This is a genomic window from Streptomyces sp. NPDC020845 (assembly GCF_044334165.1).
Lineage (GTDB): Bacteria > Actinomycetota > Actinomycetes > Streptomycetales > Streptomycetaceae > Streptomyces.
The window spans coordinates 1-113092 of record NZ_JBIRSJ010000005.1; the positions used below are offsets into that span (position 1 = coordinate 1).

Annotated in this window: 107 protein-coding genes, 1 tRNA gene and 1 pseudogene; 52 read left to right on the forward strand and 57 right to left on the reverse strand. The window is 71.5% G+C overall.

The annotated features are described in order from the left end of the window. Positions 1-139, forward strand: a pseudogene (locus ACH4U7_RS12895) (IS5/IS1182 family transposase); the annotation flags it as partial. Continuing rightward, the gene (locus tag ACH4U7_RS12900; protein WP_398528005.1) at positions 136-534 is read left to right on the forward strand and encodes a hypothetical protein; all 399 of its coding nucleotides are present in this window, start codon (positions 136-138) and stop codon (positions 532-534) included. The pseudogene ACH4U7_RS12895 and the gene ACH4U7_RS12900, both read left to right, overlap by 4 nt. Before the next feature lie 92 nt (positions 535-626). Here ACH4U7_RS12900 and ACH4U7_RS12905 read toward each other — a convergent pair whose 3' ends face one another. Continuing rightward, the gene (locus ACH4U7_RS12905; RefSeq protein WP_398528006.1) at positions 627-1163 is read right to left on the reverse strand and encodes a DUF2231 domain-containing protein; all 537 of its coding nucleotides are present in this window, start codon (positions 1161-1163) and stop codon (positions 627-629) included. Between the two features lie 207 nt (positions 1164-1370). On the opposite strand from ACH4U7_RS12905, the gene ACH4U7_RS12910 reads away from it, so the two are divergent. Together ACH4U7_RS12910 and ACH4U7_RS12915 are read left to right on the forward strand one after the other, a co-directional pair. Beyond that, positions 1371-1901, forward strand: coding sequence for a hypothetical protein (locus ACH4U7_RS12910; protein WP_398528007.1), 531 nt, complete (start codon positions 1371-1373; stop codon positions 1899-1901). 84 nt (positions 1902-1985) lie between these two features. After that, on the forward strand, positions 1986-2450 hold the full coding sequence (locus tag ACH4U7_RS12915; RefSeq protein ID WP_398528008.1) for a DNA-binding protein: 465 nt from the start codon (positions 1986-1988) through the stop codon (positions 2448-2450). On the opposite strand, the gene ACH4U7_RS12920 is transcribed toward ACH4U7_RS12915, so the two are convergent. The 5 genes from ACH4U7_RS12920 to ACH4U7_RS12940 form a co-directional block, all read right to left on the reverse strand. After that, complete coding sequence (locus tag ACH4U7_RS12920) at positions 2447-3208, reverse strand: class I SAM-dependent methyltransferase (protein ID WP_398528009.1); 762 nt, start codon at positions 3206-3208, stop codon at positions 2447-2449. The genes ACH4U7_RS12915 and ACH4U7_RS12920 overlap by 4 nt on opposite strands. Before the next feature lie 62 nt (positions 3209-3270). Then, positions 3271-3900, reverse strand: a complete 630-nt coding sequence (locus tag ACH4U7_RS12925) for an ATP/GTP-binding protein (RefSeq protein WP_358645091.1) — start codon at positions 3898-3900, stop codon at positions 3271-3273. Next, entirely contained in the window at positions 3848-4318 is a 471-nt protein-coding gene (locus tag ACH4U7_RS12930) for a DUF742 domain-containing protein (RefSeq protein ID WP_398528010.1), read from the reverse strand. Before ACH4U7_RS12930 ends, ACH4U7_RS12925 begins: the two co-directional genes overlap by 53 nt. A 55-nt stretch (positions 4319-4373) precedes the next feature. Then, positions 4374-4853: a roadblock/LC7 domain-containing protein gene (locus ACH4U7_RS12935; protein ID WP_385626724.1), complete on the reverse strand. Its 480-nt coding sequence runs from the start codon at positions 4851-4853 to the stop codon at positions 4374-4376. Next, positions 4834-7230, reverse strand: a complete 2397-nt coding sequence (locus ACH4U7_RS12940) for an ATP-binding protein (RefSeq protein ID WP_398528011.1) — start codon at positions 7228-7230, stop codon at positions 4834-4836. The genes ACH4U7_RS12935 and ACH4U7_RS12940 overlap by 20 nt, the downstream gene beginning before the upstream one ends. 603 nt (positions 7231-7833) lie before the next feature. Between ACH4U7_RS12940 and ACH4U7_RS12945 the strand changes: the two genes are divergently transcribed. After that, positions 7834-8973 carry a substrate-binding domain-containing protein gene (locus tag ACH4U7_RS12945; RefSeq protein WP_398528012.1) on the forward strand — a complete coding sequence of 380 codons (1140 nt, stop codon included), beginning with the start codon at positions 7834-7836 and terminating at the stop codon, positions 8971-8973. Between the two features lie 65 nt (positions 8974-9038). Here ACH4U7_RS12945 and ACH4U7_RS12950 read toward each other — a convergent pair whose 3' ends face one another. The 6 genes from ACH4U7_RS12950 to ACH4U7_RS12975 form a co-directional block, all read right to left on the reverse strand. Further along, positions 9039-10028: an aldo/keto reductase gene (locus tag ACH4U7_RS12950; protein ID WP_398528013.1), complete on the reverse strand. Its 990-nt coding sequence runs from the start codon at positions 10026-10028 to the stop codon at positions 9039-9041. A 104-nt stretch (positions 10029-10132) separates the two neighbouring features. Further along, the gene (locus ACH4U7_RS12955; protein WP_398528014.1) at positions 10133-11905 is read right to left on the reverse strand and encodes a S8 family serine peptidase; all 1773 of its coding nucleotides are present in this window, start codon (positions 11903-11905) and stop codon (positions 10133-10135) included. 143 nt (positions 11906-12048) lie between these two features. After that, entirely contained in the window at positions 12049-12534 is a 486-nt protein-coding gene (locus ACH4U7_RS12960) for a hypothetical protein (protein WP_398528015.1), read from the reverse strand. A gap of 119 nt (positions 12535-12653) precedes the next feature. Continuing rightward, the gene (locus ACH4U7_RS12965; RefSeq protein ID WP_398528506.1) at positions 12654-13571 is read right to left on the reverse strand and encodes an LLM class flavin-dependent oxidoreductase; all 918 of its coding nucleotides are present in this window, start codon (positions 13569-13571) and stop codon (positions 12654-12656) included. Positions 13572-13637: 66 nt separating this feature from the next. Beyond that, positions 13638-14432: an RNA-guided endonuclease InsQ/TnpB family protein gene (locus ACH4U7_RS12970; RefSeq protein ID WP_398528507.1), complete on the reverse strand. Its 795-nt coding sequence runs from the start codon at positions 14430-14432 to the stop codon at positions 13638-13640. A gap of 52 nt (positions 14433-14484) precedes the next feature. Beyond that, positions 14485-14997: a hypothetical protein gene (locus ACH4U7_RS12975; RefSeq protein ID WP_398528016.1), complete on the reverse strand. Its 513-nt coding sequence runs from the start codon at positions 14995-14997 to the stop codon at positions 14485-14487. 72 nt (positions 14998-15069) lie between these two features. Between ACH4U7_RS12975 and ACH4U7_RS12980 the strand changes: the two genes are divergently transcribed. From ACH4U7_RS12980 to ACH4U7_RS12995, 4 genes are all read left to right on the forward strand, one after another. Beyond that, positions 15070-16620 carry a helix-turn-helix domain-containing protein gene (locus tag ACH4U7_RS12980; RefSeq protein ID WP_398528017.1) on the forward strand — a complete coding sequence of 517 codons (1551 nt, stop codon included), beginning with the start codon at positions 15070-15072 and terminating at the stop codon, positions 16618-16620. Between the two features lie 259 nt (positions 16621-16879). Next, the gene (locus ACH4U7_RS12985) at positions 16880-17905 is read left to right on the forward strand and encodes a DUF4331 family protein (RefSeq protein WP_398528018.1); all 1026 of its coding nucleotides are present in this window, start codon (positions 16880-16882) and stop codon (positions 17903-17905) included. A 96-nt stretch (positions 17906-18001) separates the two neighbouring features. Further along, positions 18002-18661 carry a hypothetical protein gene (locus ACH4U7_RS12990; RefSeq protein WP_398528019.1) on the forward strand — a complete coding sequence of 220 codons (660 nt, stop codon included), beginning with the start codon at positions 18002-18004 and terminating at the stop codon, positions 18659-18661. Then, a complete protein-coding gene (locus ACH4U7_RS12995) occupies positions 18658-20049 on the forward strand; it encodes a nucleotidyl transferase AbiEii/AbiGii toxin family protein (RefSeq protein ID WP_398528020.1) in 1392 nt (463 codons plus the stop codon). The genes ACH4U7_RS12990 and ACH4U7_RS12995 overlap by 4 nt, the downstream gene beginning before the upstream one ends. An 84-nt stretch (positions 20050-20133) precedes the next feature. Here the strand turns inward: ACH4U7_RS12995 and mfd are convergent, their stop codons facing one another. Further along, on the reverse strand, positions 20134-23667 hold the full coding sequence (gene mfd / locus ACH4U7_RS13000) for a transcription-repair coupling factor (protein ID WP_398528021.1): 3534 nt from the start codon (positions 23665-23667) through the stop codon (positions 20134-20136). Positions 23668-23866: 199 nt separating this feature from the next. Between mfd and ACH4U7_RS13005 the strand changes: the two genes are divergently transcribed. Together ACH4U7_RS13005 and ACH4U7_RS13010 are read left to right on the forward strand one after the other, a co-directional pair. Continuing rightward, complete coding sequence (locus ACH4U7_RS13005) at positions 23867-24346, forward strand: hypothetical protein (RefSeq protein ID WP_398528022.1); 480 nt, start codon at positions 23867-23869, stop codon at positions 24344-24346. Then, positions 24343-24498: a hypothetical protein gene (locus tag ACH4U7_RS13010; RefSeq protein WP_398528023.1), complete on the forward strand. Its 156-nt coding sequence runs from the start codon at positions 24343-24345 to the stop codon at positions 24496-24498. Before ACH4U7_RS13005 ends, ACH4U7_RS13010 begins: the two co-directional genes overlap by 4 nt. 129 nt (positions 24499-24627) lie before the next feature. On the opposite strand, the gene ACH4U7_RS13015 is transcribed toward ACH4U7_RS13010, so the two are convergent. The 5 genes from ACH4U7_RS13015 to ACH4U7_RS13035 form a co-directional block, all read right to left on the reverse strand. Beyond that, on the reverse strand, positions 24628-25461 hold the full coding sequence (locus ACH4U7_RS13015) for a hypothetical protein (RefSeq protein WP_398528024.1): 834 nt from the start codon (positions 25459-25461) through the stop codon (positions 24628-24630). A gap of 120 nt (positions 25462-25581) precedes the next feature. After that, positions 25582-26016, reverse strand: coding sequence for a hypothetical protein (locus ACH4U7_RS13020; RefSeq protein WP_398528025.1), 435 nt, complete (start codon positions 26014-26016; stop codon positions 25582-25584). Between the two features lie 6 nt (positions 26017-26022). Then, positions 26023-27225 carry an MFS transporter gene (locus ACH4U7_RS13025; protein WP_398528026.1) on the reverse strand — a complete coding sequence of 401 codons (1203 nt, stop codon included), beginning with the start codon at positions 27223-27225 and terminating at the stop codon, positions 26023-26025. A 284-nt stretch (positions 27226-27509) separates the two neighbouring features. After that, a complete protein-coding gene (locus ACH4U7_RS13030; RefSeq protein WP_398528027.1) occupies positions 27510-27869 on the reverse strand; it encodes a hypothetical protein in 360 nt (119 codons plus the stop codon). A gap of 110 nt (positions 27870-27979) precedes the next feature. Further along, positions 27980-28246 (reverse strand): hypothetical protein, encoded by a 267-nt coding sequence (locus ACH4U7_RS13035; protein ID WP_398528028.1) that lies wholly within the window; start codon positions 28244-28246, stop codon positions 27980-27982. Between ACH4U7_RS13035 and ACH4U7_RS13040 the strand changes: the two genes are divergently transcribed. Continuing rightward, positions 28224-28613, forward strand: a complete 390-nt coding sequence (locus ACH4U7_RS13040) for a DUF5753 domain-containing protein (RefSeq protein ID WP_398528029.1) — start codon at positions 28224-28226, stop codon at positions 28611-28613. The genes ACH4U7_RS13035 and ACH4U7_RS13040 overlap by 23 nt on opposite strands. A gap of 13 nt (positions 28614-28626) precedes the next feature. Next, positions 28627-28875 carry a DUF397 domain-containing protein gene (locus ACH4U7_RS13045; RefSeq protein ID WP_398528030.1) on the forward strand — a complete coding sequence of 83 codons (249 nt, stop codon included), beginning with the start codon at positions 28627-28629 and terminating at the stop codon, positions 28873-28875. 252 nt (positions 28876-29127) lie between these two features. Here the strand turns inward: ACH4U7_RS13045 and ACH4U7_RS13050 are convergent, their stop codons facing one another. From ACH4U7_RS13050 to ACH4U7_RS13075, 6 genes are read right to left on the reverse strand one after another with little or no spacing between them, the layout of a single operon-like run. After that, positions 29128-30003: a phosphogluconate dehydrogenase C-terminal domain-containing protein gene (locus ACH4U7_RS13050; RefSeq protein ID WP_398528031.1), complete on the reverse strand. Its 876-nt coding sequence runs from the start codon at positions 30001-30003 to the stop codon at positions 29128-29130. Beyond that, a complete protein-coding gene (locus tag ACH4U7_RS13055; protein ID WP_398528032.1) occupies positions 30000-30827 on the reverse strand; it encodes a sugar phosphate isomerase/epimerase family protein in 828 nt (275 codons plus the stop codon). The genes ACH4U7_RS13050 and ACH4U7_RS13055 overlap by 4 nt, the downstream gene beginning before the upstream one ends. Position 30828: 1 nt before the next feature. After that, entirely contained in the window at positions 30829-31626 is a 798-nt protein-coding gene (locus ACH4U7_RS13060) for a triose-phosphate isomerase family protein (RefSeq protein WP_398528033.1), read from the reverse strand. After that, complete coding sequence (locus ACH4U7_RS13065) at positions 31626-32174, reverse strand: ribose-5-phosphate isomerase (protein ID WP_398528508.1); 549 nt, start codon at positions 32172-32174, stop codon at positions 31626-31628. The genes ACH4U7_RS13060 and ACH4U7_RS13065 overlap by 1 nt, the downstream gene beginning before the upstream one ends. Positions 32175-32211: 37 nt before the next feature. After that, positions 32212-33954, reverse strand: coding sequence for a dihydroxyacetone kinase family protein (locus ACH4U7_RS13070; RefSeq protein ID WP_398528034.1), 1743 nt, complete (start codon positions 33952-33954; stop codon positions 32212-32214). Between the two features lie 54 nt (positions 33955-34008). Continuing rightward, positions 34009-35394: an MFS transporter gene (locus ACH4U7_RS13075; RefSeq protein ID WP_398528035.1), complete on the reverse strand. Its 1386-nt coding sequence runs from the start codon at positions 35392-35394 to the stop codon at positions 34009-34011. Between the two features lie 230 nt (positions 35395-35624). On the opposite strand from ACH4U7_RS13075, the gene ACH4U7_RS13080 reads away from it, so the two are divergent. The 9 genes from ACH4U7_RS13080 to ACH4U7_RS13120 all read left to right on the forward strand — a co-directional run bounded on the left by ACH4U7_RS13080 (position 35625) and on the right by ACH4U7_RS13120 (position 40185). After that, complete coding sequence (locus ACH4U7_RS13080) at positions 35625-36410, forward strand: FadR/GntR family transcriptional regulator (RefSeq protein WP_398528036.1); 786 nt, start codon at positions 35625-35627, stop codon at positions 36408-36410. A 149-nt stretch (positions 36411-36559) separates the two neighbouring features. Further along, on the forward strand, positions 36560-36871 hold the full coding sequence (gene gvpO / locus ACH4U7_RS13085; protein ID WP_398528037.1) for a gas vesicle protein GvpO: 312 nt from the start codon (positions 36560-36562) through the stop codon (positions 36869-36871). Positions 36872-36939: 68 nt separating this feature from the next. Further along, positions 36940-37437: a gas vesicle protein GvpJ gene (gvpJ, locus tag ACH4U7_RS13090; RefSeq protein ID WP_398528038.1), complete on the forward strand. Its 498-nt coding sequence runs from the start codon at positions 36940-36942 to the stop codon at positions 37435-37437. A gap of 4 nt (positions 37438-37441) precedes the next feature. Next, a complete protein-coding gene (locus ACH4U7_RS13095; RefSeq protein ID WP_398528039.1) occupies positions 37442-38203 on the forward strand; it encodes a GvpL/GvpF family gas vesicle protein in 762 nt (253 codons plus the stop codon). A 1-nt stretch (position 38204) separates the two neighbouring features. Continuing rightward, entirely contained in the window at positions 38205-38456 is a 252-nt protein-coding gene (locus ACH4U7_RS13100; protein WP_398528040.1) for a gas vesicle protein GvpG, read from the forward strand. 7 nt (positions 38457-38463) lie between these two features. After that, positions 38464-38826: a gas vesicle protein gene (locus tag ACH4U7_RS13105; RefSeq protein ID WP_398528041.1), complete on the forward strand. Its 363-nt coding sequence runs from the start codon at positions 38464-38466 to the stop codon at positions 38824-38826. Continuing rightward, entirely contained in the window at positions 38823-39686 is an 864-nt protein-coding gene (locus ACH4U7_RS13110) for a GvpL/GvpF family gas vesicle protein (protein ID WP_398528042.1), read from the forward strand. Before ACH4U7_RS13105 ends, ACH4U7_RS13110 begins: the two co-directional genes overlap by 4 nt. Continuing rightward, positions 39683-39907 carry a gas vesicle protein gene (locus ACH4U7_RS13115; RefSeq protein WP_398528043.1) on the forward strand — a complete coding sequence of 75 codons (225 nt, stop codon included), beginning with the start codon at positions 39683-39685 and terminating at the stop codon, positions 39905-39907. Before ACH4U7_RS13110 ends, ACH4U7_RS13115 begins: the two co-directional genes overlap by 4 nt. Then, the gene (locus tag ACH4U7_RS13120; protein WP_398528044.1) at positions 39904-40185 is read left to right on the forward strand and encodes a gas vesicle protein K; all 282 of its coding nucleotides are present in this window, start codon (positions 39904-39906) and stop codon (positions 40183-40185) included. The genes ACH4U7_RS13115 and ACH4U7_RS13120 overlap by 4 nt, the downstream gene beginning before the upstream one ends. Before the next feature lie 35 nt (positions 40186-40220). On the opposite strand, the gene ACH4U7_RS13125 is transcribed toward ACH4U7_RS13120, so the two are convergent. Next, positions 40221-40610: a VOC family protein gene (locus ACH4U7_RS13125; protein ID WP_385619141.1), complete on the reverse strand. Its 390-nt coding sequence runs from the start codon at positions 40608-40610 to the stop codon at positions 40221-40223. A 119-nt stretch (positions 40611-40729) separates the two neighbouring features. Between ACH4U7_RS13125 and ACH4U7_RS13130 the strand changes: the two genes are divergently transcribed. Genes ACH4U7_RS13130 through argJ form a run of 3 tightly spaced genes read left to right on the forward strand, consistent with a single transcriptional unit; the run spans position 40730 to position 43569 of the window. Further along, a complete protein-coding gene (locus ACH4U7_RS13130; RefSeq protein ID WP_398528045.1) occupies positions 40730-41857 on the forward strand; it encodes a MerR family transcriptional regulator in 1128 nt (375 codons plus the stop codon). Positions 41858-41867: 10 nt separating this feature from the next. Further along, positions 41868-42305 (forward strand): hypothetical protein, encoded by a 438-nt coding sequence (locus tag ACH4U7_RS13135; RefSeq protein WP_398528046.1) that lies wholly within the window; start codon positions 41868-41870, stop codon positions 42303-42305. A gap of 55 nt (positions 42306-42360) precedes the next feature. Further along, positions 42361-43569, forward strand: a complete 1209-nt coding sequence (argJ, locus tag ACH4U7_RS13140) for a bifunctional glutamate N-acetyltransferase/amino-acid acetyltransferase ArgJ (RefSeq protein WP_398528047.1) — start codon at positions 42361-42363, stop codon at positions 43567-43569. Between the two features lie 137 nt (positions 43570-43706). On the opposite strand, the gene ACH4U7_RS13145 is transcribed toward argJ, so the two are convergent. Then, positions 43707-46286 carry an ABC transporter permease gene (locus ACH4U7_RS13145; RefSeq protein WP_398528048.1) on the reverse strand — a complete coding sequence of 860 codons (2580 nt, stop codon included), beginning with the start codon at positions 46284-46286 and terminating at the stop codon, positions 43707-43709. Continuing rightward, positions 46283-47071, reverse strand: coding sequence for an ABC transporter ATP-binding protein (locus ACH4U7_RS13150; protein WP_398528049.1), 789 nt, complete (start codon positions 47069-47071; stop codon positions 46283-46285). The genes ACH4U7_RS13145 and ACH4U7_RS13150 overlap by 4 nt, the downstream gene beginning before the upstream one ends. A 443-nt stretch (positions 47072-47514) precedes the next feature. On the opposite strand from ACH4U7_RS13150, the gene ACH4U7_RS13155 reads away from it, so the two are divergent. After that, complete coding sequence (locus ACH4U7_RS13155) at positions 47515-49170, forward strand: MFS transporter (RefSeq protein ID WP_398528050.1); 1656 nt, start codon at positions 47515-47517, stop codon at positions 49168-49170. 63 nt (positions 49171-49233) lie between these two features. Here the strand turns inward: ACH4U7_RS13155 and ACH4U7_RS13160 are convergent, their stop codons facing one another. The 3 genes from ACH4U7_RS13160 to ACH4U7_RS13170 all read right to left on the reverse strand — a co-directional run bounded on the left by ACH4U7_RS13160 (position 49234) and on the right by ACH4U7_RS13170 (position 54720). Next, positions 49234-50151 (reverse strand): cellulose-binding protein, encoded by a 918-nt coding sequence (locus ACH4U7_RS13160; RefSeq protein ID WP_398528051.1) that lies wholly within the window; start codon positions 50149-50151, stop codon positions 49234-49236. 241 nt (positions 50152-50392) lie between these two features. Continuing rightward, complete coding sequence (locus ACH4U7_RS13165; protein ID WP_398528509.1) at positions 50393-53044, reverse strand: SUKH-4 family immunity protein; 2652 nt, start codon at positions 53042-53044, stop codon at positions 50393-50395. Between the two features lie 698 nt (positions 53045-53742). Then, entirely contained in the window at positions 53743-54720 is a 978-nt protein-coding gene (locus tag ACH4U7_RS13170; RefSeq protein WP_398528052.1) for an SMI1/KNR4 family protein, read from the reverse strand. Positions 54721-54975: 255 nt separating this feature from the next. Between ACH4U7_RS13170 and ACH4U7_RS13175 the strand changes: the two genes are divergently transcribed. Continuing rightward, positions 54976-55554, forward strand: coding sequence for a YwqJ-related putative deaminase (locus ACH4U7_RS13175; RefSeq protein WP_398528053.1), 579 nt, complete (start codon positions 54976-54978; stop codon positions 55552-55554). A gap of 29 nt (positions 55555-55583) precedes the next feature. Then, positions 55584-56063, forward strand: a complete 480-nt coding sequence (locus tag ACH4U7_RS13180; protein WP_398528510.1) for an SUKH-3 domain-containing protein — start codon at positions 55584-55586, stop codon at positions 56061-56063. A 96-nt stretch (positions 56064-56159) separates the two neighbouring features. On the opposite strand, the gene ACH4U7_RS13185 is transcribed toward ACH4U7_RS13180, so the two are convergent. Beyond that, positions 56160-57731, reverse strand: a complete 1572-nt coding sequence (locus ACH4U7_RS13185; protein ID WP_398528054.1) for a sensor histidine kinase — start codon at positions 57729-57731, stop codon at positions 56160-56162. A gap of 230 nt (positions 57732-57961) precedes the next feature. Between ACH4U7_RS13185 and ACH4U7_RS13190 the strand changes: the two genes are divergently transcribed. From ACH4U7_RS13190 to ACH4U7_RS13215, 6 genes are all read left to right on the forward strand, one after another. Next, positions 57962-58033: transfer RNA gene (locus ACH4U7_RS13190), tRNA-Gln, on the forward strand. A 111-nt stretch (positions 58034-58144) separates the two neighbouring features. Further along, on the forward strand, positions 58145-59620 hold the full coding sequence (gene glmU, locus ACH4U7_RS13195) for a bifunctional UDP-N-acetylglucosamine diphosphorylase/glucosamine-1-phosphate N-acetyltransferase GlmU (protein ID WP_398528055.1): 1476 nt from the start codon (positions 58145-58147) through the stop codon (positions 59618-59620). 71 nt (positions 59621-59691) lie between these two features. Next, entirely contained in the window at positions 59692-60666 is a 975-nt protein-coding gene (locus tag ACH4U7_RS13200) for a ribose-phosphate diphosphokinase (RefSeq protein ID WP_398528056.1), read from the forward strand. Positions 60667-60947: 281 nt separating this feature from the next. Then, complete coding sequence (locus ACH4U7_RS13205; protein ID WP_398528057.1) at positions 60948-61532, forward strand: 50S ribosomal protein L25/general stress protein Ctc; 585 nt, start codon at positions 60948-60950, stop codon at positions 61530-61532. Between the two features lie 193 nt (positions 61533-61725). Beyond that, complete coding sequence (gene pth, locus ACH4U7_RS13210; RefSeq protein ID WP_398528058.1) at positions 61726-62319, forward strand: aminoacyl-tRNA hydrolase; 594 nt, start codon at positions 61726-61728, stop codon at positions 62317-62319. Positions 62320-62385: 66 nt separating this feature from the next. Further along, complete coding sequence (locus ACH4U7_RS13215; protein ID WP_398528059.1) at positions 62386-62904, forward strand: hypothetical protein; 519 nt, start codon at positions 62386-62388, stop codon at positions 62902-62904. Between the two features lie 158 nt (positions 62905-63062). Here the strand turns inward: ACH4U7_RS13215 and ppc are convergent, their stop codons facing one another. Further along, positions 63063-65783, reverse strand: a complete 2721-nt coding sequence (gene ppc / locus ACH4U7_RS13220; RefSeq protein ID WP_398528060.1) for a phosphoenolpyruvate carboxylase — start codon at positions 65781-65783, stop codon at positions 63063-63065. Between the two features lie 257 nt (positions 65784-66040). Between ppc and ACH4U7_RS13225 the strand changes: the two genes are divergently transcribed. From ACH4U7_RS13225 to ACH4U7_RS13235, 3 genes are all read left to right on the forward strand, one after another. Next, positions 66041-67033, forward strand: a complete 993-nt coding sequence (locus tag ACH4U7_RS13225) for an acyl-CoA desaturase (RefSeq protein ID WP_398528061.1) — start codon at positions 66041-66043, stop codon at positions 67031-67033. Next, complete coding sequence (locus ACH4U7_RS13230) at positions 67030-67731, forward strand: TetR family transcriptional regulator (protein WP_398528062.1); 702 nt, start codon at positions 67030-67032, stop codon at positions 67729-67731. The genes ACH4U7_RS13225 and ACH4U7_RS13230 overlap by 4 nt, the downstream gene beginning before the upstream one ends. A gap of 66 nt (positions 67732-67797) precedes the next feature. Next, a complete protein-coding gene (locus tag ACH4U7_RS13235) occupies positions 67798-68271 on the forward strand; it encodes a hypothetical protein (RefSeq protein WP_398528063.1) in 474 nt (157 codons plus the stop codon). A gap of 11 nt (positions 68272-68282) precedes the next feature. On the opposite strand, the gene ACH4U7_RS13240 is transcribed toward ACH4U7_RS13235, so the two are convergent. The 3 genes from ACH4U7_RS13240 to ACH4U7_RS13250 form a co-directional block, all read right to left on the reverse strand. After that, on the reverse strand, positions 68283-69155 hold the full coding sequence (locus ACH4U7_RS13240; RefSeq protein ID WP_398528064.1) for a hypothetical protein: 873 nt from the start codon (positions 69153-69155) through the stop codon (positions 68283-68285). Between the two features lie 148 nt (positions 69156-69303). Continuing rightward, complete coding sequence (locus ACH4U7_RS13245) at positions 69304-69666, reverse strand: VOC family protein (RefSeq protein ID WP_398528511.1); 363 nt, start codon at positions 69664-69666, stop codon at positions 69304-69306. Beyond that, entirely contained in the window at positions 69666-70484 is an 819-nt protein-coding gene (locus ACH4U7_RS13250) for a trans-aconitate 2-methyltransferase (RefSeq protein ID WP_398528065.1), read from the reverse strand. The genes ACH4U7_RS13245 and ACH4U7_RS13250 overlap by 1 nt, the downstream gene beginning before the upstream one ends. Positions 70485-70607: 123 nt before the next feature. Between ACH4U7_RS13250 and ACH4U7_RS13255 the strand changes: the two genes are divergently transcribed. Further along, the gene (locus ACH4U7_RS13255) at positions 70608-71105 is read left to right on the forward strand and encodes a MarR family winged helix-turn-helix transcriptional regulator (RefSeq protein WP_089505207.1); all 498 of its coding nucleotides are present in this window, start codon (positions 70608-70610) and stop codon (positions 71103-71105) included. Here the strand turns inward: ACH4U7_RS13255 and ACH4U7_RS13260 are convergent. The 4 genes from ACH4U7_RS13260 to galT all read right to left on the reverse strand — a co-directional run bounded on the left by ACH4U7_RS13260 (position 71064) and on the right by galT (position 75641). Next, positions 71064-72026 carry a LuxR C-terminal-related transcriptional regulator gene (locus ACH4U7_RS13260; RefSeq protein ID WP_398528066.1) on the reverse strand — a complete coding sequence of 321 codons (963 nt, stop codon included), beginning with the start codon at positions 72024-72026 and terminating at the stop codon, positions 71064-71066. The two genes, ACH4U7_RS13255 and ACH4U7_RS13260, sit on opposite strands and share 42 nt — an antisense overlap. Before the next feature lie 340 nt (positions 72027-72366). Then, the gene (gene galK, locus ACH4U7_RS13265) at positions 72367-73575 is read right to left on the reverse strand and encodes a galactokinase (RefSeq protein ID WP_398528067.1); all 1209 of its coding nucleotides are present in this window, start codon (positions 73573-73575) and stop codon (positions 72367-72369) included. Positions 73576-73602: 27 nt separating this feature from the next. Continuing rightward, complete coding sequence (galE, locus tag ACH4U7_RS13270; RefSeq protein ID WP_398528068.1) at positions 73603-74577, reverse strand: UDP-glucose 4-epimerase GalE; 975 nt, start codon at positions 74575-74577, stop codon at positions 73603-73605. Next, positions 74574-75641, reverse strand: coding sequence for a galactose-1-phosphate uridylyltransferase (gene galT, locus ACH4U7_RS13275; protein WP_398528069.1), 1068 nt, complete (start codon positions 75639-75641; stop codon positions 74574-74576). The genes galE and galT overlap by 4 nt, the downstream gene beginning before the upstream one ends. Before the next feature lie 181 nt (positions 75642-75822). On the opposite strand from galT, the gene ACH4U7_RS13280 reads away from it, so the two are divergent. Beyond that, positions 75823-77493 carry a sodium:solute symporter family protein gene (locus tag ACH4U7_RS13280; protein WP_398528070.1) on the forward strand — a complete coding sequence of 557 codons (1671 nt, stop codon included), beginning with the start codon at positions 75823-75825 and terminating at the stop codon, positions 77491-77493. A gap of 54 nt (positions 77494-77547) precedes the next feature. Beyond that, positions 77548-77874, forward strand: a complete 327-nt coding sequence (locus tag ACH4U7_RS13285) for a hypothetical protein (protein WP_398528071.1) — start codon at positions 77548-77550, stop codon at positions 77872-77874. Between the two features lie 27 nt (positions 77875-77901). Here ACH4U7_RS13285 and ACH4U7_RS13290 read toward each other — a convergent pair whose 3' ends face one another. The 3 genes from ACH4U7_RS13290 to ACH4U7_RS13300 form a co-directional block, all read right to left on the reverse strand. Then, on the reverse strand, positions 77902-78597 hold the full coding sequence (locus ACH4U7_RS13290) for a LuxR C-terminal-related transcriptional regulator (protein ID WP_398528072.1): 696 nt from the start codon (positions 78595-78597) through the stop codon (positions 77902-77904). 382 nt (positions 78598-78979) lie between these two features. Next, positions 78980-80887: a hypothetical protein gene (locus tag ACH4U7_RS13295; protein ID WP_398528073.1), complete on the reverse strand. Its 1908-nt coding sequence runs from the start codon at positions 80885-80887 to the stop codon at positions 78980-78982. A 213-nt stretch (positions 80888-81100) separates the two neighbouring features. Further along, positions 81101-82924, reverse strand: coding sequence for an ABC-F family ATP-binding cassette domain-containing protein (locus tag ACH4U7_RS13300; protein WP_398528074.1), 1824 nt, complete (start codon positions 82922-82924; stop codon positions 81101-81103). Between the two features lie 196 nt (positions 82925-83120). Between ACH4U7_RS13300 and ACH4U7_RS13305 the strand changes: the two genes are divergently transcribed. Then, a complete protein-coding gene (locus ACH4U7_RS13305; RefSeq protein ID WP_398528075.1) occupies positions 83121-83561 on the forward strand; it encodes a hypothetical protein in 441 nt (146 codons plus the stop codon). A gap of 45 nt (positions 83562-83606) precedes the next feature. On the opposite strand, the gene ACH4U7_RS13310 is transcribed toward ACH4U7_RS13305, so the two are convergent. The 6 genes from ACH4U7_RS13310 to rsmI all read right to left on the reverse strand — a co-directional run bounded on the left by ACH4U7_RS13310 (position 83607) and on the right by rsmI (position 89464). Continuing rightward, positions 83607-84533 carry a 4-(cytidine 5'-diphospho)-2-C-methyl-D-erythritol kinase gene (locus tag ACH4U7_RS13310; protein WP_398528076.1) on the reverse strand — a complete coding sequence of 309 codons (927 nt, stop codon included), beginning with the start codon at positions 84531-84533 and terminating at the stop codon, positions 83607-83609. After that, positions 84530-85438 carry a 16S rRNA (adenine(1518)-N(6)/adenine(1519)-N(6))-dimethyltransferase RsmA gene (gene rsmA, locus ACH4U7_RS13315; RefSeq protein ID WP_398528077.1) on the reverse strand — a complete coding sequence of 303 codons (909 nt, stop codon included), beginning with the start codon at positions 85436-85438 and terminating at the stop codon, positions 84530-84532. Before rsmA ends, ACH4U7_RS13310 begins: the two co-directional genes overlap by 4 nt. Positions 85439-85547: 109 nt before the next feature. Beyond that, complete coding sequence (locus ACH4U7_RS13320; protein WP_398528078.1) at positions 85548-86750, reverse strand: ubiquitin-like domain-containing protein; 1203 nt, start codon at positions 86748-86750, stop codon at positions 85548-85550. 93 nt (positions 86751-86843) lie between these two features. After that, positions 86844-87776, reverse strand: a complete 933-nt coding sequence (locus tag ACH4U7_RS13325; RefSeq protein WP_398528079.1) for a TatD family hydrolase — start codon at positions 87774-87776, stop codon at positions 86844-86846. A 195-nt stretch (positions 87777-87971) separates the two neighbouring features. Continuing rightward, a complete protein-coding gene (locus ACH4U7_RS13330) occupies positions 87972-88424 on the reverse strand; it encodes a hypothetical protein (RefSeq protein ID WP_398528080.1) in 453 nt (150 codons plus the stop codon). 161 nt (positions 88425-88585) lie between these two features. Continuing rightward, a complete protein-coding gene (gene rsmI / locus ACH4U7_RS13335; protein ID WP_398528081.1) occupies positions 88586-89464 on the reverse strand; it encodes a 16S rRNA (cytidine(1402)-2'-O)-methyltransferase in 879 nt (292 codons plus the stop codon). 151 nt (positions 89465-89615) lie between these two features. Between rsmI and ACH4U7_RS13340 the strand changes: the two genes are divergently transcribed. The 5 genes from ACH4U7_RS13340 (at position 89616) to ACH4U7_RS13360 (ending at position 99137) form a co-directional block, all read left to right on the forward strand. Continuing rightward, on the forward strand, positions 89616-91394 hold the full coding sequence (locus tag ACH4U7_RS13340; protein ID WP_398528082.1) for a dolichyl-phosphate-mannose--protein mannosyltransferase: 1779 nt from the start codon (positions 89616-89618) through the stop codon (positions 91392-91394). Between the two features lie 105 nt (positions 91395-91499). Then, on the forward strand, positions 91500-93140 hold the full coding sequence (locus ACH4U7_RS13345; protein WP_398528083.1) for a penicillin-binding transpeptidase domain-containing protein: 1641 nt from the start codon (positions 91500-91502) through the stop codon (positions 93138-93140). A 418-nt stretch (positions 93141-93558) separates the two neighbouring features. Further along, positions 93559-94752 (forward strand): FAD-dependent monooxygenase, encoded by a 1194-nt coding sequence (locus ACH4U7_RS13350; protein ID WP_398528084.1) that lies wholly within the window; start codon positions 93559-93561, stop codon positions 94750-94752. A 193-nt stretch (positions 94753-94945) separates the two neighbouring features. After that, positions 94946-97657: an ABC transporter substrate-binding protein gene (locus tag ACH4U7_RS13355; protein ID WP_398528085.1), complete on the forward strand. Its 2712-nt coding sequence runs from the start codon at positions 94946-94948 to the stop codon at positions 97655-97657. Then, positions 97644-99137 carry a PE-PGRS family protein gene (locus tag ACH4U7_RS13360; protein WP_398528086.1) on the forward strand — a complete coding sequence of 498 codons (1494 nt, stop codon included), beginning with the start codon at positions 97644-97646 and terminating at the stop codon, positions 99135-99137. Before ACH4U7_RS13355 ends, ACH4U7_RS13360 begins: the two co-directional genes overlap by 14 nt. Before the next feature lie 17 nt (positions 99138-99154). On the opposite strand, the gene ACH4U7_RS13365 is transcribed toward ACH4U7_RS13360, so the two are convergent. The 8 genes from ACH4U7_RS13365 to ACH4U7_RS13400 form a co-directional block, all read right to left on the reverse strand. Beyond that, complete coding sequence (locus tag ACH4U7_RS13365; RefSeq protein WP_398528087.1) at positions 99155-99937, reverse strand: SDR family NAD(P)-dependent oxidoreductase; 783 nt, start codon at positions 99935-99937, stop codon at positions 99155-99157. A gap of 70 nt (positions 99938-100007) precedes the next feature. Continuing rightward, complete coding sequence (locus ACH4U7_RS13370; RefSeq protein WP_398528088.1) at positions 100008-101186, reverse strand: ATP-binding protein; 1179 nt, start codon at positions 101184-101186, stop codon at positions 100008-100010. A gap of 73 nt (positions 101187-101259) precedes the next feature. Further along, positions 101260-101580: a hypothetical protein gene (locus ACH4U7_RS13375; protein WP_014176973.1), complete on the reverse strand. Its 321-nt coding sequence runs from the start codon at positions 101578-101580 to the stop codon at positions 101260-101262. Further along, the gene (locus ACH4U7_RS13380) at positions 101577-102059 is read right to left on the reverse strand and encodes a hypothetical protein (protein ID WP_398528089.1); all 483 of its coding nucleotides are present in this window, start codon (positions 102057-102059) and stop codon (positions 101577-101579) included. The genes ACH4U7_RS13375 and ACH4U7_RS13380 overlap by 4 nt, the downstream gene beginning before the upstream one ends. Before the next feature lie 182 nt (positions 102060-102241). Continuing rightward, the gene (locus ACH4U7_RS13385; protein WP_398528090.1) at positions 102242-103192 is read right to left on the reverse strand and encodes a DNA-binding response regulator; all 951 of its coding nucleotides are present in this window, start codon (positions 103190-103192) and stop codon (positions 102242-102244) included. Positions 103193-103227: 35 nt separating this feature from the next. After that, positions 103228-104619, reverse strand: coding sequence for a hypothetical protein (locus tag ACH4U7_RS13390; RefSeq protein ID WP_398528091.1), 1392 nt, complete (start codon positions 104617-104619; stop codon positions 103228-103230). A 286-nt stretch (positions 104620-104905) separates the two neighbouring features. After that, positions 104906-105742, reverse strand: a complete 837-nt coding sequence (locus ACH4U7_RS13395; RefSeq protein WP_398528092.1) for an ABC transporter permease — start codon at positions 105740-105742, stop codon at positions 104906-104908. After that, positions 105739-106647: an ABC transporter ATP-binding protein gene (locus tag ACH4U7_RS13400; RefSeq protein WP_398528093.1), complete on the reverse strand. Its 909-nt coding sequence runs from the start codon at positions 106645-106647 to the stop codon at positions 105739-105741. The genes ACH4U7_RS13395 and ACH4U7_RS13400 overlap by 4 nt, the downstream gene beginning before the upstream one ends. Positions 106648-106781: 134 nt before the next feature. Between ACH4U7_RS13400 and ACH4U7_RS13405 the strand changes: the two genes are divergently transcribed. The 6 genes from ACH4U7_RS13405 (at position 106782) to ACH4U7_RS13430 (ending at position 112488) form a co-directional block, all read left to right on the forward strand. Continuing rightward, on the forward strand, positions 106782-108077 hold the full coding sequence (locus ACH4U7_RS13405; protein WP_398528094.1) for a sensor histidine kinase: 1296 nt from the start codon (positions 106782-106784) through the stop codon (positions 108075-108077). Beyond that, positions 108074-108736: a response regulator gene (locus ACH4U7_RS13410; RefSeq protein WP_398528095.1), complete on the forward strand. Its 663-nt coding sequence runs from the start codon at positions 108074-108076 to the stop codon at positions 108734-108736. Before ACH4U7_RS13405 ends, ACH4U7_RS13410 begins: the two co-directional genes overlap by 4 nt. 98 nt (positions 108737-108834) lie before the next feature. After that, positions 108835-109035 (forward strand): hypothetical protein, encoded by a 201-nt coding sequence (locus ACH4U7_RS13415; protein ID WP_398528096.1) that lies wholly within the window; start codon positions 108835-108837, stop codon positions 109033-109035. A gap of 137 nt (positions 109036-109172) precedes the next feature. Then, positions 109173-109442 carry a hypothetical protein gene (locus ACH4U7_RS13420; RefSeq protein ID WP_398528097.1) on the forward strand — a complete coding sequence of 90 codons (270 nt, stop codon included), beginning with the start codon at positions 109173-109175 and terminating at the stop codon, positions 109440-109442. Further along, positions 109435-110058 (forward strand): DUF6879 family protein, encoded by a 624-nt coding sequence (locus ACH4U7_RS13425; RefSeq protein WP_398528098.1) that lies wholly within the window; start codon positions 109435-109437, stop codon positions 110056-110058. Before ACH4U7_RS13420 ends, ACH4U7_RS13425 begins: the two co-directional genes overlap by 8 nt. 228 nt (positions 110059-110286) lie before the next feature. Further along, on the forward strand, positions 110287-112488 hold the full coding sequence (locus tag ACH4U7_RS13430; protein ID WP_398528099.1) for an ATP-binding protein: 2202 nt from the start codon (positions 110287-110289) through the stop codon (positions 112486-112488). 16 nt (positions 112489-112504) lie between these two features. Here ACH4U7_RS13430 and ACH4U7_RS13435 read toward each other — a convergent pair whose 3' ends face one another. Beyond that, positions 112505-112744 carry a hypothetical protein gene (locus ACH4U7_RS13435; RefSeq protein ID WP_398528100.1) on the reverse strand — a complete coding sequence of 80 codons (240 nt, stop codon included), beginning with the start codon at positions 112742-112744 and terminating at the stop codon, positions 112505-112507. Positions 112745-113092 lie beyond the last annotated feature (348 nt).

The following is a 113092-nucleotide window of genomic DNA, read 5'->3' on the forward strand; positions in this document are numbered from 1 at the left end:
GCGACTGGTCCGCGACTACGAGCACCGCCCCTCCTCCTCCGCCTCCCGCGTCTACTGGGCGATGACCCACGTCATGACCCGACGCCTCACCGGCGAGAACGCCCCCACCTGGCGCGCGCCGCAGGCGGCGGCAGCATGAATCTCCGGCCCCTGCTCGATGCCCTGGACCTCCAGGAAGACGCTGCCCGGGCCCTGGCTGACGACCTCCGCGCACAGATCGACGACCTGCAGACCCGGTTACGCCAGGCCGAGACACACCTGGAGCACCTCGCCATCACCCGCAAGACCGTCACCGGCCTCGCCGACCGGCTCCCGGCCGCCGCGCCGGACCTGCCCGAGCACCCGGACTACCCTCGCATCCTCGACGCCTTCAACCACGCGACCGGGCTGCTACGGGCCAAGGACGTCTGCGAAGCCCTCGGCCACGAACTGCTGCCGAAGAACGTCGAAGGCACCCGCGCCAAGCTGAAACGCCTGGTCAAACTCGGGATCCTTACCGAGGCCGACACCGGCAACTTCACCCGGAAGCAATAGCCGACGGAACCTCCACCAGCGACCTTGCGCCCACCCCCAGCCGGAAACGGACATAGCCTTACGAACCGCCCACTAAAAGCCGGCCGAGGGGGTCAGCGGTTGTCGCCGCGTTCGCCGTCGGCGGTCCTGGAGAAGCCGTCGTGCCAGGCGGCCTTCGCTCCGGAGTCGCCGATCCGGTACACGTCCACGACGGCGCCCGCGGCCACCCCGACGGAGAGCACCACCGCCGCGACACGGACGACCAGCGCGGACCGGGGCGCGGCCGCCCGGTTCTGCTCCCCGGGGGCCGCCTCCACCGACGTCGACCTGCGGGTCGTCCACCAGACCACCGTCGCCAGCACGAACAGGCCCGCGGCCCAAGGAAGCAACCCGTCGCCGAGTTCGGCGTGCCTGCGCACCAGGGCGTTGCTGTCGACGTGCTCCTCCAGCCACTCACCGGCCTGCGTGGCCACGGGCACGCTCACCAGGGTCACGAGGGCCAGCAGCGGAAGCACAACCCCCATCCGCCGGGCGGCACTCGGCCATATCGCGCCGACCACGACCGCCAGGGCACTCAGGGGAACGAGCACGATGACGAAGTGCACGAACAGGACGTGTGCGGGCAGGCCGTTGACGACGGTGAGGCTCATCAGGTTTTCCTCCAGAGGTGACCATGAGAAGTCGGCGCACGCACGGGCGCCGGGTGTGCCGGTCCGTGAGGCGCGCCAGACTCTCACAGGAACTTCTGAGCTTCCTCTGAACCCGGCCCCCGCACCCGCACGGTCGAGTTGCACCGCGTCCCTTCCCACGGAACACAGAGGACTGCCACAATCCGTCCATAACGGACGGGGGGGTCCATGGTGTACGAGGTGCGCTACGGATGGAATCGCAAGAACGTATTCATCATCATCTTTCTCGCGATCGGCGCGGTGGGCGCGGTGACGCTCCCGGACAAACCGCTGTACGCGCGGATCCTGGTGCTGCCGTTCTGCGTCGTCGGAGGGCTGTTCACGGCGTATTCCGCCATGAACGGCAAGGTGGCGCTGCGCGTCGACGAGACGGGTGTGCTGTTCGGCGGGAATCCTGCCCTTCGCCGGTCGGGCGCGGTCCACGTGCCCTGGCAGGACATCACGGCCGTCGTTCTCTGGCGACAGCATTCAGCCGCCTCGATCCCGTACATCGGATTGGCCAGGCGCGAAGGCGCGCCGGCGGTGCCCGGAAGCATCCGGGGGCCGGTCGGCCGCACCGCGATGCGGGCCCTGGCGCCGCACCTTCCCGCCGACGTCGACATCTCCCGGCCGGAGAGCGGCTGGGGCCTCGACAGGGAGCGGTTGAGCGCCGCGGTCAGCCTCTTCGCTCCTGGGGTTCCGGTGGTGGACGTCGGATAGTCGGTCACACACCATCGCACTCTTTGAACGATCTGTTTAAAACGATCAGTTGACATCAGATCGTGCGTCACCCACCCTGATCCCATGTCGTCAACTCCCGATCAGCACCCCGATCCCTTCACACCCCCGTCACCGGACCAGGCACGAGCCCACCGCGTCTACGCGTCGTTGATGCGCATCGCCGAGCGGCATGCCGCCACCGACGAGCAGCGTCGGCGGCAGGCGCATGCTTCGCTCATCGGGCCGCACGAGGCCGTCAGGCTGGTGTCGTTCCTGCTCAGTGGGGCCGCGCAGCCGGTTGATGGGGAGGCGGAGGTGGATCAGGCCGATATCACCGCCGCGTTGAGCCTCGTACCGCTGGTGCGCGGGGAGATGGACGAGCTGGAGGTCGGGCTGCTCCAGATGGCGCGGGGGCGCGGTATGACGTGGCAGGAGGTGGCCTTCGGGCTCGGGCTCGGGACTCCGCAGGCCGCCCGTCAGCGTTACGAGCGGCTGGCCAGTCGTGCCGCGGCCGACACAGACACGGGCGCGGGCGTTCGGCAGGGTTAGGGCCGGGTCGCCACCAGGAGGTCTACTACGTACGTCTCCTCCACCATCCCCTCAGGGAAGATCGCGCCCAGGCGGCCGCGCTCCTCGGTGAGGAAGGCGCGGGCGCCGGCCTCGCCGAGGACGAGGAACGCCGAGTGGCTGCCGATGTTCGCCAGATGGGTGTCCAGAGGGACGGCGCGGCTCCAGCGCAGCTTGCGGCGCGTGACGCTCAGCCCCGCCAGGCCCGCGAGTTGGATGGCGCGGTCGTCGTCGGGGCGCTCCTTGGAAGGGGACTTCACTCCGCAGTGGTGGGCGATGCGCTCGTCCTGCGCGGCGATCCACGGCACATCGAGGGCGCTGGTGTTCCACCAGAGCGCGAGCGCGCCGCCCGGGCGCAGGACGCGCAGCGCCTCGGGGACGGAGCGGGTGGTGTCGGTCCAGTGCCAGGACTGGGCGTAGGTGATGAGGTCGTGGGACGCGTCGGCGAGGGGCAGGGCGTTGCCGTCGCCGCGGACGATCGGCGTGTCGGGCAGCGTACGGCGGAACTGGGCCGTCATGCCGTCGCCGGGCTCTACGGCGGTCACGTCGGCGCCGCGTTCGCGCAGCAGGGCCGTGGCGATTCCGGTGCCCGCGCCGACGTCGGCAACGCGGGCACCGGCTAGGGGACGGTCCATGAGCTCATCGATGGTGTCCAGGAGGGCGGGCGGGTAGGAGGGGCGGTTCGCGGCGTACTGGGCGGCGGCCGCGTTGAACGAATGGGCGCGCGAGGTGGTGGTCATCCCGCCATCCTCCTCCCCCGCTCCTCCACTCCTCGCTCGTTTTTGCCTCCTCAGCTCACGCCTCAGCTCACCGCCGCGCTCTGCGCTCGGGTCAGGGCGACGTCGAGTACGACCAGCAGCGCGTCCCGGACCGAGCCCGTCTCGCGGGCGTCGAAGACGACCAGCGGTACGTGTTCGGAGATGTCCAGCGCCCACCGCACCTCGTCGAGGTCGTGCTGCACCTCCCCGTCGAAGGCGTTGACGGCGACGGCGAAGGGGACGTCCTTGTGCTCGAAGTAGTCCACCGCCGCGTAACAGTCGTCCAGCCGGCGGGTGTCCACGATCACCAGGCCGCCGAGGGCGCCCTCGACCACGTCGTCCCACATGAAGCCGAACCGGTCCTGGCCCGGCGTGCCGAACAGATACAGCTTGAGCGTCGGGTCGATGGTGATACAGCCGAAGTCCATCGCGACCGTGGTGGTGGTCTTGCCGGGGGTGTGGGTGAGATCGTCCACACCCGCCGCGACCTCCGTGATCGCGGCCTCGGTGGTCAGCGGGCGGATCTCGGAGATCGCGCCCACCGCCGTGGTCTTGCCGACCCCGAAGCCGCCGGCGATGACCAGCTTGACCGGCAGCGGCGGCTGGCCGGCCGACGGCTGTTCAGCTGCTGTCGCGGAGTGTGCCCCGGGAGTCGGGGACGGCACGGAGACCATCGATAACCCTTCGCAGTACGGAGATGTCCTGGGTCGCCTTGGCGTTGGGCACATGGACCGCCAGATGTCCGGCGGTGCACAGGTCCCCCGCCAGCACCCGGACCACGTTGAGGTGCAGTCGCAGCTGGGCGGCGAGCTCCGCCACCGACTGCGGGCGTCGGCAGGCGGCGACGAGGTCGTGGTGTTCGAAGGCGAGCGAGTCCAGGGCGGAGAGCCCGGTCGGGGTCGCCACGACCTGGGACTCGACCGGGAGCGACGGCGCGGCGCCGCTCCCCGACACCCGGCCGGCGGTCAGCAGGAACGGCCGGACCGCGGAGGCGCGGCCGGTCGGCTCCGGCGCATCCCAGGCGCTGCCCGCGCTGCCTGCCCCGCCCGCACTGCCCGCTGCCTCGTGCGGTACTGGTTCACCGGCGGCCATCACGATCCTCTCCTGAATGCCTGTGCCCTGTGCCCCTGTGTGGTGGTGGGACGGGTCAGCCGGCCGGGGTGGAACCGGCGCTCTTCTTCAGCTCCAGCACCAGCTGGGGAGTGAGCGCGGCTCCGGCCCGGTTGGCGAACAGGGCCATCTCATAGGCGATATTGCCCAGCTTGGCCTCCTTCGAGGCCACTACGCCCAGAACGGCCCCGCTGCCGATGGCCGACACCAGCACATGGCCGCCCTCCAGGTCGATGATGACCTTGTTGAGGCCACCGAGGCCGTAGTTGCCGGAGGCGCCCGCGGCGAGGCTGGTGATGCCGGACACGATCGCGGCAAGCCGCTCCGAGTCGGCCTGCTCGCGCAGTTGGGAGACGGCGATCAGCAGGCCGTCGGAGGACACCGCGATGGCGTCCACCACTCCGGCGGTCTCGCTCGCGAACCGGTCCAGCAGCCAGGTGAAGTCGGCCGCGGCGGCGCGCAGATCGGTGGGTTCCGCCCGCTCCTCGGAACTGCCGTTATCTGTCGGCGTTGTCACTGCCCGACTCCTTCCGGGATCTCTGTGATGGGGACGGTGCCGGCTCCGTCGGGGTGGCGGCGCTGTCCTGGTGGGCCCTGCGTACGGCGGCCTCGAACTCGTCGAGTTCGGTACGGACCGCCTCGGCGTCGACGGGCCGGCGCACGGCCGGGATGCCCCGGTCGGCGGGCGCCGTGGTCGTGGCGAGGGTCGCTCCCCGTACCCGCCTGCGCAGCGGGCGGGAGGGCGGTGAGTCGATGGTGGATGTCCTGGTGGCCGCGTCGGCGGCCGGCCCGTCCGAACCCTTGCGGTTCGGGATGCGCCGGGGCAGCCCGCCCGGCTGCGCCGGCGCGGTGGTGGGGGTCCGTACGGGCAGCGGCGTGGGCGCGGCGGAATCCCGCTCGGCGGATTCCCGCTCGGGCTGCGTCAGGGGGTCCGGCCTCGCCGGGAGTTCCCATACGGTCCCGCCCTTGGCCGCGTCCGCCGCCGTAGCCGCATCCGTCGCCGCGTCCGTGGCCGGCGTCAGGTCCAGCGGGCTCACGGTCAGCATCAGCGCGGCCGGGATCCAGACGGAGCCGGTGACCCCGCCCCCGGGCGTACGGCTCAGGGAGACCCGGATGCCCCAGCGCCGGGCGAGGCTGCCGACCACGAAGAGGCCGAGCACCTTGCTCGGTACGAGGTCCAGCCGCTCGCGGCGGACGAGTCGGGCGTTCTCCTCGTCGAGGCGTTCCGCGCTCATCCCCAGGCCGTGGTCGATGACCTCGATCAGCGCCCCGCCGTCCGAGCTGACGTCGCTGCCGGGCCGGACGACCACCTCGACGGGTGTGTGGGAGGGCGAGAAGGAGACCGCGTTCTCCAGCAGCTCGGCGAGCATCAGCGTCAGGTCGGCGATGATGTCGGGCGCGACGGTGATCTCCGTCTCGGACCGCAGGGTCACCCGCTGGAACCCCTCGATCCGGCCGAGGCCCGCCCGGATGACGTTGGCCAGGGTGATCGGCCGGGCCTCCACATCCGTCTCCCGGATGCCGGCGAGCAGCATCAGGCTGTCGGCGTTGCGCTGGAGGCGTACGGCGATGTGGTCGATGCGGTAGAGCCGTTCCAGGATCTCGGGGTCGGTCTCCTCGCGTTCGACGGCGTCGATCAGCATGAGCTGGCGCGAGGTCAGGTTGGAGACGCGGCGCCCGACGTTGCCGAACATCTCGGCGACGTTCTGGCGGCTGAGCACCTGCCGCTCCAGCAGCGCCGCGGCGGTGATCTGCACCTGGTTGAAGGCCTCGGCCAGGTCGCCGATCTCGTCGCGGACCGGGACCGGGATCGGCTGCGGGGTCAGCGGGGTGCGCTCCGCCGATTCGTCGTCCTCCTCGACCCGGGCGAGTTCCTGGCCCGCCACATCGACGACCTGGTGCGCGGCGCCGGTCAGGGCCGCCAGGGGGCGTACGACCGAGCGGCGGACCAGGACGGAGAACGTCAGCCAGACGGCGAAGCCGAGCAGGGCGAGCGCGATCATGGCCATTGCCTTGTCCAGGGCGCTCTTGGAGAGGCCGTCGGCCTGGTCGGCGATCTGTCCGATGAGCGACCGGGTGATGTCGAGGCGGGCCCCGGCCTGGTCGCTTCCGGCGGCCATCGCCTTGCGCAGCTGCTGCGGCGACTGGCCCTGGAGGGAACTCGGGTCGATCTGGAGCTCCGCGAACTGGTCCGAGATGCCGTTCTGCTCGGCCGCGCGCTCGATGCCGCTGAGGGCCAGGACCTGTTCCCGGGTGGCGATCCTGCTGAACCGGTCCACCTGGTAGTCGTAGACCGCGTGGGCGCTGACCGCGTGGCTGTACTCGGTGAGGGCGTTGGCGTCCTGGGTCTGTGCGGAGAACACCCCGCTCTCGAAGGCCGCGTGGGCGGCGTCGGCGCGCAGCACCGCGTCGAGCAGCCGGATGATCGAGGACGACGAGGTGCCGGAGGAGGTGTCGAGCCCGATGCCGTCGATCAGGTACTCGACGGCGGCCGAGTACGCCGGGCTGATGCCGGCGGCCGAGACCGAGCCCCGTTCGACCTTGTCGCGCAGTACGGCCAGGCCCCGGACGTACTCCAGCGCCTGCGCCTCCTCCTTCGGCAGGCCCTGCTCGTCGAAGGCCGAACGCACGGCGGATGCCTGCTCGTCGGTCTTGCGCTGCGCCTTGCGGTAGGCGTTGGTCGAGGGCAGGGCGGTGCCGGGCCGGAGCGCGTCGTGCTGCACGGACAGCAGCAGCGCCTGGCGGTGTTCGGACTGGAGGTCGTTGATCAGCTCCGCGACCTGCGTGCTGTCACGCACCACGTCGGCGGTCCGGGCGGCGTCCTGGGCCTGGTTCACCTCGCTGGTGACGCCGACGGCCAGCAGCACGCCGACGACCGCGACGGGCACGGCCACCAGGACATTGAGTTTGCGCCGGAACGGCCATCGGTCGAGAAGCGCTGCCGCCCTCCGGCGGGTCCGCGGCGTCAGCGGCGCACTGTCGGACGAGTCGGGATCGGGACTGGGTTCAGAACCGGCTTCGGGCTTGGGTCCGAGCGATGGGTCCACCGTGTCCACAGACACCCCGGGCCTCCTTTCATGTGCTTCTGAGCGGTGACCGAGGTGTTGTTGGTGCCGACCGCCGACGACCGGGGGAGCATGACGCTCTCAGCACCTCGCCCGCGCGCGCGACGGCTCACGCCCGCGTGCGAACGATGGAATCGCGCCACAGTCCGACCGGCGCTGAACACTACCGTTTGCGCGCAGGCATGCAAGGCATAGGCGATTAAGACCAGGAAACATGTGCTTTCTGCGGCATTTGCCCATCGAAAAGGCGCCCTTGAAGACGCTTTGAGGGCTCTTCACGGGACTCCCCGCCGCCCGAGCGGACCCCTGCCCCGTACGCTGTGTCTCCGCCAACCGCCCTTACGCTGCCTTCTCCCACCCACCCGTACCCTGTTTTTCCGCCACCTCCCCCGCCCTGAAGTCGTAGCCCCTTCTTGCCCCGCGAGGAGACCCGTGCACCCCACCCGCAAGGCGGTCGCGACCGCCGCCGCGCTCCTGGCCGTGGCCACCGCCGCCGGCTGCGATGCGGATTCCGACGCCGACGTGTCCGGTTCGGGCTCCGCCAAGCCCGGCTGTCCCACCGTGCTCACCAAGGCCAAGCGGGCCGTCGAGAAGGCCGAGGACGTGGACGCGCCCTGGACCGGCCCCACCAGCGGGCCCAAGGCCGTGCGCGGCAAGACCATCGTCTATATCGCGCACACCCTGGCCAACCCCGGCCCCGCCGGAGTCGCCCAGGGTGTCGGGGAGGCCGCCAAGGTCGTCGGCTGGCGCGCCCGGATCCTCAACGGCAAGGGCACCACCGCCGGTGTCAAGGCCGCCTTCAAGGAGGCAGTCGACAGCAAGCCGGACGGCATCGTCATCAGCGGCTTCGGCCCCGAGATCATCCCCAAGGAGATCCAGCAGGCCGACGCGGCCGGCATCCCGGTGATCGGCTGGCACGCCACCACCGCCCCCGGCCCCAGCAAGGATCCGAAGCTCTTCAGCAATGTGACGTCCAGGGTCGAGGATGTCGCGAGGATCAGCGCCGACTGGATCATCGCCCGGTCCAACGGCCATGCGGGCGTGGTCATATTCACCGACACCACGTCCGACTTCCCCAGGAACAAGTCCGAGCTGATCAAGAAGGAGCTGGCCACCTGCTCCGACGTCAAGCTGCTGGACTACAAGAACATCCCCATCCCCGAGGCCAACAGCCGCTCCATCAACGAGGTCTCCTCCCTGCTCAGGCGGTTCGGGGACAAGTGGACCTACTCCGTCGCCATCAACGACCTGTACTTCCGCCATGCCGCCCCCGCCCTGCGCGCCGCGGGGAAGGACGGCGACGGCGCCCCGTACAACATCGGTGCCGGTGACGGCGACCCGTCGGCCTTCGAGCGCGTCAACGGCAAGAAGTTCCAGTCCGCGACCGTGCCCGAGCCGCTGTCCGAGCAGGGCTGGCAGATCGTCGACGAGTTCAACCGGGCCTTCGCCGGGGAGCCGGCCAGCGGATACGTCGCCCCGGTCCACATCACCACCGCCGCCAACAGCGGTGGCGCGCTGTCCTGGGACTCGGAGGGGTACCGCCAGGCGTACCGCAAGATCTGGGACCGCTGACCACCAGTGGACCGCGCAGGCCGCGCTGACCGCGTTGGCCGTCAGGGCGTCAGGGCGTCAGGGCGTCAGGGCGTCGGCGCCTCCTCGGGCAGCAGTCCCAGGGCCTTGAGCTCGGCCCAGAAGGCGGGCGGAATCGGGTGCGCGAGGAGGCCGGCGCTCTCGGCGATCTCGTGGGGCGCGCGGGCGCCGACCACGACGGTCACCACCGCCGGGTGGCCCAGCGGGAACTGGAGCGCGGCGGCCAGGGGCGGCACCGCGTGCCGGTCGCATACGCCCCGGATCGCCCGCACCCGCGCGCCCAGTTCGCGGGGGATGCTCCGGTAGCCGTGCGGCGCACCGGGGCGGGGGTCGGCCAGCAGACCTGACTGGTAGACCCCGGCGGCCATGACGGCGACGCCGCGTTCGGCGCACAGCGGCAGCAGTTCGGCCAGCCCGGAGTGGTCGAACAGGGTGTACCGCCCGGCGAGCAGTACGCAGTCGGGCCCCGGCGGCGGGGCCTCCCGCAGAAAGCGGGCCGCGACATCGGCGTGGTTGACCCCGAGCGAGACCGCGCCGATGACGCCGTCGCGGCGCAGTTCGGCCAGCGCGCGGTAGGCGTGGGTGACGGCGGTCGGGTAGTCCTGGTCGGGGTCGTGGACATGGAGTACGTCGACCCGGTCGAGGCCGAGCCGGTCCAGGCTCTCCGTCATCGAGCGCATGACCGCGGGATAGCTGTAGTCCAGGCGTGGCCCGACGCCCGGCGGAGGGTCGGCCCAGATGGGCTGGGTGTCCGGCCCGCCGGGCTCGATCAGTCGGCCCACCTTCGTACACAGGACGTACTGCCCGCGCGGGCGGGGCCCCAGCGCGGCTCCGGCGTACGTCTCCGAACGCCCGTATCCGTAGACGGGCGCGGTGTCGTAGAGCCGTATGCCCAGCTCCCAGGCGCGGTCGACGGTGGCGGCGGCCTGCTGTGCGGGTACGGGGGCGAAGAGGCCGCCGATGGAGGCCAGCCCAAGACCGAGGCGGCTCACCGACAGCCCCGTACGCCCCAGGGCCACCATGTCCCGAACGTCCATCCCGATCCCCCCATCCCCCGATCTCCTGGCACAACGCGCCACGCCAACGCGGACGGTGACGCTCCGCCGGGGCCGCGCCGACAGCCGGGCACGGCCCCGCGCCATCACTGCGGGGAGACGCCGTAGCCCGCCATGGGCGGGGCGAAGGACGCCGCCATGGGGGCGAGTTGTACGCCCGGGGCCAGACCCAGGGCGACGAGGGCATCGGGCAGACCCCGGCCGGTGCGGGCCGCTTCCCAGGAGCCGGGGACGGCCAGCGGGCGGCAGCCGGTGGCGATGATCTCGAACAGGCGCTGGACGCGGCCGGGTCCGCGGGGCGGCAGCTGGCCGCGGAAGTCCTCGTGGTGGGCGAGGACGAGGGCGGCGAGACCGGCGACATGGGCCGAGGCCGGTCCGGTGCCGTCCAGCGCCGCGTAGCCGCCGTGCGGCGAGCAGGACAGGACCGCCACGCCCGGCGCGACCGCGTCGACCTCGGGGCCGTACGCGCTGAACCGCGCGGTGAACAGGCCCTCCGGGGTCAGCGGCGGGCCCGCGTGGGTGGCCTGGGAGGTGTCGGGCGGATACGAGCCGAAGGCGCCCAGCGCGCCGACGGTGAACACGGTGGGCAGCGACCCCGGGAAGGCGACCGGCCCGCCGGAGTCGCCCGCCGGGGCGAAGCAGGCGACGCCCGCGGCGTGGGCGTCGGCGAGTTTGCGGGAGACCAGTTCGGAGGAGTACGGGGTGGCCACCGCGATATGCGCGATGTCGGCCTCGGCGTCGATGCAGTGGTCGAGCGCGGCGATCAGATCGCTGAACCGGCCGCCGGGCAGCACCCGGCAGGCCTCGATACGGGCGTCGACCGCGATGCCGATGACGCCGGGGCCCGTATCGGCCGCGGCGATCACGCCCGCCGCGTGGGTGCCGGTGCCGATGGCGTCGTGCGCCCAGCCCTGTTCCGTACCGCCGACCAGGTCCACCCCGGAGCGCACCCGGTCCTTCAGATCGGGGTGGTCGGCGGCGACGCCGGAGCCGATGACCGCGACCTTCACGCCGAAGCCGCGGAACGTCGGCGGCAGCCGGTCGAGGCGCATGGCCTGCTGGCCCCAGCCGTACTGCTGCCGCTCCTCGAGTCCCGGGTACACCTTGGCCAGCGGGGTGAGGGTGACCAGGTTCTCCTGGGTGTCCGAGAGGTCCGGGCGGTGGATCCAGCGGTCCACATAGCCGCCCGCGGGGCGGACGTACAGGGCCTGGACGGACTCCGCCGTATCGGTGGCCAGCACCAGCGTCGCCGTCCCGTCGGCGCGCGTGATGCCCTGGACCGGCCAGGACGCCCCGATGAGGAACACCCCGGCCCCGGCCAGCGGCTCCTCGTCCGGGCCGCAGATTCGCAGCGAGATCTCCACGGGCGTATCCAGCGGGGCGAGAAGACCCGGGTCGGCCAGCGGCATCACCCCCGCCACCCGCCCGGCGGCCGCGCCCGCGCCCCCGCCACCGCCCGCCCCGGTCAGCGGCAGGTCCGGCTCCACATGGACGTGTGCCGACCGCAGCGACGGCACCTGGTCCTCGGCCGCCTCGACCACCGCGATCTCCGGGCAGCAGGCGGGCGGCCCCGCCGAGTCCGGCTTAGTCTTCGCCGCGGGCCGGAGCCGGCGGACCACCGCGACCTCCGGCATCCGGCCCAGCCGCTCGCACACCGCGTCCATGTCGAGCGCGGCCACCCCGGGCGGGAGCAGATGCTGGGGCAGCGGGGCCACCAGGTACCGCTCGCGGCGCGGGCGCACCGCGAGGGGGCGCCGCGTGTTCTTCTTGCGCGCCCCCTCCTCCTTGCCCGCGCCCGCGCGCCCGGGTTCGCCCGCGCCCGCGCCGTCGCTGTCGTTCTCGGGCCTGTTCTTGAGCATCACGTCCACCTTCACCACGCCAACGTCGTCCTTACGCTTGTGCTCCCGTTTGTGCTCCGGCGACCGGGGGCCGCGCTCCCACGGTGATGCGGTGTGCTCGGGAACCGTTCCTCCGGGCACACCGCACCACGTCAACCCAGGTGTCAGCCCATACCGAACGGCTGCTGGTACTGCTGGTACGGCTGCTGGCCGAACCCCTGCTGGCCGAAGCCCTGCTGGCCCTGCTGGCCGAAGCCCTGCTGGCCCTGCTGGCCGAAGCCCTGCTGGCCGAAGCCCTGCTGCTGGCCGAAGCCCTGCTGGCCCTGCTGGCCCTGCTGGCCCTGCTGCTGGAGCAGTGTCGCGATGGCGACCGGCAGCGCCTGCTGTACGGCCTGTTCCACCGACTGCCGGACCCCGTTGTGCAGCGAGTAGTGCAGCGCCATGGCCAGGTACGGGTGCGCCTGCTGTCCCAGGCCCTGCTGGTTGATCTGCTGGAGCTGCTGGATGGTGTGCTGCATGCGCTGTGCGATCTGCTGGCTCGCCTGCTGGCAGGCCTGTTGGATGGCCTGCTGTACGACCTGGGTGATTTGCTGCTGGCCCATCTGGGGCTGCATCTGCTGCATGGGTTGGGCGCCAGTCATCACCGACATGGATCCTCCATAGGACGACATCGACGAGGAAGGGCACAGGAGCGACACGCCCCACATGCCCTATTTGTTACATTTACGCTAAGTCGGTGCCAGGATCCCGCGCAATCGGAGACCGGCCGTCAGAGCTCCAACGCCCCCAGCGCCGAGCACACCTGGGCCAGCGGATCCTCGCCCACCGGACGCAGTACGACCGTCTCCGCGCCCGCCCCCCACAAGGCCCGCACCCGCTCGGCGGCGGTAGCGGCGTCGCCCGCCGCGAGGAACACCTCCTCGCGCGGAACACCGAGCCATTCGGAGTACTCGTCGCGTACGGGCGCCGTGTCCGTCGCCACCCGCTCTGGGTCGTCGGCCACGCACAGATGGGTGAAGACGACCAGTTCGTGCGGGTGGGTGGCACCGGCGGTGGCGCGCCCCTTCGCGATATGGCCGAGCGCGGCGGCGATCGCGCCCGGCCCCTGGCCCTCGGCCATGACCGTGCCGTCGGCGGCCCGGCCGGACAGCTCCAGGGAGCGGGGGCGTACGACTCCCGAGACGACCGGCGGGGGCTCAGCGGGCGGGTGGACCAGGGTCACGCCGTCGATGTGCACGGCCCGGCCGTCGAGAGTGGCCGTCTCGCCGCGCAGCAGGGTGCGCACCACCGTGATCGTCTCTTCGAGCAGGGCCAGCGGGGTCGGGGACGCGGCGCCGACCTGGGCCATCCACTCCGGCACGCCATGCCCGACGCCCGCGATGAAGCGCCCCGGGAACACCCGGGCCACCGTGGCCAGTTCCATGGCGAGCAGCGCCGGGTTGCGCAGCGGGGCCGGGGCGATCCCGATGCCGACGCGCAGCCGCTCGGTGGCCGCCAGCGCGAGGGTCGCCGAGCCGATCGCCCCGGCCCAGCCCAGGTCCTCGACGACCCACAGGTCGTCCGCTCCGTACTCTTCCACCGCCCGTGCGAACGCGGACAGTTCCTCGGGCTTGCCGTCCCGGTCGAACATCACGCCGATGCGGCGGCGCGGCAAAGGCTCGCTGATCGTGGGGTCGTTGGTCACCATGTCGTTGTCGTTGGTCATCCGGCCAATTTGACACCCTCCGCCCCGTGAGCGGGGCCGAATCCCATCTCAGGCCGCGTGCGGCTGAGTGAGTGGTTGACGCTTCTTCGACCGGGTAACCCCGAAGTCTCCACGTCCTGACACCGCCTGCCCGGCGGCGTGATCAATGTTGCGTCCTGCATTGGTGTCGGCGTTCGTCTCGTACCCACAGTCGGGGTTCTTGCAGACGAAGCGGGCCTGACTCTCCCGGCTGCCGGGAGTGATGAATCCGCAGGCGGAGCATCGTCGGGAGGTGTTCGGTGCGGGGACCTTGACTACGGTGCCACCATGGTCGGCGGCCTTGTATTCCAGCATGGCCACGGTCCTGCCCCATGCTTCCCCGGCGATGGCACGGTTGAGCCCGGCTTTTTGGCGAACGTTCTTGCCGGGGTTGTCCAGGGTGCCCTTGGCAGACTTGACCATGTTGGTGATGGCCAGGTCTTCCACCCCGATGCGCGAGAACGTCTTGGAGATCTCGGTGGTGGTCTTGTGCTGCCAGTCGACAGCCCTGCGCTTGGCTGTTGCGCGGAGCTGGGCGATCTGGTCGTACGTGCGAGTCAGCCGCCTGGAGTTGGCCTCGCCGGGTTTGCGGGCGCGGCGCTTGCGCTCCTTGGCCTTCTCCAGGCGGCGCAGACGTTCGGTCTCACCCTTCGACAGCCACGGGGCATGGTCGCGGAAGGTGCCGTCCGAGAGGGCGAGGGGCTTTGCGATGCCCCGGTCCATACCCACGGTGGGCCCGGGGTGGGGTGCGGGCTCGGGTACCTCGCGGCGAGCCGCGGGTGGCGGCGCAGGGGTGACGTGCGGCGACGGGGTGAGGGGGCGCAGGGGTGAGGGGGCGCAGGGGTGAGTGGCTACGACGGGCGGCGGGTGGCGCCCGTCAGTCCGTGATGCCCAGGTCCTCGCGCATCACCCGGCGCATCGCCGACAGCCTCGGCTCGGCCTCCTTGAGCTCGATCAGCGCCGCCGCGGCGGTCTCCCCCTCGCGCGGCAGGCCGCGGTCGATGCGCTTGGCCATGGCATCGATCCCGGCGAGCACGGTGTTGAGGTCGCGGGACGCCGCCAGGACCCGCTCGGGGACGATCATCTGCGCCTGGGCGTAGCAGTCCCGGTACTCGCGCCGGGCCTCCTCGAGCCCGGTGCGGTCCTCCTCCGTGTAGACGCCGTCCCTGATCCGGTGCAGGGCGTCCTTGAGCAGGGTGTGGAACTGGCGGGAGGCGCGGTTCATGGCGATGTAGGCGGTCCGGCGGTCCTCGAGGTGGCGCCGCCGGTCCTCGGCCCGCGCCTCTTCGGCGCGCTGCCGGGCGGTGATCCGTTGCTGGAGCAAGGGGGCGAAGAGCGTGCCCAGAACGCCGACGACGGCGGTGAGCATCGCGGCTATGACGGCGGTCACTTGGCCGACCCTAGCTGACAGCACCGTCGCCACCGTCGCCACCCGAAAGCCGCGGCACTACAGTTTTGCCCCATGGGACCAGCGTCATCGGAAGCGCGGGCCGACCGCGCCGCCGACGTGCTCGCACTGGCCCGCCTCGCCGCGGAACCGGAGTCCGTACACGCCATCCTCGCCTGGCTCACCCGCCGCACCGGCGGCCTCGCCGCGCTGATCGGCCCCACGGGAACGGTCCTCGCCACACCGGAGCCGGACCCGGACCCGGACACGCTGGCCACCGCCGCCACCGCCGCCTCCGCCACCGTCGAACCGCGCCGCCGCGGCACGCCCTCCGCGGTGCTCGGCGGCGAGGGTGGCCACGCCGTACACCTGGCCCGGCTCGGCCACGCCGACGCCGGGGGCGGGGACGAGCCGCCGTACCTCACCGTCGTCGGGCCCGATGACCCGCGCTGCGGGGTGCTGCTAGCCGACGCCGCCCGTACCCTCGCGCTGTGCTGGCGGCTGGAGGAGGCGGAGCGGGCCCGTCGGCGCGTGGAGTCCGCCGAGGCGCACAGCCGCGAGGCGGTGCTGCACCTCCTCATGGTCGGCAGCGTGCCCGCCGCGCAGCGGATCGCCGGGGCGCTGGGCACGGTCCTGCCCGCCCTCGCCCGGGTGTATGTGATCGAGTGTCCGGTCCGCCGACGGCGTGAGATCGCGTCCCGGATCGATCAAGTGGCCCGGGGCCAGGCGTGGATCGTGCCCTGCCCCGTACGCTCCAACCACCTGATCGCGCTCGTACCCCCGGAGTCTCAGGGAGAACCGAAGCGCGCGGACGGGCTCGCCCGGCTGATCGTCCGGCGGGTCCCCGAGTGCCGGATCGGCACGAGCGCCGAGCACCCGCTGCGGGACACCGCGGTCGGCTACGAGCAGGCGATCCACGCCCTCGCCGTGGCCCGTGGCGCGCCCCAGCGGTACGCCGGTTTCGGCAGACACACCGACACCACGGCGCTCGCGAGCCCCGAGGGGCGGCTGTGGGCGCGGGAGTTGCTGGGGCCCTGCCTGCGGTACGTACCGCCGCGCCGCGCCGACCCGGGGCCGCAGGAGTTGCTGGGCACGCTCGGCTCATGGCTCAGCTTCGGCGGCGCCGCCAACCGCCATCTCAAGATCCACCGCAATACGCTCGCCGCGCGCATCCGCCTCATCAGCGACCTGCTCGGCCTGGACATCGGCCACAGCCTGGCGGGCCAGTCCGCGGCCTGGCTCGCACTGCGGCTGCACAGCGCGCCGCCCAGCACCGCCGAACCGCCGGCCGAAACGCCCGCCGAAGCGCCCGCAACCCCCGCGGTCCCCGCCCCAGCCCCCGCCTCGCTCGACGCCCTGCTGTCCTCCCCCGCAGCCGAGTTGTGGGCCCGTGCCCAGTTCGGCCCCCTCGACGAGGCCGGGCCCGCGGCCGTGCCCGAGACCGTACGCGCCTGGCTGCGCGCCGACGCCCGGCTGCCCGCGGCGGCCAGCGCCCTCGGCATCTCGCTGCCCGGCGCACGCAAGCGGCTGGCCAGGGCCGAAGAGGTGCTGGGGCGCTCGCTGCTGCGCGCGCCGAGCGCGAAGTACGAGCTGTGGCTGGCGCTGCGGGCGTCGGGCTCGCTCTGATCGCCACCACACCTCAGCGTCAGCTCACCGTTCGAAGCGCAACCGCCGCACGCCACCACTGTGCACAGTGTTCCTCGCCGCACCCGCCGCCCCCGCCTAATGTCCTGTGCAAGCCCCGGGGGACCGTGCCGGCGCCGACCTCACACCCTCCCTGAGGGCCGTACGCATGCCCCCCCTTTACGTACGGCGACCGCCTCGGCACGGCCCTCCGGGCACCCGAACGCGGCGGCCGAGCCCCACGCACAGAACAGGACCGCTGATGAGCCATCACCACGACTCCGAGCTCGCCCGCCAGGACCCGCGGCTCGACATCAGCGACACCTACCTGTTCCGCGGCACCACCGGCACCGTCTTCGTCGTCAACGTCAACCCGCTCTCGGGCGGCGGCGGCTTCCACGACGACGAGAGCCGCTACGAGATCAAGGTGGACACGGACGGCGACGCCGTCGAGGACATCACCTACCGCTTCACCTTCCAGCCCCCGGCCGCCGACGGCAGCCAGCACTGGGAGCTGCGCCGCCTCGACGGCCCGGCCGCCCGCGACCGCTTCGCCGACGGCACCGTGCTGCTCACCGGCACCACCGGCGAGCCCGCGCAGACGCCCGACGGGCTGCGTGCGTGGGCGGGCGCGGCCGGGGATCCGTTCTGGATCGAGGGCACGGTCGTCACGGCCGTGAAGACCGCCATCGCGCAGGGCACGGCGCCCGATCTGGCGGACTTCGACCCGGCCGGCGCCACCAATCTCTTCGCGGGCACCGACGTCCAGGCGATCGTCCTGGAGGTGCCGGACGAAGCCCTCGGCGGCGCCGGAGCGGCCATCGGCTTCTGGGGCTCCACCGTGCTGGCCACCGACGCGGGCGGCTGGCGGCAGATCAACCGCTGTGCGAACCCGCTGCTCAACACGCTCTTCGACCTCGAAGACGCCGAGCAGGACATCGACTTCAACGCCACCGAGCCCGCCGAGGACCAGCGCCGCTACGGGGCCGAGATCCTGCGGGCCGCCGAGCGGGCCGCGGCGGCCGTGGGCGCGGTGCCCGACGCCGCGGCGCACGCCGCCCGCGTACGGGATCTGCTCCTCCCCGACGTGCTGCGTTACGAAGTGGGCAGCGACGCGGTGTTCGCGGTCGACCGGCGCAACGGGCGCGGGCTGACCGACTGCGTACCGGAGGTGATGTTCGAACTGGTGCTCGGCGCGCCCGTCAAGCTGGGGCTGGACGCGAGCTCGGCCACGGGGGTGCCGGGCGACGTCTTCCCCTACCTGTCGGCGGCCGGGGCGCGGCACTGAAGGCCCCGCCCCGGCCGCCGCGGTAGCCGCGACAGCGACAGCCCGGCGCCCGGACACTGATCCTGGACAAGCCGACTGCCTGAGAACATCTCCGGTGTGTTCACGGTCACCGGCGAGTTCGAGATCCATTTGACGGTCCGCCCTGTCACGGGGAGGGCGGACTCCCCTCTCCCGTACCGCGCGCTGGAGCGGTACGCGGCCGAGCGGGCCTGGAAGTTCGCGCATATCGTCCTCGACCGTGGCCGCGTGCCCTCCCAGCCGATGCTGACGCTGCGCACGGACGGCACCCTGCCCGCGGCCCGCTCCGCCGCCGATGCGGCAGCCGCCGGGCTGGCCTGCGCGGGCTTCCCGGTCGTACGGACGAAGGTCGAGGCCGCACCGTGGGCGGCGGGGGTGCCGGTGTCCGACGAGGAGGCCCGGGCGCTCGGCCCGCGCTACTACTTCGAACACCACATCAAGCTGCTCCTGGACACCGCCGAGGCACCGCCCGCCCTCGCCGGGCTCGTCGCCGCCCACACGGCCCACCTCTCCCGCAACGCCCGCCGGGTACGAACCGACGGGCGCGCCGAGCGCTTCGTCACCCAGCGCTGCCGCCTGGTCGGCCGCGATACGGCGGGCCGCCGACTGGAGGCGCTGACCGCTGCCCTGCGCGCGGCGGGCCGCGAAATCCTGTCGATGGAGCGGGAATTCGTCGTGTATGACAGCGACGAGGGCCTGGACGCGGGCTGGATAGCCGAGGAGGAGGCAGCGCGATGACAGAGACAGAGACAGAGGCAGAGTCGGCGTCGGCGTCGGCGTCGGCGTCGTGGACGGGGCTCGGCTGGGGCCCGTGGCCGGAGGACGGCACCATCCCCCAGGAAGAGCTGACCGAGGCGACGGCCGAGCAGATGCGGCTGCCGAAGTCGCTGCGGCCGGTCCTCGGCGAAGGGGTGCTGCAGCGCCCGGTGTTCGACCCGTCGATGGCCCACCACGCGCGGGCGATGCGGGCCGGCGAGCCGCAGTTCGAGGACGCGGAGGCCGGCCGCCGCTGGTACGCCGCCCGCCACCGCGCCACCGACCTCGTCCTGGCCGCCATCGCCGACTCACCGTGGGCCGAGCATCTGGTGCTGCGCGGCAGTGTGCTGCTCAGGGCCTGGTACGGCGAGGCGGCGCGCGAGCCCGGGGACCTGGACTTCGTCGTGGTGCCCGACTCCTGGCAGCTGGAGGACGAGCGTACGGACCGGATGATCGACGGCATCGCGCGCGCCGCCGACCTCCGCGCCCGGCGCGCGGCCGGTCCGGTCCGTATCGACTCCCGGGGCGCGGTCAGCGACGAGATCTGGACGTACGACCGCGTCCCCGGCCGCCGCCTGGTCATACCGTGGCGGGCCACGGAGGACGGCGTGCCGCCGGGCACGGTCCAGCTCGACTTCGTCTTCAACGAGCCGCTGCCCGCGCCCGCGGCCCCCACCTCGATCCCCCGCCGCGCCGACCCGGACGGACCGCCGCAGGGCAGCCCCGAGCCCCCGATCCGGCTCAACGCGGCCACGCCCGAGCTCTCCCTCGCCTGGAAGATCCTGTGGCTGATCACGGATATGCACCCCGAGGGCAAGGACCTGTACGACGCCGTCCTGCTGGCCGAGTCCACCGAGCTGAGCTTCGAGCTGCTGCGCCAGGTCTTCCAGGGCGTCGAGGGCGGGTACTACGAGCGGAATCCGGTGCTCCTGGAGTGGATCGGGAGCGTCGAGGCGGACTGGTTCGAGTTCCAGAAGGACAATCCGCAGATCAAGGGCCTCCGCGGCGCCTACGTCCGCCGCCTGCTCAAGGCCCTCGCCCCCACCTTCGCCGCCCTCGACGACGGCAGCGGTGAGTCCGCCGAATACCTGGAGCGGGCGGCCTGGCTGGCCCAGTGGACGCGGGACTGCCGGCCGCTGCTGGCGGACGTAGGGCTGGACGCGCTCCAGGAGCACCTGGTCGATCGGTATGTGCACGCGAAGAACGCCATCGTGATCACCCGCGAACTGCTCGGCCGCGCCGACTGCGAGATCGTGGACGCGGCCGAGGTCGTGCACGCCTTCCGGTCGTTCAGCCGCAAGGCGTACGACCTGAGCCAGGTCCTCGGCGACCCGGTCGAGGCGTCACGGCAGCTGGCACCGCCGCAGTGATGTTGCGGTGAGTATGAGACACCGACACGCCGTGGTGTCGGCGTGTCGCCGTCTCATACTCACCGCGAACCACAGACGCGGCGCCTACGCCCCCAGGATCGTGGTCAGGAACTCCCCCGTCCACGCCAGCAGATCCCGCCCCACCAGCGGCTTCCCACCGATCCTGGCCGTCGCCGGCCGGGGCACCAGCACCTGCTTGGTGGCGGGCTTGACCACGGACCTCGGGTAGAGCCGCCCCAGCCGCAGCTCCTGCGATTCGCGCAGCTCGACCGGTCCGAAGCGGATGTTGGAACCCTGGAGCGTGATGTCGCCGACCCCGCAGGCCCGCGCCAGCAGCCGCAGCCCAGCGACCAGCAGCAGGTTCTCCACCGGCTCGGGCAGCTTGCCGTAGCGGTCGGTCAGCTCCTCGCGGACGTGGCGGATGTCCTCCTCGTTCGACGCCGAGGCGATGGCCCGGTAGGCCTGGAGCCGCAGCCGCTCCCCCGGCGCGTAGTCGTGCGGGACATGCGCGTCCACCGGCAGCTCGATCTTGACCTCCAGCGGGGCCTCCTCCGGCTCCCCGCCTGCCTCCAGCGAGGCCCGGTAGTCGGCGACGGCCTCGCCCACCATCCGTACGTACAGGTCGAAGCCGACGCCCGCGATATGGCCGGACTGCTCGCCGCCGAGCAGATTGCCCGCGCCGCGGATCTCCAGGTCCTTCATCGCCACATACATGCCCGCGCCCATCTCGGTGTGCTGGGCGATGGTGGCCAGCCGCTCATGGGCGGTCTCGGTCAGGGGCTTCTCCGGCGGGTACAGGAAGTACGCGTAGCCGCGCTCGCGCCCACGGCCGACGCGGCCGCGCAGCTGGTGCAGCTGGGAGAGGCCGAAGTTGTCTCCGCGCTCGACGATCAGCGTATTGGCGTTGGAGATGTCGATACCGGACTCGACGATCGTCGTCGAGACGAGCACGTCGAACTTCTTCTCCCAGAAGTCGACGACGACCTGCTCCAGCACCGTCTCCGACATCTGGCCGTGGGCGGTGGCGATCCGCGCCTCGGGGACGATCTCGCGCAGCCGCGCCGCCGCCCGGTCGATGGACTCGACCCGGTTGTGGATGTAGAAGACCTGGCCCTCGCGCAGCAGCTCACGCCGGATGGCGGCGCCGATCTGCTTCTCCTCGTACGGGCCGACGAAGGTGAGCACCGGATGGCGCTCCTCCGGCGGGGTGGTGATCGTGGACATCTCACGGATGCCGGTGACCGCCATCTCCAGGGTGCGCGGAATGGGGGTGGCGGACATGGTCAGCACGTCCACATTCGCCCGGAGCTTCTTCAGCTGCTCCTTGTGCTCGACGCCGAAGCGCTGCTCCTCGTCCACGATGACCAGGCCCAGGTCCTTGAACTTGGTCTCGGAGGAGAAGAGGCGATGGGTGCCGATGACGATGTCGACCGCGCCGTCCCGCAGCCCCTCCAGGACCGCCTTCGCCTCCGTGTCCGTCTGGAAGCGGGACAGCGCCTTGACGACCACGGGGAACTGGCCGTAACGCTCCGTGAACGTGCCGAAGTGCTGCTGCACCAGCAGCGTCGTCGGCACCAGCACGGCGACCTGCTTGCCGTCCTGCACCGCCTTGAACGCCGCCCGCACCGCGATCTCGGTCTTGCCGTAGCCGACGTCGCCGCAGATCAGCCGGTCCATCGGAACCGACTTCTCCATGTCCTCCTTGACCTCGCCGATGGTCGTCAGCTGGTCCGGGGTCTCCGCGTACGGGAAGGCGTCCTCCAGCTCGCGCTGCCAGGGGGTGTCCGCGCCGAAGGCGTGGCCGGGCGCGGCCATACGGGCCGAGTAGAGCTTGATCAGGTCGGCCGCGATCTCCTTGACGGCCTTCTTCGCCCGCGCCTTGGTCTTGGTCCAGTCCGCCCCGCCGAGCCGGTGCAGGCTCGGGGCCTCGCCGCCCACGTACTTGGTGATCTGCTCCAGCTGGTCCGTCGGCACGAACAGCCGGTCGCCGGGCTGGCCCCGCTTGGCGGGCGCGTACTCCACGACCAGGTACTCGCGGGTGGCGCCCTGGACGGTGCGCTGCACCATCTCGATGTAGCGGCCGACACCGTGCTGCTCATGGACGATGAAATCGCCCGCCTGAAGGCTCAGCGGATCGATCGTCTTGCGCCGCCGGGCCGGCATCCGGGCGCCGTCCTTGCCCGCCGCCTTCTGCCCGGACAGGTCCGTCTCGGTCAGCACGGCCAGCTTGAGGCCGGGGTCCACAAAGCCGTACTCGATCGAACCGCAGGCCACATGCACCACGGACGGCTTGATCTCGGCGAGATCCCCGTCCAGCCGCGCCGCGATCCCCTCGCCGCCCAGCACCTCGACCGTACGGGAGGCCGGGCCATGGGCCTCGGTCACATACACCGTGTGCCAGCCCTCGGCCAGCCACCCCTTGGTGTCGGCGAGCGCGCGGGCGGTGTCGCCCCGGTAGGTCTCGGGCGCGCGCATGCCCAGCTTGAGCGTGTCCTCCTCGACGTCCTCGTCGGCCGCGAACGGGCTCACCGACCACCACATCATGCCCAGCTCACGCGCCCGGTCGCGGACGTCGGCGATGCCCCACAGCGAGGCCGCGCCCACATCGATCGGCGCCTCCCCGCCACCCGCCGTAGCCGCCCAGGACGCCTGCAGAAACTCCTGGCTCGTCGCCACCAGGTCCGCGGCCCTCGTCCGCACCCGCTCCGGGTCGCAGACCACAGCCATGCTGCCCGCCGGCAGTACGTCCAGCAGCAGCTCCATGTCGTCCACGAGCACGGGCGCCAGCGACTCCATGCCCTCGACCGCGATCCCCTCCGCGATCTTGCCCAGCAGCTCACCCAGCTCCGGGTGGTCCTCGGCCAGCGCCGCGGCCCGCCGCCGCACCTCCTCCGTCAGCAGCAGCTCACGGCAGGGCGGGGCCCACAGCCCGTGCTCGGCGACCTCCAGGGATCTCTGGTCGGCGACCTTGAAATACCGGATCTCCTCGACATCGTCGCCCCAGAACTCGATCCGGAGCGGATGCTCCTCGGTCGGCGGAAAAACGTCCAGGATCCCGCCGCGCACCGCGAACTCGCCGCGCTTCTCGACCAGCTCCACTCGCGCGTACGCGGCGGCCGCCAGCCCGCCTGTGATCTCCTCCAGATCGGCGCTCTGCCCCGACCGCAGACTCACAGGCTCCAGGTCCCCCAACCCCTTGACCTGCGGCTGCAACACCGACCGCACCGGCGCGACCACCACCGACACGGGACCTGCCGCCGGATCGTCCTTGCTGGGGTGCGCCAGCCGCCGCAGCACGGCCAGCCGCCGGCCGACCGTGTCCGACCGCGGCGACAGCCGCTCATGCGGCAGCGTCTCCCACGACGGGTACTCCACCACCCCGTCCGGCGGCAGCAGCGACCGCAACGCGGCGGCCAGATCCTCGGCCTCCCGCCCCGTGGCCGTCACCGCCAGCACCGGCCGCGCGGCGGACCGCGCCAGCGCGGCAACGGCAAAGGGCCGGGCGGCCGGCGGGCCGACCAGATCGACATGGTGCCGCCCGCCGTTCGCGGCGGCCTGAACCGCCTCGGCGAGCGCGGGGTCCCGTACGACGGCGTCGAGCAGACCGGTAAGGCTCATAAGGGGCTATTCCATCCCGGAGGCGAACAACGCGAATGGCCCGACACGTCTCACGGGCCGGGGGTCTTCCAGAGTACGGCCCCCCGCCGACAACGTCCGCCGGGTCCCGTCACCGCCGGGACGGCTCTGCGCCCCTCGTTCGAGTGAAGGCGGGAGCAGGTCATGGCGAGGCGAGAAGTTTCGAAGTACTTTCAAACTCATGCCCAACGAGAACGCCGCCATCAACTTCTCCGAGCTGGTGAACAAGAACAAGCAGACGCTTGCCCGGCTCAAGGAATCACCCCGGCTGCTCCTTCACCGAAGAGACGGGGAGGACCTCGTCCTCACCACAGCGGCACGGGCCGAGCAGGACCAGACCGTGGTGTCGGCCGCCACCCGCATGCTCACCGCGATGGCACACAGGGAGCCCGGCAGCATGGAGCTGCTGCTGGACATACTGCCGGAAGCCTTCCCCTGGGTCCGCTTCCTGCCCGAGCCCGACCTACACGCCTTCGCCGTCGAACTGGTCGACACCATGCGGGCCGCCGACTCGGTCGGCAACAGTGCGTCCGTGGCCCAGTTGCTCGTCGCCTGGCAGCACACCGCCGAGGTCCATTCCGACCCGGAGTTGCTGGCCGCACTGACCAGGGACCACGGCGAGGACTACGGCCCGGCACCGGACCCGAGGGACATCGCGTGAGCGCGGGGCGGGGGGACCGGGCGGCACCGCCGGCGCCGGAAGGCCACTGGGAGGTCCGCTTCGCGGACGCGGCCTCGGCGAAGGGCTGGGAGAGCCTCGCCCAGCGCGCGAGTCCCTTGGCCCAGCCCAGCGGCAGCACCTCCGTGGCGTGAGCAAAGGGCCGACCGCCGCCCTACTCGCCCCCACCACCGAACATCGCCGCCGCTTCCCGGCCCTTCGCCTGGTTCTCGGCGACATACGGCCACAGCTCCGCCTCGTACGCGGCGAACGCGGCCACATGGTCACCGCCCGCCCGGCCCAGCTGCCGGGCCAGCGCCCGTGCGCCGATCAGCGCCTGCGAGGTGCCCATACTGCTGGTGGGCGCGGCGCAGTATCCGGCGTCGCCGACGAGCGCGACCCGGCCGCGCGACCCGGCCGCGCGACCAGCGGTCGAGGTGGACCTGGCAGGTCGAGGCGAAGTAGAAGTCGTCGGCGTCGGCCATCGCCTCCAGCAGCCGGGGCGCCTCCCAGCCACGCCCGGCGAACGCGGCCCGCACCGCCCGCTCCTGCTCGTCCCGGCCGCGCCGGTCCAGTGCGAGTGAGTCGGTGGCGAAGGAGAGGCTGGCGGTGAGCCGGTCCGGATCGCCCGCGCTGAACACGTAGATCGCCGTGCCCTCCGCGTGCTGCAACAGCCCACTGCGGTCGAGACCGAGGTAGTTGTCGGCGGTGAATCCGGCACCCGACATGCCCAGGTGCCGCACCGCCTCGGCGTGCGGGCCGAAGGTCAGCCGCCGCACCTTCGAATACACCCCGTCCGCCCCGAAGACCAGGTCGAACTCGCGGGCCCGGCCGCGCTCGAACTCGACCGCGACGCCAGACTCGTGCTCGGTCAGCGTGGTGATCGAGTCGTCGAAGACGTACTCGATGTCCTTCGCGGTGATCTCGTGCAGGATCCGGGTCAGCTCCCGCTTCGGCACTTCGAGCTCACCGGCGAACGCTTCGGCGGGCAGCTGCCCGACCTCGGCGCCCGTCCCGTCCACCAGGGCGGTGCCGCGCATCCTCGTGTCGTGCGCGCGGACCTTGTCGAGGATGCCCAGCTCCTCCAGCGCATCGAACGCCGCGCCACGGAAGTCCACCGCGTACCCGCTGTCCCTTCGCCGAGCTTCGCGCCCTCGCCGCCAAGCTCTGACGCCATCGGCGGATACCCGCGGGCGGCGGATCGCCCCCCCACACACACAGCCCCAGGCCGACGCCCCCTACTCTTCGACGGGTTGGCTCGTCAGGCGGTATTGGCTCGTCAGACGGTAGACGTCCTGCGAATCCGGCAGCACCTGCCCCTCGGCGTCAGCGGCCACACCGCCACCCCTCGGATCCTCCGGCTCCCCCACCCAGAACTGCACCGCTTCCCACGCGGAGAAGCCGGCGTCCCACGCCTCCTTCAAGCGCCTTCTCCACGCCCCTCGGGCCTCCCAACCGGCAACCCCCATGCCCCACCTGGGATAGAAGCTCGCCGCGTCCGTCGACTCCGAGGCCCAGAGGTAGCCGATCAATTGGCCGCGCAGGGTGACCGGGAAGCAGTGGACGGGCGCTTGGGAGACACCCCGGAACTCGGTCCGCTCAAGGGTGAACGGGCTGAGGTCACCGAACTCCGTGGGACGGCCCGTCCACGGCTCGTACCGATAGTCCGACATCTCCTCCTACTTCCCGTGGATCAGGTGAGAACGCCAAGCGACCAGCACCATCAAAGCAGCGGTCACGCCACCGAACGTCATGACCGTCGAAGGGGAGGACAGATCGACGATGACGCCTCCGGCCAATGCCCCGAACGAAATCGTGGCCTGGAAGGACGCCGTGAACATCACGGATGACGCCTCCGGCGCATGGGGCGCCGCCTTGGCGAACCACGTTTGGGAGCAGACCGGGACGGCGCCGTAGGCCATTCCCCAGATCACCAGGAGGGCGACCGCCCCGGCACGCGATTGGCCGAGCACCGGCAGAAGCAGGGTCGCGGTGGAAATCATCGCCGCCGCGACCGCGAATGTGGCGCGCGGACAGCGCGCCGCTCGGGATCCGGCCACGAAGTTGCCGATGATTCCGGCGGCTCCGTAGATGAACAGGGAAACGGTGATGAGACCGGGACTCGCTCCGGTGACCTGCTCCAGGAATGGATTGATGTAGGTGTACGCGCCGAAGTGCGCGAGCACGATGAGAAAAGTCATGACGAGTGCGAAGCGTGTGCCGACACTGCGGAGCATGCCCCCGAGCACGCTCAGACGGGTGGCCTGCTCGGGCGGGAGCGGCGGAAGCACCATGAGCAGCGCGAGGAAGACGGCGACGGCCAGAACTCCCATGACCACGAACGCCATTCGCCAGCTGGTGGCGTCTCCGATGAAGGTCCCCAGCGGAACGCCGAGCACCGACCCCAGCGGCACCGCCGAGAAAATGACCGCCGTCGCCCGCCCCACCGAATCGGCCGGTACCAGACGGCTCGCCAGCCCTGCCCCGATGGACCAGAAACCGCCGATGGTGATCCCCACCATCACCCTGGAGATGAGCACGAGCCAATAGCCGGAGGCCGCCGCGGCGAGAAAGTTGGCCACGGCCAGCAGGAGAATGAAGGCACACAGCATCAGCCGGCGGTCGATGCGTGCCGTGGCCGCGGTGACCAGAGGGGCGGAGAGTGCGGCCAGGAATCCGGGCATGGTCATCATCAGCCCGGCCATTCCGTCCGAGACGGTGAAGCTCGAGCCGATGGATGTCAGCAGGCCGATGGGCAGGATTTCCGTGGTGACGATGGAGAATATCCCCATCATCACCGAGACCACCGCCAGCCATGACGTCACGGCTGAGCGACTCGTAGATTCAGCGCTTCGGGCAGAGGACACGGTAGCCGTGGGCATAAGTTTCCGCTCTGTGTCGGGCGTTCCATAAGCTGTGCGACCACCAGCTCACCAAGGACGCCGACCAGATACTGGCGGGATTGCGACACCAACCGTCACTCGGACGATGATGGCGTTTTCTCGCCATTGATTCGTCCCTTACGTTTCGTTCATGAGCCCCCACGAAGTGGCGCACGCCTTCACCGCGGTCGACCGCGAGGTCGGGCGGGCCCTGCGCGACGAAGGCGAGATTCGGCGTCTCGCCGATGACATGGTGGGCGTCTGGGTTGTACTCCCAGCCCCAGTCAGCCATCAACAACCTGCGCGCGTGCAGCCTGCATGATCCCCCGGATCTCATCCACGGCCGCCTGCCACTTTGGATCCTCTTTGTCGAGCGTCTGGGCGGCCCGCTCAGCGGCGTGCAGACGCCGGGCCACGTCGGGAAACCGCTCGACCTCGATCACTGTGGCCCACTTGAGCTGGAACATTGCGATCGGCCCGAAGGTGTTGGATTGGGTGGCCATCGTGAAGACCGTGTCCCGTTCGGGAGTCATCTCCGCCAGGCGGGAGGGCGCGACCTGCGCGAGCGCGGCCCGCAATGCAGGGAAGGTCTTCTCAGGTCTGGGGATCAGCGCCCCACCATCGTGAACCGGCTGCGCGCTCATGCGCCCTCTGCCCTCCAAGGGTGCCCCGACCACCGTATGGCAAGCGAGGGGCGGATGAGCCCCTGGCTCGGTTCCTCCGCGCCAGGGGCCGGTAGATCCGTTCGACGCCGTCACGCGGCCTCGGCCTGCGCGAACGCCGCACCGGTCCCCGGAGCGAGCCACACCAGCCGGGCGGAGACGCCCTTGCGTCGCCCGTAGTGCCACACCGCGCGCTCCGGCGAACCGAGCGACATCGTCACCGCCCCGCCCACACCGATCACATGCGCGCTGCCGTCCTCGTACGCAATGCCCCAGGCAGCGACATGGCCGTCCGCGTGCTCCGTCTCCAGGTCGCACTCCTGGACCACGGCGAACATGCGGGGTGCGGTGTCGAGCACGAGTGCGCACACCTCCTGGTCGAAATCGAACGGCGCGGTGGTGGGTTTTTTTTGGGGGGGGAGTCCGGGCGTCGCCCGCGCACAGCTTGATTACCTGCTGACGATGAGCGAACGGGAACACATCACCGTGCTGGTGGTCCCCTTCGGAGCGGGCGCCTTCCCCAGCTCGGGGCAGGGAATCATCTACTGCTGCGGAGATGTCCCGCGCCTGGACACCGTGCAGCTTGATACGGACCACGGCTCCGAGTTCCTGGACACTCAACCTCAACTCACCTGGTACCGCAGCACGCTGGACCGGCTGGAAGCCCTCGCGTTGAAGCCCGCGCAGTCACGCGACATGATTCGCCGCATCGCACAGGGCATCTAGCGCAGGAACGTCTGTGTCCACGTACAACTGGCGGAAGTCGTCCTACATCGGCAATGCAGGCAACTGCGTCAACGTCGCCGCCGACCGCGACGGCACGGTCCGCATACGCGAGAGCGACACGCCGGACGTAAAACTCGCCGCCAGCTCAGCCACGTTCGGGGCCTTCATACGCGCCGTCAAGGCAGACGCCTTCGGCGGCTCGCCGCAGACTGAGCCAGCAGGCCCCCGGACACCCCACCCCTTGAAAAAACGCTTGACCTGAAGCAAGCATTTTTAAAAGAGGTGGGGGGCGAGCCCCCGGCGGCACCACCACACATCCGCCCCCACCACACACCCCCACCACACACCCCCACCACACACCAAACCCGCACCGCGCACCGGACCGGGCCGCCCACCCCGCCTCTCGCCGGCCGCAGTGCGCCGAAGGCGCGAGACGGCGGGGCAGACGGCGGGGCCGAATGCCGCCCAACAGCGCCAGCCCGTCGCGCCCCACGACGGCCGGAGGCAGCCGCGCTCACGCCGCGCGGCGGATCTCCTTGATCTTGAGCATGCGCGTGATGACCTTGTCGAGCTCGTCGTCCTGGAAGACCTTCTTCCAGTCGTCACGGACGATCGACTCACGCCCGTAGTCCATCGCGATCAGGCACGCGTCGGAGAACGGGTTGTCGCCCTTGAGCGTGTTGGCGAGGGCGACCTGGGTGTGGCCCAGCAGCATCGCGCGGGCGGCGGGCTCCGGGACGCCCACCGTGTGGACGGTCTCGTGCAGCGCCTCCGTCAGCAGCGCGCCGACCATGCAGGCGATGGTCTCGACGAGGGTGGGTTCGAGCACCGCCAGCTGCTTGACGGTGACCCAGTGGACGTCCACGACAGGCGCGTACATGGTGCGGATGACGGCCTCGGTCAGCTCGCGGGCCGCCGCGTCCTCGGACTCGAACGCGGCGACGACCTCCTGGGGCGCGGCGACGCCGCCGAAGGTGTCGGCCCACTCTTCCTTGGTGGTGCGCTCCAGGAAGACCGAGGGGTGGCAGGGGTGCGCGCAGGCGTTGGAGACGTCGTCGCGGCGGGCGAGCAGGCCGGCGTAGGCGGCGGCCGGGTCGAGGGTGAGGACGACCGAACCGGGCTTCATCACCGGCACCAGCGCCTCGGACACCGCGCCGAGGACGCGGTCGGGGACAGCGAGGATGACGACGTCCGCCTCGGCGGCGGCCTTGTCGGAGTCGATGATCTCGCGGCCGAGCTCGGCCAGGATCTCCTGGCCCTTGGGGGAGTTCTCGCTGAACAGAACGCGGAAGTCGCTCTTTTCGAGGTTCGCCGAGACGCGCAGGCCCATCTTTCCGGCGGCGCCGATGACGGCGACGGTCTTGGGCTCGTGGGCGGTGGGGGTGGTCATGAGGCGCTCCTCATCAGGGCATCAGGGTGCATCAGGGTGTTCAAGGTGGTGACGCTGTGCTTGGTCCACGCGTCTTCGAGCCGGGCGGTCTCCTCGAAACCGCCCTGCCAGGGGAGCCAGTGCTCCACGATCTGGTTGACGCCCCGCTCCTCGGGGCGGACCGCGCCGACCATGTGGCCGTAGTCGAGCAGGCCCTCACCCAGCGGGCAGCCGGCGAAGGTGAAGCCGACCCAGCCGTCGCGGCGGGTGAAGGAGAAGTCCTTGACGTGGATGTTGACCACGTACGGGGCGGTGCGGTCGATGACGTCGGCGGGCCGCTCCAGGCGGGCCACGCTGTTGCCGGGGTCGAGGCAGACGCCGAGGTGCGGGCTGTCGACGCCGGTGACGACGGCCAGCAGGTCGTCCGTGGAGACCTGTTCGTATGTCTCCAGGCCCAGCGTCACCCCGCGCTCGGCGTACCCGGGCAGCGCCTCGCGCAGCAGGGCGATGGCCTCGTCCACGGTCGGCCGGTGGTCGTTGGTGTTGAGCATGGAGCGGACGAAGGTCGCGCCCAGCTTGTCCGCCAGGTCGAGGTAGCGGAGCAGATGCGCCGGGCGGACCCCGCGGGTGCCGAGCTCCAGTTGGATGCCCAGTTCCCGGGCGAGGGCGCGGAGGTCCGCCAACTCGGCGTCTTCAAACGTCTCGATCAGCGGGTAGTCGCAGATCTGGAAGACGCCGACGCCCAGTTCGCGGGTGCGGTGCAGCATGTCCGGCAGCGTCAGACGCTGGGGCGCCTTGCCGGAGATCTGCCAGAAGAAGGCGTAGGTACTCAGGCCGAGGGCCATCTCACACACCCCCCGTGACAGGCGTGCCGTGCAGGGCCATCGCCTCGTCCAGGATCTGTTCGAACGCCGCCGGGTCGTGCGCGAAGCGGCCCAGGAAGAGCCCGCCGACCTCGCGGCCGAGCCGGGTGAGCAGCCCCGGCCCCGCGCTGCCGCCGTACACGACGCGGCTTCCGGCCAGCGGCCCCCGCCCGTCGAGCCACGCGGACAGCGCGGCGCAGACCGCGCGGATGTGCTCGGGCGAGGCCGGTTCGGGCGCGCCGATGGCCCACTGGGGCTCGTACGCCACGACCAGCGGGCCGAGCACCCCGGCCCGCTCAGCGTCCGCGAGGGCGGACTCCACCTCGGCGACGCAGCGGGCGGCGGCCTGCGCCGCGTCGGTGCGCTCGGGTTCGCCGACGCACAGTACGGGCGTGAGGCCGTTGCGCAGCGCGGCGGCGGTCTTCGCGGCCACGACCGCCTCGTCCTCGTGGAAGAGGCGGCGCCGTTCGGCGTGTCCCACCTCGGCGTAGCCGCAGCCGATCTCCTTGAGCTGGGCGCCGCTGACCTCGCCGGTGTACGGCCCGGCGTCATGGGCGCCCAGGTCCTGGGCGCCGACCCGCACCCCGGTGCCGGCCAGCAGGCCGGAGACCGGGACGAGGGTGGGGAAGGAGGGGAGGACGAACACCTCGGCCAGGCCGCCGGTGACGGCCGGGTGCCGGTCGGCGATGTCCGCGATGCGACGGCACCAGTTGAGCGTTTCGTGGTGGCCGAAGTACATCTTGAGGCTGACGCCGATGGTGACGGAGGCGGGGCGGGGCATCAGGCGGCCGTGCCTTCTTCCTCGTACGCGCCTTCTTCAGCTGTGCCTTCTTCAGCTGTGCCTTCTTCAGCTGTGCCTTCTTCAGCTGTGCCTTCTTCATACGAGCACATCAGCTCGACCTTGGCCGCCGAGGCCGAGGAGGTGTCGAAGCGGTAGGTGAGCCATTCGCGCACCAGGCGCCGGGCCAGCTCCAGGCCGACGACGCGCTGGCCGAAGGTGAGGACCTGGGCGTTGTTGCTGAGGATGGCGCGCTCGACGGAGAAGCTGTCGTGGGCGGTGACCGCCCGGATGCCCTTGACCTTGTTGGCGGCGATGGCCACGCCCAGGCCCGTGCCGCACACCAGCAGCGCGCGGTCGGCCTTGCCCGCCGCGACCAGTTCGGCGGCGGCGATGGCGACCTTGGGGTAGGCGGTGTGACCGTCGGCGCCCACGCCCACGTCCTGGACCGACTCGACCAGCTCGCTGGCCTCCAGGTCCTTCTTCAGCACCTCCTTGTAGTCGTAGCCGGCGTCGTCGGAGCCGACGACGATACGGAGCTTGTCGTTGATCTCAGCCATCTCAGCCATCTCAGCTTTCTCAGCCTTCTCAATCGTTCTTCGCAGCGAGTACGCCGTGCACGGCGCGGGCGATCAGGGCCAGGGACACCGCACCGGCGTCCGGGGTGCCCAGGGACTTCTCCGCGTGCGGGCGGGCGCGGCCCAGGCGCGGGAGGAGTTCGGCGGTGGCCTTGGCGGCGGCCTCGGCTGCGGTGGCCGCGGCGTCCCAGGCGGCGGCGAGGGGCTGCCCCTCGGCCACGGCCTCGCCGAGCGCGCCGGCCAGCGGGACCAGCACGTCGACCATCGTCTTGTCGCCGACCTCCGCCTTGCCGAGCCGCATCACGCCGTCGGCGGCGGCGGCCACACCGGTGGCGACGGCGGCCGCATCGGGCCGGTCGGCGTCGCCGAGGGCGGTGCCGACCTGGCGCAGGATGACGCCCCACAGGGCGCCGGAGGTGCCGCCGGCCCGGTCGGCCCAGGCATCGGCGGCGTGGCACAGCAGGGTGCCGGCGCCCGCGCCGAGGCCCAGGGCGCGGCGTCCGGCCTCGTACGCGGCCTCGGCGCCGCGCCGCATGCCGATGCCGTGGTCGCCGTCGCCCGCGACCGCGTCGATGCGGCCGAGCTCGTCGGCGTGCTCGGCGACGGTCCGTACGACGGCGGCCAGCGCGTCCAGCGCCGTACGGGCCGCCGCGCGCGACTCCTCGCTCGCGGCGGGGACGGTGATCTGCTCGGGCTGTTCCTCAGGACGCTCGGAGCTGATGTCCGCGGTCGGGCCCAGCGCCCCCTTGCGGTACGCGGGCGCGTCGGCCGGGGCCGTCCACAGCGGCTCCAGTTCCTCGGTGAGCCAGAAGAGGGTGAGCGAGACGCCCGCCATGTCGAAGCTGGTGACGAGCTCGCCGACCTCCGGGTCGACGGCCACCACGCCCGCCTCGTCCAGCAGCCGGGCCACCCTGCGGTAGACCACGAACAGCTCTTCGTACTTGACCGCGCCGAGCCCGTTGAGGATCACGCCCGCGCGCAGTCCGCGCGGGGTGTCCATACCCTCGGGGCTCTCCGGCAGTTCGGCCAGCAGCGTGGAGACCAGCAGCTCGGCCGCCTCGTCGGCGGTGGGCACCGCGGCCTCGGACAGACCGGGCTCGCCGTGGATGCCCAGGCCCACCGCCATCCGGCCCTCGGGGACGGTGAACAGCGGGGCGTCGGCGCCGGGCAGGGTGCAGCCGGAGAAGGCGATGCCGAACGAGCGGGTGCGGGCATTGGCCAGCCGGGCGAGGCGTACGACCTCGTCGAGGGGCAGACCCGCCTCGGCCGCCGCGGCGGCGGTCTTGAACACCGCGAGGTCCCCGGCGACCCCGCGGCGCTTGGCGGACTCTTCAGCCGGGGCGCTGGAGATGTCGTCGGTGACGACGACCGTCCGGCAGTCGATGCCCTCGGCGTTCAGCCGCTCCTCGGCCTGTCCGAAGTGCAGCACGTCACCGGCGTAATTGCCGAAGGTCAGCAGCACCCCCGCGCCGCCGTGCGCGGCCTTCGCGACCTGGTGGACCTGCTGGGCCGAGGGCGAGGCGAAGACGTTGCCGACCGCCGCGCCGTGGGCCAGGCCCCGGCCGACCAGGCCGGAGAAGGCCGGGTAGTGGCCGGAGCCGCCGCCGATGACGACCGCCACCTGGCCCGGGGCCGTGGGGGTGGCGCGGACGACACCGCCGGGGACGCGCCGCACCCATCTGCGGTGGGCGGCGACGAAGCCCTCCAGGGCCTCGTCCGCGAAGGCGGCGGGGGTGTTGAACAGTCGAGTCATGGCAGGCGGCCTCCGGGCCACGGGTGTGAGATCGATACGTGCCGGCCGGGCGGGTCAGTGCCCGGTCGTGATCAGCTCCTGCTCCGCGTCCGCGGCCTGTGGCAGGGGCCGGGTGGAGAGCCAGACCATCAGGACGGCCGACAGGAGCATGAAGCCGCCGACGACGAAGAGCGGGAGGTAGTAGGAGCCGCTGAAGTCCTTGAGCCAGCCGGTGATGTAACTGGCGGCGAAGCCCGCGACATTGCCCATCGTGTTGATCAGGGCGATACCGGCGGCCGCGGCGGCTCCGGTGAGGAACTGGGACGGCAGCGACCAGAAGGTGGGCAGGGCGGCGAAGATCGAGCACGCGGTGACGGTGATGACCGCGATGGTCGCGCTCGGGGAGCCCATGTAGAGGGCGAGCGGGATGCTGATCCCGCCGACCGCGGCCGGTCCCGCGACATGCCAGGCGCGCGTCCCGTGCCGGGTGGCGTGCCGGGACCAGAAGAACAGGGCGATGGCGGCGGGGAGGTACGGGATGGCGGTGATCAGGCCCTTGTCCAGCACGGAGAACTTGGTGCCGTACTGGTCCTCGAAGCCGCTGATGATCGTGGGGAGGAAGAACGCCAGGGCGTAGAGGCCGTAGATGAAGCCGAAGTAGACGAGGGAGAGGACCCAGACCCGGCCGTTGGTGAACGCCGCCTTGAGCGCGCCGCGCCCGCCGTGCCCGGGGGCCTTCCCCTGCCCGCCGTCCGTCTTCGTGCCGTTCTCGCGCGCCAGCTCGGCCGTGAGCCAGTCCTTCTCCTCCTGGGTCAGCCACTTGGCATCGGCCGGCCGGTCGATCAGATAGAACCAGGCGATGATGCCGAGCAGGATCGCGGGGACGGACACGCCGAGGAACATGAAGCGCCAGCCGTCCAGGCCGAACGCCCCGTGCTGGTTGATCAGCAGCCCGGCGAGCGGGGCGCCGATCACCGTGGTCAGCGGCTGGGCCAGGTAGAACAGCGCCAGGATCTTGGTGCGGTGGCGGGCCGGGACCCACTGGCTGAGGTAGAGGATCGCACCGGGGAAGAAGCCCGCCTCGGCGACGCCGAGCAGAAAGCGCAGCCCGTACAGCTGCCCGGTGCTCTGCACCCAGGTGAACAGCAGGGAGACGATCCCCCAGGTGACCATGATCCGGGCCAGCCAGCGGCGGGCGCCGAACCGGTGCAGGGCCATGTTGCTGGGCACTTCCAGCAGGATGTAGCCGATGAAGAAGACGCCGGAGGCCAGTCCGAACTGAGCCGCCGAGAGGCCGAGGTCATCGCCCATGCCGTTGGGCTCGGCGAACGAGACCGCGGTCCGGTCCAGGAAGTTCACGAAGAACATCAGGGCGACGAAGGGGACGAGACGCCGCGCGACCTTCTTGACGGCCGATCTCTCGACGTCCCGTATGACGGGGGATGGGGCGACAGTGCCCATGGCGGCTCCTGACTGAGCGGACGGCTTTGTCCTGCGGGGTGGCTACACGCTAGGCCACGTTCCGAAAATTGGTCACCAATTAACCAAAGTGATGTGTGTCGCTTTTGAAACTCTTGACGGGCGGCCCTCCAGCGCTTAGGTCAGCACTGCCGCCCCGGGCCGTCGCCGCTGGTGATGTACTAGGGGGTCGGTATGTCCGAGGACCCGAGTCCATGAGGGGAAAACGCCACGTGAGCGCCGAGCCCGACCAGCCGAACTTCACCGCGCTGCTGCGCCCGGTCGTCCGGGAGTCATCGGTCAGCGAGGTGGCCAAGCGGCTGCTGGACCACCTCTCCGAGGGCCACCTGAAGCCCGGCACCCGGCTGCCCGCCGAGCGCCAGCTGGCCGAGGCGCTCAATGTCGCCCGTTCCAGTGTGCGGGGTGCGCTCTCGGCGCTCGATGTGCTCGGCATCATCGAGATCCGCCCCGGCTCCGGCTCCTACGTACGCGCCGGGACGTCGGAGTTCCTGCCCCGGGCCATCAACTGGGGGCTGATGCTCGGCCAGCGCCGCACCCACGACCTGGTCGAGGTGCGCACCTTCATGGAGGCCATGTCCGCCCGGCTGGCGGCCGAGCGCGCCGAGGACACGGACGTCGAACGGCTCGAGGCGCATCTGGAGCGGATGCGGGAGGCGGGCGGCGACGTCACGGCGTTCATCGACGCCGACATCGCCTTCCACCTGGAGACCGCCACCATCGCGCGCAACACCGTCCTCAGCGACATCCTCCACAGCATCCGCTCGCTGCTCCAGGTGTGGATGGAGCGCGCGGGCGACATCGAGGGCACGGTGGCCGGGACGCTGAAGGAACACGGCGCGATCCTCCAGGCCATCCGCGACCGCGATCCGCAGGCGGCCGAGCGGGCCATGGCGGATCACATGCAGTGCGCGAGCGAGCGGCTGTGGTCCTCGCTGAGCGCGGAGGAGGGCGGAGCTTCGGGCGGGGCTCCGGGCGGAGCTTCGGGCGGCGGCGCGTAGGGGGCGCGTAGGCAGCCACCGGACGGGCGGTGCGTCGCTCGTACGCGAGCGGCGACAGCTCGTACGTACGCGGGGCCGGGCGGGGCGGGCCACCGTATTGGCCCATCTCAAAGCGCGGCCGAACCCGCCATGCGCCCAGACTGATGCACATGGCAGAGCGAGAGCGGCACACCTCTCCCCCGAAGGCGGACCGCGCACCCCGCAGGACCGGCGCGGCGGAAGCGGCCGCCCGCGCCAGCGAACGGCTCGCCGCTCTGATAACCCACCCCGCCGAGGGCGTCAGTGCCGTGTGCCGGGTCGAGGACGGCTGGCGCGTCAGCGTGGACGTCGTGGAGGTCGCCCGGATCCCCGACACGACCAGCCTGCTGGCCACCTACGAGGTGGACATCGACGAGCGCGGTGAGCTCCGTGAGTACCGGAGAGTCCGCCGCTATCGGCGCGGCTCGGCCGACGACTGCTGACCGGCCGGGCCAGGCCGGGCGAGCCCGGCCGGCGCCCAGGGCCGAGCCATCGAAAGGACGCTCCGATCATGGCCCCCACCTACGCCCCCACCCACACCGACGACGTCGTCTGCATCTCCCGCTCGGGCAACCTCTACGACGTCCTCGAACTCATCCTCGACCGCGGCATGGTGATCGACGTCTTCCTCCGGGTCTCCCTGGTCGGCATCGAGATCCTGAAGGTCGACGCCCGGATCGTCGTGGCGAGCGTGGACACGTACCTCCGCTTCGCCGAGGCCTGCAACCGCCTGGACCTGGAATTCGACCGCAGCAGCACGACCGTGCCCGAACTGCTGGGCGCGGGCAAGGCCGGCCTCGGCAAGAAGGTGGCCAAGAAGTCGGCCAAGAAGGCGGTGGAGACCGTGGGCGGCAAGGTCAAGAAGGCCGTGACCGGCCGTGACGAGGAGGACGAGAACGAGGACGAGGAGGAGGACCGGGACGAGGACCGGTACGAGGAGCGCCGCCCGCAGCGGGGGCGCCCGCCCGCCCGCTCCCGCCACCGCCGTACCGAGGACGAGGAGGACTGACCCCATGGCCGCACAAGGCGTGTACGTCTACGGCGTCGTCCGCGCCTCCCACCCGGTGCCGCCCGGCCGCACCGGGGTGGGCGCGGATCCGGCCCCGGTCCGTACGCTCCGCGCCGGAGAGCTGGCCGCCGTGGTCAGCGACGCCCCGCCCGGCCTGCGCGCCAAGCGGCGCGACCTCCTCGCGCACCAGGACCTGGCGCTGGCGCTGGCGGCGGACGGCCCGGTGCTGCCCATGCGCTTCGGGATGATCGCCCCCGACGAGGCTTCGGTGCTGGGCCAGTTGACCGCCTCCGAGCGTGCGTATCTCACCGCGCTCGACCGTCTGGACGGCCGGATCGAGATGAACCTGAAGGCCATGCCGGTCCAGGCCGGGCTGCCCGCGCTGGTCCGGGAGAACCCCGAGGTGGCCAGGGCGCGCGCCGCCGCCCGCCGGTCCCCGGGGTACGAGGCCAGCGTGCGGCTCGGCGAGGCCGTGGCGCGGGGGCTGTCCGGCCGGGCCGCCGCCGCGTCGGCCGCGGTGGTCGCCGAGCTGTCCGCGGTGGCGGTGGAACAGGTGCGGGGGCCGGAGGTGCCGGGGTGTGTGCTCAACGTCTCCTTCCTCCTCGACCGGTGTGCGGAGGTACGGTTCCGGACCGTGGTGGAGCGCTTCGCGGCGGCCCACGGCAGCCATGTCGAGCTGCGCCTCACCGGGCCGCTGCCCTGCTACAGCTTTGTGGACCCCGCCCCGGGCACCCCCCGGCGTGACCCCGTCCCGAGTGGAGCGTGACATGGGCTTGCTGAGCGGGCTCGTCCTCCTCCCCATGGCGCCGGTCCGGGGCGTGATCTGGATCGCGGACTGCCTGGTGGACGCCGCGGAGCACGAGCTGCACGACCCGGCGGTCCTGCGCACCAGGCTCGCCGAGCTGAACGAGGACCTGGACGCGGGGGTGATCAGCCCCGAGGAGTTCGAGCGAGAAGAGGACCGACTGCTGGACCTGTTGGAGCGGTCGGTCCCGTCCCTACCCGTGAGGCACCGGTGAGGCGGCCGTGATTGATCCCGAGCTGACGGGCAGGACCCCCCTGGGCACGGCCCCGCCCACCGCCAACCTCGCCGAGATCCTGGAACGGGTGCTCGACAAGGGCATCGTCATCGCCGGCGACATCAAGATCGACCTGCTCGACATCGAACTGCTCACCATCCGGCTCCGGTTGTTCGTGTCGTCGGTCGACACCGCCCGCAGGGCCGGAATCGACTGGTGGGAGACCGATCCGGCGCTCTCCTCCCGCGCCGCGCGCGACGCCCTCGCCGAGGAGAACGCACAGTTGCGCAGCCGCCTGGAGGCGCTGGAATCCGGCGGCGACGTGGGGGAGCTGAGCCCCGTCGGCGGTGAGGAAAGGAGGGACGGATGACGTCCGAGCAGCACAACGAGCAGTCCCCCCAACGGCCCCCCGAGCGGACCCGCGAGCAGACGCCCGGTCAGCTCCCCACGGTCACCTACGCCTTCGCCGTCTGCCGACGGTGTGACCCCGCCGCCCTGGTCGGGCTCCCGGGGCTCGACGACGCCGCCCCGGTCCGTACGCTCGCCGCGGGCCCGCTCACCGCCGTGGTCCAGGACGTGTCCGCCGTCGACTTCGCGGAGGACGCCCTGCGGCAAAGGCTCACCGACCGCGACGAGCTGGAGCGCTGCGCCCGCGCCCACCATGAGGTGATCATGGCGGCGTCGGCCGTCACACCGACCGTGCCGCTGCCCTTCGCCACGCTCTATCTCGGCGACGCACGGGTCCGCGCCGCCCTGCGCGAGAAGGAGGAGTCCTTCCTCGCCGCCCTCGGCCGGTTCACCGGCCGCGTCGAGTGGGGGGTTAAGGTCTACACCGCCCCCGCACCCCCGGCCTCCTCCCCCGCTCCCTCCCCGACACCCGGCGCCGCGGCGGGCGGCGGGCGGGCCTATCTCGACCGCGTACGCAGCCGGCACCAGGGCCGCGAGCAGCGCCAGAACGAGGCGCTCCAGGGCGCGGAACGGGTGGACGCGGTGGTACGCGGCCTCGCCGTGGCCGCCCGGCGGCTGCGCCCGCACGGGGTCGAGGTCACCGGGGCGCACCGCACCCACGTACTCAACGCCGCCTACCTGATCGACAGCGCCCGCGAGAGCGAACTGCGCGCCGCGCTGGAAGCCCTGCGCCGGGAGGAGACGGCCGTCCAGATCGAGCTCTCGGGCCCGTGGGCCCCGTACTCCTTCGCCGACGGACCCGACGGGGGCGTCCCCCGATGACCATCGCCACCTGGGGAACCGGCCCCGCGGAAGCGCACGGACCGATCGGTGTGCCGCTGGTGGACCTGCTCGACCGGGTGCTGGCCACCGGGGTCGTCATCAGCGGCGACGTGGTCATCGCCATCGCCGAGGTGCCCCTCGTACGCCTCTCCCTGCACGCCCTGCTCTCCTCGGTCAACGAACGCGTCCCCGCCCCCTGGACCGACGGCGGCCCGCTGTGACCGGCGGCGGCAGGGTCGACCTCGACGCCGACACGGTGGGCCGCGACCTGGTCGCCCTCGTCCTGACCGTCGTCGAACTCCTTCGACAGCTGATGGAACGCCAGGCCCTGCGCCGGATCGACGCCGGCGGACTCGGCGACGAGCAGATCGAGCGCATCGGCACCACGCTGATGCTCCTGGACCAGCGCATGGCGGAGCTGTGCGCCCAGCACGGCCTGCGCCCCGAAGACCTCAACCTGGACCTCGGCCCGCTGGGCACACTGCTCCCCCGAGACTGAATCACCGCAGGGACTGAATCACCGCAGGGACTGAATCACTGCACGATCATGAACTTGTTGCCGTCCGGGTCACGGAAGCTGAACATCGGCGGCACGGGGTCGCCCCATCGCTGGACCTCCTCGTCCGCGTCGACACCGCGGTCCCGCAGCGCGGCATGGTCGGCGTCGATGTCCTCACTGGTCAGAATGATGCCGGTCTCGACGCCCGGCGACTGCCCCTCCATCGGCAGGACCAGCGAGATCGCGGCCGCGCCGCCGACCGGCGCCACCTCGATCCAGCGGTGGCCGTCGCCGAAGGGGACGTCCGCGCGCTTCTCGAAGCCGAGCGTGCCGACGTAGAAGTCCAGCGCCCGGTCCTGGTCGGACACCGGAACGGCCACCCTGCCCAGCTCGGTGATGCGGGTGCCCTTGGTGCTGTCGGTCATGATGATCTCCCTACGGAATGGTGCTGCTTGTAGGACCGCCCGGCCCGACGGAACTCATCGCCTCCCCCGCGAGGAGTTTTCTTGACCTTCAAGCCGCATGAAGCCCAACAATCACGCCCATGGACGACAAGGACGCTGCCGAGAACGTCGGAGGCACCGAGGGCCTGCTGAGCATCGGCGCCTTCGCCCGGCGGGTGGGGCTGGCGCCGAGCGCGCTGCGGTTCTACGGCGACTGCGCGGTGCTGCTCCCCGCCCACGTGGACACGGCGACCGGCTACCGCTACTACGCCCAGGCGCAGCAGCCGCGCGCCGCGCTGCTGCGCCGGCTGCGGGAGGCCGAGCTGCCGCTGGTCGATGCGACGGCCGTGCTGGACGGGCCGTACGAGGAGGCCCGCGAGGTGCTGCGGGCTCATCTGGGCCGGACGAGGGAGTCGGCCGCGGCGGCCCGCGCGGCGCTCGAGGAGATCCTGCGCGCGCTGCCCGGGGGCACCCGCCGCGCCGAGGTCAGCATCGGCGGGGCCGAGCTGGCGGGCGCGGTGCGGCAGGTGGGCTCGGCGGTGGCGGCGGGTGCGGCCCGGGAGGAGTTCCCGGTGCTCGGCCGCGTACTGGTCGAGATCGACGGCGAGGAGTTCCGGCTGGTGGCCACGGACCGCTACCGGCTGGCCGTACGGGCGCTCCGGCCGCTGTCGATCGCGGGCGAGCCGTGCGAACTGCTGTTGGACATCGACGAGTTGACGGAGACGGCGGCCTGGGCCCGGCGGCTGCCCGAGGTGACCGTGGAGGTCGAGGGGCGGCAGGCCCGCGTACGGGGCGGCGGCGAGTGCCGGGAGCTGGTGGGCTCCGACGAGGTGTTTCCCGCATACCGGATGGTGCTGGACGACCTCGGGGCCGCCCGGCACCGGGTGATCGCCGACCGGGGCGGGCTACGGCGGGCCGTCGCGGACCGCCTGGACACCGGCCACCGGGCGATCACCCTCACCGCCGCCGGGGACGACCTCCTGATCTCACCAGAGAAACCCGAGAACCCCGAAGAACCCGGCGCGACCGCGCTGCGCGCGATCTGTACGGGGCCGCCACTGCGGATCGCCTTCGACCCCGGCGTCCTGCTGCCTGCGCTCGACGCGAGCGTCGGGCCCGATGTGCTGCTGGAGGTCGCCTCCGAGGCCCGGCCTGTCGTCGTCCGCTCCGCCGACCAGGGGAGCTTCACCACCCTGGTCATGCCGGTCCGCGGCACGACCACCACCTAGAAAGGGCCGAATGACCGTGGATCCCGAGAACCCCGTCGTCCGCCTGTGCGTCCAGGGCATGACCGCCGAGGCCGAAGGCAGGAACGAGGACGCCCGCGCCCTGTTCCAGCGGGCCTGGGACACCGCTGCCGACGACTACGAGGCCTGTGTGGCCGCCCACTATCTCGCCCGTCACCAGCCGACCCCCGAGGGGACGCTGCACTGGAACCAGCAGTGCCTGGACCGCGCCGACGCAGTGGGCGACGACCGTGTCCGAGGCTTCCACGCCTCCCTGCACCTGACCATGTTCACGGCGTACCGGGCGCTCGGCGAGCCCGACAAGGCCCGCGAACACCTCGCGCTGGCCGCCGCCCGCGTCGACGACGTACCGGAAGGTCCGTACGGCGACGGGATCCGCTCCGCCATCGCGGAGGCACTGCGCGCGGCCGGGGCGTCGTCCGGGCTCTGAGCGACCGTGAAATATCCGCTGGACCGACCCGACCATCGATGCAAATATATTCAATATGCAGAATAGTCATGCACCTCTGGTATCCCTTGGTGCCTCCGCCCCGCCGGCCTGGCCTCTCGGCTTCCACGCCTACACCGGCCACGGCGGCATCCGCGACAGCGGCGACGACATCTCGATCATCGCCTCGGACCGGCCCGCCGTCAGCGCCGCGATGTTCACCCTCAGCCGCTTCGCGGGCCCGGCCGTGGTGCTCAGCCGCCGGCATGCCGCCGGACGGCGGCTGCGGGCGGTGGTCACCCTGGCCCAGAACGCCAATGTGGCCACCGGCAAGGAGGGGGAGCGGAACGCCGCCGAGGTGGTCGAACGCGTCGCGGGGATTCTGGGGGTCGCGGAGAGCGAGGTGCTCATCGGCTCCACCGGGGTGATCGGGCGCCCGTTGCCGATGGACGCCATCCGTACGCATCTGGACCAGCCGCATCTCGCCCAGGGCGCCGCCGCCTTCGACGCCGGGACCGAGCGGGTGGCCCGGGCGATGATGACCACCGACACCCGGCCCAAGACCAGTGCGCGCTCGGTCGGGGCGGCGCGGATCGTCGGCGTCGCCAAGGGCGTCGGGATGCTGGAGCCCAATATGGCCACGATGCTGGCCTATCTCTTCACCGACGCCGCTATCGCACCCGATGCGCTGGACGCCGCGCTGCGCGGGGCGGTGGACCGCAGCTTCAACTGTCTGAGTGTGGACACCGACACCTCGACCTCCGACACGGTGGCCGTGCTCGCCAACGGCGCGGCGGGGCCGGTCGACCAGGTCGAGTTCGCCGCCGCGCTCGCCGAGGTGTGCCTGGATCTGACCCTGCAGATGGCCATGGACGGGGAGGGCGCCACCAAGCTGCTCCGCGTCACCGTCGACGGGGCGGGGGACCGCGCACAGGCCAAGCGGGTGGCGAAGAGCGTGGTGAACTCGCCGCTGGTCAAGACGGCCGTGCACGGGGCGGACCCCAACTGGGGGCGGGTCCTGATGGCCATCGGCAAGAACACCGACGACACCGACATCGAACCGGCCAAGGTGAGCGTGCGCTTCGGCGGCATCGAGGTCTACCCAGAGGAGCCCGAGGCGGACACCCTGGACCGGCTCACCGAACTCATGCGGCAGAGCGAGGTCGACATCTCGGTCTCCCTGGGCCTCGGCGAGGCCGCCGCCACCGTCTACGGCTGCGATCTGTCGGCGGGCTACGTACGCGTCAACGCCGACTACACGTCCTGACACGAGGCTTCGCAGCCCAAAAGCGCCCGGCCCGGCGCGCTCTCTTCGAGCGCGCCGGGCCGGGCTCCTCTGCCCCTCACCCCCACGAAGGGGCAGTGGCCTGGTGGTGGTTCGGCAGCGTCCTACGCAGTGGGGGCTTACTCCGTGGCTATGGCGTTCAGCACGTTCATCCGGCCCGCCCGGAAGGCCGGAAGCAGGGCGGCGACCAGACCCACCACGGCCGAGCCGATGAAGACCGTGATGATCGTCGACCACGGGATCTCAAGGGTCTTCAGACCCTCGAGCGCCAGCAGCTTCTGCGCCGTCGCACCCCAGCCCATGCCGAGGCCGAGGCCCAGCAGGGCGCCGAACAGCGCGATCACGACCGACTCCAGGCGGATCATGCGACGCAGCTGACGGCGCGACAGGCCGATGGCGCGCATCAAGCCGATCTCCCGGGTCCGCTCGACGACCGACAGCGCCAGGGTGTTCACCACACCGAGGACGGCGACGATGATGGCGAGCGCCAGCAGACCGTAGACCAGGTTGAGCAGCTGCCCGATCTGATCCTTCATCATCTTCTTGTAGTCGGTCTGGTCACGGACCTTGACCTGCGGGTACTCGTCCAGCTGGGCCTTGAGGGAGGCGTAGGCCGCCTTCTCCTGGCCGTCCTTGGCGGCCGCGAGCATCATCGCGTTCACCGGCATCCTGTCGGCCGGGATATAGCGCTCGGCGGTGGTGATGTTCAGGTACTTGGCGCCCTTGTTGAGCGAGGTGTCGTCCGAGGTGATGGCGGCGACCTTGAGCTTGGCCGCCGTCTTGCCGCCCACGAAGGTGACGGTGAGGGTGTCGCCCTTCTTCACCTTGTGGTCCTTGGCGAAGTCCTCGGACACCGAGATGGCGTCCTTGCCGTAGGCGTCGGCGAGCGTGCCGTCGACGACCGGGGTGCGCAGATCGTCCGCGAACTTCGGGTCGGCGGCGACCAGATTGTCGGTGCTGGTCTTGCCGTCGGGCGTGGTGATCTTGGTGTCGTTGAGGTTCTTCACGTCGGTGACGTGGTCCAGGCCCTTCGCCGCGTGCACCGCCTTCACGACGTCCCCGGTGATCGGCTTACCGCCGTCCGACTGGACGATGAAGTCCGCGCCGACCGACTTGTCGAGCTCATCGCTGGCCGAGGCGACCATCGAGGAGCCGACCACCGACAGACAGGCGACCAGCGCGAGGCCGATCATCAGCGCGGCGCCGGTGGCGCCGGTACGCCGGGGATTGCGCAGCGCGTTCCGCTCGGCCATCCGGCCGACCGGGCCGAAGATCCGCAGGATGACGGCGGCCAGCACCCGGACCACCAGGCCGGCCAGCAGCGGGCCGATGACGATGAAGCCGATCAGGGTCAGCAGCACGCCCAGGCCCAGGAGCATCGCCCCATCGGTCGCCTTGTCCGCGTTCGCCGCGGCGACCAGGGCCGCCACGCCCGCCCCCGTGAGCAGCACACCGATCGCGCCCCGGATCCGGCCGGCCTTGGCGTCCGCCGGGGTGCCCGCGTCCCGCAGGGCCGCCATCGGGGAGATCTTCCCGGCGCGGCGGGCGGGGATGTACGCGGCGATCACGGTGACGACGATGCCGATGGTGAGGCCGATGATGGGCGTGGCGGGCTTGACCGTCAGCTGGTCGGTGCTGATGTTCAGGCCCTGGCTGCCCATGAACTTCATCAGCCCGACGGCGAGGCCGATACCGCCCAGGACGCCGAGCACCGAGCCGACGACGCCGAGCAGCAGCGCCTCGATCAGCACCGAGCGGTTGACCTGCTTGCGGCTGGAGCCGATGGCCCGCATCAGGCCGATCTCGCGGGTGCGCTGGGCGACCAGCATCGAGAAGGTGTTGACGATGAGGAAGATGCCGACCAGCACGGCGATCCCGGCGAAGCCGAGCATCGCGTACTTCATGATGTCGAGGAACGAGCCGATGTCGTCCTTGCCCTCCTCGGCGGACTCGTCCTTCGTCTGCACCTTGTAGCCGTCGCCGATGGCCGCGACCACGTTCTTCTTCAGCTGGTCGTTGCTGACGCCGGGCTGGGCGGTCAGCGCGAAGCTGGTGTACGCGTCGGGGCGGCCGAGCAGCTTGCTCTGCGCGGTGGCGGTGTCCGTGTAGACGATGGTGGCGCCGGGGTTGGTCACCTTGAAGGTCGTCAGGCCGACGATCTTGGCGCGGAACTCGCCGGGCACGGCGATGAGCCGCAGTTCGTCACCGATCTTCAGGTGCTTGTTCTTGGCCGTGTCGGCGTCGAGCATCACCTCGGTGGGGCCGCGCGGCTCATGGCCGGAGGTGAGGTCCACCGCCAGCAGCTCGGTCGGGTCCCAGTTGGTGGCGACGGTGGGGGCGCCGGACTTCGGGCCGATGTCGTCGTTGTTCTTGTCGACGACGGTGACGGTCTCGGTGCTGATCTCACCGGCCACCGACTTGACGCCCTGGACCTTCTTCAGCTCGGCGAGCCGTGTCCCGGGCACCGTCTCGATCTTGCCGGTCTGGGGGCCGTTGTTGCTGCCGCCCTCCTCCTTCGGCTTGACCGAGACATCGGAGCTGGTGCTCGCGAAGAGCTGGTCGAAGGTGGCGTTGGTGGTGTCGGTGAAGACGAGCGTGCCGCAGACGAAGGCCACCGACAGCAGGACGGCGATGGCCGAGAGCGCCATGCGTCCCTTGTGCGCGAAGAAATTGCGCATCGAGGTCTTGAGGACGGTCATGACACCCGCCCGCGCGCATCGAAGCTCTTCATCCGCTCCAGCACCAGCTCGGCGGTGGGGTTGTACATCTCGTCGACGATCCGGCCGTCGGCCAGATACAGCACCCGGTTGGCGTACGCGGCGGCGACCGGGTCATGGGTGACCATCACGATGGTCTGGCCCAGCTCGTCCACCGAGCGCCGCAGGAAGCCCAGCACCTCGGCGCCGGCCCGGGAGTCCAGGTTTCCGGTGGGCTCGTCACCGAAGATGATCTCGGGGCGGGCGGCGAGGGCGCGCGCCACGGCGACGCGCTGCTGCTGACCGCCGGAGAGCTGGTTCGGCCGGTGCTTGAGCCGCTCGGCGAGCCCCACCGTCTCCACCACCCGGTCCAGCCAGGCGCGGTCCGGCTTACGGCCCGCGATGTCCATGGGCAGCGTGATGTTCTCGATCGCGTTGAGGGTGGGGAGGAGGTTGAACGCCTGGAAGATAAAGCCGATCCGGTCGCGGCGCAGCTGGGTGAGCTTCTTGTCCTTGAGCCCCGTGATCTCCGTCTCGTCGACGAAGATCTGACCGGAGGTCACGGTGTCGAGGCCGGCGAGGCAGTGCATGAGGGTCGACTTGCCGGAGCCCGACGGGCCCATGATCGCGGTGAACTGCCCGCGAGCTATGTCGACGTCCACATGGTCCAGCGCGACCACACGGGTCTCGCCGGAGCCGTACGCCTTGACGACCTGGCGCGCGCGGGCGGCAACAGCCGTATGTCCTCCACTGCCCCCGGTCTTGGGAATCGATACAGCGGTTGTCACGGTGACTCTCCTATGTCGTCTTCTGCTTCTACTGCGCGTCGTGCCGCGAGCCGGGGTCCTCCGCCCGCGTACCTCAAGGGTGATCCAGGCGTGAGGGGTGTCGCGATGGTGCCTGGCTCCGTATCGATGGGGGTGCTAGCCCTACCCTCTCGGTCAGGTCGGCCATAGTTACCCTAGAAGCGCCGCAGGTCGCCTTCCTCCTCCGCCAGTACGAACCCCGGGTAGGAGGAACGGGTGGATGACCCCTAAGGGGAATGAGACCTCAGGCGTACCCCGTCTCGGGGTCCAGACTGCACCCTGACGTTACGGAAGGATCAAGTCCGCTGTTCCAGGGGGCGGACGCCCGCTTCCCTTCCCCCGATCCCTTGTGGAATCGTGGGTATTACAACGGACTTGGCGGCCGAGCCCCGGACCCGGCTCGGCCGGGGGAAGGAGCGCACACGGTGGGCGGCACCGCACGGAGGCGGACGGACGCGGACACCGGACCACCCACCCCCGAGACGGCCCTCTCACCCCCGATCCGCCGCCGCCCCGTCGCCGCCGCGCTGATGCTCGGCATGGCGCTCGCCGCGCTCGACTCCACCGTCATCTCCACCGCGATCCCCCAGATCGTGGGCGACCTCGGCGGTTTCTCCGTCTTCTCCTGGCTGTTCTCCGGCTATCTGCTCGCCGTCACGGTCAGCCTGCCGGTCTACGGCAAGATCTCCGACACCTTCGGCCGCAAGCCCGTCCTGCTCTTCGGGATCGTGCTCTTCCTGGTGGGCTCGCTGCTGTGCGCGGGCGCCTGGAACATGGGCTCCCTCATCGCCTTCCGCGTCGTCCAGGGCCTCGGCGGCGGCGCGCTGCAGGGCACCGTACAGGTCATCGCCGCCGACCTCTACCCGCTCGAGGAGCGCCCCAAGATCCAGGCCAGGCTCTCCTCCGTATGGGCCCTGTCCGCCGTGGCGGGCCCGGTCATCGGCGGCCTGCTCGCCGGCTACACCGACTGGCGCTGGATCTTCCTGATCAACCTGCCGGTCGGCGCCGTGGCGCTGCTGCTGATCGTCCGCCATCTGCACGAGCCGAACCGGGACGGGGCACGCGGCGCCGGCGTGGACTGGGCCGGCGCGCTCGCGATCTTCGCGACCGGCGGGCTGCTGCTGACCGCCCTCGTACAGGGCGGAGTGGCCTGGGCCTGGCTGTCCGCGCCCTCGCTCGCGCTGTTGGCGGGCAGCGCGGCATGCGCGGCCGCGACCGTGTTCATCGAGCGCCGCGCCGCCGAACCGATCATTCCGGGCTGGGTCTGGCGCCGCCGTACGATCTCGGCCGTCAACCTCGCGCTCGGCGCGCTGGGCCTGCTGATGATCGCCCCCACCGTCTTCCTGCCCACCTACGGCCAGTCGGTCCTGGGGCTCGGCCCGATCGCGGCCGGATTCGTACTGTCGGCCATGACGCTCAGCTGGCCGATATCGGCCGCGCTGAGCAGCCGCGTCTACAACCGGATCGGCTTCCGGCGCTGTGCCATCACCGGTATCGCGTTCGCGGCACTGGTCCTGCTCGCCTTCCCGCTGCTCCCCTACCCCGGCGCGAACCCGGACGCGGCCTGGCAGCCCGCGCTGATCATGCTGGCGCTCGGCGCGGCCCTCGGCCTCTTCCAGCTACCGCTGATCATCTGGGTCCAGTCCTCCGTCCGCTGGGCCGAACGCGGCACCGCGACCGCCTCGATCCTCTTCTGCCGGCTGGTCGGCCAGTGCGTGGGAGCGGCCGTCTTCGGCGCCGTCGCCAACGCCACCCTGGCCGCCCGCCTCGACGAGGCGCCCCCCGCCATCCGCACCGGTCTGCCCGACGACCTCGACGGGGTCTCCCGCGCACTGGAGCACCCCGCCACGCTCACCGACCAGGCCGCCGACTACCTGCGGCGCGCGGTCGACACCGCCGTCGACCACGTCTACGTCGGCTCGGCGGGCGCCGCCGTACTGGCCCTGCTGGCGCTGCTGTTCCTCGCCCCGCGCCGCACGGCCACCGGGCCGGACGGGAAGCTGGGCGCGACGGGTGCCGGAGGCACCGAAGGCCGGGACGGTACGGAAGGCGCCGACGAGCAGGCGCAGACGGCCGGGTAGCGGGGTAGCGGGCTCCCCGGTCTGGCCGGGGTCGGCCGGGTAGCGGGGCGCCCGGGAAGCCGACTACGCCTCCGGCCGCGGCGGGGAGCCCGCGTCCTCGGCGACCGGCCGGCCCGTCAGCGCGGCCAGGCTGCCCCGTACGTGCTCCAGATGCGACTTGAGCTCTTCGCGCCGCTCGACGTGCTCGCGCAGCGTCCGCTCCGTCTCCCGTTCCAGGCGCTCCTCCCGCGCCCGCGCCTGCGCGATGATCTCCGCCGCCTGCGCCTGGGCGTCCTCCTGCCGCAGCCGCGCCGCCTGTTCGGCCATCGCGTACTCCCGCTTGGCCTCGGTGAGCTTCAGCTGCGCGCGCTCCTCCAGCTTGGCGACCCCGGCGGCCATCGCGGCCTCCCGCTCGGCGATCTCCCGGCCCGCCGCCTCCCACCGCTCGCCGTGGTCCCGCTCCTGCTCGGCCAGGACGGCGGCGCTGCGCTGCCGCGTCTCCTTCAGTGCCGACAGGGCTTCGGTCCGCCACTCCTTGGCGTCCTGCCGCGAGGCGGCGCGCAGTTCGTCGACATCCGCCTGGGCCGACTCCAGCGTCGAGCGGGCGGAGGCCTCGGCGACGGCCCGGGTCCGCTCGGCCTCCTCGCGGGCGGCCTGCTCGACCGTACGGGCCGCGGCCCGCGCGGCGTCCCACAGCTCCTGCGCCGATGCCTCGGCGCGCGCCCGCATGCTCGTGGCCTCCTCTTCGGACGCGAACAGGATCAGCCGGGCGCGGTCGCCCAGGGATTCATACGTTTGGGGGGCCAGCTGGGCGACCGCTTCGCGCAGCTGCTCCGCCTCGGCGGCGAGTTCATTGCTGAGCACCGTGAGCCGCGCGGCGCGCTCCCAGGCCGCGTCGCGCGCGTCGGACAACTCCGCCAGAGTGCGTTCGACTTGCTCGGGCCGGTAGCCGCGGCCCCGTCCGCCGATGGTGAAACCTTGACGTGACACCGATGCGCCCATCCTTGGAACCCCTTTTGTCCGGCATGCAACCGCTCCGGCGCACATCTTTATAGATCGCGGCTAATCGCACATAACGCGACACTCCGCCCATCTTCGTCGGCCGGGGATGTCATGCCCTCCCCTGACGTCGCTGCCGCCGTCGACACCGGATCCGGACAACACAACGACGAGGCGCCCGCCCCGTCACGGGGGTCGGGCGCCTCGGTCCTGATGTTCTGCCGCTGTTCGCCTCAGAGGTCGCTCAGAGCAGACCGTCCCACATCTGCTCCAGCAGCACCGACCACCAGTTGTCCGGCGAGGACAGCGCCGCCGGGTCCAGGCAGGCCAGCTGCGCTTGGAAGTCGACCGTCCAGCGGCCGGCCTGCTCCGGCGTCAGCCCGTACCGCAGCCGCCACATCCGGCCCAGCAGGGCCAGGCAGCGGACGAAGTCCGGCAGCGAGGAGTTGACAAACTGCGGCGGTACGGGCGCACCACCGGGGCCCGCCTCCGCCGGCACCGCGACGATATGCGCCGTGCCGTACTGCACACACAGCTGACGGCCGAAGTCATTGCCCATGACCAGGTACGAACCCGCGTCCGACGCGGGCTGCACCCCGCGCTCGGCGGCCAGCTCGGCGAGCGTGGGCACCGGGCGGCCTTGCTGGGCCTGCGCCCAGAAGAACGGTCCGAAGTCCATCGGCAGCCCCGCCATGACCAGCGTCTGCGCGACCACGTCCGGCACGCCCATACGCGACACCGCGCGCTGGTCGAAACGGAAGATGCCCTGCGGACCGAACGACTGGATCAGCTCCTGCGCAAGCACCTCCGGCGGCACCGGGGCCACCCGCTGCACCTGGCTGGGGTGCGGCAGCGGCACCCGGTTCGGGGCCGGGCGGGCCGGGCCGTCCGCCACCTGGTGCAACTCGCCCTGGTGCTCGATGAGGTGACGTACGCCCTGCTGGCGGGTCGCGTGGTCACGCCCGTACGCCGCCGTGTGGCTGATCCGCACCTGCGGCCAGGTTTCCTTGATCATGCGCGCGCAGTAGCCGCCGGGCAGATCGCAGGACTCCAGCTCGGTGTGCAGCTCGAGCACTTGGTGCGGCGGGACGTTCATCACGCGTAGCTCGTGCAGGATCTGCCACTCGGGATGCGGGGTGCCGGGCGCGGAACGGCGGATGAGCTGCTGCTCGGAGCCGTCCTGCGCGCGGTAGCGCAGCACCGCCATATAGCCGGGGCCGACGGTCGGCTGGCTGGACGGCGGCGCGGGGTAGGCGTATCCGCCACCGGGCGGCGGCATACCGGGACCGGGCATACCAGGCGGAGGCGTCCCCGGGCCGGGCATGCCGGGCGGAGGCGTGCCGCCCGCGAGCATCGTCGCGGCGGCGTGCACCCCACCGGGGCCGCTGGGGCCACCTGGGTACCCGGGGCCGGGCGGCGGAGGCGGCGTCTGCGCACCGCCAGGGCCGGGCACACCGGGCTGGCCCGGGGCGCCAGGAGCGCCCGGGGCGCCAGGAGCGCCGGGGGGACCGGGCGGCTGCGGACCACCCGGACCGGGCATACCCGGCACGCCGGGCGCACCCGGACCACCGGCAAGCATCGTCGCCGCCGCATGCACCCCACCCGGAGCACCAGGAACACCCGGCGCACCCGGCGCACCCGGCGCACCCGGCTGACCAGGAGCACCCGGCGGAGGCGTCGCGCCCGGAGCCCCAGGCGGGCCGGGGAAGTTGCCGACCGGGCCCGGTGGAGGGGGTGTCTGGCCGCCCACGGCCCCGGGCACACCGGGAGCTCCGGGAGGACCGGGAGGACCGGGGGGACCGGGCGGCTGCGGACCCGACATACCGGGCTGACCCGGCGCACCGGGAGCGCCGGGAGCGCCAGGGGGTCCGGGCGGCTGCGGACCACCCGGGCCCGGCATACCCGGCACGCCGGGCGCACCCGGACCACCGGCAAGCATCGTCGCCGCCGCATGCACCCCACCCGGAGCACCAGGAACACCCGGCGCACCCGGCTGACCAGGAGCACCCGGCGGAGGCGTCGCGCCCGCGCCCGGGACGCCCGGTGCCGGCGGCGGGGGCGGCGTCTGCGGACCGCCCGGGCCCACGCCCGGACCGCCAAGGCTCTCGGAGTCGAGCGCCGAGACCAGTTGGGTCGGTACGTACCCTCCGGCTGGGGCGCCCGGAGCGCCGGGGCCGGACGGCGGCGGAGGCGGAGTGTGCGCTCCCGGCGGCGGGACCGACGGACCGACGGGCGGCGCACCAGGCGGCACCGGAGGCGCGCCCGGGCCCGCGGCCGGCGCGCCGGTGGGCGGCGGCATGTCCAGGGCCGGCGCGATGGCCGTGGGCGGCAGGGCGCTGCCCGCCGACAGCAACTCGGTCTTGGCGTCCGGCCGCACGCCCGGCACCGGGGTGTCCTCGTCGTCGGAGCCCGCGAGCGGCGGGGCGAAGACCGTGACGGGCGGGGCGACCGAGCGGTCGTTGTCGTCGCTCCCGGAGTTGGTGTCGGCACCGGCCCACGGCGTACCGCCGGCCGGTGTCGCCGGGGGGGCAGGGGCGGGGTCTGCGGGGCCCGGAGGCGCCGCGGGGGCGGCCCAGGGGCTCCCGGGCCCGGGCCCGGCGCCGTGCTGCCCGCCGCGTGACGCGTCGTCCGAGGGCTGCGCGCCCGCGTCCGGCGCGCCCGGGGCGCCCGGGGTGCCCGCCGGGGCGCCGGGCGCGAACGGACCCGAACCCGCCGCACCGGCGCCCGGCCAGTCGTCTTCCCCACGCTCGGCCGAACCGTCGGCCGCGGACCCGGACGCCCCGGAACCGCCGCCATGGCCACCGGACGCCGTGGCCGACACCGGCCAGTCGTCCACCGGTTCCGGCTCACGGCCGTCCGGACCGCCCACCGCGGACGCCCCGGCTCCGGAACCCATCGCACCAGAACTGGCCGCGCCGGACCCCGGCCAGTCATCCGTACCCGATTCGCGGTCCGCGGGCCCGCCCGAAGGGCCCGCCCCCGAACCACCGCCGTACGAACCGGACGCGGCCGAGGACTGCGCCCCCGGCCAGTCGTCCACCGCTTCCGACGGCTCGCCCGCAGCGGAACCGCCCGCCGAGGACGCAGCCGCGCCGGAGCCCGCTCCCGCACCGGAGGCCCCAGCACCGGAGGTCCCCGTACCGGAGCCCGCCCCGGAAGCACCGCCACCCCCGTCACCACCACTGCCGCCGCCCGACCGCTGGTCGGGGATGCCGCGCGCGTCCGCCGCCTCCTGTAGCCAGTCCGGCGGCGTCAGCAGGAAGGACGTCGCGTTCAAGTCGATGCGCTGCGGCCGCGCGCCCGTGCTCTCCTGGCCCCCGCCGGGGGCCCCGTACTCCTCCTCGTACCGGCGGATGACCTCACCCACCGGCAGCGCCGGCCACAAGGTCGTGTCCCCGCTGTCGCGGGCGATGACCAGCCGGGTGCCCTCGGAGGGCCCGTCCGAGACCGGTCCGTCGGCGCGGTCCTCGGCCCAGGCCACAAAGCCCAGGTCGAACTCCCGCACCCGCACCTCGCGCTGCTGATACGCGGGCACATCACCGTTGATCCACAGCTCCGCGCGCTCCTGCGCCTGTGCGAAGGTCACCATCGCGCTCACCCCTCCACCGGGACGGCGTACGCGAAGCCGCCCTCCACCATCAGGTTGGCCACGGTCTCCAACTCCGGCGGGTTGCCCGCGAGCCGCAGCAGGAACGCGTCGAAGTCGTCCCCGCACGGGAGCATCAGGTGCTCGACCCGGTCCTGCACCGTCCAGCCGTCGCGGTCCCGCGCATCGTCGTACGCGCAGAACCACACCGAGCCGATCGCGTCACCCTTCACCTTCACCGCGATCACCCCGCCCTGTACGAAGCCCACCCCGAGGAAGTCCTTGGTGAAGTGGTCGCGCAGGCATTTGTTCACATACACCAGGTCGTTGACCGCGGCCTCGTCGCGCACCGTGAAGAACGGCTGGTCGACGAGGAGGCCGAGCTCCGGGTCCAGCGCCGCGCCGACGGGCGCACAGCCGCCCGCCGCCTTGAGGAAGGCCCGGTACGCGCCGGGCAGCCGGTAGCCCAGATCCTCCTCGACGCCGAGCACCTGTTCCTCGGTGACCGAAATCCCGCGCTTGGGCAGCCCGAAGTGCACCGGCCGGGTCTCCTGCAGCGGCCGGGTGCCGCGCTTGTCCTGGTCGACGGCGGCCGTCGCGAGCCCGCCGTGGTGCCGCAGCAGCGCCTTCACCTCCACCGGGATCAGCTGCAGGCGGCGGGTGCCGACGACGTGGTGCCAGGTCCAGCCGTGCGGGGTGGCCACGCTCGACGAGCCGTCCCACAGGTCGTGGCCGACGGCGTGCAGCGCGGCGTTGGCGGAGACGAAGTCCGTCAGCCGCAGCTCGTCGACGCCGAACCCCTCGGGCGGCTCGGCTATTTCGGCCGCCGCGCGCGCATAGGGCGTAAAGTCCGGATAGCCGTTTTCGTCCACCCGGACGCCCTTGGGGTGCCGGGCGGCCCTCACCGGGTCCGGGAAGTGCACGACCTGCCCGGCGTAGGCCGTGTTCGGTGGCGCGGCATGCTGCCCGAGCCGACCTGTCGTCATGGCGGATGCCCCCTGCTGCTGCTGGCTGGTACGGACAGACTATGCGGTACCGCGACCCCGGACCCCGCCGCGCCCGACCGCGCGCGACCGACCCCCGACGCCGGGCACCCTGCCGACCTGCCGCCCGGCCCGCACCGGCCACCCCCGGACTTTCGCACCACGCGCCACATTTGGCAGGCTGATCTTCGCAACCGGGGGATTGCGCGAGGATTGCGCGCGGATTGCGCAGGGAGGGAACGGGAGGGAACGCAGGAGATGCACACCACGCCAAGCGGCCGCGACGGCGCCGCATCCGGCCAGAGCAACGGCGCCGCGCCCGGGTCGAGCGACCCACGGCTCAGCTGGAGCGACACCGACGGCGCGGCCGGACCGCCGTCGCTCGTCCACCGCCGCGACGGCATCCTGCCGACCGTCGCCGCCGCGCTCTCCGTCCGCGGCGACACCCTCACCAGCACCGCGAGCAAAGGCGACCAGCCGCCCCCGCTGCACCCCCTGGTCCAGGACTTCCTGGACACCCTCACCAGCGCCCAGCGCGAGCGGTTCACCGGCCGCTGCCCCGAGGCGATCCTGCTCTCCCGCCATCTGACCAGCGTCGAAGCCAACCGCTCCAAGCGCGCCGCCCGTAAGCCGCTCACCCACGGCGAGGCCCGCCGCGCCTTCAAACACGCCAAGATCACCACCCGCCGGATCCGCGAGGCCGGCGACCCCCGGCACGGCAGCTACGCCCCGCCCTGCCGCTCCTGCGTACCGCTGCTGGCCCACTTCGGCGTACGGACCGTCGGACACACAAACGGGCCCGAGGCCGGAGCCGCGGCCGGCCCGGTCAGGGGCTGACCTTGGACACCTCCAAACGGGTACGCAGCATGGACACCACCCGCTTCTCCGTCCCCGTCGACGCCGCCCTGCGCGAGGCGGGCTGGCAGCCGGGGCGCCGGGACATCCGCCAGGCCGAATACTGGGCGGACACCCTGCGCGCCCACACCTCCCCCGCCGGGCATATGCACGCCGTCTTCCCGGCGGCCGTCGAGGCGTGGGCGGAGTTCGGCGGGCTGCATGTCATCCCGCCGGGCGCCGGCCGGCATATCGCCCCGACCCCCTTTCATATCGACCCGCTGCACGGCCTGCATCTGGCCCGCACGCTGGGCGACCTGGGGCGGGCGCTGGACACGGCGCTCACCCCGCTGGGCGAGGAGGCGGGCGGACAGGCGCTGTTAACGATCGACGCGGAGGGGCGGGTGTACAGCCTGGACCACACCGGGGACTGGTACCTGGGCGCGGACATCGACGCGGCGCTGACGGCGCTGGTGACGGGGGTCCAGCCGCAGCGACTGCCACGCGGGTAGCGACTCTGGGGAATCACCTATTCTTTCGAGCCAATTTCAAGCAGGGATGAAGCAGGCAAATACCTACATTCCTCCCTCACCCCATCTCCCGCCCCGTTACGCGCTCTTCGCCCGCTCGGCGGCCGGCTCCCGCTCCCGCGCCGGGGAATCGAGGCGCCCCGTGGCCGTACGGTCGGCACCCGTACGGTCTGCGGCGGTGCGATCCGCGGCCGTACGGTCCGTGGCCGTACGGTCCGTGGCCGTACGGTCCGGAATGACCGCCGAGACCCGGAAGCCGCCCGACTCCGTGGCTCCCGACACAAAACCGCCCCCGAGCGTCGTCACCCGCTCCTTCATCCCCAGCAGGCCATTGCCGCCACTCGGCAGCCCCGCGTCCGCCGCACCCCGCTCCGAGGGCCCGTTCTCCACCAGCACCGCGACCTCCGAAGGGCGACGGGCGAGCCGGACCCGCGCCTTCGCGCCCGGCGCATGCTTATGGACGTTGGTCAGGGCCTCCTGCACCACCCGGTACGCGGTCTGCTCCACCCGGGGCGCATAGCCGCGCTCGTCCCCCTCCACCGACAGCTCCACGACCATCCCGGCCGCCCGCGACTGCCCGACCAGCGTCTCCAGCTCCGCCAGCCGCGGCCCGCCCACGATGTCAGCCACCCCGGCCGACCCCGCGGCCCCGGCCGTACGAGCACCGCCCACGCCCTCCGCGCCGCCCGCACCCGCGGCCCCGGCGGCCTCCGCCGCGGCCGACGCGGCCGCGGCCACCGCCGCCAGCGGCACCAGCCCGTCGTCCCCGCGCCCGCCGGCCGGAACCGGGGCCCGCTGGCCGACGTCCTCGGAACGCAGCACACCCAGCATCTGCCGCAGCTCGGTCAGCGCCTGGCGGCCCATGTCGCCGACCAGCGCCGCGTTCTTCGCGGCCTTCTCCGGATCCTTGAGGGCGACCGCCTGCAGGGCCGCCGCGTGCACCACCATCAGACTCACCCGGTGCGCCACCACGTCATGCATCTCCCGCGCGATACGGGTGCGCTCCTCGTTACGGGCCCACTCGGCCCGCTCCTCCGCCCGGTCCGCCAGCAGCGACAGCTCGCGCTCCAGACCGTCCGCCCGCTCCCGCAGGCTCTCCACGAGCCGGCGCCTGGCCCTGACGTACAGCCCGAGCAGGATGGGCGGCGCGGTGAGACCCAGCGACATCACCACCGCGAACAGCGGAATCAACCATATGGCGGGTTCCGGGACGCCGCTGCCGCGGTGCATGTCCTCCTGGAACCGGATGGTCGAGATGATCAGCGTGCCCGCGCCCGACATCCCGGCCAGCACGGCCGTGATCCGGCGCGGCACCTCCGAGGCGGCCAGGGTGTAGAGGCCCACGGTGCCGAGCATCAGCCCCATCTCCGCCGGGGTGACCGCGATCGATATGAGCACCACGGCGATCGCCCAGCGCCGCCGCAGCAGCAGCGTCGCGCCGACGACCAGCCCCATCGCCACCCCGACGGCGACCGGAATACGCGCGTCATGGGCGAAGGCGACACCCTCCGCGGCACACTCGACCGCCGACATGACCGCGAGGGCGATGTCCAGCACCATGCTCCGCCGCCGTGGCCACCACCACGGCCCAGCGGGCGCGCCTCGCGCACCCGCTGTCTCGACGTCCCCCATTTCCCCCGTCGCAGTCATACCGACCAGACTACGGCCGGGTGCGGGAGGTTCACCCCGGGACACGGCCGGACGAAGCACCAGAACCCGACAGACGCCTACAGGGGCCGCCTCTTGACCTACGTGGCGCAGAGCGCGGAGCCCTACCGTCGCGTCGAGCCCTACCGTCGCGTCGAAGGGGCTTGGTACGGCATAGTGGTGGGGGCCAAGTCGACAACCTCCAGCAGGTGTCCGATTTGACCATTTTGCTATCCCCTGTGGTGTAATCGGCAGCACAGCAGCCTTTGGAGCTGTTTGTCAAGGTTCGAGTCCTTGCAGGGGAGCTCACGTTCGAGTCCTGACCGCCCACGTCAGGACCCACCCCCGTTCCCGCCCCGAAACCTCTCGGTATCCTGCGGTTGTCCACACCCGAGCCGAGCCCGAAGGGCACATCCGTGAGCGCCAACCGCCCGGCAGCCGTCGTCGTCCTCGCAGCGGGTGAGGGCACCCGCATGAAGTCGACGACCCCCAAGGTCCTGCATGCGATCTGCGGCCGGTCCCTCGTCGGGCATGTCGTCGCTGCCTCCCGCGAGCTGTCCCCCGAGAACCTGGTGGTCGTCGTCGGCCACGCCCGTGAGCAGGTCACCGCGCATCTCGCCGAGATCGACGCCGACGTACGCACCGCCGTGCAGCACGAACAGAACGGGACGGGACACGCCGTCCGGATGGGGCTTGAGCAGCTCTCCGACAGCGCTGACAGCGCCGACAGCGGGGTCGCCCTGGACGGCACCGTGGTCGTCGTCTGCGGGGACACCCCCCTGCTGACCGGCGAGACCCTGGGCCGTCTCGCCGAGACCCACGCCTCCGAGGGCAACGCCGTGACCGTCCTGACCGCCGAGGTCCCCGACGCGACCGGCTACGGCCGGATCGTGCGCGACGGGGCGAGCGGCGCGGTCACCGCGATCGTGGAGCACAAGGACGCGACCGACGCCCAGCGCGAGATCCGCGAGATCAACTCGGGGGTCTTCGCCTTCGACGCCCAGCTGCTGATCGACGCGCTGGGCAAGGTGCGGACCGACAACAGCCAGGGTGAGGAATACCTCACCGATGTGCTGGGCATCCTGCGCGAGGCCGGGCACCACGTCGGCGCCTGTGTGGCGGGCGACCACCGCGAGATCGTCGGGATCAACAACCGGGTGCAGCTGGCCGAGGCGCGCCGGCTGCTCAACGACCGGCTGCTGACCCGGGCCATGCTCGACGGGGTGACCGTCGTCGACCCGGCCACGACCTGGGTGGACGCGACCGTCACCTTCGAGCCGGACGCCGTGGTGCACCCCGGCACCCAGCTGCTGGGCGCCACCCACCTCGCGGCGCACGCCGAGGTCGGCCCGAACTCCCGGCTCACCGACACCACCGTCGGCGAGGGCGCGACCGCGAGCTTCACCGTCGCCGACGGCGCGGAGATCGGCGCGGGCGCGAGCGTCGGCCCGTACGCGTATCTGCGCCCCGGCACCCGGCTCGGTGCCAAGGCCAAGGCGGGCACGTACGTGGAGATGAAGAACGCCCGGATCGGCGAGGGCACCAAGGTGCCGCATCTCTCCTACGTCGGCGACGCGACGATCGGCGAGTACACCAACATCGGCGCCGCCAGCGTGTTTGTGAACTACGACGGCGTCAACAAGCACCACACCACCATCGGCAGCCACTGCCGCACCGGAGCGGACAACATGCTTGTGGCTCCCGTCACGATCGGGGACGGCGCCTACACCGCCGCCGGCTCGGTCATCACCAAGGATGTGCCCCCGGGCTCGCTCGCTGTCGCACGCGGCCAGCAGCGGAATATCGAGGGTTGGGTCGCCCGCAAGCGCCCCGGAAGCGCCGCCGCGAGGGCCGCCGAATCGGCCCGTCAGGAGGACGCGGGCGAGGGATGACCCGTGCACGGGTGCGCCGTGCGGGGCGTACCGTGATAAGCGCATTAAAGTGACATCCAAGGAGACTTGCTGTGACCGGGATCAAGACGACCGGCGAGAAGAAGCTGATGCTCTTCTCCGGCCGCGCCCACCCCGAGCTGGCCGAGGAGGTCGCCCACGAGCTGGGCGTCAGCTTGGTCCCGACCAAGGCATTCGACTTCGCGAACGGCGAGATCTACGTCCGTTTCCAGGAGTCCGCGCGTGGCGCCGACTGCTTTCTGATCCAGAGCCACACGGCTCCGATCAATAAGTGGATCATGGAACAGCTGATCATGGTCGATGCGCTCAAGCGGGCCTCCGCGCGCTCGATCACCGTGATCGTGCCGTTCTACGGCTATGCCCGCCAGGACAAGAAGCACCGCGGCCGTGAGCCCATCTCGGCCCGGCTGATCGCCGACATGCTCAAGACCGCGGGCGCCGACCGGATCCTCACGGTGGATCTGCACACCGACCAGATCCAGGGCTTCTTCGACGGCCCGGTCGACCACCTCTTCGCGCTGCCGATCCTCGCGGACTACGTGGGCGCCAAGGTCGACCGTGCCAAGCTGACCGTGGTCTCCCCGGACGCGGGCCGGGTGCGCGTCGCCGACCGCTGGTGCGACCGGCTCGGCGCCCCGCTGGCGATCGTGCACAAGCGGCGCGACCCGGACGTGGCCAACCAGGTGACCGTCCACGAGGTCGTGGGTGATGTGCGGGGCCGGGTGTGTGTCCTGGTCGACGACATGATCGACACCGGTGGCACCATCTGCGCCGCGGCGGACGCGCTGTTCGCCAATGGCGCGGAGGACGTGATCGTGACGGCCACCCACGGTGTGCTGTCCGGACCGGCCGCGGACCGGCTGAAGAACTCGAAGGTGAGCGAGTTCGTCTTCACCAACACCCTGCCCACCCCCAGCGAGGTCGAGCTCGACAAGATCACCGTGCTGTCGATGGCGCCGACCATCGCCCGCGCGGTCCAGGAGGTCTTCGAGGACGGCTCGGTGACCAGCCTCTTCGAGGAGCACTGATGGCCACCGGCGACTTAGCGGCCGGGACCCGCCGACCGATCTGAGGCCACCCCACCAGGGGTGGCCTCAGCCATGTGCTGAGGCCGAGTGCTGAGGCATGCGCCCCGGGACGGTAGAATTGCCGGGTTGCTCGGCGAGGGAAGCTGTGTGCGGTGACGTACGCGGCTCGTCCGTTATCGACGCGCTCTTCGTGGAGATGGTCTGTCGTGGGCCGGGTGACGGCCGTCAGATCCGCTTTCAGCGGAATTCAGCGACATACAACGACTACGAGGAGTGCAGCCATGGCTGAGGTCAAGATTTCCGCCAAGTCCCGTACCGAGTTCGGCAAGGGCGCCGCCCGCCGCGCCCGCCGCGAGGGCCTGGTCCCCGGCGTGGTGTACGGCCACGGCACCGAGCCGGTCCACGTCAACCTGCCGGGCCACGACCTGATGCTCGCGCTCAAGACCGCGAACGTGCTGCTCAGCCTCGACGTCGATGGCAAGAAGGAGCTCGTCATCCCCAAGGCGGTCCAGCGTGACGCCATCAAGGGCTTCCTCAAGCACGTCGACCTGCTCCTGGTGAAGCGCGGCGAGAAGGTCACCGTCGAGGTTCCGGTCCACACCGAGGGCGAGCTGGCCCCCGGCGGCAACCTGCTGGAGCACCTGCTGAACGCGCTGCCGGTGGAGACCGAGGCCACCCACATCCCGGAGTCGGTCACCGTCTCCATCGCGGGCCTGGACGCCGGTCACTCCGTCCTCGCCAAGGACATCACCCTGCCGGCCGGCACCACCCTGGCCGTCGAGGAGGACACCGTCGTGCTGCAGGTCGTCGGCGCCCAGGCCGAGGCCCCGGCCGCCGAGGGTGCGGCCGAGGGCGAGGAGGCGTAACCAACGCCGAGCGGGCGCTGACGCCTCAGCCCGAGGCGTCGATGCCCCACCCGAGGCGTTGACGCCTCCGCCCGATGCGTCGACGTCCCCGCTGCCCGTTCCGGCCGCTGTCCCGCCCCGTCCCCTCGTCCTGGGGCCGGGCCCGGGCGGCGGCCGGTCCTTCACTCCCCCCGGCGCTCGAGGAGACACCCAGATGACGACGGACGAAGCGAGCCCCTGGCTCGTCGTGGGCCTCGGCAACCCCGGGCCCGAGTACGCAGCCAACCGCCACAACGTCGGCTTCATGGTGGCCGATCTGCTGGCCGACCGCATGGGCGGCCGGTTCAAGGCGCACAAGTCCCGCGCACAGGTCGTCGAGGGGCGCGTCGGTGCGCCGGGCCCGGCGAGCCGCCGGGTGATCGTCGCCAAGCCGATGTCGTTCATGAACCTCTCCGGCGGCCCCACCACCGCGCTGCGCGACTTCTACAAGGTGCCGGTCGGGCATGTCATCGCGATCCACGACGAACTGGACATCGACTACGGCGCGCTGCGGCTGAAGCTCGGCGGGGGTGACAATGGCCACAACGGCCTGAAGTCGATCACCAAGTCGCTGGGCCCCGACTACTTCCGCGTCCGCTTCGGGATCGGCCGGCCGCCCGGCCGGATGGATGTCGCGGCCTTCGTGCTCAAGGACTTTTCCGCCGCTGAGCGCAAGGAGTTGGACTACTTCGTGGACCGCGCCGCGGACGCCGTGGAGACGCTGATCGTCGACGGTCTGGAGCGCGCGCAGTCCACGTACAACTCCTGATCCCCGCCCGGGTGACCCTCCGCCGACGGTTGACCGGCGGGCTGGGATGTCGGGAGGATCGCGGCCATGTCTTCCTCGGGCACGATCAAACGCAGCCGTTCGCGGCGGGCGGGCGAGAACGCGTACGGGCTGCTGCTGCTCACGAAAATCGTAGTGATGGCGCTCCTGGCGCTGTTCGTCATCGTCGCGGGGGTGTGGTACTCATGGGCGACCGCCAAGCCGGCGATGTTCAACAAGGGCCTTGAACGCGGCACGATCACCGTCGCCACCTGCGACGACGACTGGTGCACGGGCGCCTTCACACCCGCCGACGGCTCCGGCCACGCCCGTGCGAAGGTGCGGATCGACAAGGCGGTCACCGACGGCGAGGGCGACCGCCTGCTGGTGGCCCTCAAGCCGGGCTCGGACGAAGCCGTACGGACCGGCATGACCGGAATCCTGCACGCCTGGGTCCCCTTCGCGGGCTCCCTCCTGCTGGCCGCCCTCATGGTCGCGGGCGGTCTCCGCCTGCGCCGCACGGCCTGGGCCATGGGCCTCACCGGCGCGGCCCTCCTGGCCGCGTCCTTCGCCACGCTGACGTTCTGACGCCCCAGCGCGCCCGCCGGGCGCATCACGCCGCCCTCGCAGCGGCGAAGCCTGCTGCGCCGGGGGCCGGGGCGCAGCCCCGGACCACCGAACAAAAACCGCGTCCGGCCGCTCCGCAGGAGCGGCCGGACGCGGTCACATCGGGCGCGGACCGCAGGTCACCCCGTGTTGCGCAGGCCCGCCGCGACGCCGTTGACCGTCAGGAGCAGGGCGCGGGCGAGCAGCGGGTCGGCGGCTTCGCCGCGCTCGTGGGCGGTGCGCTGGCGGTGCAGCAGCGAGACCTGGAGGTAGGAGATCGGGTCCAGGTAGGCGTCGCGGACGTGGAAGGTCTGCTTGAGGACCGGGTTGGAGTCCAGCAGCTCGGTCCCGCCGGTGATCCGCAGCACCTCGCGCACGGTGAGCTCGTGCTCGGCCTCAATCGTGGCGAAGACGTGCTTGAGCTCGTCCGGGACCAGTGTGTCGACGTAGTGCCGGGCGATCCGCAGATCGGTCTTGGCGAGCGTCATCTCCACGTTGGACAGGAAGTTCCGGAAGAAGTGCCAGTGCTGGTGCATCTCGTCGAGGGCCGCGTCCAGGCCTGCTTCGCGGGCGGCCTTGAGCCCGGAGCCGACGCCGAACCAGCCGGGGACGATCTGCCGGGACTGGGTCCAGCCGAAGACCCAGGGAATGGCCCGCAGTCCGTCGAGGCCGGCGCCGGAGTCGGGGCGCCGGGAGGGGCGGGAGCCGAGGTGGAGTTCGGCGAGCTGGTCGACGGGGGTGGAGGCGAAGAAGTACGCGGGGAGGTCGGGGTCTTCGACCAGTGCGCGGTAGGCGTGGTGGGCGGCGTCGGAGACGGTGTCCATGGCCGCGTCCCAGCGGGCCAGTGCCTCGTCGGACTGGCGGGGGGCGGTGTGCAGGGCAGAGGCCTGGAGCGTGGCGGCGACGGTGAGCTCCAGGTTTTCCCGGGCGAGGGAGGGGACGAGGTACTTGTCGGAGATGACCTCGCCCTGCTCGGTGACCTTGATTTCGCCTTCGAGGGTGCCCCAGGGCTGGGCGAGGATCGCGTCGTGGGTGGGACCGCCGCCGCGGCCGACGGTGCCGCCGCGGCCGTGGAAGAGGCGCAGTCGTACGCCGTGCCGGTGGGCGACGTCGCGGAGCAGCCGCTGGGCGCGGTGGATCTCCCACTGGGAGGTGGTGATGCCGCCGAACTTGGAGGAGTCGGAGTAGCCGAGCATGACCTCCTGGACGTCACCGCGCAGGGCGACGAGCCGCCGGTAGGAGGGGTCGGAGAGCATGTCGTCGAGGAGCTGGTCGGCGATCTTGAGCTCTTCGGTGGTCTCCAGCAGCGGCACGATGCCGATCTTGGCCCAGCCGGCGTGCAGGTCGACCAGTCCGGCCTCGCGGGCGAGGACGGCGGCGGCGAAGACGTCGTCGGAGCCCTGGCACATGGAGATGATGTAGGACTCGACGATCTCGGGGCCGAACCGTTCGAAGGCCTCGCTGATGGTGTGGAAGACGCCGAGGGTCTTGGCCCCGGCGGCGTCCAGCGGCGCGGGGGTGGGCGCGAGCGGGCGGCGCGACCGCAGCTCCTTGGCCAGCAGCTTGCGGCGGTAGTCGCGGGGCATGTCCGCGTACCGCCAGGATTCCTCGCCGAGGCGGTCGAAGAGCTGGCCGAGGGCGTGGTGGTGGGCGTCGGCGTGTTCGCGTACGTCCATGGTGGCCAGCTGGAGCCCGAAGGCGGCGAGGGTGCGGATGGCGCGCTCCATGCGGCCGTCGGCGATCAGCCGGCCGCGGTGGGCGCGCAGGGACTCCTGGATGAGGTGCAGGTCGGCGAGGAGTTCGGAGGTGCCGAGGTAGTCGCGTCCTGGCTGGTGGGGGGTGCCGCCGGCGAGGCGGGTGCGGGTGTTGAGGAGCTTCTGCCGCACGCAGGTGGCCTTGAGCCGGTAGGGCTCTTCGGCGTTGAGCCGCTTGTAGCGGGGGCTGATCTCGGGGAGGAGTTCCAGGTCGCGCTGGAGGGAGTCCAGGAGCTCTTCGGAGGCGTCGGAGTTGCGGATGGAGCTGGAGAGCGCGGCCCGCAGGTCGTCGATGATGGCGAGGGCGTCGGTGATGCCATGTTCGTGCTGGAGGATCAGCACGTCCCAGGTGACCTGGGGGGTGACGTTGGGGTTACCGTCGCGGTCGCCGCCGATCCAGGTGCCGAAGGTGAGGGGGCGGGTGGTGGCGGGCAGCGGGGCGCCGACGCGCTCCAGCTCGGCGGAGAGGTCTTCGAGGACGTCGCCGACGGCGCCCGCGTGCAGTTCGTCCAGGTAGTAGATGGCGTTGCGGGCCTCGTCGGCGGGCTCGGGGCGGGCGACGCGCAGTTCGTCGGTCTGCCAGAGGAGGTCGATGTTCTCGGCGAGGCGCAGGTCGGTGCGGCGCTTGTCGCCGCCGACGGCGAGGGTGTCGAGCAGTTCGGCGATGCGGCGCAGCTTGTTCAGGACGGTGCGGCGGGCGGCCTCGGTGGGGTGGGCCGTGAACACGGGGCGAACGTTGAGATGGCGGACGGTCTCCCGCAGATGCTCGGGGTCGGCGTCCTTGAGCTGGTCGGCGGTGCGGGACAGCAGCCCGCCCTCGGCGGCGCGCTTGGCGCGCAGCTCGCGGCCGCGGTGGACCTGTTCGGTGATGTTCGCCAGATGGAAGTACGTGGAGAACGCGCGTACCAGCTTGGCCGCCGTCTCCAGGTCGGTGTCGCCGAGCAGCTCCGCGGCGGCTTCGCCGTCACTGCGGGTGAGGGCACGGACCCGCTCGACGAGGTCGAGGAGGTCGGGGCCCTCCTGCCGGACCAGAGTTTCGCCGAGGAGGTCACCCAGACGGCGGATATCGGCACGCAGGGCGGCATTGGTGTTGTCGGCACTGCTCACAGGTGCGGGCTCCTTGCAGTGTTCGGGCACTGGGCGGGGTGAGGACGGGACCTGAACGCCGTGGCTGCCTGTGCCACCGGCCCCGGGACCCCGTGCTGTCGGCGAGATGCGGACCGCGCTGTCCGACGCCACCAGGATAGGCGGCGCGCCCTCGGGGGAATCCATAGCCCTATTGCCCCGCTTCGGGGCCCTACCATACTTACGTCGCCGTAGGTTACGGTCCCGTAGCCGTACCCCCGAGCCCCACGAGGGATCCCATGACTGCAAGCCCCGACGTGATCGACGACGCGCCCGGCGCCCTCCGGGACGAGGCAGAGCACCCATTTCCCTCCGCCACGCTCGGCGGGGACAACAAGCGCTCCATCGAACAGATCACCCTGCTGCTCTTCATCACCGTCCCCTTCCTCGCCCTGGCCGCCGCCATTCCGCTGGCCTGGGGATGGGGGGTCAGCTGGCTGGATCTGACGCTGATGGTCGTCTTCTACTACATCGGCTGCCACGGCATCACCATCGGCTTCCACCGCTACTTCACCCATGGCTCCTTCAAGGCCAAGCGGCCGCTGCGGATCGCGCTGGCGATCGCCGGGTCCCTGGCGGTGGAGGGGCCGCTGGTGCGCTGGGTGGCCGACCACCGCAAGCACCACAAGTTCTCCGACGCCGAGGGCGATCCGCACTCCCCCTGGCGGTACGGGGAGACCGTTCCGGCGCTGATGAAGGGCCTGTGGTGGGCGCACATCGGCTGGATGTTCGACGAGGAGCAGACCCCGCAGCACAAGTACGCTCCCGACCTGATCAAGGACGACGCGATCCGCCGGATCTCCCGGCAGTTCGTGGTCTGGACGGTCGTCTCGCTGCTGCTGCCCGCGCTGATCGGCGGGCTGGCCACCTGGTCCTGGCAGGGCGCGGCGACCGCGTTCTTCTGGGGCTCGCTCGTACGGGTGGCGCTGCTGCACCATGTCACCTGGTCGATCAACTCGATCTGCCACGCGGTCGGCAAGCGCCCCTTCAAATCGCGCGACCGGTCCGGCAATGTGTGGTGGCTGGCGGTTCTCTCGTGCGGTGAGTCCTGGCACAACCTCCACCACGCGGACCCGACCTCCGCCCGCCATGGTGTGATGAAGGGCCAGCTGGACTCCAGCGCCCGGATCATCCGCTGGTTCGAGAAGGCGGGCTGGGCCTATGACGTGCGCTGGCCCAGCGAGGCCCGTATCGACGCCCGCCGTAAAGAGGAAACCGCCGAAGCGGCATGATAGGGGGCGTGGCGACCGAAAGTAATACCAGCGGTAACAAGGACCGGGCGGCCCGCGCGTCCGGATCCGGGACCCGGCGTGCGCGCCGGGTGCGGATGACCGGCAAGGAGCGCCGGGAGCAATTGCTGGACATCGGTCGCGCGCTCTTCGCCGAGCGCGGCTTCGAAGGCACATCGGTGGAGGAGATCGCCGCCAAGGCCGGAGTCTCCAAACCGGTGGTCTACGAGCACTTCGGCGGCAAGGAGGGGCTGTACGCGGTGGTGGTGGACCGCGAGATGCGCCGGCTGCTGGACATGGTGACCGGAGCGCTGACCGCGGGCCACCCCCGTGAGCTGCTGGAGCAGGCGGCCTTCGCGCTGCTCGACTACATCGACGCGTACACGGACGGCTTCCGCATCCTGGTGCGTGACTCCCCCGTCGCCCAGTCGACGGGCAGCTTCGCCTCGCTGATCAGCGATATCGCCACCCAGGTCGAGGACATCCTCGGCCTGGAGTTCAAGGCCCGCGGCTTCGACCCGAAGCTCGCCCCGCTGTACGCGCAGGCGCTGGTGGGCATGGTCGCGCTCACCGGTCAGTGGTGGCTGGATGTGCGCCGGCCGAAGAAGGCCGAGGTGGCGGCCCATCTGGTGAATCTGGCCTGGCACGGTCTGGACGGTCTTGAGCCCAAGCCCCGGCTGATAGGCCACCGCAAGTCCTGACCTCGAGGGGCTGGTCCGCGCCTCTTCCTCCGGTAGATGATGTGGGTTACGGGGAGGGGGCTGCGTATGGCCACGGTCACGGGACGCACGGGGGAACCATCCGAGACGCGCAAGAAGACGGTCGGCGCGGGGCCGGGCTTCTGCCACACGCTGGGTCTGCTGGTGCTGGCGATCTCGGAGTGGGTACGGGCCGATCTGAAGGACGCGACCTCGTACGCTTCGCACTCGTATCTCAAGAACATGATCGAGTTCGCGGCGGAGCTGGCCGATACGGACTGGTACAAGCCCGCCGTGGATCTCTACGACAAGGTCTCCTTCGGCCAGCCGCGCGCCGCCCTGTGGGCGGCCGTCTTCATGGCCCTGGTGATACGGCTCAACCGGCACGGTCCGGAAGAGGCCCAGCAGATGCTGTCCTGGGTGACTGCCGCGTACTGTCTGCTGGCCACGGTGGCCCTCATGCCGTACCTCGCCGCCCCGGGCGGCGGCGTCATCCTGCTGCTGGCCGTGAGCGCGGGCCTGGTGAGCGTGGCGACGCGCTGAGTCAGCCCTGATCAGCGCTGGTACACCATGGTGCACAGCAGCGTCCGGCCGCCGTTGACCACCCACGACCAGTAGTACGTACGGTCGCCCTGGACCCGGGCGCAGTTCGAGGCGGAGGGGTTCGCGGGGGCCTTGTACACGCCGGTGATGTGCAGGATCTGGTTGTACCGGGCCGGGACCTTCCCGTCGCACTCCACCACGGTCATCAGCCCAGCCCGCATCTGCGCCGACTGCCCGCTGCCCGACTGCTTGGCCATCAGGCAGTAGCCCACCTTGAACTGACGGGTCAGGCACAGGGCGATGGTCTGCCCGCGGGAGGTGGTGTACGACATGTAGTTCTGGCCCGGCCCCTGGCTGCAGGCGCTGCTGCTGGAGCGCACGGCGTTCACCCACATATAGGCGTTGTAGGCACTGCAGCCGACCCGGTACGGGACCTGGGTGTTGTAGCCGCCGTTGCCCGTGTCGTACACGGCGAGGCAGTCACCGGCGCTCACCGCGCGGTAGGCGTCCGCGGTGGGGTCCGGCGCCACGGTGGGCGTTGCGGGCCGCTGGGTCTCCACCGACCCCCCGCCTCCCCCGCTGCCGCCGCCGCTGCCGCCCCCGGAGCCATAACTGGGCAGCGACGAGGTGGCCAGACCACTGGGCAGCCCGCTCGGCAGACCGCTGGGTATCCCGCTGGGGAGCGCCGGCAGCCGCGAGGAGCCGCTGGACGGAAGGGCGCCGCCCACGACCGATGTCTTGTCGTCGTCCTCGACGACCTGCGGCAACACGAGGACGGCGAAGGCGAGGGCGGCGGCGACCAGTATCCAGACCCCGCGCTGCTTCTGCTCCTCGCTGCTCCCCGTGTTCGCTCCCGAACCAGACCCGCCTGACGCGCCGTCCATGGCTCTCCCCCGTGGAAACCTTGGCCCACCATGTGGTTGTTCAGCGCATCCACGTTCTCATGAGACGCAGCTCATGGGGAGCGCTGCGGCAAAGCGTGCCTGGCATGTGACCTTGGCCGACGCCGGAGACTCGCCGTCGTCGTCGAGGTCAGGCGACCGGCTCCAGAAACTCCAGCCGGTTCCCGACCGGGTCCTGGGAGTAGAAGCGGCGGTGGCCCGGCAGGCTCTCGTCCCAGACGACCTTGGCTCCGCGCTCCGCCAGCCGCGCCGCGAGGGCGTCGATGCCCGTCACCCGGATGCCCGGGTGGGCCTTCTTCGACGGCCGGAAGTCCTCCTCGATGCCGAGGTGCAGCTGGACCGGTCCGCATCGGAACCACAGACCGCCGCGGGCCGCCAGGACGGGAGGTTTGGCGATCTCGGTCATACCGAGCGTTTCGCCGTAGTACGTGCGGAGCGCGCTCTCAGCGCCTGGCGGCACGGCCAGCTGCACATGGTCGACCGCGGCGAGCATCATTCCGCTTTCCGGGCGACGGCGAAGATACGGCGGAAGGGGAAGGCCGTGCCGTGCGGGCCCGGCGGGTAGGCCTTGCGGAGGAGGTCGGCGTATTCGGCGAGGAAGGCGTCGCGGGCCGTGGGGTCGTCCTGGAGGGCGGTGAGGACGGGGCGCAGGGCGGTGCCCTTGACCCAGTCGAGGACGGGGTCGGTGCCGGTCAGCATCTGGATGTAGGTGGTCTCCCAGGCGTCGACCTCGCAGCCGAGCGCGGCCAGGCGCTCCAGGTAGGCGGCCGGGTCCAGGACGGGGGTGGGGCGTTCGCCGTAGGTGGAGAGGCGGTCTCGCCAGTGGGGGGCGTCGCACAGGTCGGCCAGCAGGGTGTGGCTGGGGGCGGTGAAGTTGCCCGGGACCTGGAAGGCGAAGGTGCCGCCGGGGCGGAGGGCGGCGATCCAGGCCGGGAAGGACTCGGCGTGGCCGGGGACCCACTGGAGCAGCGCGTTGGAGACGATCAGGTCGAAGGTCTCGTCGGGGACCCAGTGCGCGGCGTCGGCGGGGCGGAAGTCCAGCAGGCCGCCGCCTTCGGGGGCGGTGTGGGCGCGGGCCGCCTCCAGCATCTCGGCGGAGTTGTCGAGGCCGGTGACATGGGCGTCGGGCCAGCGGTCGAAGAGGAGGACGGTGACATTGCCGGCGCCGCAGCCGAGGTCGGCGATGCGGGGCGGGCGGCCGGGGGCGGTGGGGAGATCGGGGATACGGGCGAGGAGGTCGAGGAAGGGGCGGGTGCGATGGCCCGCGTGGCGGAGGTACTGGCGCGGATCCCAGTTGGGTGAAGAGTGCATGACGAAGCCCCCAGGCAGGTACGCATGGTGTGCGGCGATCTTTGCCGTCCAGGCCTACGGTGCTCCAGGGGGTATCTTGATGTCAAGAGACTTCATGTCGACAGACCAACTACACTGATCGTCATGGAGGACGAGGTCGATCGGCTGGTCGCGGCGTGGCGCCGGGAGCGCCCCGACCTCGACGTGGAGCCGCTGGAAGTGCTCAGCCGCGTCAGCAGGCTCGCCCGCCATCTCGACCGGGCGCGGCGGATCGCCTTCGCCGAGCACCATCTGGAGCCCTGGGAGTTCGACGTGCTGACGTCGCTGCGCCGGGCCGGGACGCCGTATCAGCTCTCGCCGGGGCAGCTGCTCACCCAGACCCTGGTCACCTCGGGCACCATGACCAACCGGATCGACCGGCTGGCGAAGAAGGGCCTCGTCGAGCGGCTGCCCGACCCCAGCGACCGGCGCGGGGTGCTGGTGCGGCTGACCGACGAGGGGCGCGACCGCGCCGATCAGGCGCTCGCCGGGCTGCTCGACCAGGAGCACGCCATCCTCGCCGAGCTGTCCCAGGCGCAGCGGGCCGAACTGGCCGCGCTGCTACGCCAGCTGACCGCCCCGTTCGACAATCTCCCCGGCTAGATCGACCGGGCCGACCCCGGCGCGGCGGGCCAGGGCCACGGCCGCCAGGGTGGAGTGCACGCCGAGCTTGCCCAGCACGTTCTGCATATGGGTGCGGACCGTGTGCGGGGACAGATACAGCCGCTCGGCGACCGCCTTGCGGCCGAGCCCGGCCACCATGCAGCGCAGTACCTCGCGCTCGCGCGGGGTCAGCGACTCGACCAGCCGCTCGCTCTCGGTGCGGTGCTTACGGGCGGCCGTCATCTCCTGCAGCACGCCGGTGAGCAGCGCGGGCGGCAGATGCGTCTCGTCGCGCAGCACGCCGCGGATGACCGCGAGCAGCCGGGAGAGCGAACAGTCCTTGGCCACCCAGCCGCACGCCCCGGCTTGCAGGGCCGCCGCCGCCCGGCGCGGGTCGTCGCGCTCGGCCAGCACCACCGCACGTACGCCCGGCTGCGCCGAGCGGACCCCGCCGACCAGCGAGATGCCGTCCACCGCCCGGCCATCCACCACCCGGCCGCTCGCCATCCGCCCCGGCGCCGCGCGGCCGTTCGCGACCCCGCCGCCGACGGTCCCGCCGCCGGCAGGCCCGCTGCCGACGGCACCGCCCCCGGCACCGCCGGTGAGCTGCCCGCCGGTGAGCGATCCGCCACCCACGGCCCCATGGCCCGTCGGCGCGCCGCTCATCAGCGATTCGGCGGATGCGGGCAGCGGCTGTGGCGGAATGCCGACGGCCCCCCTGGCCCCTCCGCCCAGATCCGCGTCGACCAGCATCACATCGAAGCGGCGCCCCTCGGACGCCCCGCGCTCCAGACAGCGCAGCGCCGCCGGACCGCTGCCGGCCGCCGCGACCTCCACGTCCTGCTCCGCCGCGAGGGCGGCCGCCAGCGACTCGGCGAAAATGCGATGGTCATCCACCACGAGAACCCGAATACGTGCCACGGAACCCCCCACGTCGCCGGATACGGAAAAACCCAGTGCGGGTACGGCACCCGGTGCGAGGGTCGCCGCAACCGCACGGCCGCCGCCGTGCTGATCACTACCCCACCCCGGGCGTCGTACCTGCCTGTCTCGCCCCCTGATAAGCGTCGGCCCCCACCGACGCTGTGCACAGCGTACGGCCGGAGTCCGACACCGGGGGTGAATTTCGGCAAAACTGACCGTCGGCGCACCGACGTTGACCTGCTCTCGTGAGGATCGTGTTCCGTTGTGAGGAGTAAGTCAACGAATCGGTACGGTATTTGATCGGGTGAGCGGTCAACTGGCCGATTACACTTGCCTGTTACGCGAGCCGCCGCGCCCCCGCGCTCGGCACCGCCGGGAAGATCCGCGGGGCCCGGTACCCGGCCGCCGCGAACGCCTCGGTCACCGCCTTCCCGACCGCCTCCGCGTCCGCCTCCTCCACCAGCACGATCGCCGAACCGCCGAAGCCACCGCCGGTCATCCGGGCGCCGAGCGCGCCCGCCGCGTTCGCCGTCTCCACGACCAGGTCGAGCTCCGCGCAGGAGATCTCGAAGTCGTCGCGGCACGAGGCGTGCCCGTCGGTCAGGATGGGGCCGATCGACCGGGTGGCACCCGCGTCAAGGCGCTCGATGACCTCCTCCACCCGGTGGTTCTCGGTCACCACATGGCGCACCCGCCTGATCAGCGTCTCGTCACCCGCCAGCGTGTCGAGAGCAGCGAGAGCCTCGTCAAGGTGCTCGTACGCGACATCGCGCAGGGCCCGCACCCCGAGCGCCCGCGCACCCGCCTCGCACGCGGCGCGCCGGTTGGCGTACGCACCGTCGCCCAGTTCGTGCTTGACCTGGGTGTCCACGACCAGCAGTCGCAGCCCCTCGGCCGCCAGGTCGAACGGCACCTGACGCAGGGTCAGCTCACGGGTGTCCAGGAACAGCGCGTTCCCGTCCGTGCAGCAGGCGGACGCGGTCTGGTCCATGATTCCGCACGGGACGCCGACGAAGACGTTCTCCGCGCGCTGGCACAGCTGGGCGATGCGCAGCGGCTCCAGGCCGAGCCCGTACAGCTCGTTCAGCGCGGAGGCGGTCACCACCTCGAGCGCGGCGGAGGAGGACAGCCCCGCGCCCGTCGGCACCGTGCTGGTGTAGTGCAGATCCGCCCCGCCGGCCGCGGCGCCGGTGAGCACCCCCGCGTCGCGCAGCGCCCAGACCACGCCCGCCGGGTAGGCCGCCCAGCCGCCGCGGTCGCCGCCCGCGTCGTCGGCGACCGGCGCGAGATCGTCGAGGCGCAGCTCGACGACCCCGCCCGGGGCGTCCCCGGAGTGCAGCCGCAGCACGCCGTCGGTGCGGGCGCGGGCGGCGGCCAGGCAGGTGTGCGGCAGAGCGAGCGGCATGACGAAGCCGTCGTTGTAGTCGGTGTGCTCACCGATCAGATTCACCCGGCCCGGGGCCGCCCAGACGCCCTCGGGCTCGGCCCCGAACACCTTGCGGAAACCCTCCACCGCGCGGTCCGGGCCGCTCACGCTGTCGTTCACTTGCCGGCTCTCCTTCTACTGTGCGACTTACGACGCGATGTGCTGCGCGAACCGCCAGGCGTCCGCGACGATTCCGGCCAGGTCGGCGCGGCTCGGGCGCCAGCCAAGGCGCTCCTTGGCCCGCTCGGCCGAGGCCACCAGGACCGCCGGGTCGCCGCCCCGGCGGGGGGCGTTCACCTCGGGGATCGGGTGGCCGGTGACCTTGCGTACGGTCTCGATGACCTCGCGGACCGAGAAGCCGTTGCCGTTGCCGAGGTTGCAGATCAGGTGCTCGCCCTCGGTCGCGGCGCCCAGCGCCAGCAGATGGGCGTCGGCCAGGTCCGCGACATGGATGTAGTCGCGCACACAGGTGCCGTCGGGGGTGGGGTAGTCGTCACCGTACACGGAGATCGCCTCGCGGCGGCCCTGGGCGACCTGGAGGACGAGCGGGATGAGGTGCGACTCGGGGTCGTGCCGCTCGCCGTACGCCCCGTAGGCGCCCGCGACGTTGAAGTACCGCAGGCTCACCGCCGCCAGGCCGTGTGCCGCGCACTCCCCGCTGATCATGTGGTCGACGGCGAGCTTGGTGGCCCCGTACGGGTTGGTCGGCGCGGTCGGGGCGTCCTCGGTGATCGGGACCTGCTCCGGCTCGCCGTAGGTGGCGGCGGTGGAGGAGAAGACGAGCTTGCGCACGCCCGCCTCGCGCATCGCCGCGAGCAGGTCGGTGGTCCCGCCGACGTTGTTGACCCAGTACTTCTCCGGGTTGACGACGGACTCGCCGACCTGCGAGAAGGCCGCGAAGTGCAGTACGCCGTCGAAGGAGGGGTCCAGCCACTTGGCGGCGTCCTGAATGCGCCCCTCGATGAACTCCGCGCCCTCCGGCACCCCGGCGCGGTGCCCGGTGGACAGATCGTCCAGCACGGTCACCCGGTGACCGGCCTCCAGCAGATGCGCCGCGACCACGCTGCCGACATAGCCGGCACCGCCGGTAACCAGGTACTTCCTCTGCTGCGCATTGCTCACTTGCTCGCTACCTCTCGCAGTCGCTCGGCCGCGGCCTCCGGCGGCACATCGTTGATGAACACATTCATGCCGGATTCGGAACCCGCGAGAAACTTCAGCTTGCCGGAAGTGCGGCGGATGGTGAAAAGCTCGAGGTGAAGTGCGAATTCACCCCGGTCCGCAATGCTGAACGGCGCCTGGTGCCAGGCCGCGATGTACGGCGTCGGCGGCTCATCGGCAGCTTCGTTCCCACCACCCCGCCCGTCGAATATCCGGTCGAAGCGCTTCAAGAGTTCCAGATACATCTGTGGAAACTCTGTGCGCGCGCCTTCGTCGAGGTCACGGAGGTCGGGGACGCGCCGCTTGGGATAGAGGTGCACCTCGTACGGCCAGTGCGCCGCGTACGGCACGAAGGCGATCCAGTGCTCGCCGTCCATGACGATGCGCCGCCCGTCGGCCCGCTCGTCGGCGACCACGTCGTCGAAGAGGTTGCGGCCGGTGCGCTCACGGTGCTCGGCGAGCGAGCGCAGCATCAGTTGTGTACGAGGCGTGGCGAAGGGATACCCGTAGATCTGCCCATGCGGGTGGCCGAGGGTGACGCCGATCTCCTTGCCGCGGTTCTCGAAGCAGAAGACCTGCTCGACGGAGGGGAGCACGGCCAGTTCGGCGGTCCGGTCGGTCCATGCCTCCAGTACGAGGGCGGCCTGTTCGACGGTGAGATCGGCGAAGGAGGCATCGTGGTCGGAGGTGAAGCAGACGACCTCGCACCGGCCCGAGTCCCCGGCCAGCGAGGGGAAGCGGTTCTCGAAGACCACGACGTCGTAGTCGGCGGCGGGAATCTCGCTGTGCCGGCCCTCGCGTGAGGGGCACAGCGGGCATTCGTCGGCCGGCGGGTGGTAGGTGCGGCCCTGGCGGTGCGAGGCGACCGCGACGTTGTCGCCGAGCAGGCGGTCATGGCGGATTTCGGAGCTGGTGGCGATGGGGTCCAGGGGCCGCGGGTCGACGGCGTCGCGCACCGCGTCATCGCGCGCGTCGTAGTAGATCAGCTCGCGTCCGTCCGCGAGCCGCGTCGCCGTCTTCTTCACTCCGCCAACTCCTGTCACATGGGTCAACCAACGGCTGCCACCCAACACAACCGAACACAATGAACCACAACTCAACAGCCGCGTCAATGAGGGTGAAGGCGACCGGACAAAGCAGGAGAATTCAGATACCTTCGCCGCACGTTTCTGGTGCGTTCCGTTCCGGCGATGAAGCGAGTCACGTATGCACTATCTGGCCGAAGGGCTCCGGCTCCCCACCAACGCACTCGACTACTCCATTCTCATCCTCTACTTCGTCGTTGTCCTGGGCGTCGGATTCGCCGCCAGAGCGAGCATCAAGACAAGCCTCGACTTCTTCCTGTCCGGCCGCTCCCTGCCCGCCTGGGTGACCGGCCTCGCCTTCGTCGCCGCCAATCTGGGCGCCCTGGAAATCCTCGGCATGGCGGCCAACGGCGCGCAGTACGGCGTCTACACCGTGCACTGGTACTGGGTCGGCGCCATCCCGGCCATGGTCTTCCTCGGCCTGGTCATGATGCCCTTCTACTACGGCTCCAAGGTGCGGTCCGTCCCCGAGTTCCTGCTGCACCGGTACGGGCCCGCCTCGCATCTGCTCAGCTCGATCATCTTCTCGGTGGCGTCCGTGCTGATCGCGGGCGTCAACCTCTATGCGCTGGCCATCGTGGTCGAGGCGCTGCTGGGCTGGCCGCAGTGGGTGGCCATCGTGGTCGCGGGCCTCTTCGTCCTGGCCTACATCACCCTCGGCGGGCTCTCCTCGGCGATCTACAACGAGGTGCTGCAGTTCTTCGTCATCCTGGCCGCCCTGATCCCGCTCACCGTCGTCGGCCTCAAGCGGGTCGGCGGCTTCGGCGGGCTGGCCGACTCGCTCAACGACAGATACGGCGAGAACTTCACCTCCGCCTGGGGCGGCACCGGTATCGGCTCCGCCAACCCGCTGGGCGCCAACTGGCTGACCATCGTGCTCGGCCTCGGCTTCTGCCTCAGCTTCGGCTACTGGACCACCAACTTCGCCGAGGTGCAGCGCGCCCTGTCCGCCCGAAACCTCTCCGCCGCCCAGCGCACCCCGCTGATCGCCGCCTACCCCAAGATGTTCATCCCGCTGATCGTGGTCGTCCCCGGGCTGATCGCGCTGGTCATCGAGCCGGGCCTGGGCAGTACGAAGAGCGGGCTGCAGTACAACGACGCGATCCCGCTGCTGATGCGCGATCTGCTGCCCAACGGCGTGCTGGGCGTCGCGGTGACCGGGCTGCTCGCCGCCTTCATGGCGGGTATGGCGGCCAACGTCTCGTCCTTCAACACCGTTTTCACCAACGACATCTGGGCGGCGTATGTGCACAGAGGCCGCTCGGACGAGCACTACCTGCTGACCGGGCGCGTGGTGACGGCGATCGGTGTGGTGTGCGGCATGGGGACGGCCGTCATCGCGTCCTCGTTCAGCAACATCATGAACTATCTGCAGACCCTGTTCTCGTTCTTCAACGTGCCGCTGTTCTGCGTCTTCATCATCGGCATGTTCTGGCGGCGGGCCACGGCCGCGGCCGGGTTCTGGGGGCTGCTGTCCGGGACCGTGGCCGCGATGATCAACTACTTCTGGCTCTACAAGGCGCAGGTGATCTCCATCCCCAGCGACCAGGGGGCCAACTTCGTCTCGGCGATCGTGGCGTTCGTGGCCGGCGGCGTGGTGATGGTGACCGTCTCGCTGTGCACCAAACCCAAGCCGGTGGAGTCGCTGGCCGGGCTGGTCTACGGGACCACCTCCCCCGGTATGGCCGAGCCGCCGGCCGTCGGCGACGAGGCCTGGTACCGCCGGCCGGCGCTGCTGGGCTGGGGCGCGATCGTGCTGGCGGCGCTGTGCTACGTGCCGTTCTCCCTGTGACCCGCGGTACGACGTGACCCCCGGTACGACTCGCCGATCGGAGCCTCATACGCCATGAGTGACGAATACGAGTACCAGCACCAGGTCGAGGAGCTCGAGGGCAAGTCGGCGTCCGCGGCCCGGCTCTTCGACGTACGGCGGATCATCGGCGGGCTGTTCGTGATCTACGGGATCATGGTCACCCTCGCCGGGATCACCGTCTCGGACGCGGACCTGAAGAAGGCCGAGAACATCAACATCAACCTCTGGACGGGCGTGTGCATGCTCGTCCTCGGGCTGCTGTTCCTGCTCTGGCTGAGGCTGCGCCCCGCCGCCCCGCCGCACCCCGCGCCCACGCCACCCACGCCGCCCGAGGAAGGTCCGAACGCGGGCGGCAGCTGAGTCACGGCGACGGCGGCGGCAGCTGAGTCACGGCGAGAGCGGCGGCTGGTGGGTCTGGTGGGTCGCCGCCCGGTCCAGCAGCCCCGTACGCGCGGCCAGGGCCGCGGCCTCCAGCCGGGACCCCACCCCCAGCTTCATCAGCACCCGCTGCACATGCGTACGCGCCGTGCTGGACGCGATCCCCATGCCCGCGGCGATCAGCCTGGTGTCCTCGCCGTCCGCGACCCGGACCAGCACCTCCACCTCGCGGGGGGTGAGCATCCGCAGCAGCCGGGAGCCCTCGTCGTCCGGCTGGGCCGTCGGGTTCAGCAGCTCGGCGAACGCGCCCTGCAGCAGCTGCGGCGCCACGGCGGCCTCCCCCGCACGCGCCTTCACCATCGCCCGCTCGACGCCCTCGATGCGCTCGTCGTGGCGCACATAGCCGGACGCCCCGGCCGCGAACGCGGCCGCTATGCCGCGCGGGCTCGGCACCGGGCCCAGCACCACCACGGCGACCTGGGGCCGCTCCTTCTTTATCCGTACGACCGGTTCGAAGGCCCCGGGCTCGGCGGGCGCCGCCGTGCCCAGCAGACACACCTCCGGTGCCCGGCTCACCACCAGCTCCGCCGCCCCCGCGCTCGGCGCGGCCGCCGCGAGCACCCGGTGCCCGCGCAGCTTCAACGCCGAGGCGAGCGCCTCGGCGAGCAGACGGTGGTCATCGACCACCATGAGTCGCACGCCCACGAGCTCCCCCCATCCGCTCAGGCACGAAGTCCCGGCCGCTCACCGGCCGCTCAGTCCCGCCGTCCGCGCCGACACCCCCTCGACTGCGGGGCCCCGCACAGAGGCCCTGGACTCCCTTGCCCCGGGAAGCTACACGCTTGTTCGACGTCATGGGCCCCTTACCCGGAAGAAGCCCCCCGGAATGCCGAAATCCCGGCCATTCGCGCCTACTTGACATCTACTTGGCGTCCGAATCGGACCGGTACGGCGCCCCCGCCCGGCCGCCCGCGCATGCGCGGGCGGCAACGGCGGCGGCCCCGCCCCGTACGTACCGGCGAGTGAGCCGAAAGGGGGGTATGGGGCGGGGCCGCCGGGGTCCATCGCCTGTCTTCCCGGGCGCCTGTCAGCCGCCCGCTCCGAAGATCACGGCGAGCGGGTCGTCCTTGTCGTAGCTGCCACTGGGCTTGGTGGCGTACTTGTCGCTCATGTAGAGCCGCTGGTTCGCGTAGATGACCTCGTTGTACTTCGCGCTGAAGTTGGATTCCATCTCGTGATCGGCGACCTGGTTCTGCAGCAGCTTGTCCTTCTTGTACGACTTGGGGTCGATCCGCCAGACCGCGCCGCCCGCGTCATAGTTGGACTCCTGGTAGGCGATCACATAGCCGTCCTTGTCCAGGCCCAGCGGGGTCAGCCCCGCACCCTCGACGCCGTCGGTCTTGCCGATCGCCTTGCCGGTCTTCAGGCTGAAGGCGACGACCTCGTTCACCGTGCCGGACGACGAGCTGGAGCGCTCCTCGGACCCCATGAACAGAGCGTCCGCCGACTTGCTGACGGCGACCAACTTGCAGCCCTCGACATTGGTCGACTCACACTCGGCGACGTACTTACCGCCCTCCGTGGAGATCTTGCTGACGACCTTGCCCACCTTGCCGCTGTCGTCGATCGTCAGGAAGTCGGAGACCGCGGCCCCCGTCGAGTCGCCCGCGTCGAGGCCGACGATCAGCGGGTCGGTGGACAGGACGTGGACGTAGTCCAGACCGGGCGAGACCTTGTAGCTGGACTTGATCTTGCCGGTCTTCGGGTTCAGCGTCTGCACCTGGATCTGCGGGTTGTCGTACTGACCGCACCGGCGCACCGCGACCAGCTTGTCGCCGCCGCCCGCGTAGCCGTCGTCCGAGCACTCCTCGCCGTCCTGCGGCTTCCACAGCAGCTTGCCGTCGAGCGACCAGGCCGCGCCGCCGCTGGTGCCGCCCGCGGCGACGGTGCCGCCGCCGAGGGTCACCTCGTCGAAGCGCTCCTTCTCGTCACCGGAGCCCACATGCTTCTGCCAGAGCATCTTGCCGTTGTTCAGGTCGAAGAGCCCGACCTCCGTGCAGGAGGGGTACTTGTCCGCCTTGGAGGGCTTGGCCTCCTGGAAGAGGATCGTCGTCAGGCCGTTCTCGGTGACGTGGTCCGAGGACCAGCAGATCTCGCCCGCCAGCGGGATGGTCCACTTCGGGCTTCCGCCGTCCAGCGGATAGCCGACGACCTTGTAGACGTCGGCCTTCACGAAGGTGTCGTCGGTGACCCACATGCCCTCGGTGGTGATCTGGTCACTCACCTTCGGCATGTCGATCTTGTTGATCAGCTTCGCGTCGACGGTCTCGGGCGCGGGCACGTCCTTGCCGCCCGTCGTGCCCGAAGTGGATTCCTGGCTCTGCTTCTTGTCCTTGGGGTCCTTGGCCTGGTCGTCGCTGCCGCCGTCGCCCTTGGTGGCGAAGAAGATGCCGCCGCCGACGATCAGCGCGACCGCGACCACCGCGCTGACGATGATCATCATGCGCTGCTTGGACTTGTTGCCGCCGCCCTGGCCGCCGCCCGGCGTCGCGCCCGGGTAGGTGTTCTGGGGCGGGTACGGGCCCTGGGGCGGGTATCCGTACTGCGGCTGCTGGCCGGACGGGTACGCCGCGGGCATGCCCACCTGCGTCGGCTGAGCGTGCACGGACTGCGGTTGCTGCTGCGGATAGCCGTAGCCGCCGGCGCCCTGCGGGGGCGTCTGGGGCATGCCCGACGGCGGAGTCTGGGGTGCGCCGGGCGGGCCGGGTGGGGGCGGCGTCGCCGGGCCGGGTGGGGGCGGCGTCGCCGGGCCGGGCGGGGGCGGCGGCGGGGTCTGGGGAGCCTGCGGCGGCTGGCCCGGCGCCTGCGGATAGCCGTAGCCCGGCTGGGCGGGCGGCTGCCCCGGGGGCTGCTGTGGATAACCGTACGAGGGGTCCTGCGGTGCGCCGAAGCCGCCCTGCGGCGGCTGATTGGGCGGCGGAGGCGGCTGTGACATGAGGTGTTCCTTTGTACGCGGGCCCGTGAACCGATCGACCTCCCCCGCGATTCCCGGGGGTCAAAGCCCTCCAGGAAGGAGCGAATCGGACACAAAACCCGCCAGTGAGCGGCCGACAAGCGGGAGTTCTTTGTATCATCCGGCCCTGTCATGCCAAGGCCCGGTCTCAGCCTCATCGATCAGCTGAGACCGGCCTGTGACGCGACCGTTGCCCTAGACGTCCTCGGCGAGTTCCAGCCAGCGGGTCTCCAGTTCCTCCCGCTCGCCCGTCAACTCCCGCAGCCGCGCGTCGAGCTCCGCGACCTTCTCGAAGTCCGTGGCGTGCTCGGCGATCCGCTCGTGCAGCTCCGTCTCCTGCTCACCGATGCGGTCCAGGCGCCGCTCGATCTTCTGGAGCTCCTTCTTCGCGGCGCGCTGCTCGGCCGCCGACTTCTGCGCCGGGCCCGGCTGTTCGGCGGCCTTCTGCCGTCCGGGCGCCACGGGGGCCGACGCCGCCGGGCCTTGCGCCCGCTGGCGCCGCTCCAGGTACTCGTCGACGCCGCGCGGCAGCATCCGCATCGTCGCGTCCCCCAGCAGCGCGAAGACCCGGTCCGTCGTCCGCTCGATGAAGTACCGGTCGTGGCTGATCACCACGAGCGAGCCGGGCCAGCCGTCGAGCAGATCCTCCAGCTGGGTCAGCGTCTCGATGTCGAGGTCGTTCGTCGGCTCGTCGAGGAACAGCACGTTCGGCTCGTCCATCAGCAGCCGCAGCACCTGGAGCCGGCGCCGCTCGCCGCCGGAGAGGTCGCCGACCGGCGTCCACTGCCGCTCCTTGGTGAAGCCGAACTTCTCACACAGCTGCGAAGCGGTCATCTCCCGCCCCTTGCCCAGGTCCACCCGCTGCCGTACCCGCTCCACGGCCTCCAGCACCCGCAAGGCCGGGTCCAGCTCCGCGACCTCCTGCGACAGATACGCCAGCTTGACGGTCCGGCCGACCACCACCCGGCCGCCCACCGGCTGCCGCTCGCCGCCGCTGTCGGCCGCCTCGGCCATGGCCCGCAGCAGCGAGGTCTTCCCCGCGCCGTTCACGCCCACCAGGCCGATCCGGTCGCCGGGCCCCAGCTGCCAGGTCAGATGCTTCAGCAGCACCTTCGGTCCTGCCTGGACGGTCACGTCCTCCAGGTCGAAGACGGTCTTGCCCAGGCGCGAGTTCGCGAACTTCATCAGCTCCGCGGAGTCGCGGGGCGGCGGCACATCCGCGATCAGCGCGTTCGCCGCCTCGATACGGAAGCGGGGCTTGCTGGTACGGGCCGGGGCGCCGCGGCGCAGCCAGGCCAGCTCCTTGCGGACCAGGTTCTGCCGCTTGGCCTCCTCGCTGGCGGCGATGCGCTCCCGCTCGGCGCGGGCGAACACATAGTCGCTGTAGCCGCCCTCGTACTCATGGACCGCGCCGCGCTGCACATCCCACATCCGGGTGCAGACCTGGTCCAGGAACCAGCGGTCGTGGGTGACCACCACCAACGCCGAGCGCCGCGCCCGCAAATGGGCGGCCAGCCAGGAGATGCCCTCGACGTCGAGGTGGTTGGTCGGCTCGTCCAGGACGATCAGGTCCTGCTCGGCGATGAGCAGCTTGGCGAGCGCGATCCGGCGGCGCTCGCCACCGGAGAGCGGGCCGATGACGGTGTCCAGACCCTGGGTGAAACCGGGCAGGTCGAGCCCGCCGAACAGGCCGGTCAGCACATCCCGGATCTTGGCGTTGCCCGCCCACTCGTGATCGGCGAGATCGCCGATGACCTCGTGGCGGACGGTGGCCGCGGGGTCGAGCGAGTCGTGCTGGGTGAGCACGCCGAGCCGCAGATCCCCGGAGTGGGTGACGCGGCCGGTGTCGGCGGGCTCCAGTTTGGCGAGAATCCGGATCAGGGTGGTCTTGCCGTCACCGTTGCGGCCGACGACGCCGATCCGGTCGCCCTCGTTCACCCCGAGGGAGATGCCGTCGAGCAGCGCCCGGGTGCCGTACACCTTGCCGACGGCTTCGACGTTGACCAAGTTGGTGGCCATCACACTCCTGTACACGGATCGATCGGCATCCCAGGGTAGTCGCCACGCGAAGCGGTCCGGGCGCGCCGGTGTGCCCGCGGCGGAGCCGCTGATGTCACGACGCCAGTACGCCGCGGTGAGTACATGCCGATAGGTAGCCCGTCTGAGTATCCGTACGGATGCCACGCGGGTGATCTCGCTCCTAGCGTCCTCTGCCATGGATCATGCGAGGAGCCTGTGGGCCGGTGCGGGCACGATCGAGGCGGATCGGGAGCAGGAGCTGGCCCAGGCGAGAGCGGCCGAGGCGGAGCGGGCCGCCGCGGAGCAGCGGGCACGGCAGCGGGCGGAGCGCAGGCTGAGGGCCATCCGGGCGGTGGCGGTCGGGGTGGTGTGGCTCAGCGCCGGGCTGACCCTCATGTTCCTGCCCATGCTCTCGATGTCCGCCGGGTCGGACTGCGGCGTCGACGACACCCGTTTCATCTGCACCGACGGCGGCCAGGACACCGCCGTCTACATCGCCGTCTACATCTCGCTGGTCGCCGCGCTGGCCGGCACCTGGGGGGCCTTCTCCCGCCGTCTGCTCGGCCGCGCGGTGTGGGGCGCGTCGCTGGTGGCGCTCGGCATCGCCTGGCTGGTGAACCTGCTGATCATCCGCTGACCCCCCGGGCCGGCGACATCCCGGGGCATCCGCTGAACCCCCGGGTCATCCGCGCACGACGGCCGCCCCCGTCGCCGGCCCCGTGGCCACCCGTACGGCACGGCAGGTGCCCGAGGCGGCCAGGGCCTTCGCCACGGCGGCGGCCGCTTCCGCGTCCTCGGCCAGGAACGCGCAGGTCGGGCCGGAGCCGGACACCAGCGCGGCGAGGGCGCCCGCGTCGGTGCCCTCGCGCAGCGTGTCGGCCAGGGCGGGCCGCAGGGACAGCGCGGCGGGCTGGAGGTCGTTGGTCACGGCGGCGGCGAGCGCGGCGGCGTCCGCGGTGCGCAGCGCCTCCAGGAGGGCCGCGGACGGCTCGGGGTCGGGTACGTCGTCCACCGTGGCCCCCTGGCCTTCAGCGGCGCGCAGCCGGTCGCATTCGCGGTAGACGGCGGGCGTGGACAGGCCCCCCTCGGCGACGGCGAACGCCCAGTGGAAGGTGCCGCCGGTCTCCAGCGGGGTCAGCAGCTCGCCCCGCCCCCGTCCCAGGGCCGCCCCGCCGACCAGGCTGAACGGCACATCGCTGCCCAACTCGGCGCAGATCTCCAGCAGTTCGGCGCGGGAGGCCGCCGTGCCCCACAGCGCGTCGCACGCCACCAGCGCCCCGGCGGCGTCCGCGCTGCCGCCCGCCATGCCGCCGGCCACCGGGATGTCCTTGTCGATGTGCAGCTGGACCCGGGGCTCGACGCCGTGCCGCTCGGCGAGCGCGAGGGCGGCGCGGGCGGCGAGGTTGGTGCGGTCGAGCGGCACGCTGTCCGCGTCCGCGCCGGAGACGGTGATCCGCAGCTCGTCGGCCGGGGTGGCGGTGACCTCGTCGTACAGCCCCACCGCGAGGAAGACATTGGCCAGGTCGTGGAAGCCGTCCGGCCGAAGGCCGCCGACCGCGAGCTGGACATTGACCTTCGCGGGCACGCGGGCGGTCACGGATCGGGTCACGGCTGGTTTCTCCCAGGGCTGTTTGTCGGGGGATGTTCGTCGGTCATGGCAGCCTGCTCCGCGATCGCCGCGAACTGCTCGACCGTCAGCGCCTCGCCCCGCGCCTGGGGCGAGATCCCGGCCGCCGTCAGCGCGGCCTCCGCCGCCGCGGCGGATCCGGCCCAGCCCGCGAGGGCCGCCCGGAGCGTCTTGCGGCGCTGCGCGAAGGCCGCGTCGATCACCCGGAAGACCTGGTCCTTGGTGGCGGTGGTGCGCAGCGGGGCGGAGCGGCGGACGAGGGAGACGAGGCCGGAGTCGACGTTCGGCGCGGGCCAGAACACATTGCGGCCGATCGCCCCGGCGCGCTTCACCTCGGCGTACCAGGCGGCCTTCACCGACGGCACGCCGTACACCTTGGAGCCGGGCGCCGCCGCGAGCCGGTCGGCGACCTCGGCCTGGACCATGACGAGGGTCCGCTCGATGGTGGGGAAGCGGTCGAGCATATGCAGCAGCACCGGGACCGCGACGTTGTACGGGAGGTTGGCGACCAGCGCGGTGGGCGCGGGGCCGGGCAGCTCCGTGATGTGCAGCGCGTCGGAGTGGACGAGCGCGAAGCGGTCCGCGCGGCCGGGCAGCCGCTCCTGGACCGTCGAGGGGAGGGCCGCCGCGAGCACGTCGTCGATCTCGACGGCCGTGACCCGGTCGGCGGCCTCCAGGAGGGCCAGGGTCAGCGAGCCGAGCCCCGGGCCGACCTCGACGACCACGTCGTCGGGCCGGACGTCGGCGGTCCGGACGATCCGGCGGACCGTGTTGGCGTCGATGACGAAGTTCTGGCCGCGCTGCTTGGTGGGGCGTACGCCGAGCCGGGCGGCCAGTTCGCGGATGTCGGCGGGGCCCAGCAGGGCGCCTGCGTCGGTGGAGCTCACCGGCGCAAGTTTACGGCCCTTGAACCAGGGCCTGTCGTCAAAGGGGGCGCCCTGCTCCAGACGCCGCTCGCGGCCGGACGCCCCCTTTGACGACAGACCCTGCCGCGAGCTATCCGCTCAGCCGGTGGCCGCAGTGCGGCCAGGGGCTCGCCCCCCGCTGTACGTACAGCTTCTTCGCGCGGTAGGTCTGCTCCGCCGGGGGCGCGTCCTGCGGGCGCCCGTGCCCGCCCAGGTTCTGCCAGGTGCCCTGGTCGAGCTGGTAGAGCCCGCCGTACCGGCCGGAGTCGTCGACCGCGTTCGGCCGCCCGCCGGATTCGCAGCGGGCCATGGCCTGCCAGTCAAGCCCCTCCGCACCGGCCACGGGCTGCGGCGGCCGGGGTTTGGTGCCGACCCGTACGACGCGGGCCACGGGCTGGCGCACCACGCGGGTCTTGAGCTTCCGGGGCCGCTGCCGGACGCCGTTGACGGTGCGCACCAGGTAGGTGGTGCGCTCCAGGCCCGGCTCGCCCGCGGCGGCCACCAGTTCGGCGCCCTGGAGGACGGTGGGGTCCGCGCGCCGGAAGGTCGGGAAGGGGATGGCCCGGTCGCGGACCTCCTCGCGGCCGGTGATCCGCATGACCGAGATGGTCTGGCCGTCGCGCGGAAAGCTCTCCTGGGGCACGGAGGTGGTGTCCTGGTCGCGCAGCGCGATCCCGGCCTCGGCCAGGGCGTCGGCGACGGTGGCGGCGTTGGTGCGCAGGGTGCGCTCGCGCCCGTCGGCCATGAAGGTGACCGTGCGCTCGGTCCGTACGTCCAGGTCCAGGCCGCGCCGCGAGATCGCGGCCGAGCGCGAGGCGGAGAGATGGGCGCCCTCGGCGCGCACCCCGAGCTGGCGCAGCGCGCCGTCCACGGTGTGGGCGGTGGTCCACACCCGGCGGCGTTCTCCGTCGACGGTGAGGGTGACCGGGCGGCCGTAGCGGACGGCGATCCGGTCGCCGCTGACGAGGGCCGCTTCGGGCGCGGGGGCGATGAGGTCGTGGGCGCCGACGTCCACGCCCTCGTCCGCGAGCAGTTCCGCGACGTCCCCGGCATAGGTGTGCAGGGTGCGGGTGCTGCCGTCGACGCTGAGCCGTACGGCCTTGTCCTCGGCCACGAAGGCGGAGGTGCCGCCCGCCAGCGCGGCGACGACCAGCGCCTGGGGCAGCAGCCGGCGCAGCTGCTCGGGCCGGGCGGCGGCGCGCTGTCTGCGGCGCGCGGCTCGGCGGGCGTCGGCCCGGCCGCCCCTGCCGCGGTGACTGTCCGCGACACGGCGGCCGCCTTGCGTACGGCTCACGACAACACTCCGGCAACACTCCACAAGTCCACTGGTCAGGGCATGAGTCCCGGGACTGTAGCGGAGCGACGACCACTCTCCAAAGCGGTACGACTACTGTGAGTAATTCCCTTGCCCGGGGTCGCCGGCCCCGGAAACCGTCTCGCGATAGCCGAAAACCCGCGCGGTATTGGCCGCCACGGCGGCCGCGAGGGCGTCCTCGGGGACGCCCTTGGCCTCCGCCATGGCCCGCAGGGTGAGCGGAATGAGGTACGGGGCGTTAGGCCGTCCGCGGTACGGGGCGGGGGTGAGGAAGGGCGCGTCGGTCTCGACCAGCAGCAGGTCGAGCGGGGCGACGGCGACGGCTTCGCACAGCGGGGTGGCGTTCTTGAAGGTGACGTTGCCCGCGAAGGACATGTAGTAGCCGCGCTCCGCGCAGATCTTCGCCATGGCGGCGTCGCCGGAGTAGCAGTGGAAGACGACGGTCTCGGGCGCGCCCTCCTCGGCGAGCACCCGCAGTACGTCCTCATGCGCCTCGCGGTCGTGGATGACCAGCGCCTTGCCGTACCGCTTGGCGATGGCGATATGGCCGCGGAAGGACCGCTCCTGGGCGGCGATGCCCTCGGGGCCGGTGCGGAAGTAGTCGAGGCCGGTCTCGCCGACGCCCCGTACCTGCGGCAGTGCGGCGAGGGCCGCTATCTCCTCCAGGGCGGCGTCCAGGGCCGTCTCGCCGCCCGGTTCGCGCGCGCCCTGCCGGGACCAGCCATCAGGGTCGCCGTGGACGATGCGCGGCGCCTCGTTGGGGTGCAGGGCCACGGTGGCCCAGATGTTCTCGTGGGCTTCGGCCGTCTTCGCCGCCCAGCGCGACCCGGCGAGGTCGCAGCCCACCTGGATGAGGGTGGTCACGCCGACCGAGGCGGCCCTGGCGAGGGCCTCTTCGACGGTGCCCGACTGCATGTCCAGGTGGGTATGCGAATCGGCGACCGGGACCCGCAGCGGCTCGGGGAGCGGCGGAGGCAGATCCTTTTTGTTTTGTGACTGCGCCATGAGCGCGATTCTATTTGCCGGAGATCGCCGGAGATCGCCGGAGAATGCCGGAGAACGCTGAAGAACTGCGAAGAAGTCGCGCCCTGGCGCTCATTCGGATACGGTCCGGCTCATACGCAAGTGACCAGGATCACCATCGGCCGCCGATTACCGGTGAGTTGCTCACCGGAAATCGACGGCCGTCGGCCCTGTGCCTTACTTCCGGCTCTGGAACGGATGCAGCAGATCCGACAGATGCCAGTGGTGGCCACGCCGCTCCCGCGGCGCCGACGGGGCGGCCGATGCCGGTGTGGCGTCGGACGCCTCGGCGTCCGCCCGACGGGCCCGCCGCCGGGGCTCCCCGCCCAGGCTCCGCAGGGCCGTCGACACCTGGCCCGACCTCATGATGCGTACGAGGTCGGCGCCGCAGTTGTGGCAGTTGGGGCTGGTCAGCGGGGACCGTACGCGCATGCCATCGGTGAAGTAGATGACAAACGCCCTCCCCTCGGCGTCCACGTGATGCTCGATGTCGTACGACTGCTCCCAGCCGTGCCCGCACTTCATGCACGCGAAGGCGTACGCCTCGTGGGCGACCTCCCCGTCCGTCGCGTCGTCGGTGGTGTGGGCTATCGGGCGAACGCCGCTCGAGGTACCCGCAATTTCGCTCATGGCAACTCCTCTTGTCCGCAGGACAAGGCTTCCGGGACTGGACGTCCCACCTCCAGTGGACGCCTTTACCGGCCCGGAGTGCAGCTGCCCTTCCACCTCTTGAGGGAGATTTGGCGGCCGGATGCCCCAACGCCCCCGCCACCCGGCCTAACCTTTGCTTTTCAGCCTTTCCCTTTACCTCCGCGTGGCTCGGTACGTGCCGCGTTCTTTGCCGCCACCACCGCGTCGAACACATCCCGTTTGGGCAGGCCCGCCTCCTGCGCGACCGCCGCGATGGCCTCCTTGCGGCGCTCCCCGGCCTCCTCGCGGACCGCGACCCGCCGCGCCAGCTCGGCCGGGTCGGCCTCGCCGGGAGCCGGTTCGGGGGCGCCCTCGACCACCACCGTGATCTCGCCCCGTACGCCCTCGGCCGCCCAGGCCGCAAGATCCTTCAGCGGGCCGCGCCTGACCTCCTCGTACGTCTTGGTCAGCTCGCGGCACACGGCGGCCCGCCGGTCCGCGCCGAACACCTCGGCCATGGCGGCCAGTGTGTCGTCCAAGCGGTGCGGCGCCTCGAAGTACACCAGCGTGCGGCGCTCGGCCGCGACCTCGCGCAGCCGCCCCAGCCGCTCGCCCGCCTTGCGCGGCAGAAAGCCCTCGAAGCAGAAGCGGTCCACCGGAAGCCCGGAGAGCGCGAGCGCCGTCAGCACGGCCGAGGGCCCGGGCACCGCGGTGACCGTGATCCCCCGCTCGACGGCCGCGGCGACCAGGCGGAAGCCGGGGTCGGAGACGGACGGCATGCCCGCGTCGGTGACCAGCAGCACCCGCGCGCCGCCCGCCAGTGCCTCCACCAGCTCGGGCGTACGGGCCGACTCGTTGCCCTCGAAGTAGGACACCACCCGGCCGCGCGGCTGCACGTCCAGCGCCTGGGTGAGGCGGCGCAGCCGCCGGGTGTCCTCGGCGGCCACCACATCGGCGGCCGCGAGCTCGGCGGCCAGCCGCGGGGGCGCGTCCCGCGTGTCGCCGATGGGGGTCCCTGCCAGTACCAGCGTTCCAGTCACACGATCCATCCTCGCAGCACGCCGCGCTGTGCCTTTTCGTCCGCCCCGCCGCGGCAGGGGGCACCCCGGATCCCCGATGGGCAAGCCCCCGATCCCCGGCCGGACGACTTTGCTCGCCACTCTCATAGTCCGCTTCCCTACGATGGGCCGGGTGACGAGTGACACCGCGACCCACGCCCAGCCGGGCCGAGCCGCCGGCCAGCATCCGCCCGCCTGGCAGCGCCGGCTGCGCCGCTTCGGATACGCGGGCCGGCCGCGGTCCGATGTACGGGAGCGGCTGGTGCCCCCCTACCCACAGCCGGGGACCCGGCTGTGGGAGGCGCTGGGCGCGGCTCCGCCGGCGGCGTCGCGGATCGCCCGCTGGACCGGCTGGGGCGGGCCGCTGCTGGTCGCGCTGTTCGCCGGGCTGCTCCGCTTCTGGCGGCTCGACAGCCCCGGCAAGGTCATATTCGACGAGACGTACTACGCCAAGGACGCCTGGGCGCTGCTCCAGCTCGGCTACGAGGGCACCTGGCCGAAAAACGCCAACGGCAAGATCATCGCGGATCCCCAGCAGATCCCGCTGAGCGACGCCGCCGGGTATGTCGTCCACCCGCCGGTGGGCAAGTGGGTCATCGCGGTCGGCGAGCAGCTTTTCGGCCTGACCCCCTTCGGCTGGCGGTTCATGGTCGCCCTGCTCGGCACGGCGTCGGTGCTCATGCTGTGCCGGATCGGCCGGCGGCTGTTCCGGTCCACCTTCCTGGGGTGTCTGGCGGGGCTGCTGCTGGCCGTGGACGGTCTGCACTATGTGATGAGCCGCACCGCGCTGCTCGACCTCGTCGTCATGTTCTTCGTCCTGGCCGCCTTCGGATGTCTGCTGATCGACCGGGACCAGGCACGGGCGCGGCTCGCCGCCGCCCTGCCGGTCGGCCCGGACGGCACCGCCCGCCCCGACGCGGAGATCGCCGCGCGGCTGAAGCTCGGCGTGCGGCCGTGGCGGATCGCCGCCGGGGTGTGCCTGGGGCTCGCGGCCGGCACCAAGTGGAACGGCCTGTACGTACTGGCGGCCTTCGGCGTGATGACGGTCCTGTGGGACATGGGCGCCCGCCGCACGGCCGGGGCGCGCCGCCCCTTCCGGGCGATGCTGCGCCGCGACACCCTGTGGGCCTTCCTCGCGACCGTGCCTGTGGCGTTGGTCACCTACCTCGCCAGCTGGTGGGGCTGGTTCACCACCAGCGGCAGCTACAGCGCCCGCAGCGGCTGGACCCACAGCGGCTACTTCCGGCACTGGGCCGAGACCCCGAAGAAACTGGGGGGCGGCGGCTACAGCGACCACGGGCTCTGGGCCTGGCTGAACCCGCTGCGCAGCCTGTGGCACTACGAGACCGAGGTCTACAAGTTCCACGTGGGCCTGGACGATCCGCACATCTACCAGTCCAACCCGTGGAGCTGGCTGATCCAGTCCCGCCCGGTCTCCTACTTCTACGAGTCCCCGTCCCCCGGCGAGGCCGGCTGTCCCAAGGACGCCACCGAGAAGTGCGCCCGCGAGGTGCTGGCGCTGGGCACCCCGCTGCTGTGGTGGGCGGCCTGCTTCGCGGTGGTGTACCTGCTGTTCCGGTGGGCGCTGCGGCGGGACTGGCGGGCGGGCGCGGTGCTGTGCGGCCTGGCGGCGGGCTATCTGCCGTGGTTCCTGTACCAGGAGCGGACGATCTTCTCCTTCTACGCCGTGGTCTTCGTGCCGTTCCTGTGTCTGGCGGTGGCGATGATGGTCGGCGCCATCGTGGGGCCGCCGGGGGCCTCGGAGAACCGGCGGGTGATCGGCACGGTCGGCGCGGGTGTGCTCGTGCTTCTCATCATCTGGAATTTCATTTATTTCTTCCCCCTCTACACAGGTCAGACGCTGCCCATGGATCAATGGCGGTCCCGGATCTGGCTGGACACCTGGATCTGAGGGGATCCGAGGGGCGAAGTCGCCGCTCTCGATGCCGGTAGAGTGCCCCGGACCACGCACTCCATCGAGCGGTGGAGGGCTTCGAGGGACTGTGGGGGTTCTGCAATGCGGAGTGGCGCGAGAGCCGCGGTCATCGGTGCGGTGTTCGCCGCCATGGTCGGGGTCGCCGGTTGCGGTGGTGGACAGGACAGCTCGACCGGTTCGAAGGACGGCGCGGACAGCGGGACGAGCGACGAAAAGCCGGTGGTCAAGAAGGTGAAGACCGGCCCGCCCAGCGCGGCCGAGGTCAAGGCCACGGCCCGGGACTTCCTGGCCGCCTGGTCCGCGGGACAGACAGCGAAGGCCGCCGGTCTGACGGACGACGACAAGGCCGCCACGGCCGCGCTCACCGCCTACCGCGACAAGGCCCACATCGGCAAGGCGATGCTGGCGGCGGGGCAGCCCACCGGCAGCACGGTGCCGTTCACGGTCAACGCGCAGATCGCCTACGGCGGACGGCAGATCCCCTGGACGTATGAATCCTCGCTGACCGTCACCCGCGACAAGACCAGCGGGGCGGCGGTCGTCGACTGGAAGCCGTCGGTCGTGCACCCGAAGCTCCAGGCCGGGGACGCCCTCAAGACGGGCCCGGCCGGTACGCCCCCGATCAAGGCCGTCGACCGCGACGGCGCGGAGCTGAGCGCCACCGACCACCCGACGCTCAAGGCGATCCTGGACGGACTGCGGGAGCGCTACGGCAAGAAAGCGGGCGGCACGCCCGGCGTGGAGACGTGGATCTCCCGTGCCAAGGGCTCCAAGTCCCCGGACGAGACGCTGAAGGTGCTCTCCAAGGGCAAGGCCGGCACGCTCCGCACGACGATCGACGCGAAGCTGCAGGCGACGGCGGAGCAGGCGGTCAAAAAGCGGTCCAAGGCCGCGGTGGTGGCGATCAAGCCCAGCACCGGCGAGGTCCTGGCGGTCGCCAACTCCCCGGCCCAGGGGTTCAACACCGCCTTCCAGGGCTCGTACGCGCCCGGCTCGACCATGAAGGTCATCACCTCGGCGCTGCTCATCGACAAGGGCCTGGCGGGCTACGGCAAGCCGCACCCGTGCCCGAAGTACTTCTCGTACGGCGGCTGGAAGTTCCAGAACGACGACAAGTTCGAGATCAAGGGCGGCAAGTTCGAGCAGAGCTTCGCCCGCTCCTGCAACACGGCCTTCATCAGCCAGGCGCCCAAGCTGGCCGACGACGACCTCACCAAGGAGGCCCGGGACGTCTTCGGCATCGGGCTGAACTGGCAGACCGGCATCTCCTCCTTCGACGGCGCGGTGCCGGTGCAGTCCGCCGCCTCCAAGGGTGCGTCGCTCATCGGGCAGGGCGGGGTGCGGATGAACCCGCTCAACATGGCTTCGGTCTCGGCGACCGTCGCCAGCGGCTCCTTCCACCAGCCCTACCTGGTCTCCCCCTCGCTGGACAACCGGACCCTGGCCAAGGCCGCCCGCGCCATGAAGCCGAGCACCCGGCAGCAGCTCAAGAGCCTGATGAAGCTGACCGCCACCGCGGGCACCGCCGCCCAGGCGATGTCCGGGATGAGCGGTGACTTCGGCGCCAAGACGGGCTCGGCGGAGGTCGACGGGCAGAAGCAGCCCAACGGCTGGTTCACCGCCTACAGCGGCGACCTCGCGGCAGCGGCCGTGGTCCCGCAGGGCGGCCACGGCGGTGACTCGGCGGGGCCGATCGTGGCCTCCGTGCTGCGCGCGGGCTGACCCAGGCGACACCATCTGACGCACGACCGACGCGGCGTCGGCGCGGCCCCTAGGGTCTGTCGTCAAAGGGGGCGTCCGGCCGCGAGCGGCGTCTGGCCGGGGGCACCTCCCAGCGGTAGCTGGGGGCGCATCGCAAGGCGGAGCATCGTCCTCGTACTGGGCGCTGCGATCGATTTGCCGCTGCCGCGGCGTGGCGGGCGGTGCGACAACGCAGCGAGGCGCCGCCCGCCGCGGTAGCGGCTGATGTCACTGCGGCGTCGGGAGCAGGGCGCCCCCTTTGTCGGCAGGCCCCCAGGCCGTGTCGGCGCCGCGTCGGCGTTGGCGGGCGCGTGTCGGCTCCGCGTCGGTGCCACGTCGGTGGCCCGGACCAGCATCGAGTTGTCCGACCAACCACTCGCTGCACCGATGGGGAGTCACCATGCGTCAGAAGAAGCGTCAGCAGAGCGTTCTGATATCGGGCGCCGGTATCGGCGGGCCCGCGCTCGCCTACTGGCTGGACCGGTACGGATACGAGGTCACCGTCGTCGAGCAGGCCGCGGGGCCCCGCCCCGGCGGACACGCGATCGACGTCCGCGGCCCCGCGCTGGAGGTGGCCGAGCGCATGGGCGTACTCGACCGGATCCACGGCCTCAGCACCGACCTGCGGGGGATGTCGGTGGTCGACGACGAGGGCCAGGAGCTGTTCCGCACCACCGAGCGCACCGTCAGCGGCGGCGACCTCGACAGCCCCGATGTGGAGATCCTGCGCGACGACCTCGCCGCGGTCGTCGCCGACGCGGGCGGCGCCGGGATCGAGTACGTCTACGGCGACTCCATCGACCGGCTGGAACAGGACGCGGACGACGTGCGGGTGGTCTTCCGCGGCGGTACGAAGCGCCGCTTCGACCTGGTCGTGGGCGCCGACGGGCTGCACTCCCACACCCGGCGGCTGGCCTTCGGACCGGAGGAGGACTATCTGCACCACCTCGGCACCTCGCTGGCCGTATGGACGGCGCCCAACTTCCTCGGCCTCGACCGCTGGCAGGTGGTCTACAAGATGGGCGGCGACCTGTGGGGCGGAATGGTGATGAGCGTCCGCGACAACCAGGAGGTCCGCGTCTACGTCGGCTTCGACTGGGACGAGCCGCCGGCCGAGTCCGACACCGGCGACCCGCACGCGCAGAAGCGGCTGATCGCCCGGGAGTTCGCCAAGGCCCGCTGGGAGATGCCCCGGCTGCTTGAGCACATGTGGGGCGCCCCGGACTTCCTCTTCGACTCCATGGCCCAGATCCGCATGGACTCCTGGTCCCGCGGCCGGGTGGCGCTGCTCGGCGACGCGGGCTACTGCGGTTCGCCCATGTCCGGCCAGGGCACCAGCATGGCCCTGGTCGGCGCGTACGTCCTGGCGGGCGAGGTCAAGGCCGCGGACGGCGACCACACGGCCGCCTTCGCGGCGTACGAGCGGGAGCTGCGCGGATACGTGACCGCCAACCAGGAGCTGGCGCTGACCAACAAGGCCGTGATGGACGCCCGGGACGCCATGGACCTCGGCGAGGTGGAGGGGGAGGAGTTCGTCGCCGACCTCCGGGCGGACCTGGACGTCGCCAACTCGTACTCGCTCAAGGAGTACTGAGCGGGAGCGCTCGGGAAGGACCGCCGACGTACCCCGAACGGGCAGTTCCGGCCGCCCTTGAGTAGTGCACAATATGAGGCCGTCATCACTCAAAGGGGGGCCCGTTGCGGATCGGCGTTGAGGCGAGCGGTGCTGGGCGAGGGCAGCGGCGGCTCACCGCCGCGCCCGCCGGTGCGAATGAGGGGCGGCAGCGGTGACGGTCCTGCCCGACGCGGCCACTTCTCGGGCGGTGCTCATCGGCACCAGCCGCTACGACCACATAGAGCAGCTGCCGATGGTGGCGAACAACCTCCGCGCGCTCGCCGCCACCCTGTGCGCCCCGCACACGTGGGGGCTCGCCCCCGAGCACTGCACGGTCATCGAGAACCCCCAGGACCCGGTCGAGGTCCTGGACGCCGTCCGGACCGCGGCCGAGGAGGCCACCGACACCCTGCTGGTGTACTTCGCCGGCCACTCCCTGGTCGAGTCGCGCCGCGGCGAGTTGGTCCTCGGCCTCACCGGATCGCAGCGGCAGCGGTCCTATACGGGACTGTCGTACGGCACGCTGCGCGATGTCATGTCCGACGGCCGGGCGGGCCGGCAGGTGATGCTGCTCGACTGCTGCCTCAGCGGTGAGACGCCCGGCTTCGTGGACGGGATCGAGGCGGTGGTCGACCGCGCGGAGCTCGACGGCGCCTGTCTGCTGGCCGCCGTCCCCGACAGCAGCTTCGCGTTCGCCCCGCCCGGCGAGCCCCACACCGCCTTCACCGGCGAACTGCTCAGACTGCTGAACGAAGGGGTTCCGGGCGGGCCGCAGTTGCTCGACCTGGACACCGTCTACGGGCAGGCGTACGCGGCGATGGGCGCCAAGGGACGGCCGCTGCCGCACAAGCGCGACCGCGGCGGCCTCGCGGGCGGCCTCGCCCTGGCGCGCAACACGGCCCCCGCCATGCCCGTCTTCGGCCCGACGCCCCCGGCGTACGCGCCGCCCGGCGCCGGCGCTCCCCTGCCGCCCCCGCCGTACGCCCCCGGGCAGGCTCCTCCACCGCCGCCCGCCCCGCCCGCCTGGCCCCCGGGATTCGCCCCGGCCCAAGCCCCGCCCCCCGGCAGCGGCGGGCCGGGCAACCGCCGGCTCCTCATCCGCTCCGCGATAGCGGTGGCGGTCGTCGGTGGCCTGCTGGCCGCCGGCATCCCCCTGGTGAACAAGTGGACGGAGGACGACTCCCCCAAGAAGCCCGTCGCGAAGCCGTCGCCGACGAGCACCCCGACGAAGAAGGCCCCCGCGTACAACGACGCGACCCAGGACGTCGTCAATCCGTCGAAGACCAAGGGCGGCACGCTGAAGTTCGTCGGCAGGAGCGACGCCGACTCCTGGGATCCGCAGCGCAGCTACTACGGCTTCGCGTGGAACTTCTCCCGCTACTTCACCCGTCAGCTGGTCACCTTCGCCCCCAAACCCGACAAGGGCGGCTCCGATCTGGTCCCGGACCTCGCGACGAGCAAGGGCAAGGTGAGCGACGGCGGCAAGACGTACACCTACACCCTGCGCGACGGGATCACCTGGGAGGACGGCTCGCCCATCACCTCCGAGGACGTCAAATACGGCATCGAGCGGGGCTGGGCCACCGATGTGCTCCCCGGCGGCCCGACCTACTTCAAGCAGGTCCTCGACCCCGACGGGAAGTACAAGGGCCCCTACAAGGACGGCAAGCTGGGCCTGAAGGCCATCGAGACTCCCACGTCGAACACCATCGTCTTCCATCTGGCCGAGCCCAACAGCGACTTCGAGCAGATGCTGGCGATGCCGGCCGGTTCGCCCGTGCCGAGCGCGAAGGACACCAAGGCCAAATACCAAGAGCGTCCGTTCTCCTCAGGGCCGTACAAATTCGGCTCGTATACGCCGAACAAGTCGCTGGAGCTGGTCCGCAACACCGAATGGAACCAGAGCTCCGACCCCGTCCGCGCCGCCCTGCCCGACCGGATCACGGTCGACATCGTCCTGGACGACAACGCCAGGAGCCAGCAGCTCTTCGCGGGCTCCTACGACGTGGATCTCGAACCGACCTCGCTTCCCAAGCCGGCCATCGCCAAGGCTGTGAGCAGCACCGAGCTCAAGACCCGGCTGGACGACCCGTACACCATGGGCATCCGCTATCTGGGCCTGCCGCGGACCGTCAAGCCGATGAACAACATCCACTGCCGCAAGGCGGTCATCTACGGGACGGACCGGCAGTCCGTGCAGACGGCCCTCGGCGGCCCCGGCGGCGGTGAGATCGCCACCAACATGCTCCCGCCGGGCATCGAGGGGGCGAACCCCTCCGATGATCCGTACGGCGTCCGGGAGCGCGGCGGAAGGGCCGATGTCTCCAAGGCGAAAAAGGAACTGGCGGCCTGTGGTAAGCCGAACGGCTTCCGGACCACCATCGCGGTCCGCGCCGGAAACCCCGACGACCTCTCCGCCGCTCAGGCGCTGCAGTCCTCGCTGAAGCCCATCGGGATCAGCTTCACCATCGAGCAGATCGAACTCGGCGAGTACTACCAAGTCGTGGGCTCGCCCTCGACCGTCAAGAAGAAGGGCTACGGCATCATCCTCGGGCGGTGGCTCCCCGACTTCCCGACCGCCCAGGGATTTCTCCAGCCCCTGGCCGACGGCCGCTTCATCCTGCCCACCGGAAATGTCAACTTCCCCCAGCTGGACGACAAATCCATCAACAGCCTCTTCGACAAGGCGATCGCCGGGCAGGACCGCAGGAAGATCAGGGAGATGTACCGGCAGATCAACCGGAAGGTCTCCGACAGCGCCGGCTATGTCCCCCTGATCTTCCAGAAGAGCTACACCTGGCGCGGCCCCCGGCTGACCAACGTCTATACCAGCCACATCTATGGCGGCGGTTACGACTTCGCGTCGCTGGGTGTCACCCCGTAGCCGGGGCGCGGCCGTGTGGGAGTCGCTGTTCGAGGGGCCGGAGCCCACGGAGCGGTTGGGCGAGATGTGGGCGCAGGGGCTGGGGGCCAACCCGGCCGTACCCGACGACCTGCGGTGCGATTTGCTGGGCCGCTCGCGTTACCTTCTGTGGCGCGAGCAGTCTGCCTCGGTCGTGGAGGCAGCCGTCGTCCACCCGGAGTGGAAGGTGCGGGGACAGCTGGCCGAGTGCCAGCCGAACCTCACGGCCGAGTGCTGGGCCCGGCTGATCCTGGGCGAGCAGAAGCCCAGGAACCTGTGGGTCCTCACCCTGCTCGCGGCGGACCGGCGCGATGAGCTCACCGAGGCCGCGTACGAGCGGGTGGCCGCCCACCCCGAGGCACGTATCCGCGCGGAGGCCACCCGGCTGACGGGGCTGCCCGTACTGCTGCTGACCGCGCTGGCCCTCGACCCGGAGCCCGGCGTACGGGCCGCCGCCTGCCCGCGTGCCTGGCCGCATCTGGACAGGGCGGCCCGGCAGGGGCTGCTGACCGACCCCGAGGGCGAGGTCCGCGTGGCCGCGCTGCTGCGGCACCACGAGCACCAGCCGCTGCCCCGGCCGGTCTTCGAGGCCGAAGATCTCGGTGACACTGCTCTCGAAACCTGTCATCTGACGCACGACCTCGCCGAGCACCTGGTCCACCACGGCACCCCGGCCCAGCGCGGCTCGCTCGCGCGCAATCCGCGGCTGGCCCCGGAGCTGGTCGCCGTGCTCGCCCGGGACCCCGACGACGGGGTCCGCCATGTGGTGGCCTTACGGCCGGAACTCACCGAGGAGCAGCGGGCGGACATCCAGGTGGACATCGACCCGGACGGGCTCACTCACGCGCTCGACTGGGTCACCGCGCTCCACGACGATCCCGAGGCGATGCGCCGCCTTGCCGCCTCGTCCCACCTCCTGGTGCGCCGGAGCGTGGCCCGCGCCAAGCGCCTGCCGCCGGACGTGGTCGAACGCCTCGCCCGTGACGAGGACCGCGTCGTGCACCTCTTCCTGGCCGAGTCCTGCGACGACGCGCCCGCCGACATGCTGTTGGGGGTGTGGCGGTGGTGGACCGGCAGCCTGACCTGTCCCGACCGGCCGCGCGGCCATCCGAACTTCCCGCGCCAGGGCCTGCTCCGGTATGCCGACGACCCCAGCGCGCGCATGCGCCAACTTGCCCTGGACGACCCGCAGTCGACGGCCGAGCTGGTGGAACGGTTCGCCCGGGATGCCGACGACGAGGTACGGCTGCGGGCCGCGAAGGACCCGCGACTGTCCGTGGATTCGGCAGTGCGACTGGTGGACGACCCCGAGTCGACCATACGGAGGGCGGCGGCCCGGCACCCCGGGCTGCCGGCGGAGGCGCTGGTGCGGCTGCTGCGGGATCCCGAGGCCGCGGAGGAGGCAGCCCGGCATCCCTCCCTACCGGTGGACGTCATGCGGCGGATGATCCGGCGGCCTTGAGGTGATCGGGAGGGCCGTCACTCCCCCGCGATGGCGGCCCGCAGGCCCACGTTGCTCATCAGCAGACCGCCGTCCACGGGGAGGGTGACGCCGGTGATCCACGAGGCATCGGAGGAGGCCAGGAAGGTGATGGCGGCGGCGATGTCGGCGGGTTCGCCGACGCGGCCCAGGGGGTAGACGCGGGCGGCGCGGTCGAGGGCGTCCTCCCGGCCGTCCCAGTTGGGGGTGTGGATGGTGCCGGGGGCGACGAGGTTGACGCGGACGCCGCGTTGGGCGGCGTGGCCGGCGAGGGTGCGGGTGAGGCTGGCCAGGCCCGCTTTGGCGGCGCTGTAGGCGTGGTTGCCGAAGTCCCGCTCGCCGTTGACCGAGCCGACGTTGACGATCGCGCCCCGGCCGCCCGCCGCGGCCAGGTGGGGCAGCGCGGCGCGGGCGCAGCGGAAGGCGCCGGTCAGGGTGATGTCGAGGTCCTGGTGCCACGCGTCGTCCGGCTGGTCCTCGAACAGCGGGGTGTCGGGGGTGCAGGACAGGGCGTTGTTGACGAGTACGTCGAGCGCGCCGAAGTGGTCCACGGCGTGTGCGACGGCCGCCTCGACCGCCGTACGGTCGGCGACGTCGCAGGCCAGCGACTCGGCCTCGCCGCCGTCGGCCCGTATCGCCGCGGCCGCCTTCGCGGCTCGCTCGCCGTCGAGGTCGGTGATCAGCACGCGGGCGCCCTCGGCGGCGAAGCGGCGGGCGGTCACCTCGCCGATGCCCCGTCCCGCGCCGGTGAGTACGACCGCATAACCCTCGAATCGCCGCACCTTCTGCTCCCTCCGACACCGGGCCGGCGCCCGTGACGCGCCCCGCCCAAGTGGCGGGGCGTCGTCATGGTCACTTCCCGGCTGCGGGCGGACGCAGTCGTTCCGGCGGCGGAGGTGTTTCCGGGGGCTGCGGTGTTTCCCGGGGCTGCGGCGTTTCCGGGGGCTGCGGCGTTTCCGGGGGCTGGAGCGGCGCCGGGCGGTGGGGGCGGCTCTCCTTGACCCGTTCCACCGCGGCCAGCAGATCCGCCTGGCCGACCCGGTCCCGCCCCGTCAGCAGCGCCTCCGCCGCCGCGTCGATCACCGCGCGGCGAATGTCCCGCCCGGTGACGTCGTCGACGGCGGCGAGGTCCTGCGTACGGACGTCGTCGGCCAGGGGCAGCGTCCCGGGCAGGTGGCGGCACCAGATCCGGGCGCGGGCCGCCTCGTCGGGGACCGGGAACCGGACGTGCCAGACGCGGCTGTCGAAGGCGGTGTCGTAGCTGGACACCAGGTTGGTGGCGAACACGGCAAGACCCTCGAACCGGTCGAGCGCGGTGAGCAGTTCGCTGCGCATGGCGTTCACCGCGTGCTCGGAGCCGTGGCTGGTGGTCTCGAAGCGGGCGGACATCAGGCCGTCCGCCTCATCGAGGAAGAGCACCGCGCCCTGGGCCCCGGCGGCGTGGAAGAGCGCGTCCAGGTTCTTGGGACCCTCCCCGTGGTACTTGCTCTCCAGCTGGGAGGCGCGGGCGGCGATCAGCGGGCGGCCCAGCCGGTCCGCGATGGCGTGGGCGGCCATCGTCTTGCCGGTGCCGGGCGGGCCTTCGAGGTTCACCGCCGAGCTGGGGTGCGGCTGGATGGTCCGCAGCCCCCACTCCTCGAACAGGGTGCGGCGCCGCTCCACGATGTGGATCGCGCGCAGCAGTTGCTCCATGGTGCGGTCGGGGAGCACCAGCCGGTCGAAGGTGTACAGCGGGGCGGTGGCGGTGAAGTGCTCCGCGCGCTCCGCCACCGAGGGTCCGTCCGCCGCCTCCGCCTCGGCCTCGGCCTTCGCGGGTGGTCGGTCCGGGGGCCGGTTGGTGATGGTGACGGTGAGCGGTTCCGGCCCATGGTGGCCGCCGAAGGCGTCCACGGCGGCGATCAGGCGGCTGCGCAGCAGGGCCGCCTCGACCTCGTCGGTGCCGCCGGGGATGCCGGTGACGGCGAACGCGGGGCGCGGCGCCGCCCCGCCGGGCCGTACGGGGTGGCCCTCGGGCCTGATATTCCTCTTCACTCCGGTCCTCCGCTCGCCGCGTGCACGGCTGTCGTCGGTGGTCAGGCGGACAGATGGTCAATCCGTCAACCCGTCAGCCCCAGACGGCGACCTGGTGGGTCCGGTGGGCGCCGCGCACCCGCTCGTCGGCCCGTTCGCCCTTGACCCGGCGGCTCTCGACGAACTGTTCGCGCGAGGTGTCGAAGACGCCCTGGATGTAGCTGACCTTGCCGTCGCGGATGGACTCCGCGACCGTGACGCACCGCAGATCGGGGTCGAGGTGCAGCCGGTCGCTGCGGGCGCGGAACCAGTCGGCGAGGTATTCGATGGTCACGATCACGACATACACCACCGCGACGGCGCCCAGCCCGCCGAGGCCGAGAAGGACGGTCGTCAGCAGACTCAGCACGGTCACGCCCCTCCCTGGAAGACGATCAGGTCCGTATCGCCGAAGGCGGCGGCCAGTTCCTCGTCGAGCCGCTGGGCCCGGCAGACCCAGACCGGCGCGTCGGCCGCCCCGGTGCCGTGCAGCGGGGTGCCCTCGGCGTCCAGGAAGAAGGTCTGGACGAGGTATTCGCGGCCGCTGCGGCGCCGCAGCACCGCGCCCCCCGCCGCCTCGGGCACCGCGGCGCGGTTGCGCACCAGAAAGGCCACCACGTCGGAGTAGCCGAGGATCGGGTGGAGCGGCGCCCGTTTGGCGCCCAGGCCGCTCCTGGCCTCGCCGACCCGGTCGCCCAGATCCATGAGCCGGACGATCCCGTGGAGCATCCGGTCGGCGGTCTCCAGCACCCGGTCGGCCTGTGCCGCCCCGCCCGTCAGCTCCCTCCCCGGCCCGCTCGCAGGCCCGCTCACCGACCCGCTCGCCGCCCCTCGGACGGCTTTCTCTTCGGACATGCGCCTCTCCCCCCAGCTCCCCCGGACCCCGCGCACCCTGCGGGGGCTTGCCTCGATGCTCCTCGTCGCGCCTGTCACTCTTCGTCCCCCGGGAGGGCGGGCAATCGCGCCCTCCCCTGTCGTCCTCTGGTACGACAGGGCCCTGTTCGGCCGGGACAGAAACCGACAGGCCGCCCGGTTTGTCACCGCTCCGCCGTGAGCTTGCCGGGCGGATGCGCGCCCAATGCGTTGAGCCGGCGCAGCAGCAGGTCGGGGTTGGTGTGCCGGGAGCATACGTACATCGCGAAAATCATCCGGACGTCGGCGGGTTTCGAGCTGATCCCGCAGGCCGTCATCGCCCGGTCGATCTGTGTCTTGACCGTCGAGACCTTCACGTTCAGCGCGGCGGCCGTCTCCTCGTACGAGTAGCCGTCCGCGTACCACTCCAGCACCCGGACCTGGCCCTCGCTCAGGCCCGCCGCCCAGTCGGAGAACACCACGGGCTCGCGGGGCGCCGTCTGTTCGGCCGACGCGGCCATGTAGAGGGCGTCCAGCAGGGTGAGCTGGCCGAGTCCGGCCTGGACGCACTGCTGCTGGAAGTCGGACAGGTCCTTGCGGTACTGGTCCTCCTCGACACCCAGCTCCTCCAGGATCCAGGGCACCCGCCCGCCCCGGGCCGTCTTGAACAGCACCTCGGCGAGGTAGGGCGGGAGGGTCAGCCCGCATTCGCGCACCGCCGTCTCCAGGGCGGAGGCCAGATGGGGTTTGAGCCAGTGCGGGTGGTGGCGGGCGTCCCAGACCGCGTTGGCCAGGACGGCGGGCCCCACGGTCTTGCCGAACACCGCCTTCGCCCCGCACACCCAGGGGGCCACCCGCTGGCGCCACTGCTCGGCCGCGGTGCACACCACGACATCCGAGCGGCGCACCAGTTCGGCGAACTCCTCGGCCGTGGCCACCCCCATCAGATCGGCCACGCATACGTCGTACTCCGCGCCGCTGATGCGCAGCTTTCTCACCGAGTCGACCTCGCTGACCACGGTGAGCCGCGGGTCGTCGTTGAGCGCGTCCACCAGGCCGCGTCTGGTCATCTCGTGGTCTTCGACCACGGCCACTTGCAGTGGCTGCCGGTCATCCCGCTCAGTTTCCGACGTCATGACGGACGCCCCCCTTGATCTCCTCGGCATGTGCTCTATGGCTTCCTCGGGGCGCGGGCGGCCGATGCGATCGGGAGGGTGAGCGTCACCTGTGTGAGCCCGCTGACCGATTGCACCTGCAGCGCCCCGCCCCGCTCCCGCAGCAGCCGCTCGTGGACGGCGAGCGACCTCATCCGGCTGACCCCGCTCGCCAGCACCTCGGGCGGGAATCCGGTGCCGTGGTCGGTGACCACCAGCTCCACCACATCGCCGCCCTCCCAACCTTCCGGTGCGGGCATCACGTCCACGTGCAGCACCGCGTCGTGCACCCCCGCGCTGCGCGGCACGTTGATCAGCAGCGCCCGCAGGGCGGGCTCCAGCAGCTCCACCTCGGGCGGCGGGATCCGGGCCGCCGCCTCGACGACGTGGTCGGGGATGATCGGCTCCACGGTCAGCCGGTCGTTGGTGGCCAGGGCGACCTGTCGGTGCACCATGCCGATCAGCGGCACCGACTCGCTGAACCGCCCGGTGGCGATGAAGGTGGCCAGCCGCTCCCGGGCCACCACCGCGGATTTGCGCAGCGAGTCGAGCTGTTCGGGATCGGTGATGTCGACCCTCTGGAAGGCGTTGAGGGTGTGCCCGAGGTGGTTGTGCAGCTCGATGGCGAGCAGTTTCCGCTGCTCCTGCTCATGCAGCTGAAGGCTCATATCGCCGAGGTCGGCGGAGAGTTGCAGCAGGAAGACGCCGCCGCGCCGGATGAGGTAGGCCAGCGCCCCGTAGCCGGTGAGCCCGATCAGCACATCGGAGCGGCCCAGCGCCGACGGGTCGCCCAGGGCGATGACCGCGGCGTACGAGGCGGCGACGGCGGCTGTGCCGCCGACCAGGACGCGCAGCCGCTGGCCGAGGGCCGAGCCGACGCCCACGCCGGAGATCTGCTCGGTGGTCAGCACCAGCAGCGGGGCCATGTCCGCGGCCCGGTTCTCCCCCATGACCAGGGCGCAGGCCCATAAGAAGACCACGGCGGAGCCCAGTTCGACCGCCGCCGTGGTGGAGTCGTACACCGTGGGCCCGTGCCCCGCCGCCCCCAGCCCCGGCGCCCCCTGCCCCGCCGCCGCGTCCTCCGCCGTTCCGGCGGACCGCGCCGCGTCCGGCTCGCCGCCCGCGTCCCGGGCGAGCACCCGGCGGTGGTTGCGGAAGATGTGCAGAACGAACCACAGCGACTCGGCCAGCACCGCCAGCAGCAGTGTCAGCGCGCGGCCGGGGTGCCGGGTGTGCCCGGCGATACCGGGCACGGTCACGGCCAGCTGGATGCCGTGCATCAGCCGGAAGATCAGCAGGATGCGGAGCATCTGCCATTCCATATCGCGCCACGCCAGCCGGTGCCGCACGGCCGGCGACTCGGCGCCCGGCCTGCGCCGCCGGTACGGCACCTTCACGGGCACCTTCACGGGCACCTTCACGCCGGGCGCACGACGCCCCTCTTCCGGCCGCGTAAGCGACCGCCCCCGATGCAGAGCCACGCGGTCCCCCCGCTTCCCCCGAACCCCTCTGCTCCCGGCCGACACGCCGCCCGCGAGGGCGCCCACCAGCCGGAAGGCCTTTCAGTGTGGAGACGCAAGTGGCTCTGGCATAGGGACTGTTGGCCCCTGGAACCCGCTTGTGCGGGTGCCCAGCGGCGCGCAGAGTCAGCAGGGGGCGTACGGCACATTCACCGCGCGCCGGTCAGGCGTCCGCTCACTGGTCGCGCCGGTGCACACCGACCACGGTGATCGCGACCGCGGCGACCGCCCACAGCGCGTAGACGGTCCAGGCTCCCCCGACGGTCCACGGGTAGTGCAGCGGGTGGTAGTCGACCGCCACCAGCCGACGCCACGCCTGGTAGAGCGTGCCGTGTGAGGCGACCGCCGACCAGTGGCGGCCGTCGGTGAGCGCCAACGGCAGCACCAGGAGAACCAGCGAGGAGGCGATCATAGTGCCCGCGGTCTGCCGGATGACCGCGCCGAGCGCCAGGCCGACGAGCGCGCACAGCGGCGCGAGCAGCGCGGACGCCACCACGACGCGCAGCGCGCCTGGGTCGCCGAGCGAGACGCCCGCGCCCCGCCGGTCCAGGATCGCCTGGGTCGCGGCGAACGAGACCCCCGCGACGAACGCGCCGAAGACGGCCGTGGCCGCCGCGACCACCACCGCCTTGGCCGCCATCACCGAACGGCGCGCCGGAACGGCCGCGAACGTCGTACGGATGGTGCCCGTGGCGTACTCCCCGACGATCGCCATGGCACCGAGGGCGCCGAGCGCGAGCATCATCACCGTGGTGGCGTTCACGGTGAATGCCTCGTCCAGCGGAATCCCGGCCCGGATGAAGCCCTCCGGGCCCTCCGGGTTCTGCCGCGACCAGTTGCGGTAGGTGTCATAGGCGGTGCCCACGTTGAACGCGATGACGGCCAGGGCGGTCGCCCCGTACCCGAACCAGATCGAGCGCAGCGACCGGAGCTTGATCCACTCGGCGGCGGCCAGATCGCCGAACCGGGGGCGGGGTTCGGCGGCATGAAGGTGCACAGCGGTCGCGGTCATCGGGACTCCCCCGCGAGGTACTGGACGCTGTCGGCGGTGAGCTCCATGAACGCCTCTTCCAGCGACGCGGACCTGGCGCTGAGATGGTGCAGCGGAACGCCGTGGGCATGCGCGATCTCCCCGATCCGGGCCACGCCCAGACCGATCACGGTCAGCAGCTCGCCCTCCGCGTGCACCGCCGCGCCCTCGGCCGTGAGCAGATCCCGCAGAACGCCGACAGCGGGCGTGCGCACCTCGACGCTCTGCCGGGTGCCCCGGGCCGAGAACTCCTCCAGGCTCTCCGCCGCGATCAGCTCGCCCCGGCCGATGACGATCAACTGATCGGCGGTGTGCTCCATCTCGGACATCAGATGGCTGGAGACGAACACGGTGCGCCCCTCGGCGGCCAGCCCCCGGAACAGCTCGCGCACCCACTTCACCCCCTCCGGGTCCAGGCCGTTGAGCGGTTCGTCGAAGAGCAGCACCGGCGCGTCGCCCAGCAGCGCGGACGCGATGCCGAGCCGCTGCTTCATGCCGAGCGAGAAGCCGCCGATGCGGCGCCGGGCGGCCTCGGCGAGGCCGACCCGCTCCAGCACCTCCTCGACTCGGCGCCGCGGGATGCGGTTGCTCCGGGCGAGGGCGGACAGATGCGCCACCGCGCTGCGCCCGCCGTGCACCTCCTGCGCGTCGAGCAGCGAGCCGATGTGGCGCAGCCCGCGGGGGCGGGCGGCGAAGGGGCGGCCCTCGACGGTGACGCTGCCGCTGGTGGGCTCGTGCAGGCCGAGGATCATCCGCAGCGTGGTGCTCTTGCCCGCGCCGTTCGGCCCCAGGAAGCCGGTCACATAGCCCGGATCCACAGTGAAGGTCAGGTCCTTGACGGCCGTCGTGCCGCCGTATCGCTTGGTGAGTTGGTTGACTTCGATCACGAAGGCCACGGTGCCGGTGGCCCGCCCCGCGCGTCGTCGGCCCGCCGCTGACAATCGCCGGGCGCCGGTGTCGACCATGGTTGTACAGCCACGGTCCGATGTCCGGCCGCGGGCCCCGTGGCTACGATCTGGCCATGTCCGCCTCTCCGCCTCTCCCGCTGCTCAAGCGCATATCGCCGGGCCTGTGGGTGGGGCTGGTGTGGTTCGCGGCGGCGTTGGGCCCCATCGTGAAGTACGTCCTGATGCCCCCGCGGCATGAGTACTCGCTCAGCTATCCCCGGCAGGGCCTGGACCCGCTGTCCGCCAAGCTGCTGCTCGCCATCGCCTTCGCGCTGGTCCTGGCCGGATGTGTCCTGCTCCGCCGCAGGACTTCGCTGGGGTACGGGCTGCTGCTCGCCGGCACGGTCGCCTCGACGCTGGCGTGGCGCCAGGACGAGATCCCGCCCGCGCAGTACCTGGGAGTGGATGTCGCCCTCTGCTACGTCGCGGCCACCCGGCCCCGGCGATCCTCGCTCAACGCGGCCGCGGCAGCGCTGGCCACGCTGCCCTGCTACGTCCTCCTGAGGCAGGGCCTCGGCATCCAGGACAGTGGTGTCATCCCCGAGCCGTATATCGCCCTGACCGTGGTCATCGGCTGGCTCGTCGGCAATTCGGTGCGCCAGTCCCAGCTCCACACCGAGGAGTTGCACGCCCAGGCCGCCGCCCAGGCCGTCACCGCCGAACGGCTGCGGATCGCCCGCGAGATGCATGACACGGTGGCGCACAGCATCGGCATCATCGCCCTCCAGGCCGGCGCCGCGGCCCGGGTCATCGAAACCCAGCCGGACAAGGCCCGCGAGGCGATGCTCGCCGTGGAGAAGACGGGCCGCGAAACGCTGTCCGGGCTGCGCCGGATGCTGGGCGCGCTGCGCCAGGCGGACCGGGAGGCCGACCGCGAGCCCGACCCGGCGGCCGACGAGGCGCGGAAACCCGCGCCGCTGCACCCGGCCGCGGGGATCGCGGATGTGGAGCGGCTGGCCACGACCACGACCGCCGCCGGGGTCCGGGTGGAGGTGTGGTGGCAGGGCAGGCGCCGCCCGCTGCCCGCGGACATCGACCTCGCGGCGTTCCGGATCATCCAGGAGTCGGTGACCAATGTCGTACGCCACTCGGGCGCCGACTCCTGCCGGGTGACCATCGGCTACGGCGAGGACGAGCTGACCATCGAGATCCGCGACCGCGGCAAGGGCACCTGCGCGGACGCCGAACACGACACGGGGTACGGCCTGATCGGCATGCGCGAGCGGATCACCCTGCTGCACGGCCACTTCACCGCCGGGCCCAGACGCGGCGGCGGCTTCCTGGTGGCGGCCCGGCTGCCGCTCCCGGCGGCGACCGCGACAGCTACCACGACGGCAATCGAGACGAAAGCAGAGGCCGCAGCCGGATGACCATCCGTGTCCTCCTCGCCGATGACCAGCCCCTCGTCCGCGCCGCCCTGCGAATGGTCATCACCGACACCCCCGACGTCGAGGTCGTGGGCGAGGCCGGGGACGGCGCCGAAGCGGTCCGGCTGACCGCCGAACTCGCCCCGGACGTCGTGGTGATGGACATCCGGATGCCCGGCATGGACGGCATCGAGGCCACCCGGCTGATCACCACGGGCCCCGGTACGACCCGCGTGGTCGTCCTGACGACCTTCGACGACGACGATTACGTCTACGGGGCGCTGCGCGCCGGCGCGTCCGGGTTCCTGGTCAAGGACATGGCCCTGGACGACATCCTCGCCGCGGTCCGCGTCGTCGCCTCCGGAGACGCGCTGATCGCCCCGAGCGTCACCCGCCGACTGATCAAGGAGTTCGCCGCCCGCCCCGCGACCACGCCCCCGCCCCGGGCGGAGCTGGGCGGCATCACCGACCGTGAACGCGAGGTGCTGACCCTGGTCGGCAGCGGCCTGTCCAACGCCGAGATCGCCGGCCGACTGTGCATCAGCGTCGCCACCGCCAAGACCTATCTGACCCGGCTGCTCGCCAAACTCGACGCCCGCGACCGGGTGCAGCTGGTGATCCTCGCCTACGAGGCGGGCCTGGTGGCGCCGTCGGGGTCCTAGGCCCTGTCCGAGCCGCGCATATCGCGTCCGGGAGGGGTCCCGGTGGTGCTCGCGGATGATGTGCCGACAGTCACCGAGGTGGAACAAGGAGATCCGCGATGACGCCCGTGCAAGTCGATTGGCTGTCCGTGCTGCTCGGTCCCATCGTCCTCGTCGGGCTGGCGCTTGCCTTCTTCGCCGCGCGTTCGGCGTCCAGGAGGGGCGAGCCGATGCCCGGCTGGGGGAAGGCCGTCCAGGGTGTGGCGATCGCCCTCGCGATGTTCGTTGCCGTCGCCAATATGACCTGGGGCGGTTCGTAGGACCGGAAGCGCGAGGTGCTGCCCTGGTCAAGAGGCGACTGTCCACAACGGCGCGATTACCTAGTGCATGCGTCCTGGTGCGTGCGGTACCGTGACGATCACTCTTCGTTACGATCGGGAACCTGAGGTGGCATGCCATGGCCCGCATCTGGGAAGCCGACCCGTCGGCCTTATTCGTCAGGCGATTGGGGAAGTCAGCGGAAGAGCTGGGCAACTCTACGGGCAGGGAGCAGTGCCCGGACATCTGGCAGCTCAGCAACGGCGACATCGCCGTCGTCGGCCGTGATCTGACCGCTCACTACGGTTCGCGCCTACCGGAAGGCGTGGCAGTCGGGGCTGACGAACGGATCTTCGTCATTCCCGGCAACATGCTCAGCGCGGCGAAGCCGGACATCCCCGATGCTTGACGTTCGCGCTCCCGCGCTCCCCGTAGAGCGCGGCCAACGACTCGGCAACGAGGAATACCTTCGGGATTTCCGCGCCCGGGATGCGGCCATCCGCAACGGCGACTCATGGAAGCTTGAACGGCTGCAGCACTTCGAGGAGGTGGGCGTTCCCTCCCGTGATGCGCTGCGACGCGGCGACTGGGAAATGGCGCTCCGCTTACTCGAAGAGGGCCGCGACAACCTGCGCGACATCCAAGCGGACGAGGAGGCCCGTGGCTCGGTGTTCCACCGCGTACGCGTGGTCGAGGAGCCTCTGACCCCGTACATACAGTGGGAGCTGCATTCACTGCGGATCAGCGCCGAGTACGGGGAGCGGGTGCGGATCCTGCCTGCCGCGGCGATCGCCGCTGCCGAGACGGACGGACTGCTCCCGGAACTGACCATTCAGGACGGCAAGGTGCTCTTCCGCGTCCTGTACACCGATACCGGGGTTCCGGACGGCGCGATCCGCTTCACCGACCCGGACATCGTCGAACCGTGGACGGAATACGTGCGGGAGGCCTACGCGACCGCGGAGGACATCGCCTCCTACTTCGACCGTGCCGTCGCGCCACTGCCGCCGCCCCCGGCGGCCTGACCCGGAAAGGACACACTCATCGGTACGCCGGCAGACGCCAACGGATCGCCCGGAGACTCGGCCAACGACCTCTCCGGCTCGTCCCGCGATGTCGTCCAGGCGGGGAATGTCACCGGTGACATCCACTTCCACCAGGCACCGGAAGCATCTGACCGTCCGCGAACCGTCCCTCGCCAGCTTCCTGCCGACGTCTACACGTTCGTCAACCGGACTGACGAACAAGCCCAGTTGCACGCCATCCTGACCGGCCGGGACGGCGGCCAAGCACTCGTGTCCGTGCATGTGGTGGCCGGCACGGCGGGGGCAGGCAAGACCTCGCTGGTCCTGCACTGGGCTCACCAGGTCAAAGACCGCTTCCCGGACGGACAGCTCTTCTTGAATCTCCGGGGCTACGGTCCGGGAGAGCCCGTCACCGCCGAGCAGGCTTTACGCCGTTTCCTGCGCGCGCTCGGCGTGGCCTCGGGTGACATCCCGCAGGACGTGGACGACGCGGCCGCCCTCTACCGTTCCCTGCTCGCCGACCGCCGGATGCTCATCCTGCTCGACAATGCCGCCACCGTCGGCCAAGTGCGCCCGCTGCTCCCCGGCGGCGGCGACAGCCTCACCGTGGTGACCAGCCGCAATCGCCTCGCTGGTCTCGCCGTACGAGAAGGCGCCCGCAGGATCACCCTCGGCATGCTTCCCGAGCCCGAAGCCATCGAACTATTGCAGGCTGTCACGCAGGACTACCGCTCGGGAGACGACCAGGACAAGCTCTCAGAGCTGGCACGGCTGTGCGCGCGCCTCCCGCTCGCACTGCGTATAGCCGCAGAGCGCGCCGCCAGCCACCCTCATCTCCGACTCGACGACTTGCTTGACGATCTGCGTGACGAGTCCGCGCTCTGGGACGCGCTCAGCACGGGAATGGACGAAGAGGCCGAGGCCGTCCGTACGGTCTTCGCGTGGTCCTACCGCACGCTGCCGCCGCACTCCGGGCGGCTGTTCCGGCTCCTTGGCCTGCATCCGGGGCCCGAGTTCGGGCTCCACGCGGCGGCGGCGCTCGCCGACCTGCCCCTCAGCCGTACCCGACAGCTCCTCGACGACCTCGTCGGCGCCCACCTGCTGGAGCAGAGCGGTCCCGACCGCTTCCAGTTCCACGACCTCCTGCGCGCCTACGCCTCCGACCAGGCCAACGACGAGGATCCCGTCGAGCAGCGGGAAGCCGCCCTGCGTCGCCTGCTGGACTGGTACCTGCACACTGCGGACGGGGCGCAGACCTGGCTCCAGCCGGGCGAAGACCACGTGCGTCTGTCCGAGACGACCGCGCTTCTGCCGCCACTGGAATTCTCCGACTACGACGCCGCCGCCGATTGGGCAGAACGCGAACGCATCGCCTTCCCTCACCTCGTACGATCCGCTGCCGCCGCTGGCCTGCACCAGCACGCCTGGCAGCTGGCCGCAACGCTGTGGAATGCGTTGTCCGCTTCCGCATCCTTCGCCGACTGGCTTGACTTCGGCCTCATCGGGCTGGCGTCCGCCGAGCGGGAGGACGATACGGACGGACAGCTCCTGCTGCTCAACCAGCTCGGCATGTCGTACCGATCCGTATCCCAACTCGACAGTGCCGTGCACTACCTGAACCGCGCCCTCCTCCTTGCCCGCAGCGCCGGAAAACCCATGGATGAGGCGCATGCCCTCAACCTCATGGGGCTCATCCACCTGCGTACCCGTCGGCTCGACACCGCCACAGGACACTTCGCGCAGGCCATCAGCATCTTCCGGGAAGTAAACGGTGACCGCTGGGCTGCCTCCGCTCTGTCCAACCTTGCCGGCACCTACCTGGAAGCGGGCCGTCTCCGGGAAGCACACGACGCGGTCGAAACCGCTCTCGCCGCTCACCGTTCCCTGGACAACCAGCAGAGCGTAGGCAACGCCCTGTGGCTCACCGCGAAACTCCGTCGTGAGCAAGACGAGGTCGAAGCGGCCCGCGAGGCCATCGACGAAGCTCTCGAGATCGCTCTGAGCCTGCGCAATCGTGGACTGGAAGGCTTCTGGCTGCTCACCCTCGGCGACATTCTGCGCGCTGGCGGACAGTATGGCGACGCTCTGGCCTCCTACCAGCGGTCGGCCATGCTCCACCGACGCCTCGGTGATCGCGGTCGCGAAGCCCTGGCCTGGCGCGGCACGGGACAGACGTACGCCGCAACAGGCCGCCACGGCGACGCTGCCGCCTTCCACCGCCAGGCCGCAGCCGTCCACCGCGACCTCGGGGATACGTGGGAACTCGCCGTAGAGCTCGACCACCTGGCGGCAGCTGTCCAGTCAGAAGACGCCGAGGCGGCTCGCGCCTACTGGGCCGAGGCCCTGACGCACCTGGCTCCGTATACCGATCCCCGCGCCACGGCCGTACGCGCACGTGTGCAGAGGCGGCTGGCCGAACCTGGGGAATGACGGCCGCCAGGGGGCATCACTTCACGTCTTGGTCAAAGACTTCAGCGCGTGCCGTGCGCCAGACTGTGCGCAGTTCTGCGGCCGTCTCGCAGTCTTCACCGTGCGTCCGGCACCGGTCCTTGCAGACTGCGGCATGAGTGATGAACGCGGACCATGCCTGTGACTCAGCCGCGCGGGCCGGGTTCTTGTCCGCGCTCGCGGGACGGTGCTGCGCGGCAGCGGATGTCTCGTCTCCCGCCTGTGCATGCTCGGTCATGGGGTTACCCCCCTTGGGCTGATGGCCGGTCCGCCCATGCCCAGGCGCAGCGAGAGGGCGTGCCGCCGTTCCTCGTGCAGGACCACGTAGGCCCGTACGAGCGGGCCTGTGTCCACCCACTCTGTCGGCGGTGCTGAGTGGGGTGGAGCTTGCCGCGCGTCGTGGCGCGTTCGCCGGGAGGGGGCGCGGGGCAGCCATACGTCCAGCGTCGACTGCTCGCGTACGGCTACCGGCAGCGGCCGGCCGATGGGCGCCTGGGCGCCGCGCCGGTGCTTTCCGCTCGGGGAGTGATGTGGCCAGAAGTCCATCGCCCAGACGAGGATGCGAACGATAAGGTCTAACAAGGTC

Excerpts from the sequence above, each read along its gene's own strand:
- ACH4U7_RS12900 (WP_398528005.1), top strand. The coding sequence starts at position 136 with ATGAATCTCCGGCCCCTGCTCGATGCCCTGGACCTCCAGGAAGACGCT.
- ACH4U7_RS12905 (WP_398528006.1), bottom strand. The coding sequence starts at position 1,163 with ATGAGCCTCACCGTCGTCAACGGCCTGCCCGCACACGTCCTGTTCGTG.
- ACH4U7_RS12910 (WP_398528007.1), top strand. The coding sequence starts at position 1,371 with ATGGTGTACGAGGTGCGCTACGGATGGAATCGCAAGAACGTATTCATC.
- ACH4U7_RS12915 (WP_398528008.1), top strand. The coding sequence starts at position 1,986 with ATGTCGTCAACTCCCGATCAGCACCCCGATCCCTTCACACCCCCGTCA.
- ACH4U7_RS12920 (WP_398528009.1), bottom strand. The coding sequence starts at position 3,208 with ATGACCACCACCTCGCGCGCCCATTCGTTCAACGCGGCCGCCGCCCAG.
- ACH4U7_RS12925 (WP_358645091.1), bottom strand. The coding sequence starts at position 3,900 with ATGGTCTCCGTGCCGTCCCCGACTCCCGGGGCACACTCCGCGACAGCA.
- ACH4U7_RS12930 (WP_398528010.1), bottom strand. The coding sequence starts at position 4,318 with ATGGCCGCCGGTGAACCAGTACCGCACGAGGCAGCGGGCAGTGCGGGC.
- ACH4U7_RS12950 (WP_398528013.1), bottom strand. The coding sequence starts at position 10,028 with ATGGACGTTCGGGACATGGTGGCCCTGGGGCGTACGGGGCTGTCGGTG.
- ACH4U7_RS12955 (WP_398528014.1), bottom strand. The coding sequence starts at position 11,905 with ATGCTCAAGAACAGGCCCGAGAACGACAGCGACGGCGCGGGCGCGGGC.
- ACH4U7_RS12960 (WP_398528015.1), bottom strand. The coding sequence starts at position 12,534 with ATGTCGGTGATGACTGGCGCCCAACCCATGCAGCAGATGCAGCCCCAG.
- ACH4U7_RS12965 (WP_398528506.1), bottom strand. The coding sequence starts at position 13,571 with ATGGTGACCAACGACCCCACGATCAGCGAGCCTTTGCCGCGCCGCCGC.
- ACH4U7_RS12980 (WP_398528017.1), top strand. The coding sequence starts at position 15,070 with ATGGGACCAGCGTCATCGGAAGCGCGGGCCGACCGCGCCGCCGACGTG.
- ACH4U7_RS12985 (WP_398528018.1), top strand. The coding sequence starts at position 16,880 with ATGAGCCATCACCACGACTCCGAGCTCGCCCGCCAGGACCCGCGGCTC.
- ACH4U7_RS12995 (WP_398528020.1), top strand. The coding sequence starts at position 18,658 with ATGACAGAGACAGAGACAGAGGCAGAGTCGGCGTCGGCGTCGGCGTCG.
- mfd (WP_398528021.1), bottom strand. The coding sequence starts at position 23,667 with ATGAGCCTTACCGGTCTGCTCGACGCCGTCGTACGGGACCCCGCGCTC.
- ACH4U7_RS13005 (WP_398528022.1), top strand. The coding sequence starts at position 23,867 with ATGCCCAACGAGAACGCCGCCATCAACTTCTCCGAGCTGGTGAACAAG.
- ACH4U7_RS13020 (WP_398528025.1), bottom strand. The coding sequence starts at position 26,016 with ATGTCGGACTATCGGTACGAGCCGTGGACGGGCCGTCCCACGGAGTTC.
- ACH4U7_RS13025 (WP_398528026.1), bottom strand. The coding sequence starts at position 27,225 with ATGCCCACGGCTACCGTGTCCTCTGCCCGAAGCGCTGAATCTACGAGT.
- ACH4U7_RS13030 (WP_398528027.1), bottom strand. The coding sequence starts at position 27,869 with ATGAGCGCGCAGCCGGTTCACGATGGTGGGGCGCTGATCCCCAGACCT.
- ACH4U7_RS13040 (WP_398528029.1), top strand. The coding sequence starts at position 28,224 with ATGCGGGGTGCGGTGTCGAGCACGAGTGCGCACACCTCCTGGTCGAAA.
- ACH4U7_RS13050 (WP_398528031.1), bottom strand. The coding sequence starts at position 30,003 with ATGACCACCCCCACCGCCCACGAGCCCAAGACCGTCGCCGTCATCGGC.
- ACH4U7_RS13055 (WP_398528032.1), bottom strand. The coding sequence starts at position 30,827 with ATGGCCCTCGGCCTGAGTACCTACGCCTTCTTCTGGCAGATCTCCGGC.
- ACH4U7_RS13060 (WP_398528033.1), bottom strand. The coding sequence starts at position 31,626 with ATGCCCCGCCCCGCCTCCGTCACCATCGGCGTCAGCCTCAAGATGTAC.
- ACH4U7_RS13070 (WP_398528034.1), bottom strand. The coding sequence starts at position 33,954 with ATGACTCGACTGTTCAACACCCCCGCCGCCTTCGCGGACGAGGCCCTG.
- ACH4U7_RS13075 (WP_398528035.1), bottom strand. The coding sequence starts at position 35,394 with ATGGGCACTGTCGCCCCATCCCCCGTCATACGGGACGTCGAGAGATCG.
- gvpO (WP_398528037.1), top strand. The coding sequence starts at position 36,560 with ATGGCAGAGCGAGAGCGGCACACCTCTCCCCCGAAGGCGGACCGCGCA.
- gvpJ (WP_398528038.1), top strand. The coding sequence starts at position 36,940 with ATGGCCCCCACCTACGCCCCCACCCACACCGACGACGTCGTCTGCATC.
- ACH4U7_RS13095 (WP_398528039.1), top strand. The coding sequence starts at position 37,442 with ATGGCCGCACAAGGCGTGTACGTCTACGGCGTCGTCCGCGCCTCCCAC.
- ACH4U7_RS13100 (WP_398528040.1), top strand. The coding sequence starts at position 38,205 with ATGGGCTTGCTGAGCGGGCTCGTCCTCCTCCCCATGGCGCCGGTCCGG.
- ACH4U7_RS13110 (WP_398528042.1), top strand. The coding sequence starts at position 38,823 with ATGACGTCCGAGCAGCACAACGAGCAGTCCCCCCAACGGCCCCCCGAG.
- ACH4U7_RS13115 (WP_398528043.1), top strand. The coding sequence starts at position 39,683 with ATGACCATCGCCACCTGGGGAACCGGCCCCGCGGAAGCGCACGGACCG.
- ACH4U7_RS13125 (WP_385619141.1), bottom strand. The coding sequence starts at position 40,610 with ATGACCGACAGCACCAAGGGCACCCGCATCACCGAGCTGGGCAGGGTG.
- ACH4U7_RS13130 (WP_398528045.1), top strand. The coding sequence starts at position 40,730 with ATGGACGACAAGGACGCTGCCGAGAACGTCGGAGGCACCGAGGGCCTG.
- ACH4U7_RS13135 (WP_398528046.1), top strand. The coding sequence starts at position 41,868 with ATGACCGTGGATCCCGAGAACCCCGTCGTCCGCCTGTGCGTCCAGGGC.
- argJ (WP_398528047.1), top strand. The coding sequence starts at position 42,361 with ATGCAGAATAGTCATGCACCTCTGGTATCCCTTGGTGCCTCCGCCCCG.
- ACH4U7_RS13145 (WP_398528048.1), bottom strand. The coding sequence starts at position 46,286 with ATGACCGTCCTCAAGACCTCGATGCGCAATTTCTTCGCGCACAAGGGA.
- ACH4U7_RS13160 (WP_398528051.1), bottom strand. The coding sequence starts at position 50,151 with ATGGGCGCATCGGTGTCACGTCAAGGTTTCACCATCGGCGGACGGGGC.
- ACH4U7_RS13165 (WP_398528509.1), bottom strand. The coding sequence starts at position 53,044 with ATGGGTTCCGGAGCCGGGGCGTCCGCGGTGGGCGGTCCGGACGGCCGT.
- ACH4U7_RS13170 (WP_398528052.1), bottom strand. The coding sequence starts at position 54,720 with ATGACGACAGGTCGGCTCGGGCAGCATGCCGCGCCACCGAACACGGCC.
- ACH4U7_RS13175 (WP_398528053.1), top strand. The coding sequence starts at position 54,976 with ATGCACACCACGCCAAGCGGCCGCGACGGCGCCGCATCCGGCCAGAGC.
- ACH4U7_RS13180 (WP_398528510.1), top strand. The coding sequence starts at position 55,584 with ATGGACACCACCCGCTTCTCCGTCCCCGTCGACGCCGCCCTGCGCGAG.
- ACH4U7_RS13185 (WP_398528054.1), bottom strand. The coding sequence starts at position 57,731 with ATGACTGCGACGGGGGAAATGGGGGACGTCGAGACAGCGGGTGCGCGA.
- ACH4U7_RS13205 (WP_398528057.1), top strand. The coding sequence starts at position 60,948 with ATGGCTGAGGTCAAGATTTCCGCCAAGTCCCGTACCGAGTTCGGCAAG.
- pth (WP_398528058.1), top strand. The coding sequence starts at position 61,726 with ATGACGACGGACGAAGCGAGCCCCTGGCTCGTCGTGGGCCTCGGCAAC.
- ACH4U7_RS13215 (WP_398528059.1), top strand. The coding sequence starts at position 62,386 with ATGTCTTCCTCGGGCACGATCAAACGCAGCCGTTCGCGGCGGGCGGGC.
- ACH4U7_RS13225 (WP_398528061.1), top strand. The coding sequence starts at position 66,041 with ATGACTGCAAGCCCCGACGTGATCGACGACGCGCCCGGCGCCCTCCGG.
- ACH4U7_RS13230 (WP_398528062.1), top strand. The coding sequence starts at position 67,030 with ATGATAGGGGGCGTGGCGACCGAAAGTAATACCAGCGGTAACAAGGAC.
- ACH4U7_RS13235 (WP_398528063.1), top strand. The coding sequence starts at position 67,798 with ATGGCCACGGTCACGGGACGCACGGGGGAACCATCCGAGACGCGCAAG.
- ACH4U7_RS13240 (WP_398528064.1), bottom strand. The coding sequence starts at position 69,155 with ATGGACGGCGCGTCAGGCGGGTCTGGTTCGGGAGCGAACACGGGGAGC.
- ACH4U7_RS13245 (WP_398528511.1), bottom strand. The coding sequence starts at position 69,666 with ATGCTCGCCGCGGTCGACCATGTGCAGCTGGCCGTGCCGCCAGGCGCT.
- ACH4U7_RS13250 (WP_398528065.1), bottom strand. The coding sequence starts at position 70,484 with ATGCACTCTTCACCCAACTGGGATCCGCGCCAGTACCTCCGCCACGCG.
- ACH4U7_RS13255 (WP_089505207.1), top strand. The coding sequence starts at position 70,608 with ATGGAGGACGAGGTCGATCGGCTGGTCGCGGCGTGGCGCCGGGAGCGC.
- ACH4U7_RS13280 (WP_398528070.1), top strand. The coding sequence starts at position 75,823 with ATGCACTATCTGGCCGAAGGGCTCCGGCTCCCCACCAACGCACTCGAC.
- ACH4U7_RS13285 (WP_398528071.1), top strand. The coding sequence starts at position 77,548 with ATGAGTGACGAATACGAGTACCAGCACCAGGTCGAGGAGCTCGAGGGC.
- ACH4U7_RS13295 (WP_398528073.1), bottom strand. The coding sequence starts at position 80,887 with ATGTCACAGCCGCCTCCGCCGCCCAATCAGCCGCCGCAGGGCGGCTTC.
- ACH4U7_RS13300 (WP_398528074.1), bottom strand. The coding sequence starts at position 82,924 with ATGGCCACCAACTTGGTCAACGTCGAAGCCGTCGGCAAGGTGTACGGC.
- ACH4U7_RS13305 (WP_398528075.1), top strand. The coding sequence starts at position 83,121 with ATGGATCATGCGAGGAGCCTGTGGGCCGGTGCGGGCACGATCGAGGCG.
- ACH4U7_RS13325 (WP_398528079.1), bottom strand. The coding sequence starts at position 87,776 with ATGGCGCAGTCACAAAACAAAAAGGATCTGCCTCCGCCGCTCCCCGAG.
- ACH4U7_RS13330 (WP_398528080.1), bottom strand. The coding sequence starts at position 88,424 with ATGAGCGAAATTGCGGGTACCTCGAGCGGCGTTCGCCCGATAGCCCAC.
- ACH4U7_RS13345 (WP_398528083.1), top strand. The coding sequence starts at position 91,500 with ATGCGGAGTGGCGCGAGAGCCGCGGTCATCGGTGCGGTGTTCGCCGCC.
- ACH4U7_RS13350 (WP_398528084.1), top strand. The coding sequence starts at position 93,559 with ATGCGTCAGAAGAAGCGTCAGCAGAGCGTTCTGATATCGGGCGCCGGT.
- ACH4U7_RS13380 (WP_398528089.1), bottom strand. The coding sequence starts at position 102,059 with ATGTCCGAAGAGAAAGCCGTCCGAGGGGCGGCGAGCGGGTCGGTGAGC.
- ACH4U7_RS13385 (WP_398528090.1), bottom strand. The coding sequence starts at position 103,192 with ATGACGTCGGAAACTGAGCGGGATGACCGGCAGCCACTGCAAGTGGCC.
- ACH4U7_RS13395 (WP_398528092.1), bottom strand. The coding sequence starts at position 105,742 with ATGACCGCGACCGCTGTGCACCTTCATGCCGCCGAACCCCGCCCCCGG.
- ACH4U7_RS13405 (WP_398528094.1), top strand. The coding sequence starts at position 106,782 with ATGTCCGCCTCTCCGCCTCTCCCGCTGCTCAAGCGCATATCGCCGGGC.
- ACH4U7_RS13410 (WP_398528095.1), top strand. The coding sequence starts at position 108,074 with ATGACCATCCGTGTCCTCCTCGCCGATGACCAGCCCCTCGTCCGCGCC.
- ACH4U7_RS13415 (WP_398528096.1), top strand. The coding sequence starts at position 108,835 with ATGACGCCCGTGCAAGTCGATTGGCTGTCCGTGCTGCTCGGTCCCATC.
- ACH4U7_RS13420 (WP_398528097.1), top strand. The coding sequence starts at position 109,173 with ATGGCCCGCATCTGGGAAGCCGACCCGTCGGCCTTATTCGTCAGGCGA.
- ACH4U7_RS13425 (WP_398528098.1), top strand. The coding sequence starts at position 109,435 with ATGCTTGACGTTCGCGCTCCCGCGCTCCCCGTAGAGCGCGGCCAACGA.
- ACH4U7_RS13435 (WP_398528100.1), bottom strand. The coding sequence starts at position 112,744 with ATGACCGAGCATGCACAGGCGGGAGACGAGACATCCGCTGCCGCGCAG.